Source organism: Alteromonas sp. KUL49, from assembly GCF_006538345.1.
Classification (GTDB): Bacteria; Pseudomonadota; Gammaproteobacteria; order Enterobacterales; family Alteromonadaceae; genus Alteromonas.
Genome location: NZ_BJKL01000001.1, coordinates 575029 through 690371 on the forward strand (window position 1 = coordinate 575029; position 115343 = coordinate 690371).

97 protein-coding genes, 2 tRNA genes and 2 pseudogenes (2 of these 101 only partly in view) are annotated in these 115343 nt (G+C 45.3%); 49 read left to right on the forward strand and 52 right to left on the reverse strand.

Translation table 11 applies throughout. The annotated features are described in order from the left end of the window. Together hrpB and phbB are read left to right on the forward strand one after the other, a co-directional pair. Positions 1-960 carry the 3' end of an ATP-dependent helicase HrpB gene (gene hrpB, locus EYS00_RS02380; RefSeq protein WP_130634966.1) on the forward strand. The gene continues 1557 nt to the left of window position 1, outside the view, so only the last 960 of its 2517 coding nucleotides appear in the window; its start codon lies off the left edge, out of view; its stop codon occupies positions 958-960. A gap of 474 nt (positions 961-1434) precedes the next feature. Next, complete coding sequence (phbB, locus tag EYS00_RS02385; RefSeq protein WP_130634967.1) at positions 1435-2157, forward strand: acetoacetyl-CoA reductase; 723 nt, start codon at positions 1435-1437, stop codon at positions 2155-2157. A gap of 58 nt (positions 2158-2215) precedes the next feature. On the opposite strand, the gene EYS00_RS02390 is transcribed toward phbB, so the two are convergent. The 6 genes from EYS00_RS02390 to EYS00_RS02415 all read right to left on the reverse strand — a co-directional run bounded on the left by EYS00_RS02390 (position 2216) and on the right by EYS00_RS02415 (position 8317). After that, complete coding sequence (locus EYS00_RS02390) at positions 2216-3427, reverse strand: lytic murein transglycosylase (protein WP_130634968.1); 1212 nt, start codon at positions 3425-3427, stop codon at positions 2216-2218. Positions 3428-3530: 103 nt separating this feature from the next. Then, the gene (locus EYS00_RS02395; RefSeq protein WP_130634969.1) at positions 3531-4748 is read right to left on the reverse strand and encodes a polyhydroxyalkanoate depolymerase; all 1218 of its coding nucleotides are present in this window, start codon (positions 4746-4748) and stop codon (positions 3531-3533) included. Positions 4749-4909: 161 nt separating this feature from the next. Further along, positions 4910-5239, reverse strand: coding sequence for a phasin family protein (locus EYS00_RS02400; protein WP_130634970.1), 330 nt, complete (start codon positions 5237-5239; stop codon positions 4910-4912). A 49-nt stretch (positions 5240-5288) separates the two neighbouring features. Further along, the gene (gene phaP / locus EYS00_RS02405; protein ID WP_130634971.1) at positions 5289-5903 is read right to left on the reverse strand and encodes a TIGR01841 family phasin; all 615 of its coding nucleotides are present in this window, start codon (positions 5901-5903) and stop codon (positions 5289-5291) included. Positions 5904-6143: 240 nt separating this feature from the next. Continuing rightward, positions 6144-6581 carry a polyhydroxyalkanoate synthesis repressor PhaR gene (gene phaR / locus EYS00_RS02410; RefSeq protein WP_130634972.1) on the reverse strand — a complete coding sequence of 146 codons (438 nt, stop codon included), beginning with the start codon at positions 6579-6581 and terminating at the stop codon, positions 6144-6146. Between the two features lie 110 nt (positions 6582-6691). Then, a complete protein-coding gene (locus EYS00_RS02415) occupies positions 6692-8317 on the reverse strand; it encodes an alpha/beta hydrolase (RefSeq protein WP_242618633.1) in 1626 nt (541 codons plus the stop codon). Between the two features lie 445 nt (positions 8318-8762). Between EYS00_RS02415 and mrcB the strand changes: the two genes are divergently transcribed. Then, the gene (gene mrcB / locus EYS00_RS02420) at positions 8763-11081 is read left to right on the forward strand and encodes a penicillin-binding protein 1B (protein WP_130634973.1); all 2319 of its coding nucleotides are present in this window, start codon (positions 8763-8765) and stop codon (positions 11079-11081) included. Between the two features lie 219 nt (positions 11082-11300). Here mrcB and EYS00_RS02425 read toward each other — a convergent pair whose 3' ends face one another. Continuing rightward, positions 11301-11582: a hypothetical protein gene (locus EYS00_RS02425; RefSeq protein WP_130634974.1), complete on the reverse strand. Its 282-nt coding sequence runs from the start codon at positions 11580-11582 to the stop codon at positions 11301-11303. A 273-nt stretch (positions 11583-11855) separates the two neighbouring features. Between EYS00_RS02425 and EYS00_RS02430 the strand changes: the two genes are divergently transcribed. Further along, on the forward strand, positions 11856-12722 hold the full coding sequence (locus tag EYS00_RS02430) for a DMT family transporter (RefSeq protein WP_130634975.1): 867 nt from the start codon (positions 11856-11858) through the stop codon (positions 12720-12722). A gap of 9 nt (positions 12723-12731) precedes the next feature. Here the strand turns inward: EYS00_RS02430 and EYS00_RS02435 are convergent, their stop codons facing one another. After that, the gene (locus EYS00_RS02435; protein ID WP_130634976.1) at positions 12732-13538 is read right to left on the reverse strand and encodes a cell envelope integrity protein TolA; all 807 of its coding nucleotides are present in this window, start codon (positions 13536-13538) and stop codon (positions 12732-12734) included. 260 nt (positions 13539-13798) lie between these two features. Between EYS00_RS02435 and glnK the strand changes: the two genes are divergently transcribed. The 4 genes from glnK to EYS00_RS02455 all read left to right on the forward strand — a co-directional run bounded on the left by glnK (position 13799) and on the right by EYS00_RS02455 (position 18256). Then, on the forward strand, positions 13799-14137 hold the full coding sequence (glnK, locus tag EYS00_RS02440) for a P-II family nitrogen regulator (protein ID WP_032095165.1): 339 nt from the start codon (positions 13799-13801) through the stop codon (positions 14135-14137). 32 nt (positions 14138-14169) lie between these two features. Further along, positions 14170-15417 (forward strand): ammonium transporter, encoded by a 1248-nt coding sequence (locus EYS00_RS02445; protein WP_130634977.1) that lies wholly within the window; start codon positions 14170-14172, stop codon positions 15415-15417. A 172-nt stretch (positions 15418-15589) separates the two neighbouring features. Further along, positions 15590-17269 carry a gamma-glutamyltransferase gene (gene ggt / locus EYS00_RS02450; protein WP_373995552.1) on the forward strand — a complete coding sequence of 560 codons (1680 nt, stop codon included), beginning with the start codon at positions 15590-15592 and terminating at the stop codon, positions 17267-17269. A gap of 60 nt (positions 17270-17329) precedes the next feature. After that, positions 17330-18256, forward strand: a complete 927-nt coding sequence (locus EYS00_RS02455) for a Dyp-type peroxidase (RefSeq protein ID WP_130634979.1) — start codon at positions 17330-17332, stop codon at positions 18254-18256. An 8-nt stretch (positions 18257-18264) separates the two neighbouring features. On the opposite strand, the gene EYS00_RS02460 is transcribed toward EYS00_RS02455, so the two are convergent. From EYS00_RS02460 to EYS00_RS02475, 4 genes are all read right to left on the reverse strand, one after another. Then, a complete protein-coding gene (locus EYS00_RS02460; RefSeq protein WP_130634980.1) occupies positions 18265-19326 on the reverse strand; it encodes an adenylate/guanylate cyclase domain-containing protein in 1062 nt (353 codons plus the stop codon). Positions 19327-19345: 19 nt separating this feature from the next. Then, positions 19346-20626 (reverse strand): glutamate-1-semialdehyde 2,1-aminomutase, encoded by a 1281-nt coding sequence (gene hemL, locus EYS00_RS02465; RefSeq protein WP_130634981.1) that lies wholly within the window; start codon positions 20624-20626, stop codon positions 19346-19348. Positions 20627-20630: 4 nt separating this feature from the next. Beyond that, positions 20631-21644: an aspartate carbamoyltransferase gene (locus EYS00_RS02470; RefSeq protein WP_130634982.1), complete on the reverse strand. Its 1014-nt coding sequence runs from the start codon at positions 21642-21644 to the stop codon at positions 20631-20633. 70 nt (positions 21645-21714) lie between these two features. Then, on the reverse strand, positions 21715-22362 hold the full coding sequence (locus EYS00_RS02475) for a TetR/AcrR family transcriptional regulator (RefSeq protein ID WP_242618620.1): 648 nt from the start codon (positions 22360-22362) through the stop codon (positions 21715-21717). Between the two features lie 101 nt (positions 22363-22463). On the opposite strand from EYS00_RS02475, the gene EYS00_RS02480 reads away from it, so the two are divergent. The 3 genes from EYS00_RS02480 (at position 22464) to EYS00_RS02490 (ending at position 27586) form a co-directional block, all read left to right on the forward strand. Continuing rightward, positions 22464-23609: an efflux RND transporter periplasmic adaptor subunit gene (locus EYS00_RS02480; RefSeq protein ID WP_130634984.1), complete on the forward strand. Its 1146-nt coding sequence runs from the start codon at positions 22464-22466 to the stop codon at positions 23607-23609. Continuing rightward, positions 23606-26752 (forward strand): efflux RND transporter permease subunit, encoded by a 3147-nt coding sequence (locus EYS00_RS02485; protein WP_130634985.1) that lies wholly within the window; start codon positions 23606-23608, stop codon positions 26750-26752. The genes EYS00_RS02480 and EYS00_RS02485 overlap by 4 nt, the downstream gene beginning before the upstream one ends. Positions 26753-26893: 141 nt before the next feature. Further along, the gene (locus EYS00_RS02490; RefSeq protein ID WP_130634986.1) at positions 26894-27586 is read left to right on the forward strand and encodes a DUF2982 domain-containing protein; all 693 of its coding nucleotides are present in this window, start codon (positions 26894-26896) and stop codon (positions 27584-27586) included. Here the strand turns inward: EYS00_RS02490 and EYS00_RS02495 are convergent. Further along, on the reverse strand, positions 27583-30711 hold the full coding sequence (locus tag EYS00_RS02495; protein ID WP_130635122.1) for a hybrid sensor histidine kinase/response regulator: 3129 nt from the start codon (positions 30709-30711) through the stop codon (positions 27583-27585). The genes EYS00_RS02490 and EYS00_RS02495 overlap by 4 nt on opposite strands. Before the next feature lie 230 nt (positions 30712-30941). Between EYS00_RS02495 and parC the strand changes: the two are divergent. Beyond that, positions 30942-33223: pseudogene (parC, locus tag EYS00_RS02500) on the forward strand (DNA topoisomerase IV subunit A). Positions 33224-33416: 193 nt separating this feature from the next. Next, entirely contained in the window at positions 33417-35561 is a 2145-nt protein-coding gene (locus EYS00_RS02505) for a bifunctional diguanylate cyclase/phosphodiesterase (RefSeq protein WP_130634987.1), read from the forward strand. Between the two features lie 59 nt (positions 35562-35620). On the opposite strand, the gene EYS00_RS02510 is transcribed toward EYS00_RS02505, so the two are convergent. From EYS00_RS02510 to rpe, 8 genes are all read right to left on the reverse strand, one after another. Further along, the gene (locus tag EYS00_RS02510; RefSeq protein WP_130634988.1) at positions 35621-36424 is read right to left on the reverse strand and encodes a DUF1338 domain-containing protein; all 804 of its coding nucleotides are present in this window, start codon (positions 36422-36424) and stop codon (positions 35621-35623) included. 31 nt (positions 36425-36455) lie between these two features. Then, the gene (gene astD / locus EYS00_RS02515; RefSeq protein WP_130634989.1) at positions 36456-37928 is read right to left on the reverse strand and encodes a succinylglutamate-semialdehyde dehydrogenase; all 1473 of its coding nucleotides are present in this window, start codon (positions 37926-37928) and stop codon (positions 36456-36458) included. Positions 37929-37940: 12 nt separating this feature from the next. After that, positions 37941-38978, reverse strand: coding sequence for an arginine N-succinyltransferase (gene astA / locus EYS00_RS02520; RefSeq protein ID WP_130634990.1), 1038 nt, complete (start codon positions 38976-38978; stop codon positions 37941-37943). A gap of 21 nt (positions 38979-38999) precedes the next feature. Then, on the reverse strand, positions 39000-40208 hold the full coding sequence (locus tag EYS00_RS02525) for an aspartate aminotransferase family protein (protein WP_130634991.1): 1209 nt from the start codon (positions 40206-40208) through the stop codon (positions 39000-39002). Positions 40209-40552: 344 nt separating this feature from the next. Continuing rightward, a complete protein-coding gene (locus tag EYS00_RS02530) occupies positions 40553-41713 on the reverse strand; it encodes an HDOD domain-containing protein (protein WP_130634992.1) in 1161 nt (386 codons plus the stop codon). Between the two features lie 178 nt (positions 41714-41891). Further along, positions 41892-42482, reverse strand: coding sequence for an aminodeoxychorismate/anthranilate synthase component II (locus EYS00_RS02535; protein WP_130634993.1), 591 nt, complete (start codon positions 42480-42482; stop codon positions 41892-41894). Between the two features lie 29 nt (positions 42483-42511). Further along, positions 42512-43519: a tryptophan--tRNA ligase gene (gene trpS / locus EYS00_RS02540; RefSeq protein WP_130634994.1), complete on the reverse strand. Its 1008-nt coding sequence runs from the start codon at positions 43517-43519 to the stop codon at positions 42512-42514. A gap of 33 nt (positions 43520-43552) precedes the next feature. Further along, positions 43553-44230, reverse strand: a complete 678-nt coding sequence (gene rpe, locus EYS00_RS02545) for a ribulose-phosphate 3-epimerase (protein ID WP_130634995.1) — start codon at positions 44228-44230, stop codon at positions 43553-43555. A 191-nt stretch (positions 44231-44421) separates the two neighbouring features. Here rpe and EYS00_RS02550 point away from each other — a divergent pair, with 191 nt between their 5' ends. Both EYS00_RS02550 and EYS00_RS02555 read left to right on the forward strand, forming a co-directional pair. Beyond that, positions 44422-44721 carry a hypothetical protein gene (locus tag EYS00_RS02550; RefSeq protein ID WP_130634996.1) on the forward strand — a complete coding sequence of 100 codons (300 nt, stop codon included), beginning with the start codon at positions 44422-44424 and terminating at the stop codon, positions 44719-44721. 5 nt (positions 44722-44726) lie between these two features. Continuing rightward, the gene (locus EYS00_RS02555) at positions 44727-44924 is read left to right on the forward strand and encodes a DUF2970 domain-containing protein (RefSeq protein ID WP_242618622.1); all 198 of its coding nucleotides are present in this window, start codon (positions 44727-44729) and stop codon (positions 44922-44924) included. Positions 44925-44935: 11 nt separating this feature from the next. Here EYS00_RS02555 and EYS00_RS02560 read toward each other — a convergent pair whose 3' ends face one another. The 9 genes from EYS00_RS02560 to pilM all read right to left on the reverse strand — a co-directional run bounded on the left by EYS00_RS02560 (position 44936) and on the right by pilM (position 53817). Further along, the gene (locus tag EYS00_RS02560) at positions 44936-45778 is read right to left on the reverse strand and encodes a Dam family site-specific DNA-(adenine-N6)-methyltransferase (protein ID WP_242618623.1); all 843 of its coding nucleotides are present in this window, start codon (positions 45776-45778) and stop codon (positions 44936-44938) included. Between the two features lie 199 nt (positions 45779-45977). Beyond that, complete coding sequence (locus EYS00_RS02565) at positions 45978-47348, reverse strand: SPOR domain-containing protein (protein WP_130634998.1); 1371 nt, start codon at positions 47346-47348, stop codon at positions 45978-45980. A gap of 75 nt (positions 47349-47423) precedes the next feature. Beyond that, a complete protein-coding gene (gene aroB, locus EYS00_RS02570; protein ID WP_130634999.1) occupies positions 47424-48491 on the reverse strand; it encodes a 3-dehydroquinate synthase in 1068 nt (355 codons plus the stop codon). Positions 48492-48514: 23 nt separating this feature from the next. Then, positions 48515-49030, reverse strand: a complete 516-nt coding sequence (gene aroK, locus EYS00_RS02575; RefSeq protein ID WP_130635000.1) for a shikimate kinase AroK — start codon at positions 49028-49030, stop codon at positions 48515-48517. A 265-nt stretch (positions 49031-49295) separates the two neighbouring features. After that, entirely contained in the window at positions 49296-51035 is a 1740-nt protein-coding gene (locus EYS00_RS02580) for a type IV pilus secretin PilQ (RefSeq protein ID WP_130635001.1), read from the reverse strand. Further along, positions 51028-51564 carry a pilus assembly protein PilP gene (locus tag EYS00_RS02585; RefSeq protein ID WP_130635002.1) on the reverse strand — a complete coding sequence of 179 codons (537 nt, stop codon included), beginning with the start codon at positions 51562-51564 and terminating at the stop codon, positions 51028-51030. Before EYS00_RS02585 ends, EYS00_RS02580 begins: the two co-directional genes overlap by 8 nt. Continuing rightward, complete coding sequence (locus EYS00_RS02590) at positions 51561-52181, reverse strand: type 4a pilus biogenesis protein PilO (protein ID WP_130635003.1); 621 nt, start codon at positions 52179-52181, stop codon at positions 51561-51563. Before EYS00_RS02590 ends, EYS00_RS02585 begins: the two co-directional genes overlap by 4 nt. Then, complete coding sequence (locus EYS00_RS02595; RefSeq protein WP_130635004.1) at positions 52178-52762, reverse strand: PilN domain-containing protein; 585 nt, start codon at positions 52760-52762, stop codon at positions 52178-52180. Before EYS00_RS02595 ends, EYS00_RS02590 begins: the two co-directional genes overlap by 4 nt. Then, entirely contained in the window at positions 52750-53817 is a 1068-nt protein-coding gene (gene pilM, locus EYS00_RS02600) for a type IV pilus assembly protein PilM (RefSeq protein WP_130635005.1), read from the reverse strand. The genes EYS00_RS02595 and pilM overlap by 13 nt, the downstream gene beginning before the upstream one ends. 139 nt (positions 53818-53956) lie before the next feature. Here pilM and EYS00_RS02605 point away from each other — a divergent pair, with 139 nt between their 5' ends. From EYS00_RS02605 to EYS00_RS02625, 5 genes are all read left to right on the forward strand, one after another. Next, entirely contained in the window at positions 53957-56593 is a 2637-nt protein-coding gene (locus EYS00_RS02605; RefSeq protein ID WP_130635006.1) for a penicillin-binding protein 1A, read from the forward strand. A 131-nt stretch (positions 56594-56724) separates the two neighbouring features. Next, entirely contained in the window at positions 56725-58416 is a 1692-nt protein-coding gene (locus EYS00_RS02610) for an NAD-dependent malic enzyme (RefSeq protein WP_130635007.1), read from the forward strand. 142 nt (positions 58417-58558) lie between these two features. Next, positions 58559-59419, forward strand: coding sequence for a glutathione-dependent disulfide-bond oxidoreductase (gene yghU / locus EYS00_RS02615; RefSeq protein WP_130635008.1), 861 nt, complete (start codon positions 58559-58561; stop codon positions 59417-59419). Positions 59420-59569: 150 nt separating this feature from the next. Beyond that, positions 59570-60571 (forward strand): choice-of-anchor A family protein, encoded by a 1002-nt coding sequence (locus EYS00_RS02620; protein WP_130635009.1) that lies wholly within the window; start codon positions 59570-59572, stop codon positions 60569-60571. Between the two features lie 5 nt (positions 60572-60576). Further along, on the forward strand, positions 60577-63387 hold the full coding sequence (locus EYS00_RS02625) for a tetratricopeptide repeat protein (RefSeq protein ID WP_130635010.1): 2811 nt from the start codon (positions 60577-60579) through the stop codon (positions 63385-63387). Here the strand turns inward: EYS00_RS02625 and EYS00_RS02630 are convergent. Next, entirely contained in the window at positions 63384-64244 is an 861-nt protein-coding gene (locus tag EYS00_RS02630; RefSeq protein ID WP_130635011.1) for an alpha/beta fold hydrolase, read from the reverse strand. The genes EYS00_RS02625 and EYS00_RS02630 overlap by 4 nt on opposite strands. A gap of 194 nt (positions 64245-64438) precedes the next feature. Between EYS00_RS02630 and EYS00_RS02635 the strand changes: the two genes are divergently transcribed. The 3 genes from EYS00_RS02635 (at position 64439) to EYS00_RS02645 (ending at position 67538) form a co-directional block, all read left to right on the forward strand. Beyond that, positions 64439-64816, forward strand: coding sequence for a BlaI/MecI/CopY family transcriptional regulator (locus tag EYS00_RS02635; RefSeq protein WP_130635012.1), 378 nt, complete (start codon positions 64439-64441; stop codon positions 64814-64816). Further along, positions 64816-66159, forward strand: a complete 1344-nt coding sequence (locus tag EYS00_RS02640) for a M23/M56 family metallopeptidase (RefSeq protein WP_130635013.1) — start codon at positions 64816-64818, stop codon at positions 66157-66159. The genes EYS00_RS02635 and EYS00_RS02640 overlap by 1 nt, the downstream gene beginning before the upstream one ends. Before the next feature lie 77 nt (positions 66160-66236). Continuing rightward, a complete protein-coding gene (locus tag EYS00_RS02645) occupies positions 66237-67538 on the forward strand; it encodes a LysM peptidoglycan-binding domain-containing protein (RefSeq protein ID WP_130635014.1) in 1302 nt (433 codons plus the stop codon). A gap of 16 nt (positions 67539-67554) precedes the next feature. Here EYS00_RS02645 and EYS00_RS02650 read toward each other — a convergent pair whose 3' ends face one another. The 7 genes and pseudogenes from EYS00_RS02650 to argC form a co-directional block, all read right to left on the reverse strand. Further along, positions 67555-67962 carry a Dabb family protein gene (locus EYS00_RS02650; RefSeq protein WP_130635015.1) on the reverse strand — a complete coding sequence of 136 codons (408 nt, stop codon included), beginning with the start codon at positions 67960-67962 and terminating at the stop codon, positions 67555-67557. A gap of 121 nt (positions 67963-68083) precedes the next feature. After that, complete coding sequence (gene argA, locus EYS00_RS02655) at positions 68084-69394, reverse strand: amino-acid N-acetyltransferase (protein ID WP_130635016.1); 1311 nt, start codon at positions 69392-69394, stop codon at positions 68084-68086. A 6-nt stretch (positions 69395-69400) separates the two neighbouring features. Beyond that, on the reverse strand, positions 69401-70783 hold the full coding sequence (gene argH / locus EYS00_RS02660; RefSeq protein ID WP_130635017.1) for an argininosuccinate lyase: 1383 nt from the start codon (positions 70781-70783) through the stop codon (positions 69401-69403). A gap of 10 nt (positions 70784-70793) precedes the next feature. After that, on the reverse strand, positions 70794-71999 hold the full coding sequence (locus EYS00_RS02665) for an argininosuccinate synthase (protein ID WP_130635018.1): 1206 nt from the start codon (positions 71997-71999) through the stop codon (positions 70794-70796). Positions 72000-72010: 11 nt separating this feature from the next. After that, complete coding sequence (locus EYS00_RS02670; RefSeq protein WP_130635019.1) at positions 72011-72925, reverse strand: ornithine carbamoyltransferase; 915 nt, start codon at positions 72923-72925, stop codon at positions 72011-72013. Further along, the gene (gene argB / locus EYS00_RS02675; protein WP_130635124.1) at positions 72922-73731 is read right to left on the reverse strand and encodes an acetylglutamate kinase; all 810 of its coding nucleotides are present in this window, start codon (positions 73729-73731) and stop codon (positions 72922-72924) included. The genes EYS00_RS02670 and argB overlap by 4 nt, the downstream gene beginning before the upstream one ends. Further along, a pseudogene (gene argC / locus EYS00_RS02680) lies at positions 73731-74745 on the reverse strand (N-acetyl-gamma-glutamyl-phosphate reductase). The gene argB and the pseudogene argC overlap by 1 nt, the downstream one beginning before the upstream one ends. A gap of 467 nt (positions 74746-75212) precedes the next feature. Between argC and EYS00_RS02685 the strand changes: the two are divergent. Both EYS00_RS02685 and EYS00_RS02690 read left to right on the forward strand, forming a co-directional pair. After that, the gene (locus tag EYS00_RS02685; protein WP_130635020.1) at positions 75213-75623 is read left to right on the forward strand and encodes a methylglyoxal synthase; all 411 of its coding nucleotides are present in this window, start codon (positions 75213-75215) and stop codon (positions 75621-75623) included. 174 nt (positions 75624-75797) lie between these two features. Then, a complete protein-coding gene (locus tag EYS00_RS02690; protein WP_130635021.1) occupies positions 75798-78140 on the forward strand; it encodes an ATP-binding protein in 2343 nt (780 codons plus the stop codon). Between the two features lie 47 nt (positions 78141-78187). Here EYS00_RS02690 and EYS00_RS02695 read toward each other — a convergent pair whose 3' ends face one another. Continuing rightward, the gene (locus EYS00_RS02695) at positions 78188-79003 is read right to left on the reverse strand and encodes a Spy/CpxP family protein refolding chaperone (RefSeq protein ID WP_130635022.1); all 816 of its coding nucleotides are present in this window, start codon (positions 79001-79003) and stop codon (positions 78188-78190) included. A gap of 243 nt (positions 79004-79246) precedes the next feature. On the opposite strand from EYS00_RS02695, the gene EYS00_RS02700 reads away from it, so the two are divergent. The 4 genes from EYS00_RS02700 (at position 79247) to trmL (ending at position 82890) form a co-directional block, all read left to right on the forward strand. Then, the gene (locus tag EYS00_RS02700; protein ID WP_130635023.1) at positions 79247-79987 is read left to right on the forward strand and encodes a response regulator transcription factor; all 741 of its coding nucleotides are present in this window, start codon (positions 79247-79249) and stop codon (positions 79985-79987) included. After that, the gene (locus EYS00_RS02705; RefSeq protein ID WP_130635024.1) at positions 79984-81345 is read left to right on the forward strand and encodes an ATP-binding protein; all 1362 of its coding nucleotides are present in this window, start codon (positions 79984-79986) and stop codon (positions 81343-81345) included. The genes EYS00_RS02700 and EYS00_RS02705 overlap by 4 nt, the downstream gene beginning before the upstream one ends. A gap of 38 nt (positions 81346-81383) precedes the next feature. Continuing rightward, positions 81384-82349 (forward strand): alpha/beta fold hydrolase, encoded by a 966-nt coding sequence (locus EYS00_RS02710; protein ID WP_130635025.1) that lies wholly within the window; start codon positions 81384-81386, stop codon positions 82347-82349. Positions 82350-82425: 76 nt separating this feature from the next. Next, positions 82426-82890, forward strand: coding sequence for a tRNA (uridine(34)/cytosine(34)/5-carboxymethylaminomethyluridine(34)-2'-O)-methyltransferase TrmL (gene trmL / locus EYS00_RS02715; protein WP_130635026.1), 465 nt, complete (start codon positions 82426-82428; stop codon positions 82888-82890). An 11-nt stretch (positions 82891-82901) separates the two neighbouring features. Here trmL and EYS00_RS02720 read toward each other — a convergent pair whose 3' ends face one another. Next, the gene (locus EYS00_RS02720; protein WP_130635027.1) at positions 82902-83879 is read right to left on the reverse strand and encodes an ion channel; all 978 of its coding nucleotides are present in this window, start codon (positions 83877-83879) and stop codon (positions 82902-82904) included. Between the two features lie 143 nt (positions 83880-84022). Here EYS00_RS02720 and EYS00_RS02725 point away from each other — a divergent pair, with 143 nt between their 5' ends. After that, the gene (locus EYS00_RS02725) at positions 84023-85978 is read left to right on the forward strand and encodes a sialate O-acetylesterase (protein ID WP_165399286.1); all 1956 of its coding nucleotides are present in this window, start codon (positions 84023-84025) and stop codon (positions 85976-85978) included. Between the two features lie 41 nt (positions 85979-86019). On the opposite strand, the gene gpsA is transcribed toward EYS00_RS02725, so the two are convergent. The 4 genes from gpsA to EYS00_RS02745 are packed head-to-tail and all read right to left on the reverse strand — an operon-like array spanning position 86020 to position 88287. Next, the gene (gpsA, locus tag EYS00_RS02730) at positions 86020-87024 is read right to left on the reverse strand and encodes an NAD(P)H-dependent glycerol-3-phosphate dehydrogenase (protein WP_130635125.1); all 1005 of its coding nucleotides are present in this window, start codon (positions 87022-87024) and stop codon (positions 86020-86022) included. Positions 87025-87035: 11 nt separating this feature from the next. Further along, a complete protein-coding gene (gene secB / locus EYS00_RS02735; RefSeq protein WP_130635029.1) occupies positions 87036-87542 on the reverse strand; it encodes a protein-export chaperone SecB in 507 nt (168 codons plus the stop codon). Between the two features lie 49 nt (positions 87543-87591). After that, positions 87592-87849, reverse strand: a complete 258-nt coding sequence (grxC, locus tag EYS00_RS02740; protein WP_130635030.1) for a glutaredoxin 3 — start codon at positions 87847-87849, stop codon at positions 87592-87594. 12 nt (positions 87850-87861) lie between these two features. Next, a complete protein-coding gene (locus tag EYS00_RS02745) occupies positions 87862-88287 on the reverse strand; it encodes a rhodanese-like domain-containing protein (protein ID WP_130635031.1) in 426 nt (141 codons plus the stop codon). 228 nt (positions 88288-88515) lie between these two features. On the opposite strand from EYS00_RS02745, the gene EYS00_RS02750 reads away from it, so the two are divergent. The 5 genes from EYS00_RS02750 (at position 88516) to EYS00_RS02770 (ending at position 93186) form a co-directional block, all read left to right on the forward strand. Then, entirely contained in the window at positions 88516-89685 is a 1170-nt protein-coding gene (locus EYS00_RS02750; protein WP_373995553.1) for a murein hydrolase activator EnvC, read from the forward strand. Between the two features lie 121 nt (positions 89686-89806). Next, positions 89807-90589, forward strand: coding sequence for an SDR family oxidoreductase (locus EYS00_RS02755; RefSeq protein ID WP_130635032.1), 783 nt, complete (start codon positions 89807-89809; stop codon positions 90587-90589). Positions 90590-90595: 6 nt separating this feature from the next. Further along, entirely contained in the window at positions 90596-91612 is a 1017-nt protein-coding gene (locus tag EYS00_RS02760) for an AraC family transcriptional regulator (RefSeq protein ID WP_130635033.1), read from the forward strand. A 158-nt stretch (positions 91613-91770) separates the two neighbouring features. Further along, positions 91771-92592, forward strand: coding sequence for a divergent polysaccharide deacetylase family protein (locus tag EYS00_RS02765; protein WP_242618625.1), 822 nt, complete (start codon positions 91771-91773; stop codon positions 92590-92592). Positions 92593-92757: 165 nt separating this feature from the next. Further along, positions 92758-93186 (forward strand): MerC domain-containing protein, encoded by a 429-nt coding sequence (locus tag EYS00_RS02770; protein ID WP_130635034.1) that lies wholly within the window; start codon positions 92758-92760, stop codon positions 93184-93186. Here the strand turns inward: EYS00_RS02770 and EYS00_RS02775 are convergent. The 4 genes from EYS00_RS02775 to rsgA form a co-directional block, all read right to left on the reverse strand. Further along, entirely contained in the window at positions 93170-93868 is a 699-nt protein-coding gene (locus EYS00_RS02775; RefSeq protein WP_130635035.1) for a glycerophosphodiester phosphodiesterase family protein, read from the reverse strand. The genes EYS00_RS02770 and EYS00_RS02775 overlap by 17 nt on opposite strands. 6 nt (positions 93869-93874) lie before the next feature. After that, on the reverse strand, positions 93875-94753 hold the full coding sequence (locus EYS00_RS02780) for a DMT family transporter (protein ID WP_130635036.1): 879 nt from the start codon (positions 94751-94753) through the stop codon (positions 93875-93877). A 6-nt stretch (positions 94754-94759) separates the two neighbouring features. Continuing rightward, positions 94760-95617 carry an archaetidylserine decarboxylase gene (asd, locus tag EYS00_RS02785; RefSeq protein ID WP_130635037.1) on the reverse strand — a complete coding sequence of 286 codons (858 nt, stop codon included), beginning with the start codon at positions 95615-95617 and terminating at the stop codon, positions 94760-94762. Positions 95618-95773: 156 nt separating this feature from the next. Then, entirely contained in the window at positions 95774-96814 is a 1041-nt protein-coding gene (rsgA, locus tag EYS00_RS02790; protein ID WP_130635038.1) for a small ribosomal subunit biogenesis GTPase RsgA, read from the reverse strand. Between the two features lie 88 nt (positions 96815-96902). Between rsgA and orn the strand changes: the two genes are divergently transcribed. From orn to ilvN, 6 genes are all read left to right on the forward strand, one after another. Continuing rightward, the gene (orn, locus tag EYS00_RS02795; RefSeq protein WP_130635039.1) at positions 96903-97448 is read left to right on the forward strand and encodes an oligoribonuclease; all 546 of its coding nucleotides are present in this window, start codon (positions 96903-96905) and stop codon (positions 97446-97448) included. Between the two features lie 103 nt (positions 97449-97551). Further along, a tRNA-Gly gene (locus EYS00_RS02800) sits at positions 97552-97627 on the forward strand. Between the two features lie 143 nt (positions 97628-97770). After that, positions 97771-97846 (forward strand) — tRNA-Gly (locus EYS00_RS02805). Positions 97847-98229: 383 nt separating this feature from the next. Further along, the gene (gene maoP / locus EYS00_RS02810; RefSeq protein ID WP_130635040.1) at positions 98230-98613 is read left to right on the forward strand and encodes a DUF413 domain-containing protein; all 384 of its coding nucleotides are present in this window, start codon (positions 98230-98232) and stop codon (positions 98611-98613) included. 204 nt (positions 98614-98817) lie between these two features. After that, positions 98818-100536, forward strand: a complete 1719-nt coding sequence (locus EYS00_RS02815; RefSeq protein ID WP_130635041.1) for an acetolactate synthase 3 large subunit — start codon at positions 98818-98820, stop codon at positions 100534-100536. Next, the gene (gene ilvN, locus EYS00_RS02820) at positions 100536-101033 is read left to right on the forward strand and encodes an acetolactate synthase small subunit (RefSeq protein WP_130635042.1); all 498 of its coding nucleotides are present in this window, start codon (positions 100536-100538) and stop codon (positions 101031-101033) included. Before EYS00_RS02815 ends, ilvN begins: the two co-directional genes overlap by 1 nt. Positions 101034-101297: 264 nt before the next feature. On the opposite strand, the gene iadA is transcribed toward ilvN, so the two are convergent. The 3 genes from iadA to EYS00_RS02835 all read right to left on the reverse strand — a co-directional run bounded on the left by iadA (position 101298) and on the right by EYS00_RS02835 (position 106944). Continuing rightward, entirely contained in the window at positions 101298-102470 is a 1173-nt protein-coding gene (gene iadA, locus EYS00_RS02825; protein WP_130635043.1) for a beta-aspartyl-peptidase, read from the reverse strand. After that, on the reverse strand, positions 102471-103889 hold the full coding sequence (gene yfcC, locus EYS00_RS02830; protein ID WP_207301677.1) for a putative basic amino acid antiporter YfcC: 1419 nt from the start codon (positions 103887-103889) through the stop codon (positions 102471-102473). Between the two features lie 100 nt (positions 103890-103989). Beyond that, a complete protein-coding gene (locus EYS00_RS02835; RefSeq protein ID WP_130635045.1) occupies positions 103990-106944 on the reverse strand; it encodes a TonB-dependent receptor domain-containing protein in 2955 nt (984 codons plus the stop codon). A gap of 699 nt (positions 106945-107643) precedes the next feature. On the opposite strand from EYS00_RS02835, the gene EYS00_RS02840 reads away from it, so the two are divergent. Further along, positions 107644-109047 carry a cyanophycinase gene (locus EYS00_RS02840; protein ID WP_130635046.1) on the forward strand — a complete coding sequence of 468 codons (1404 nt, stop codon included), beginning with the start codon at positions 107644-107646 and terminating at the stop codon, positions 109045-109047. Here the strand turns inward: EYS00_RS02840 and EYS00_RS02845 are convergent. Next, positions 109044-109958: a hypothetical protein gene (locus tag EYS00_RS02845; protein WP_141252464.1), complete on the reverse strand. Its 915-nt coding sequence runs from the start codon at positions 109956-109958 to the stop codon at positions 109044-109046. The genes EYS00_RS02840 and EYS00_RS02845 overlap by 4 nt on opposite strands. Positions 109959-110266: 308 nt before the next feature. Here EYS00_RS02845 and tatA point away from each other — a divergent pair, with 308 nt between their 5' ends. The 7 genes in view from tatA to hemB are tightly spaced (at most 32 nt apart) and all read left to right on the forward strand, a layout consistent with a single transcriptional unit that may run on beyond the window. Continuing rightward, positions 110267-110506, forward strand: a complete 240-nt coding sequence (tatA, locus tag EYS00_RS02850; RefSeq protein ID WP_130635048.1) for a twin-arginine translocase TatA/TatE family subunit — start codon at positions 110267-110269, stop codon at positions 110504-110506. Next, complete coding sequence (gene tatB, locus EYS00_RS02855) at positions 110506-110805, forward strand: Sec-independent protein translocase protein TatB (protein WP_130635049.1); 300 nt, start codon at positions 110506-110508, stop codon at positions 110803-110805. The genes tatA and tatB overlap by 1 nt, the downstream gene beginning before the upstream one ends. Next, the gene (tatC, locus tag EYS00_RS02860) at positions 110806-111564 is read left to right on the forward strand and encodes a twin-arginine translocase subunit TatC (protein WP_130635050.1); all 759 of its coding nucleotides are present in this window, start codon (positions 110806-110808) and stop codon (positions 111562-111564) included. A gap of 32 nt (positions 111565-111596) precedes the next feature. Further along, positions 111597-112151: a hypothetical protein gene (locus tag EYS00_RS02865; RefSeq protein ID WP_130635051.1), complete on the forward strand. Its 555-nt coding sequence runs from the start codon at positions 111597-111599 to the stop codon at positions 112149-112151. Position 112152: 1 nt separating this feature from the next. After that, on the forward strand, positions 112153-112929 hold the full coding sequence (locus EYS00_RS02870; protein ID WP_130635052.1) for a TatD family hydrolase: 777 nt from the start codon (positions 112153-112155) through the stop codon (positions 112927-112929). Between the two features lie 5 nt (positions 112930-112934). Next, positions 112935-114818, forward strand: coding sequence for a diguanylate cyclase (locus EYS00_RS02875; RefSeq protein WP_130635053.1), 1884 nt, complete (start codon positions 112935-112937; stop codon positions 114816-114818). Positions 114819-114825: 7 nt separating this feature from the next. Then, positions 114826-115343, forward strand: partial view of a porphobilinogen synthase gene (gene hemB, locus EYS00_RS02880; RefSeq protein WP_130635054.1) — the 5' portion only. Its footprint extends 481 nt past the window's final position; the window shows 518 of its 999 coding nt (coding positions 1-518); the start codon lies at positions 114826-114828; its stop codon lies beyond the right edge, outside the window.

Below are 115343 nucleotides of genomic sequence, written 5' to 3' on the forward strand. Positions count from 1 at the left end.
ATTGCATTTCCTGAAAACATAGCACTCAGGCGAGAAGGCTCTGGAGAACAGCAGTCTTTCAAACTTGCAGGAGGGAAGGGGGCTATTGTAAATCGTCACACACTAACCTCTGCAGACAAGTGGCTCGCTGTATTGGATGGACAACAGCGTCTCGGTGATGTGACCATTAGCTTGGCTCAGCCTATTGAACAGTCGCTTCTCGAATTACTGTTTCCCGCGCAATTCAAGCAACATAAAATGGTTACGCTGAATTCTCAAACCCATGTTATGGAATATCGCCTAGCTAAAAGATTCTTTGCTATAGAGTTAGAAAGTATGCCCGCTTCGGGCGAGGAAAAAAGTGAAAACACGAACTATTGGAACGAGGCTACAGTAAAAGGTTGGGGACAGTACCTTAGTGAACTCCCCTTTGATAGATGGCCATTGCAATCAGGTACTTTGCAATGGTGGAATCGAGTGAAGCTAGCATCAAAGTTAGCACTCCCCCAGAACGAGGCTTACGACGAACCTACGCCTTGGCCAGATTCGATTCAAAGTCTACTGCCTGAGGCAATTGAAATGTTACGTGATAAGTTAGCTAAATGCGTCAACGTTAAACAACTCGAAAAAGTAGATTGGCATTCTGCGCTAAATAACACGCTCACGTGGCCACAACAGTCAGCATTAAAGTCGCTGCTTCCAGAGTATATTGATACTCCCAATGGGAGAAAAATTAAACTTCGATACGAGAGTGATGGACGGGTGATTGCGTCTACTAGACTTCAAGATATGTTCGGTCAGCAAGCGCCTGTCACTATAGCGCTTGGTAACATTACAGTAATGTTTGAGTTGCTCTCACCAGCAAGAAGACCACTACAAACCACATCTGACCTCGGCGCATTTTGGCAAGGTAGCTATAAAGAGATTCAAAAAGAAATGAAAGGTCGCTATCCCAAACACAATTGGGATCTGCCTGATTAATTTGGAACAGCTAATAAATAAGGTGTAAAAATGTGTGCTTTGTTATTTACTAACTAACCACACGCTCTTAACCACTAACCTAGCTTGTAGCCCTTTATATTCAAGACCTTCGGTCTGACCACTAAAAAAAATAACTGTAAATTAAATGTTAAGTGTATAAATTTAATACGCTTTTTGAGAGTGCTGTTTAGTGCGATAAAAAATTGTCCGACCTTGGTCTTATTTAGCTATTGTCATCATTTGGTTATACATGCTTAATAGAGTGGTTATTTGAAAAATTGGACGAAAAAGTGAAAGGGTTTTGCTTTTTCGGTGTGTTCAATCAAATTCCATTTCCATTCAGAAGGGGTAGTGCTTTGCCCATGGTCCGGAGTTTGTGCAATGCAGATTCTGGTTTCCGTTGTTCAGTGAAAATGCCAGGTGGGCGCTATGTCGACTGGTTTGGGCTTACGTACAACATATGAGGGAAACAGCATGAACAGAGTAGCACTTGTCACTGGTGGCACCAGAGGAATTGGGGAAGCAATTTGTATTGCACTTAAAGATGCTGGCTATACAGTTGTGGCAAACTATGGTGGGAACGATGCAGCAGCACAGGCGTTTACAGAGAGAACAGGTATTCCTGCTTTCAAATTTGATGTCGCCGATTTTGAAAAAACGTCATCGGCTATTAGTCAGATAGAGAATGACTATGGCCCCGTTGATATTCTTATCAACAATGCGGGAATTACCCGCGACGGTACTATGCACAGAATGGACTTTGCGCAATGGGACGCCGTTATCCAAACTAACTTAGCGTCTTGCTTCAATACAGCTCGCTCTGTCATTGAGGGAATGCGTAAGCGCGGATTCGGTCGTATTGTCAATATTGGTTCTGTTAATGGTCAGGCTGGGCAATATGGTCAAGTAAACTACGCGGCCGCAAAATCAGGTATTCATGGTTTTACTAAGGCACTCGCATTAGAGTGTGCATCTAAAGGAATTACCGTTAATGCTATTGCTCCGGGTTACGTAGATACAGACATGGTACGTGCAGTACCAGAAGACGTATTAAAGAAAATTATTGCCACTATTCCTGTAGGTCGTCTGGGTAAACCAGAAGACATTGCCAATAGTGTCATGTTTTTGATTGATGACAATGCAGGCTTTATGACAGGTTCTACATTATCAATCAATGGCGGTCAGCACATGTATTAATGTGTTTTTGAACTGCAGCTTCGTGTCAGTGGTATCACACTGACACGATTGCTTGTCTCTAGCTCACAACATTGAGAGCGCGCATGATATTCATGCTAGGGAAACCATCAGCCACCAGATTGTTCGCAATTTGATAGTTACGTATTCCTTCTCGCGTCGCTGGGCCAATAATGCCGTCAGGCTTTCCTACATCGAAACCAAGTGCATTGAGTTTTCTTTGTAACGAGATGATATCTGTCCGACTGTATGCCGGAAGCTCAGGAAGTGGACGAGTGATCCCTGATGCACCAGCTATCTTATCGGCCAACACACCCACCGCAATGGCGTAAAATTCAGAGTTGTTCCATCGCATGATGACTCTAAAATTTGGATAGGCGATAAATGCTGGCCCTTCGTGACCCGCTGGCACAATCACATAGCCTTGAGTGTCACTTTCTCCAAGCATACTACCATCAGCTTTCGTTAACCCCATTTGACTCCAGTCAGTGATCGCTCGCCGTTGACGATAGCCTGAGCTTTGATAATCAAAATTTTCTGGAAGTACAACTTCACGACCCCAACGAAAGCCAGGTTTCCACCCTAAGTTAGCGAGAAAGTTGGCTGCTGAGGCGAGGGCATCTTCCTCACTTGCCCATAAGTTGATCTGACCGTCGTTGTCACCATCAATGGCGTAGTGTGTGTAAGCAGAGGGCATAAACTGCGTATGTCCCATCGCACCGGCCCACGAGCCCACCATTTCCTCTTTGGACAGTGACTCTCTTTCGAATAACGCAACTGCCACTAAAAATTCCTGAGTAAAGTAAGTGCTTCTTCTTGGGTCGCAGGCAAGTGTTGCCAATGAATCAAGGACAGGCATCTTCCCTTTGTATGTGCCAAAGTTAGTTTCAAGGCCCCAAAAGGCAAGTAAATAGTGAGGGGGAATACCGTATTTGTCATTAAGCTGATTTAACAGGTCACGGTGTTTGCCAAACATTGCCTTACCTTTATCAGTGCGCCATTGAGTGACTCGCTTGGTAAAATACCCAGGAAAAGTTTGGACAAATTCCGGCTGGCTGCGATCGAGTTCGATTACCCGGGGCTGGTAGGTCAATGAAGGGAAAATAGCATCAATCGTTTGCTGTGACGCACCTTGTGCTATCGCCTTCTCTTGAAGGTTAACTTTACACTCGGCAAACTGTTCGGCTTCGTCAGCAAATGCCGTAGAAATGAATACCTGACTAATGAAGGAAAATAGTACCGCTTTTTTTGCGGCTGTTAATAATGAAGGCATAGCAAATTCCCTTAAAGAAGAAACTCCATGCTATATCAAGCAATGCCAATAAAAAAGCCACTAGAGGTGAATCTAGTGGCTTTGAATCGCTTAACTTCTGCTACTAATCGTATTTATGGATAAAGTCGGTAATAAGAGGGCGAATATGTTTGCGGAATTTGGAACCACTAAAAATACCGTAGTGACCTGCACCTTGTTGAACATGATGTTTACGCATTGACTTAGGTATGTTTTTACAAATGTCTTGCGCTGCTTCAGTTTGGCCCAGGCCGCATATATCGTCGTCAGCACCTTCAACAGTAAGTAACGCTGTGTTGTCGATAGATTCAAAATCTACTGGTAGACCTTCGTATTTAATAGCGCCACGAGCTAATTTGTTGTTTTTAAATACACTTTCTATGGTCTCTAAATAGAATTCTGCGGGTATATCAAGTACAGCCAGGTATTCGTCATAGAAAGCTCTAAAACGATCAGCGTCTTCCTCCTCACCCATAAATAAGTTTTGATAAAAGTCCATGTATTTACGGATGTGAGATTGTTGATTCATACTAATGAACCCACCCAGTTGCATAAAGCCGGGGTAAACTTGACGACCTTCGCCGGGATATCCGTAAGGCACCTTCATTATGGCCACGTTTCTGAACCATGCCATGGAATGTTGGTTTGAAAAGTCATTCACCCGAGTTGGGTTACGGCTTGTGTCGATTGGTCCAGCCATTAAAGTAAGTGATTTCGGTACACACTTGTTTTTACGTTGAGCCATAACTGCGGTGGCAATCAGTGCTTGCACCGTAGGTTGGCATATCGCGATCATATGCGTACCTTCGCCCAAGTATTCCAAAAAGTTGATGAGGTAAGATACATAGCAATCAAAAGAGAATGGTCCTTCTTCTAAAGGAACTTCTCTGGCATCAGCCCAATCAGTCACATAGATTTCGTGGTCAGGTAACAATGCTTCTACCGTACCTTTAAGTAGGGTAGCAAAGTGTCCCGATAAAGGGGCCACAAGCAGCACCTTATGATCGTCGCTAATACCTTTGCGATTAAAATGTATAAGGTCACAGAAAGGCTTGCTAAGCACAATATCTTCTCTGACTTGGTAGCGACGCTTGTTAATTACGATCTCGTCTATATTAAATCCCAGCTTTTCATACCTGCGAGTCAGTCGCATTGCAGTTTCCAGCGAGGCGCGGGTGATGCGACCAGGAAGGGTATGAGAAAACAAGTTCGCGGGGTTATTTGCGACATCGTTCATTAGGCTAAAGCCTTCATGCATGATGTGCGCTCCGCGAGTAAAGAAGTCGTACGTTTGATAGTTCACTACGTGGCTCCTGTAGTTGATGAAAAGCTGGGTGACGGTAGGGTCAACAAATGAGTCATCGTAAGTTTAGCGTGTAAAAAAACAAAAGGCGGAGAATCGCATGAGATCACACGAATCATACCGCCAGTCATCTTTTTGCACATTGTGGCTTTACAGCAAACTTACTTTTTAGGAGTAAAGTCAACAGTCATGTCTTTGAACATTTCTGTAGCTTTCTGACCTGCATCAGTAAGAATGGCATAGCTGCTTTTTGCTGTTTCAGAAACAGTTTCTTGCAAAGTTTCCATATAAGCTTTTTGAGTTTCAGCAAGTGCCATCACGTCTTTTTGCTGAGACGCTTTTTCAAAATACGCCATTCCTTCAGAAAGCAGTGAAGAATATAGTGTGTTTTGCTTCTCAGCTAGCTCTTGCATAGTGCTCATGTTCAACGTTGCCAAGTCAGTCATTGGCTTCATTGCTGTTTTAAACTGCTCATTCATTTGTTCAAACATGGGTTTCTCCACGGTGTTAAGTTAGTAAAAGTTAAGGTCTTACTGGGTACTATTTAGTTGATGTTTTAGGTGTTGCTGTTTTCTTCGGTGCTGTTGTGCGTCTAGCGCGAGTCGCGGGCTTCTTTGGTGCAGGTTCTGCCGCTGGCTCGACTTTCGCTTCTGTAGTAGCTGGTTTGGCTTCTACTTTAGCAACGGGTTCAGCTTTGGCTTCAACAGGTTTCGGTTCTGCTTTAGACGCTGGCTTTGGCGCTGCTTTCTTAGCTGCAGGTTTAGGCGCAGCTTTCGTTGTTTTTGCTGGTGCTTTTGGCGCAGGTGCAACTTCCGCTTTCGCTTCTTCCGCTAAAGCAACACTCTCATCAATAGAAGACTTCATCGCTAGTGTTACGTCGTCCCGTAATACGCTCAGTGCACTGTAAGTTTCTTTTGTCGCATTTGTAAAACGGTCACGCATTGACTCTGCGTAATCAGACTGCGCCGCCAACATACCCTTTACGGTCGGTTGTGCTGATACCGCCTGCATAAAATTCACACTGTCGCTCAACAACCCTGTGAATAGTGCCGTTTGATGACCTGATAATGTTTCTAACGTTTTGGTATTTGCGGCAATAACCGTATTCACTGGCTTTGCACTTTTTTTCAGTTGTTCTGAAAGTTGTCCGAACATCACATCCTCCCCTGAAGTACTAAACGTACGCAGACCGACTGCATGTATGGTTGCATCACGATGTAAATGCTGCGTTGCAGCAAAGCTTGATTAAATAATAATCAGAGTTTTTGGTAGGGTCAAGACTATTTTGCTGCGCTGCAGCAAGGATCATTAGAACATATTTGACTATGTATAGACGTTCTTATGCTGCTTTGCAGCATAAGAAGCGGTAACTGCTAATAAAAAATCACTAACGTTTTATTCTTTATCGCTTTTTTTATTGGAATACGGCGGAGACCACATTTCCATATTTTGTTCCATGATTTTGTTGAACAAAGAAAAAGGCGAGTTAGATACCACGTTTTGCATCATTGCGTGCATCTTATCTTGCTGTTCAATAAAGGCTACGAGGCTTTGCTCCAAGTATTGTCGCAGATAGACTTGCATGTCAGAGTCGTAGTATCGAATGAGTTGCTTCAACAAAGTATTAGTCAGGAGAGCTTGGTTATCATTGCTCTCTGACTCGCTGATAATCTGCAGCAAAATACTTTTAGTGACGTCCTCACTGCTCTTTGAGTCAACCACACAGAACTCCTCGCGTTGATCTATTAATGCTTTGATACCTTCTAAATTGATGTACTGACTCGTAGAGGTGTTGTACAAGCGGCGATTCGGGTATTTCTTAATTGTGATCATAGTGAGTCCAAAGTAAATGCCGCTGAATTGTGCAAAAAGCCACAATTACACAATTCAGCTCAAGACGAGGAAAACTGAGAATACCGCATAGGTTAATTTCAGCGCAAATCTTACTGCATCTTTGTCGTAAATTCGGGAGTGATCTGCAAGCCCAAGCGTTTCTTGGCATAGCTCCCAGGTGCTGCTTCCAATGCAGGGTATTTCTTGTGAGTCCCTGGTTTATCAATAGCAACCTTCTCACCATTCTTGTCTTCTAGCCACGCATACCAGTCAGGCCACCACGATCCTTTATGCTCCGTGGCACCAGCAAACCACTCTTCTGCTGACGCGGGGGCATCTGTATTTGTCCAGTGAGGGTACTTACCCGTTTTGGTGGGATTTATTACACCCGCTAAATGACCCGAACCAGCCAATACAAATCGTGTATCGCCTGACGTAAGGTGGGTGCCTTTGTATGCGCCTTGCCACAACACGATATGGTCGGCTAGGGTTGCAAGAAAGTAGACTGGCATGTCTAAAGAGCCAAGATTAATGCCGACGCCATCCACTTTCACCTCATTGGGAATACGTAGTTTATTCTCCCAATAGGTCGTTCTGATGTATTCCTTGAAACAAGCTGCGGTAATATTGGTGGCGTCACTGTTCCAATAAAGAATATCGAATGCTGCCGGGTCTTGTCCTTTGAGGTAGTTATTGATGAAGTAAGACCAAAAGAGGTTGTTCTCACGCAGCAAGCTGAAGCTTAAACCCAATATTCTGCCGTCATACACACCTTTTAAATCAGCATGTTGTTCCATCATTGAAAGGGTGTCTTCGGTTATGTAGTTTCCGACTTCGCCGGGCTCGTCAAAATCTAGCAAAGTAGTTAGCAGCGTGAGCGATGCTATACGTTCGTCATTTTTAGCACGCAGGTAAGAGGCGGCAAGGGCGAGTAAAGTACCGCCGACACAAAAGCCAGTCATATTAACTTTTTCAGCGCCGGTTATATCGCAAACCACGTCTAGCGCGGCCAATGGACCCTCGTGCATGTAATTCGAGAACGCTTTCTCAGAGAGTTCTGCAGAGGGATTTACCCAAGAAATCATAAATACATTGTGACCGGCATCTAACAGCCCTTTCACCATGGATTTACGCTCATTTAAGTCCAAAATGTAGTACTTATTGATGAAGGGGGGGACGAACAACAATGGTGTTTCGAAGACAGTGTCTTGTGTAGGCGCGTAGTGAATCAGTTGTATTAAGTCGTTCTGGTAGACTATTTTTCCTTCGGTGTTGGCGATGTTTTCTCCCAGCGTAAATGCGGTCATATCGGTTTGGGTAATTTTAAAGGCTTCTAGCGGACTCTGTTCTAGGTCTCGCATAAAGTTTTGAATACCTTTGACCATGCATTTACCCTGAGTTTTCAGTATTTCTTCACATACTTCAGGATTCGACAGTAGATAATTTGATGGTGACACCGAGTTGATGTACTGGCGGGTATAAAACTTGGCTTGCTGAGCTTGTCGGTCGTCTTTGAATTCCATAGCATCAACGGTGCTTTCCAACAGCTTAGCGTTGATGAGATACGCTTGCTTAAGATAGTTATATACCGGATTCTCGTCCCAATCAGGATGGGCAAAACGAGGATCTTTCCCTCGCTGCTCGACAACTGGATTAACTTGCTCACCCATCATTGCTTTGGTGGCTCGCTGCCACAATTCACTTTGCTGGGCAATAAACTCCATTTGTGATTGCATCACTTGTTGTGGGTCTATTTTTACGTCGGTATTCAGTAATGTTTGAAGATTATCGGGACTAAAAAAACAGGGGTATCCGTACTATCCGATTTATTAGTAAGTACATCTCGAACCATCGTATTAAACTGATGGGCATAGTGGTTCAAGATATTTAGCAAATCGTCATGTGCTTTTGCTTCCACAGCGTGACTCCTTCTCGCCTACTGCTCTACTAGGTAGGGCAAATTCTCTGAGATCGCAGTGAACAATGGTCATCGCCTTTCGCTAAATGCCATCGACAACATCACATCAATTAAGTGTATTTTCTATTGTTGACCCAAAACAGCAATGGTAGTGTTCACGTTATAGATTATCGTGCGACGTACCTACTTGATTTGAGTCAAGGTCGTTAGCATTTTCTGGCCTTTATCGAGTTTCAATAAGCCAGCTCACTTACCATCATGGCATGTCACGTGACGAAAAAACAATCAAAAGTGAAAAAAATTCTTTCCGCTTTAAACGGCTCCTCTGGCAACTTCTGCTGTTGTTTACCGTGGTTCTTGGGGCATATACCTTTTACCTTGATGCTCAAATTAAGCATTCGTTTACAGGGAACAAGTGGGAAGTACCCGCTCAGATATTCGCTCGTCCCTTGGTGATATCTCAATCCTTAGAAATTACCCCTAAAGAAGTCATCGATGAGTTGCAACTGTTGGGCTATCGCAAGGTCGATAATGCTGATAGTAGTGGTGAATACAGTTATCACAACAGAGTACTATCGGTTCAACGACGAGCTTTTCATTTTCCCGATGGTGCTGAACCACTTCGCCACATCACTTTTACTTGGGAAGGTGATCGAATAAAAAATATCGAGGATCATTCTCTTGGAAGAACGCTCGGTAGCGTAAGGTTAGAACCCTGGTTAGTGACTAGAATGGTAAGTGCCAGTCACGAAGACAGAATGCTGCTAACCCTCGATACTATTCCAGAAATGTTACCCAAAGCGTTAACACTGGTTGAGGACCGTAATTTCTACAATCATCACGGTGTTGCACCTCTGTCGATTATTCGTGCGCTTATGGCCAACATTGCGGCGGGGCGAACAGTACAGGGCGGTAGTACACTTACTCAGCAGTTAGTTAAAAACCTGTATTTAACCCGTGAGAGAGCGATAAGTCGTAAAATCAAAGAAGCCTTAATGGCAGTGATTATTGATGCGCGTTACAGCAAATCACAAATCATTCAAGCATATCTTAACGAGGTATTTCTCGCCCAAAACGGCAACAAAGCCGTGCACGGATTCGGGTTAGCCAGCTATTTTTATTTTGATCGTCCAGCAAGTGAATTAAGCGTTCCAGAAATCGCTACCTTGGTCGCTATGATAAAAGGGCCATCCTATTACAATCCACGTAAATATCCCGACAGAGTCAAAGAGCGCCGTGATCTGGTGTTGCGTATTTTGTTTGAGGAAAACGAGATAGGCAGAGAAGAATACGAAAGCTACATCAATATGCCCTTGGGACTTGCGAGTGGAGCTAGTCTTGCCAGTGGTAAGCATCCTGCGTTTATGGCACAAGTAAGGAACGAGCTGAAAACGATTTTAGCCGACCCTAATTTACGAGATTCGGGAGTGAAAGTTTTCACTACGCTAGACATTGTGTCTCAACGTCGCGCAGAGCGAGCGTTGGCGGGCACCTTGTCAGGGCTTCAACAAGATCGTTCTGTTCCTTTGCAAGCTGCAATGGTAGTCACCAATATCGCCAAAGGTGAAGTCAGGGCGATGGTGGGCGGAAAGGACTTTGCTTTCAGTGGTTTTAATAGAGCATTGGATGCGAAACGCCCGATCGGCTCTTTGATCAAACCGGCCATTTATTTAGCGGCGCTGGAAAACCCAACCCAATATAACTTGGCAACTCCTCTTGAGGATAAGCCAATCCAACTTGAGACTGATCCCGGCGAGTATTGGTCACCGCAAAATCACTCTAAAACATTCAGTGGTCAGGTGACTTTGCTGGATAGTTTGGTGGGTTCCTTGAACGTACCTACGGTTAATTTGGGGTTAGCACTAGGCTTGGACGTGGTAGCGGACACTATTGCTCGTTTGGGTGTAGATGCCAATATTGAACAAGTACCCGCACTCACATTAGGCGCGTTGGCATTGTCTCCTTTTGAGACTAATCAAATGTATCAAACCCTATCTAATCAAGGACGCTACGTACCACTACACACGGTGACTTCTGTGTTAAGTGCTAATAATGCACTTATCTGGCGAGGTGCGGAGTTCTACGCACAACGCACTGAGGAAGATGCGGCGTACCTATTAAATTACGCCATGTATAAAGTCACCACACAAGGTACAGCAAAACGATTAGGTCAGCGTTTTCCATCAATAAATATGGCTGGAAAAACGGGTACAACAGATGACTACAGAGACAGTTGGTTCAGTGGCTTCGACCGTAACAACGTGACTACCATCTGGGTCGGTAACGATGACAATCAACCCATTAGCCTGACAGGCGCAGGTGGTGCATTACCTATTTTTATCGAGTATCAAAAACTACAATCACCCAAGTCGTTGTCTCGTCGGTTTCCTGATGGGCTGGGTATTGCCCACTTTGATACTGCTACGGGGAGTGTCGTCGAGGCGGGATGTCCTAACAGTTTAAGCGTACCGGCAATATTAGATGCTTTGCCACCAGTGCAATTGAATTGCGCAGGTCAACCGGTTCAAGAGCCTGAAGAGGAAGATGAAAAACCGTGGTGGAAGCGTTTATTTGGCTTATAAAAAAACTCCGAGGGACTGACAGAAAACCTCTGAATCTTCTGTCAGCCTCCTAGGAGCAAGGCCCAATGGGAGACAGGCTTAGGGGGAACAATTCGTTTTTACGCACGCTGATTTAATACGTAGCGAGCGGTAGAAAATATCAATGCGCTAGCAGTAAATGCCGCAACTGGCGCCATAACCAACATCATTAATGCACTTGAAGTAACCATTTTCTTTTCCTTATGCGTCGTTGTTGTCTATTGGATTGATGGCTTTTTGAGTATTCTCTGTAGTGTCGGCTACCATGAATACGTCGTTTGCCTCTATAACTTCCATTGCTTGAGTGGCTTCTAAAACGTCAAAGGTAACGCCCAAGCTCAAGTCTCGTTGAGTATCTGCAAATGCTTTTGATACAAGGGTATCCGTATTCTCAACAAGCTGTGATTCTTGTTCTGCAGCGATAGCGCCGATACTCAAAACAGTCAGTGTTAGTGCAGTAAATAATTTGCGACGGGTAAACATAATCATCTCCATAAAATAAATTAGACACTGCACGTTTCAAACTGCTTGGCAGCTATCTGTTAAGTCGTAAACAAAACACATTTGGTTTATTGCTAACGGTGTGCCAATGTTTAATTTTTATTTAACTGCATGATTTGTATGGATATTTAATTTTGATATTTTATCTTGTAGTTGAGCTTATTTTTGCTATACGCTAATAGTTAGCGAATTTGCTAACTAGGTTTAGCCAAATTAACCAACATTATTGAATAGTAAAATCGGCAAGGAGGGGCGATGGCTACCGTAGCTGGAGTAGTGGCGATCTTTATGTGGGGTATGTTGGCAGTACTGACTGTCAATGCGAGCGATATACCGCCTTTTCAATTACTCACTATTTGCTTTCTTGTGTCTGCACTGCTGATTTTTGTAAAGCGGTTGGTGAGAAACGAACCCTTGACCACGCCTCCAAAACTCACTGTTGCTCAATGGATTGCTACAGTGGGCGGTCTCTTTGGCTTTCACTTTTGCTATTTTCTCGCGATTAGGTATGCCCCTGCAATTGAGGTCAGTTTAATCGGCTACCTGTGGCCATTGCTATTCGGCGTTGCTGTTGCGTCACCAGCGACTCGTCGGTTTGCGATTGTTGGCGGCCTAGTTGGTTTTATTGGATGTGCTTTGTTAGTTACCGGCGGAGAATCATTAGGCGTCAATATAGAACACGCTTCTGGTTACGCGCTAGCATTGGCGTGTGCACTAATTTGGGCGGCATACTCGTGGTACATGGGCGATGCTACAACCCAAGTCGAGGATATTGGTTGGGTTTGTGGTGCGGTCGCGGTGTTTGCGTTAGTTGTCCACATAGCTATCGAAGACACTGTACTGAATCTCCCTGCATCAGCCTGGGTTAGTGCATTGCTGTTAGGACTGGGGCCGGTGGGCGGTGCCTTTTACCTATGGGATATTGGTGTAAAGTTTGGCAATCGCTCTCTTCTTGCCAGTTTAAGTTTTGCTACTCCGGTGATCTCAAGTATTGCGCTAGCCATGTTTGGCGTAAACCCACTCACCGCAACTATTGCCATTGCTGTAGCGTTAATCGTTTCTGGTGCGTTAGTGTCTAACTTTTTACCAAGAGTTTTAGGGGTATCACGGGCCACTTCCTGAGAGTACGTCCTATGGGTTATCTCTGTCCGGCTTGGTGCCTCTCGGCGAGTTGATGGGCTTTTTGTTGATCCTTGCATCGATGAAGCGAGTTGGATCACCTTGGTCTGAGCATCTTAGCGTGCCACCACCAATGCCGCTAAGTAGCGTGACGGCTTTAGCTGCTACTGACGAGCAGTTTACGGTCACTTCAGGACGTTCTTCCTGCTCTTCTTCCCCAGTACGGGTATCGTAAATAGTAGGGCTGTTTTGTTGTGCTCTGTATTCCCTTGATGCCCGTTCAGCTTCTTCGCCAGCAATATTCTGTGCACTTTGTTCGAAGTATCGACGGGTAAATTCAATAGGTGAATTAAAGCGAGCTTGCGCGTTGTCGCTTGTCTCGTTTGAAGTGAGTGGTTGTTCGCGTGCGATTGGTGCTTGGGTCTGTTCTAAAGGGGGGCTTTCAGATGTTTTTTCATTGATCAGCGTATCATCAGCTTCTTGAATAGTAGGCTCTTCACTCATCGACTCCTCTGTGACGTTTTGCTCAGGAATTTCCGTGTCACTGAGCTGTGACTGGCTTTCGTCTTCTGTCTCTACATTTGTCGCGTTTTGTGTGATTTGCTCTGGAATCAACAGGGTCGCATCAATAATAAGGGGTAACTGATGCTGTGGTTCATCATGTGTTTTTTGCTTTACTGAGAAAAATACAACTAATCCGATGAGCGCACCGTGGACGAGCAACGAGACAGCTAACCCCCTAAACCCGCGGGGTTGAGGTCTATCAGGAGGCCTTGATGCCTCGTAGTCTATGGAAATATCAAGAGAAATTGTCGTCATACCAACCTACTGACCCTTAGACAAAGGGATTAGTTCCATCCTAATTTCATCGTAATTCTTAGGTAATTCAACCTGCGTTGCTTCATTGTTGTGCATTGATGTGGCGGTGCACCACTTGTGTGCAAAAAAACATCGTGTTTACATTTTTAAGTATTTTTAAGTGTTTGTTTTTTAAGTGTTTAAATTGTGGCATAGGTCTTGTTCTAGACCCCTTAAGTCACTTTAAGTGCATATAACCATTAAATACTTGGGAGCAACTCATGAAACTAGTCACAGCTATCATCAAGCCGTTCAAGCTAGATGATGTTCGTGAAGCCATTTCAGAAATCGGTATCGACGGTTTGACCGTTACCGAAGTGAAAGGTTTCGGACGTCAAAAGGGACACACTGAACTTTATCGCGGTGCAGAATATCAGGTGGATTTCCTACCAAAGGTTAAGCTTGAAATCGCAGTACAAGACGATCAGGTTGAGCGTCTTGTTGAAGCGATCGTAGGCGCAGCCAAAACAGGCAAAATTGGTGACGGTAAGGTCTTCGTATACGACCTTGAACATGCCGTACGTATCCGAACTGGCGAGTCAGACACTGACGCGTTGTAAGCCATTAAAAATAAATTCCGGAGATAACCAAAATGGAAATCACTTTTGAACTCGGGTATGCGCTAGATACCTTTTACTTCCTAATCTGTGGTGCGCTTGTAATGTGGATGGCTGCTGGCTTTGCTATGCTAGAAGCTGGTCTTGTTCGCGCTAAGAACACTACTGAAATTCTTACTAAAAACGTCGCGCTTTTCGCGATTGCTTGTACTATGTACATGATTTGCGGTTACGGCATCATGTACGGCGGTGGCGACTGGGGTCCATTCCTAGCTGGCATCATGTCTGACGGTGCAACTGGTGTAGCTGAAGATCCAGCGACTTACGCACCTGCTGCTGACTTCTTCTTCCAAGTTGTATTCGTAGCTACTGCTATGTCAATCGTATCTGGTGCGGTTGCTGAGCGTATGAAGCTATGGGCATTCCTTGCGTTCACGGTAGTAATGACTGGTTTCATCTACCCAATGGAAGGTGCATGGACTTGGGGCGGTGAAGCTGTATTTGGTCTTTACACTCTTGGCGACCTAGGTTTCTCAGACTTCGCAGGTTCTGGTATCGTTCACATGGCCGGTGCAGCTGCTGCTCTTGCTGGTGTACTAGTACTTGGTGCTCGTAAAGGTAAATATTCTGCTGACGGTAAAGTTAACGCTATCCCTGGTGCTAACCTACCTCTAGCAACACTTGGTACTTTCATCCTATGGATGGGTTGGTTCGGTTTCAACGGTGGTTCAGTACTAGCTACCGCTACTGTAGAAAGTGCAAACGCTGTTGCGGTTGTATTCATGAACACTAATGCTGCGGCTGCTGGTGGTAGTATCGCTGCACTAATCGTTGCACGCATCATGTTCGGTAAAGCCGACCTAACTATGGCACTAAACGGTGCGCTAGCGGGTCTAGTTGCTATCACGGCTGAACCTTCTACTCCTACTCCACTAGCTGCTACTTTGTTCGGCGGTCTAGGTGGTATCTTGGTTGTACTTAGCATCGTAATGCTAGACAAGTTCAAGATTGATGATCCAGTAGGTGCTATCTCTGTTCACGGTGTTGTAGGTCTACTTGGTCTTATCCTTGTTCCTTTCACTAACGACGGTGCAAGCCTTTCTGGTCAGCTTATCGGTGCCGCGACTATCTTCGTATGGGTATTCGTAGTAAGCCTAGTAGTATGGCTAGCGCTTAAAGCGGTAATGGGCATCCGTGTAAGCGAAGAAGAAGAGTTTGACGGTGTTGATATGAGCGAATGTGGTTTGGAAGCATACCCAGACTTCACAAGCGGCCGCTCTTAAGAGAGTCAGAACAGGCAACTAAATCAAAAACAATAATGTCTGTATCTCCACTATTAAGCCTCGCATATGCGAGGCTTTTTTCATTTTTCCTCTGGGCCAATTCCGCGCTAAACTATTGATATTACGATCAGCCGTTATATCTTCAGGGTTCTACAAGGTAGCTATTATGTTTATGCGATTCCTCGCGTTAGTACTTCTATTGGCAAGTTTTACCGCAGCATCATACGACAGGATTACAGGGGCTAGCTTTGCCAGTCGCTCAGAGGTTATTGCGCAACAAGGTATGGCCGCCACTAGTCAGCCGCTGGCAACACAAGTCGCCCTCGATATTCTAAAGCAAGGTGGCAGTGCAGTAGATGCAGCTATTGCAGCCAATGCTATGCTCGGCCTAGTGGAGCCAACTGGGTGCGGTATCGGCGGTGATTTGTTTGCTATTGTTTGGGATGCGAAAACAAAAAGTCTTTCAGGACTTAATGCCTCCGGTCGTTCCCCGAGATCACTTACCAAAGAGGTTTTCTCTGCCCAAGGGCTTAGCCAAATACCTAAGTTTGGTCCGCTCCCAGTTTCTGTACCTGGTGCAGTAGACGGATGGTTCGAGTTACACCAAAAGTACGGAAAGTTACCAATGGCAACGCTGCTAACACCAGCAATTCAGTACGCCAGAGATGGGTTTCCTGTAACTGAAATGATTGCATACTATTGGCAAATGAATGCGGACAGGATCGGCCATTATCCCGGTTTTGCTGAGACCTTTTTGATCAATGGTAAAGTACCGAAGAAAGGTGACATTTTTACCAATCCGCATTTGGCAGCGACCTATGAAAAAATTGCCACGGGTGGTAGAGATGCGTTCTACAAAGGTGATATTGCCCGCATTATTGATGCCTACATGCAAGAACAAGGGGGTTACCTTTCGTATCAAGACCTCTCCAGTCACACGTCCTCATGGGTCGACCCAGTATCTTCTAACTATCGAGGGTATGACGTTTGGGAGCTACCACCAAATGGTCAGGGGATAGCAGCGCTACAAATACTAAATGTGTTGGAGCGATATGATATTGAAGGCATGGGGTTTGGTTCGGCAGATTATATTCACACCTTTGTCGAGGCTAAAAAGTTGGCCTTTGAAGACAGAGCAAAGTTCTATGCAGACCCAGATTTTAATGACATTCCAGTCGACTGGTTGATTTCTAAGGACTACGCCGCTGAGCGCCAGCGCTTGATAAACCCTGAGCAAGCTGCTCAGCGATATGACGCCGGTCGATATGATGGCGATACGATTTACTTAACTGTTGCAGACAAAGACGGCAATATGGTGTCGTTAATTCAGAGCAACTATCGTGGCATGGGGTCGGGAATGACACCCACTGGTTTGGGTTTTGTGTTACAGAATCGAGGCGAAATGTTTACTTTGGAAGAGGGGCATTTCAATGAATATGCTTCCGGAAAACGTCCGTTTCACACAATTATTCCTGCATTTGTGACTCGCAACGGCTACCCTTTTCTTAGCTTTGGTGTAATGGGCGGCGGTACACAGCCTCAAATGCACGCACAGATCATTGTCAATGTTATTGATTTTGGCATGAACCTCCAGGAAGCGGGGGATGCACCGCGCATGTTACATAGTGGCTCAAGTAGCCCCACTGGTGCACTCATGCTAGATGGTGGATACGTAAGCCTAGAATCAGGTGTTTCGATGGAGGTTCAAAGAGAGTTGATGGAACGTGGCCATCGGCTACAAAGCGAAGTAGGTGTGTATGGTGGTTACCAGGCTATTGGCTGGGACAATCAGCGTAAAATCTATATTGGGGCGTCTGAAAGTCGAAAAGATGGACAAGCCGCGGGTTATTGATACACACTTATTAGTAAGCGAGCCGTTTGTAACTTAATGTAGATAATAACAAGAGCATTCATGACACAACCACAAAAAGGAATATGCGCAGAGCCAAACTTGCATGCACAATATTTGTTGTTCAATGTTGTTGATGAAGACAGCGAAGCGGTTCGCGCTAAGCTTGCCCGAGTGATAGATGTTTTCGAACACTTTGAAAACGAGCATTATGAAGCAATGGTTACAGGTATTGTTGCGGTAGGTCCGGGATATTGGACTGATTTGTATCCAGGTCTGATTCCGCCCGAGTTGGCGCCGTTTCCTGATATGCAGTGCGAAGACAGAAGTGCTCCAACTATGCCTTGTGACTTATTTATCCAGATTAGGGCGGACAGGCTGGATATTTGCCATGCGATTGGTATCGAGGTTATGAATTTACTGCGTCTACACGTTGAGCTTGTGGAACAGATTCGAGGTTTCCGATACTTGGATGGTCGGGATCTCAATGGATTTATTTATGCGCCGGAAAACCCTCGTGGGATGCGCAGGCGAGAAACCGCAATTATCGGCGAGTACGACCCTGACTTCTGTGGTGGCAGTTACCTCCATGTTCAGCGTTATCGCCATGACTTGAGGCGATGGCATAGCTTATCCGCTCGCCAGCAAGAACAAGTCATGGGGGTGACTCAAGAACACAACCTAGAAAGCGTGGAACGCTCTCAGTCTTCTCACTGTGAAAGGGCGAGCGTAGTTAATCCAGACGATGGTATGCCTGGCCTTATCAAACAGGGTATGCCCTACGGTGATATGCGTACCCAAGGACTCTTTTTTGTCAGTTGCTCTGCGAGTGCCCAGCCATTTCGAGCAATGCTACACAGCCAAATATACGGCAATGGTGACGGCGATTATGACCGTTGGCTAGACTATTCGAATGCGGAGACGGGAGCGTCGTTCTTTGCACCTTCGGTGACCTTTATTCGACAACAAGCAATGTACGCAGAATCCTAGTGCGGTGCTCATACCGCCAGTGCGCCACTCCAAATCTGTAGTTTTGGTTGATGACGATATTCGTGACAAACATTGATGTGGTGATGGATCACATAGTCGAGGGGGGCGACTTCAAGTGCCTTAGTAAAGGCCTCTAATGCCTCATCCCAATTTTGCTGTTTTCTATGCTCAATACCCTGTTTTATGAAGACTTCTGCTTTAAGTTTACTCTGTTGTTCTGCTTCGGGTAAATGATCGAGCACTTCGTAAACTTCAATAGGGGCTTGTCTACCTTTTACTCTTACCCAGTCGAGAAGTCGGGCCTTTATGTCGCTTTTTTCGCTGATAGTCTCGAGCAACTGAGCGGTGACGAGAATATCAGCATGATACTTTGAGGTGAGTGCTTCTAAGCGGTAGGCAATATTGACACTATCACCAATAACCGTGGTATCCATGCGGTCATCTGAGCCAACGGTACCCAAAATAACAGGACCGTAGTGGATACCAATGCCCACATTGACAGGGTCATAGCCACTATTTTTACGATGTTTGTTGTAAATATTTAGCGCTTTTCGCAAGTCCAATGCTGCCTGAACAGCATCTGCTACTTTATCGTCGGCATTACCACCGGGATGATCAAAGAGCGCCATAATAGCGTCGCCGATAAACTTGTCGATAAAACCGCGGTTTTGGTGAATCGGGTCGTTCATTCTCAAGAAGTAGGAGTTTAAAAAACTCATCAACTCATGAGGGCGCATGTTTTCAGAAAGGCTGGTAAATCCGCGAATATCGCAGAACAGTATGGCGACATCGTCTTCATCTGCGTGTCCCAATTCTAAGGAACTGGAACCATTTTTGGTAATATGATCCACAAACTGACGAGGAACGAACTTTTGAAAGGTTTGCGAAAGCCTTAAGGCCTCATCAGCGGTTTGCTGAAAACCACGCTCTTTTTCTTCTTCCGAATTTACAATCTTGCGTTGAGGTGGTGTGGATAGAGCAGGTGAACGACGACTAGCGATTATCGTAACAACAACGCCGTAGGTACTTACCACCAACAAAAGAAGTAGCAACCAATGGGTTGTTGTCACGATAGTAATGCCTCACTCGCTATAGTGTTGCGAAGACCTTGTCTGCTGCGTCAAGGGTTGCTGCAATGATATCTGCATCGTGGGCCTTAGACACAAAACCCGCCTCATAAGACGCTGGAGCAAGGTAAACGCCTTGATCTAGCATGCCGTGATAGAACTTATTAAATTGTTCCGTGTTGCAATTAATGGCTTGCTGATAGTTAGTTACACGCTCAATATCAGTAAAGAATAGCCCAAACATGCTACCAGCAACATTAGTACTTAGTGGTATACCATGCTTATTTGCAAGTTCTTGCATGCCACTCGCTAGTGCTTTGGTATTTTCAAAGATTGAGTCGTACAAATGAGCGTCTTGTAACTGAGATAAGGCTGCAAGACCTGCTGCCATAGCGACTGGGTTCCCTGAGAGGGTTCCAGCCTGATACACCGGGCCTGTCGGTGCGATATGGGTCAAGATTTCTTTTTTACCGCCAAAAGCGCCAACTGGCATGCCGCCGCCGATCACTTTACCCAAACAGGTAAGGTCTGGTTTGATATTGTAGCGCTCCTGAGCACCACCGCGAGAAACACGAAAGCCCGTCATTACTTCGTCGAAAATAAGAACGCTGCCGAATTGGTCACAGATATCCCGCAGGCCTTCAAGAAAACCTTCAACCGGTGGTATACAGTTCATGTTGCCTGCTACAGGCTCAACAATAATGCAGGCAATGTCGTCGCCATGAGCTTCGAACACTTCGCGAACACTGTCTATATTATTGTATTCAACCGTCAACGTATGTTCCGCCACATTGGCTGGCACACCGGGAGAGCTTGGAACGCCAAGGGTAAGCGCGCCTGAACCTGCTTTGACTAATAACGAGTCAGCATGACCGTGGTAACAACCCTCAAACTTAACGATTTTGTTGCGACTTGTGTAACCACGAGCCAATCGAATCGCCGACATTGTAGCTTCGGTACCAGAATTCACCATTCGTACCATTTCCATGGAAGGTACGATTTCGGTAACTTTCTCAGCCATAATTACTTCGGCTTCGGTGGGGGCACCGTAAGAAAGACCATTATGAGATGCCGCAATGACCGCTTCTCGTATGGCATCATTGTTGTGACCAAGTACCATTGGCCCCCATGACTGGATGTAGTCGATATATTGTTTGCCATCGGCGTCCCAAATGTATGGACCATCTGCTTTTGTAATAAAGCGAGGTGTTCCACCTACCGCTTTAAAAGCACGCACGGGAGAGTTAACGCCGCCTGGAATGATTTTCTGGGCTCGGGAAAATAAAGATTCTGATTTTTGCATTCGATTAATTGCTCTTATTTGTGTACCAAATGACTTCTCGTTCATATTTGGACACCAAGTGGTCTACACCTAGCGTAAGTGCGAAAAGTGCCATCCTAACGAGAACACCATTGTCAGTTTGACGGAAAATAGCGAGGTTAGGGTTTACGTTAAGGTCGTTATCCAGTTCGTTAGCTTCTGTACGAGAATCCCGTGGAAGTGGATGCATGATCACAGTTTTAGATTGAAAATGTTTGGTGTAAATCGACTGGTTAAGTCTGAATTTACCACGGTATTTATTGGCTTCATCTTGCGATGGAAAACGCTCTTCCTGAATACGTGTTTGATAACAGATGTCAGCATCCATACTGCCTTCAAGTTTATCTGTGATAGTCAGCTTGTGACCCGCGTTCTCTATGGCATCGATAACTGGCTGAGGCATTGCCAGTTCGTTGGGAGAAATCAGTGTGAACTGAATGTTTTTGAATAAACACAAAAGCTTTGACAATGAGTGAACAGTTCTGCCGTAGCGAAGATCGCCAATCATCGCTATGTGCAAACCGTCAATACCCTTTCCATGATACTCCAGCTCACGCTTAATAGTGAACAAGTCAAGTAGGGCTTGTGTTGGGTGTTCATTAGCCCCGTCACCACCATTGATGACTGGTACGCGGCTTCCCTCGGCAAACTCTGCGACCGACCCAGCTGCAGGGTGACGCATGGCAATAATATCCGAATAACCACTAAGCACACGAGCAGTATCGTAAAGGGATTCACCTTTTGCGAGTGCAGAGTTAGCCATTCCGGTAGTTTCTCGTACCTCACCACCGAGTAGGTTAAATGCGGTTCCAAAACTTACGCGAGTACGGGTACTGGGTTCGAAAAAGAGGTTTCCTAAAATTGCTCCATCGAGCACTGTGGTTCGCTTTTGGCGTTTAGCATAGGGTTGCATTGCATCAGCAACCGAAAACACCCTTTCTATGGCATCACGGTCAAACTGATTGACCGATAAAATATGGTTTCCAGTGAAGTCAGACATTGGTCACTCGTAATACTTAACAGACCCTAATAGTTTATACCAATCCGCCATTTGCCTAAAGCCGAACACCTCATTGGTTTTTATAAAGATCGAACCAAATCACAATTTTTTCTACCGCATTTAATACGTGATTTTGTATTTCTTCGTCAGTGAGTGCTGGTTGAATACCGCATAACATCATGGTGTGAAAATCGCCTTTTAACAAAGACACAAAATCATGTGCTAATTGATCACTTTGTTGTTTAGATATTGCACCATCACCATAGCCATGAAAAATATCAGCGATGTAACGTAATGAAGCTCTAGGGCCCGCTTCATAAAAAAGTTCAGCCATGTGTTCGCTTGATCCTGATTCAGCAATGATCACTCTGAACACTGCCAACGTATCAGGGTCTTGTAACAAGCGGATAAACAGCTCGCCTATGTGCATTAAGCATGTGGAAAAAGGCATTTCCTTCAAGCTGGCTTGCATAAGTTGGCTGGTATCGAGTTGGTAGGATTGGCACTTAGCAGAAATGGCTGCCTGAAACAGAGAATCTTTGTTTTCATAGTGAGAATAGACAGTTTGTTTCGAAACGCCGGAAGCTTTTGCCACTTTATCCATGGAGGTGTTGGTAAAACCCTCGCTCAAAAACAAGCAAGATGCCGCAGAGAGAATCTGTTGTCTTTTTTCTTCGCTTTTGGGGCGGCCTTGTCGTTTGTTATCGGATGTTGTCACAAACATTCCTCATTTTTTTAATTATCAAACTGGACGGTCTAGTTTTATTATACTAGCATAGCAAGGTAAAAATTGTACAGCGTGAACAAGGAATCTGGGTAATGTCGAATCACGATCAATCGCAAAATTTCAACAAACCGGCGCTGTATACTGCCGTTCTCATTTTCGTTGTTTCGCTTGTTGTATTGTTGTTTGCCGCAGGCATCAATGGCGCAACAGCAACGCCTGAAGAACAATTACCCACCAGTGTCTCAACCCAATCTATTCAACTGCAAGATGGTTTTGTCACGCCCGTCAATATTATAGGCCAAATAGAGTCACCGCAGGCGGCGGATATGGCTTTCGACAATAGCGGTGAAATACTGGTGGTATATGTCGAAGAAGGTGATTCGGTCGTAAAAGGGCAGACGTTAGCAGCACTTGAAACCCGTCGTATTGACGCACAACGCAGTGAATTAGAGGCATCTTTGGCTCAAGCCGAAGCTGAATTAAAGCTGGCATTGATCAGTCAAACACGAACGAACAACATGGCGTCGCAATCACTAAGCTCCGAGCAGGCAAAAGACGAGGCTGACACTCGTGTGGACGCTGCGCGAGCTCAGGTTAATGGCATTAAAGCGAGTCTAGTAAGGCTAGATGTTGAAACGGAAAAGTCGAAAATTATTGCGCCATTTGATGGCGATGTGAGTGCTCGCTATCTAGATGAAGGCGCAGTTGTGAACCCTGGAATGCCAGTACTACGGATGACGTCAAGTGACCGTTTGTACGCTCGCTTTGCGGTATCTCTGGAAAGCTTATCGTCGTATGCTGTTGGTGACACTGTGTTGTTGCGTAATCGCGAGGGTACGCTTCGTGGTGAAGTACTGCAGCAATCACCCATTCGAGACGCCCTAACTCGGTCGGTAGACATACTTGTTTTACTTGAGGCGAACCAAGCCTTAATACCCGGTGACATTGTTACGCTCACTGGAGAAAAGCCTCATAGTGAAAGCGGTGCATGGATACCTACTAGTGCACTGAGCAATGGCGTTCGAGGCTTGTGGCGCTTGTTTGTCGTAAACACTGAACAAGGCAACAAAGTCGAAGCTCGTGCGGTAGAAGTGCTGTACACCGATGGTCAAAATGCGTTTATTCGTGGCGCGATCAGTAACAACCTTGTTTTTGTGACCCAAGGCACTCACAAGCTCGCCCCGGGGCAGTTAGTATCGGTTAAACAAGATACTAGCGAATTGGGAGCGCAACGATGATCCCTACGCCTCAAGAAGACAAGAAACCTTACCCTTGGTACACCCTTTTTTATCGAAGAGGTCACTTACTTGTATTGAGTTTGCTGGTCATTTTGGTGGCTGGCTTATCTGCTCTCAATACGTTACCAAGGTTGGAAGACCCTAGAATTGATACGCGAAATGTATTGGTTATTACACCTTACCCAGGTGCGTCTGCTGAGCGTGTAGAAGCCCTTGTTTCCGATGTTATTGAAGACAGGCTTCGAGAGATCTATGAAATCAAAGAAATTAAGTCTACATCCAGGGCCGGCATCTCAGTTATCAATATCGAAACTCAAGATTGGGTAGACAATACAACAAATGAGCAGCTGTTCAGTGAAATAAGAGACGCACTGCGTGAGGCTGAAACTCAGTTTCCACAGGGGGCAGCGTCCCCCGTGTTTGATGAAAAACGCGGTGCTACTGCATTTACACTACTGCTCGCGCTGAAAGCTGAGTACCCAGAAAATACGCCGCTTACCTTAACGTCTCGTCTTGCCGATGAGCTTACTGACAGATTGCGTAACGTCAATGGTACCGAGCTTGTCAGAATATATGGTGCACCTACGGAAGAAATCCGTGTCAGTGTGTCGCCAGAGCAATTGGCATCCACTGGCTTAACCCTGGCTCAGATTAGTCAAGCTATCAGCGCCGCAGACCCTAAACTTCCCGCTGGTGTTCTTAATACTGCACAAAGTAATTTGCGATTCACAGTAGCGAAAGGGCTCGAAGGTGTCGCGATGATTTCAGCTATTCCGCTAGTAAACACCTCTGGTAGGTTCTTGCGTGTAGATGATGTGGCTACTGTGACCCGTGCTTATCAAACACCCCGTTCAGATATTGCTTTATTGGATGGAGAAGAGGTGATTTTTGTTGGTGCAAGGATGCAAACTTCGGTTCGCGTCGACAAGTGGACTCAAGGTGCATTAAAGGCTGTTGAGGGATTTAATGAGGAGTTTAAGGGGAGTGTCAGGGCCGAAATCGCCTTTGAGCAGAATCAGTATACGGCAGCGAGATTATCAGAACTCTCCGGCAACCTTGTGTTGGGATGTGCGGTAGTTACCTTTGTCATTTTCTTGTTTATGGGTTTGCGAGCGTCTTGGATCGTCGGCTTGGCGTTGCCCCTTTGCGCTTCTTTTGCTCTGTTCTCGCTAAGCTTTTACAACGAGCAGATTCACCAGATGTCCATTTTCGGGATGATCATCGCCATTGGACTTCTTATTGATAACGCCATTGTGATTACCGATGAAATTCGAATAAATCTTCAAGATGATAGCCTCACACGCGTAGGTGCTATGGCAAAAAGTGTTTCACATTTATTTGCGCCGTTACTTGCTTCTACGCTAACCACCATTCTTGGTTTTATGCCGATTTTTCTACTCAATGGCAATATTGGTGACTTCATCAGTCCGATCGCTATCAGTGTAGTTATGGCGTTAATTGGTTCGCTGTTTATTTCGTTGACCTTAATTGCGGCATTGGCTGCACGCTTTTTGCCTCGTTATACAACAGACTCCGAGGTATCAAAGCGTTGGTGGAACACGGGGATTCAAACACCTAGCTTAAGTGAAGCTTTCAATAAACAACTAGGCCGCTGGATTAAACAGCCTTGGTTGGTGTTACCAGTCATCATTGTCTTATGCGTTTCTGGGTTTGTGTTATCCGGTACATTAGCCAACGTGTTTTTCCCGAGTGCTGACAGAGATCAATTCGAGATTTACGTCTGGACTAAAGACGGCGCGAGTATCGAAAACACCACAGCATATACTCGTGAGCTTGATAGCTTTATTCGCAAAAACGAGGATGTTGCGCAGGTAAGTTGGCTCATCGGTGGTTCAGCACCTTCTGTGTATTACAACCAGGTGATGACACGGGACAATTCACCGAACTTTGCTAATGCGGTAGTTACTACCAAGGATGTCTCCTCCGCGGTAACACTTATCGAAACGCTACAAAAAGATCTGGATGAAGGGTTTCCTCAAGTACAAGTGGTAGTTCGTGCTTTTGGTCAGGGGCCTCCTATCGCTGCGCCTATTGAGGTTGAAGTTTTTGGTCCTGATCTAGAGACCTTGAATGAGTTGGGCCAGCAAGTCCGCCTATTGTTGTCTGAAATTCCCGGCGTAACCCAATCTATTGCTACGGTAACTATGGGTGAGCCTGAACTCAATTTGTCCACCGACAGTAATGCTCTGTCGTTCATTGGGGCTGGCCTTAATGATTTAGCTAATCAGATGCAAACGAATTATTCAGGCGTGACCGGTGGTTCAGTGTTGGAGAGTACGGAAGAGATCCCTGTACGAGTGCGTCTAGACGATACGTTCAGACAAAGTTTATCCAGTATCGATGCTATGCCTGTTCCTACGGGTACCGCTGAAAAATGGTCGTCATTAGGTGCGCTTGCTGAGATCTCATTGAATCCCTCTATCAGCAGTATAACCCGTCAAAACGGCGAGAGATTAAATCGAATTCAGGCGTTTTTATTGCCTGGTGTACCTGCGGTTGATGCGAGCAATGCACTACGGGAAAAGCTCAACGAACGTTTAGTGTTACCTCAAGGTTATCGAATTTACTTAGCCGGTGACGCCGACGAGCAGCAAAGAGCACTAGGCCAGTTGGGTACCTACGCGCCAGTGTTACTGGTGTTAATGGTTACTACCTTGATTCTTACCTTTACCAGTGTGCGAATGGCCAGTGTTATTGGGTTAGTGGCCATACTATCCGTTGGGTTAGGTATGTTTAGTTTATGGATATCTGGCCTTCCTGTTGGCTTTAATCCGTTGCTTGGATGCGCAGGGCTTATTGGTGTTGCGATAAACGGCTCGATAGTGGTCATAGCGGCTATAAACGCCAATCCAAAGGCTAAAAGTGGCGACACCCGCGCCATAGTACAAGAAACTATGGGGTGCAGCCGACACATTCTGTCGACGACTTTTACCACCGTTGGAGGTCTTGTACCGTTACTCCTCTTCAGTGAAGGGAGCTTTTGGCCGCCACTTGCTGTTGTGTTGGCCGGTGGTGTTGGCTTCTCGGTCATATTGTCACTCGTTTTCACCCCGACAATCGTCGCTGCGTTCCAACGTAGACGTTATAAAAAATGGACTGACAGTACTCCTACCACGGCGTAATATATAACCCAAGTTAACTAACGGCTCGTATAAGGGTTATGTGGGTAAAGTTAAAACAGCTTTGGCATACTGACTGTGTGCGGTGCCAAAGAATACGTCTGTATTTGATATGGGCGCTTGTTATGTTTGTGGTGTACTTTTATGTCTGGTGAAAATATAGAGCCAATTCTTGTAAAAGCGGCCTCTAAAAGCAACGGCATTACCAGTATGGTGATTGGTAGTGTGGGACTGTTGCTGTCGATTATTTGGTTTACGGTGACTCCCGACTGGCTTTTCTTGGCGGGTATTTTTCTTACTAGTGCATCTCTTGTCACTATGCTTGTAGGTTGGTTCAAAGTAAGAGAACCGGCCTACAGCTTGCAAATATCACCCTCTGAAATTGGCTACCAGCATCGACTAGGCGTATGGTCTATCGGGTTCGAAAACCTACAGCGAGCCGGTTGCCCACGAGTAAGGCAGGGTTTAGACCACGTCGACATTGAAGCTGTTGGTTTTAAAATCAAATCCTATGAGCCCTTTTTTGAATCAATCTCGCCCCGTTTGATTACCCATCTGTTAATGGAACAACGTCCACTGTTAAATCACGTTACTCAAGAGGACTGTTCTACCGGAGGGTGTTATGTTCCGGCAATGTTTGACGATAAGCACTTTACTCTTGAAGATGGCACTGTATTAACGGGTGTAAAGGCTATGCTGGCAAACAGAATGAAGTTACTGCGCCAGCATTTGGGGTTTGATATTTTTATTGCGTCGTCTGAACTTGACAGAGCCCCCGATGCGTTTGCCAAACTGGTGAATGACTGTCATCAGGCTTCACAACGAGGCGCTCGCTAGATATTGGTGAGAAGCGCCTTGCCTTCTTCTTGAATTCTATCAAGTTCACTTGTTAAAGATGGAAGGTGTTCCGCAACCATGAGGTGTTGCCCGAGCTTTAATGATGACTCCAGTTCACCTGCTAAGCTCTGTAGCCTTGGAACACCGGTGTAACAGCATGCACCATGCAACTTGTGGATCTCGTCTTTTAATGTGCTGTAGTCGTTGGACTCCCATAGGGATTCGATAATGACTTTAGTTTCTGGAAGTAACTCAATAAAGTCTGACAGTAATTCTTTTGCCGCCTCATAGTTCTGGTTGGCGCGCTTCAGTGCTAGGTTCCAATCAAGTGATGGCAAAATGATCTGACTTGGATTAGCGGTATGACACCATGCTCTTATCAGGTCGAGCAGAGAGCCCATTTCTATAGGTTTGGGTAGGTAATCGTCCATACCGGAGGAGAGTAAGCGCTCTTGTTCTTCTCTGAATGCATGAGCGGTTACTGCAATAATCGGGGTGCCCATGTTCAACGCTGATTTTCTGATGGCCCGAGAGGCTTGAAGACCATCCATACCTGGCATTTGAACGTCCATCAGAATCAAGTCAAATTCTTGTGTTTGGCAGTAGTTCACTGCCTCTTGACCACTAGTACAGGTAGTCAGTGAAATAGGCGAGTTATTCAACCAAGTCTTGAGTAATTTGAGGTTCATTTCCATATCGTCTACCGCCAAAATTCGTGCTTTCGGTAGACTATTGATTTTTTCCTGATGAGGGTTTTTCACCTTCACTGATTTGGAATTGACCAGACTGTCTAGCTTCGACGGTGTCATAGGCATTCGTACTTGCGTGTGGAAGTACTGTGTCAGGCTCTGATACTGTGTGAAGGGTTCTGGGCCTGAGTACCAGAGAATGCGTTGCTTGGCATTAAAATGAATAAATTGACTGAGAAACTCATCCCGTCGACTCATTTTAGACACGGGAATAGTCGCCATAAACATGTCGGGTTGAAAGGTAAACGTGCTCAAGTAGGCCAAAGATTCAGCACAATACACATCAGCACCTAACGCCTTCAGCATAGCCGCGCTCGCCCTTCGTGTGGCTGGGATTGGGTCAAAAATAATGACTTTTTTATCTTGCCAACCAGGCTGTGGAACTAATGAGAACTTTTGACTCAAATGATTAGTTCGTATGGTTACGCTAAAGGTTGAACCTTGGCTGGGAACACTTTTTAGGGTGAGTTCTCCACGCATCAGGCGAACCAGTTCTCGGCTAATGACCAGACCTAATCCTGTACCTTGATAGTTGCGGTTAAGTGCATCATCAACTTGAGAAAAGGCGTTGAAAAGCTTTTTCTTGTCCTGACGACTGATACCGATACCCGTATCTTCAACAATGAGTTCGAGCTCATGGATACCATGGGGCAATGCTCTACCTTTCGCTGAGAGTGTAATAGTACCGGAACTGGTAAATTTCAGTGCATTACTCAACAGGTTATTGAGTATTTGTTTGATCCTGAAAACATCGCCGATGAGCTTGTCTGGCAAAGGTCCTAAGCCAAAGACGAATTCTAACTTTTTGCTATGGCACGACTTGGACATAATCGTAACCATTTCTTCAAGTAATTTATTGGGCGAAAACGGTTGGTTATTGATTTGCAGCTTTCCAGCTTCAATTTTCGAAAAGTCCAAAACATCATTTACGATGGTTAACAGGTTATCCGCCGCGGTATCGATAATTCGTGCTTGTTCTTGCTGATCGGTAGGAAGAGAAGCTTGCGCAAGCTCTCGGCTAAAACCGAGTATGGCGTTCAATGGAGTCCGAATCTCGTGGCTCATATTCGCAAGAAATTGAGATTTCACATTACTTGCCTTAATGGCATCTTTGCGAGCTATATCTAAGCGGGCATTTTGCTCTTCGATTAACTCCATATTATTACGCAAGTCGTCGGTGGCCTGTCTGACTTCAAGCTCTAACTGGCTGCGGCTTTTTTCCATTAATGCAATCGAGAATAGGCTGGCTTCAAGAAATACACCGACCTGAAAACAATAAGTGGTGAAGTCATTTGAAGGTAGTACACCGATAAGGCTGAGCATACCAATAACCGCGCCAGACGCCAGCATAGTCCATGCAAACATAAAGTATCGGGCTGGCTTAAAGTGATTCATAAAGGCTTCTACACCCGCATAAATGTAGCTGCAAATAGCGAGGAGACCCACTCCGTACACTAAGTTGTTTTTCCAGATAGGCGATAGAATATCGACAAAACACACAAACCCAGTGATGACTTGAATAGTTAACAGTAACAGCACTATAGGATGTGCAGTTTTGGCGTTTTCTTGAGTGTCGAGAAATGTCACTGTGAATATACCTGAGCATATTCCAATCAGTACGAAAATCAGCTCAGTATGCTCTGCTAGCCATTGGGGAACACCATTGGGCGACGCGATATTAATATGACCGCCCCAGTTAAATTGCCACCATATGACGGCGAGAATGTAGCCCACATAGGCAATTAAACTCTTCTCTTTAACACCGAAGTACAACACTAGATTATATACCGCGAGAATAATCAGGCCACCGTAAAATAGTCCCCACAGTATACTGTCTACCTGACTGTGAAGGCTGTGAAGTCCCTCTGGCTGTACTTTTAGCGGTGTGATTAAACTAGAAGACTGACTTTCAACGCGGACGTAAATATCCACCTGCTCGGAGTTAGGCAGCGACGCACGAAACGTGGGGACACGATATTTTTGCTGGGTTTGTAGCTTGCCTTGATGGCTGTCGAGGATGACTTGGTCGTTACTCACCAAGTAAAAATCTACTAAATCTAATTGACTGAAATTAATGGTGAAAACCCAGTCTTTTTGGTTGCTGGCATTGGTTATTGAGGTAAGAAGCCATACCCCTTTATCTCTGAATCCAAAGTTGGGATTTTGATTGGGTGGAATGCGAAAATCGTTACGCCTCAGCACAACGTCTTCTATGGATAATGCCGCATCGGTTTCGTACAAATAATAAAGCGACGAGGACAAATCTACCGTGGTATTCTCATCGTATAGTTGTTCGTTGTATTGCGCGCTTGCCGAAAAGCAAAAAAGAAACAGCGCAGCAATGGCGAAATACTTGAAAACCGAGTTTAAACGCATGTCCGTGGCACTTACCGTTAAAGCCTTTTGTTCGTGACTATTATTAAACCACTCATCGAGCAGTTTGTACAAAGGAAGGCTTGATATTGCACTCACAAGCGGATTACCCCACAATAGGTTTTTAAAACGTAACACTTGTCGCTGGAATTTACCTTCCTACGTCCCTTGCACTGTGCTGCACACCTAAGTGGTATGCAGCGTTGGGTTATCAATAAGAAACGCAGAGCATCATGAGCGATCAAATAACAATAAACCGAGACGGGATAGAACAGCTTCCCCTTAGACGTTTTACCGAAGACGCCTACCTAAATTACTCTATGTACGTGATCATGGATCGCGCCTTACCCCACATTTCAGATGGGTTAAAACCGGTGCAACGACGTATTATATACGCCATGTCCGACTTAGGGTTAAGTGCCAGCGCCAAATATAAAAGTCTGCTAGGACCGTAGGTGATGTTTTAGGTAAGTTCCACCCTCATGGTGATTCAGCGTGTTATGAAGCAATGGTGTTGATGGCACAGCCCTTCTCTTATCGTTATCCACTGGTAGACGGGCAGGGGAACTGGGGTGCACCTGATGATCCTAAGTCATTCGCTGCCATGCGATACACTGAAGCTAAATTATCTCGCTTTAGTGAAGTGCTACTTAACGAGCTAGGGCAAGGCACGGTAGATTGGGTGCCAAACTTCGACGGGACACTGCAAGAACCTAGTATGCTGCCCGCTCGTCTTCCCCATATTTTGTTGAACGGGGTAACTGGTATTGCGGTAGGTATGGCTACTGACATTCCGCCTCATAACGTAAGAGAGCTTGCCACTGCATGTGCCACCATACTCGATAATAAAAAGACAACCCTTGATGATGTATTAGAGATAGTTCAGGGACCAGATTACCCGACAGAAGCTGAGATCATTACGCCGAAAGCTGACATACGCAAACTGTACGAATCTGGACGAGGTTCAGTAAAAATGCGTGCTGTGTTCCACGAGGAAAATGGTGACGTCGTTGTTACTGCGCTTCCACATCAAGCTTCAGGCGCTAAAATTCTGGAACAGATTGCAGGCCAGATGCAGGCCAAAAAGCTGCCGATGGTAAGTGATTTACGCGATGAGTCTGATCATGAAAACCCAACCCGTTTAGTGATAACGCCACGTTCCAATCGCGTTGATACTGCTCAGTTAATGCAGCATCTATTTGCCACCACCGACTTAGAGAAAAACTACCGGGTCAACTTGAACATGATTGGCCTTGATGGTCGCCCACAAGTCAAAAACTTGTTGGTTGTCTTGACCGAGTGGCTGCAGTACCGTACCGACACTGTTACCCGCCGATTACAGTATCGCTTAGATAAAGTACTGGCGCGTCTACATATTTTGGAAGGTTTACTCATTGCCTTCCTCAATATCGACGAAGTGATTGAGATTATTCGCACTTACGACAAGCCCAAAGTTGAGTTGATGGCTCGTTTTGGTTTGAGCGATAGACAGGCCGAAGCAATTTTAGAGCTAAAACTTCGTCACTTGGCCAAGCTTGAAGAAATGAAGATCAAAGGCGAACAAGACGAGTTAGCTGAAGAACGTGACAAGCTTACGGCATTGTTAGGTTCAGAGCGGCGCCTTAAAACTCTCATCAAGAAAGAGATTTTGGCCGATGCGGAAAAATATGGTGACGATCGTCGCTCGCCAATAGTTGAACGCAGCGAAGCAAAAGCCTTGTCTGAGAAAGAATTAGTGCCTGCTGAATCGGTCACTGTAGTGCTGTCTGAAAAAGGTTGGGCGCGTTGTGCCAAGGGCCATGATATTGACGCACAGGGGTTGAGTTACAAAGCTGGTGACGGCTATCAATCGAGTGCTGAAGGCAAAAGTAATCAGCCTGCCGTGTTTATGGATTCATCGGGAAGGGTATTCTCCTGTGACGCTCACAGTCTTCCCTCTGCGAGAAGTCAAGGTGAGCCCCTAACCGGTAGATTCACTCCTGTGGGCGGAGAAACCTTTGAGCACGTGCTGATGGCTCCTGATGACACCAAATACTTGATGGCATCCGACGCTGGCTATGGTTTCTTGGGTACATTTAAAGATATGGTAAGCAAAAATAAAGCAGGTAAAGCCTATATTTCCTTACCAACCGCTGCGAAAGTTGTTGAGCCACAGGTAGTATCTCACCCAGAGTCAGATTTGTGTCTCTCGATTTCTAACGAGGGTCGAATGCTGCTGTTTCCAATGAAAGATTTGCCTAGCTTAGGTAAGGGTAAAGGGAACAAGTTGATTAACATTCCAAGCTCGAAAGCCCAATCCAGAGAAGAGTTTGTCAAAGTGCTTGCTGTCGTGTCTTTAGGGGCGTCGGTGAAAGTAACGGCTGGTAAACGTTCTATGACATTAACGCCATCAGACCTAGAGCACTATCACGGAGAGCGAGGCCGAAGAGGTAATAAACTCCCCCGTGGATTACAGCGAGTTGATGCTATTGAGGTGATAAATCAAGAAGTGTCAGCTGATGCTCCACAGGAGTAGGCACTATAATTAGATAGATTGGCGCAGTAAAAAAGACTCGGTAAACATCAACATGCACTAGAAGTTGAACTACACTTTTCCATAGTGAGCAGAGGAAGGGTGTATGTCGGGAATTGTAGTTACATGGTTGGTTGAAAATACGGTAAAGCCATATCATTTTGAATTTCATATGTCGTTGAAATAGGAGAATGGTGTGGCCGACAAGACTTCTACTTCATCCAATGAAAACGCCCTATTAAAACGCAAATTGCGTCGAGAAAAGACGGCTCGTAACACCGCTGAATCATTACTCGAAAGCAAAAGTACAGAGCTTTACCTCGCGTTAGAGAAGTCAAAGCGCGCTAAAAAGCAGTTAGAGCTGGCGTTGTGGGCGTCTCAAGAGTCTCTGTGGGATTGGCAAGCTGAGAGCGACATTATGAAGATTCGCTCTTTTTCTATGAACTCAGATGAAGTCACTGTATGGTCGGGTACGCCGATTGAAATCATGTCAAAGGTTCATTGTGACGACCTAGACAATATGCAATTTCATTGGTCACAAGCCGTTTTTGGTGGAAAAGATCGCGTTGAATTTGCGTTTCGCTTAAAGCTTTCTACTAACTTTCAATGGGTTAGGCTCCGGGGTCGAGTGTTTCGTCGAGGCAATGCGGGAGAGGCTCTTCACATTGTTGGGACCACTAAAGACATTACTTCTGAACGAGAAGCTGAGCAGTCTTTTCAGTTAATGGCTTCTGCCTTTTCCAGCTCAAGAGAGCCAATGGTCGTCCTATCATCTGAGCTCACGATTACAGAGTGTAACAATGCCTTCGTTCATCTTGTTCAGGCCACAGATCCTTCTCAGTGTATCGGACAGAGTTTCAATACCTTACTCTCGGGGCAAAAAGTCAGTCACGATCAACTTAGCTACGACAAGAATCAACGTTTTGAAACGAATATTCAGACCCAGCGACACGAGACAATCCCTGTTGATGTTTCCATCGCATTGTTTGAATCTCATTTACAAACGAGCTCCCATGTTATTGCCACCTTAAGGGATATTAGTGAACGAAAAAGTAATGAAGCTCGTTTGCGGCAAATGGCTCTCAATGACGATTTAACAGGACTTGGAAACAGAAACGCCCTCAGTGAGGCGCTAACTACGTACCACTACCATCACACGCCTTTTGTTTTGTTGTTTATTGACCTTGATGGTTTCAAAGCAATTAACGACACCGCTGGACATGATAGGGGAGATGCGGAACTGCGCAGTGTAGGTGGTGTACTGTCTCAACAGTTTTCTCGTATTGAAGGTGTAGTCGTCCGTTGGGGCGGGGATGAGTTCATTGTAGCTTTGCCCCTTGCTTCTACGGAGATGGCGGTTGCTCAAGCCAATCAATTCATTGAAGCGCTCGAAAAGATGAATATCATTATTAATGGTATTCATTTGAGTCTTTCTGCAAGTGTGGGTGTAGCGGCTTTTCCTGAACACAGCGCAACCATTGAAGGTGTGTTGCAGCATGCAGATGCTGCTATGTATCAGGCGAAAAACTCAGGGAAAGGGCAAGTCTACGTGTATCGAGAAGGACTGCATGAAAGTATAAAGCAGCAGGTGAGTATGCTTAATGACCTTAAGCGTGCTGTAGAGCATGAACTTCTCGACTTCTATATACAAGGTAAATATGACACTCGGGGAAAGCTGAGAGGGGGCGAGGTACTTTGCCGGTGGATCTCAGGCTTGCATGGCGCAGTGTCACCTACGGTTTTTATACCCATTGCCGAGCAAAATCAACTCGACAAAGCGATTGGTTTACAAGCACTAGAGGCGGCTTGTGAATACATTATTATGATGGAAACCCAAAGTGGCTACGCAGTGCCACTGTCGATAAATATAAGCGTGAACCAAATGCTCGACCCTGAGTTTCCATTCCAGGCGGTGAGTGTATGCGACAGTCATCAAATACACCCCAGTATGATTGAGCTCGAACTCACCGAATCTATATTTGTGAGAGATGAAGCTGCTGCCATTGTGGCACTCAATGCATTGAGAGAGTTGGGCTTTCGTCTTTCTTTAGATGACTTTGGAAGTGGTTTTTCTTCATTGAGCTACTTGCGCAACTTTGAATTTGAAGTGGTGAAAGTCGACAAGAGCTTGATAAAGGATATCAATGCCAATAGTAAAGGACTTGCATTGTTCAAAGGCATTGTTGCCATGCTGACAGGACTGCAAATCGAAATAGTCGTAGAAGGGGTGGAAAATGAAAGCTACTTACCTTTTATGCAAGAAGCCGACGTGAACCTTATGCAAGGGTTTTATTTCGACAAACCTATGCCTTGCGAGCAGTTTTTGGCGAGAAACTTTTAAAAGAGTGTGAGCGAAACACTGAGGCATCCATGCCTCAGACGAGTGTTAATCATATCTGCCTATTTGGCGTTAGTGCTCTCAAAAATCTTGTCGGCCGATGCTGCAACAAAACCTTGGTATAGCTCACCATTTGCCATAGGGTAACGCTGAGCAAACTCATAGAAGCAACTTGGGATAGCTTGAGGCGCTTCAGTGAACGCGACCTCAGCGGTGTCTGCCATGGTAGACGACTGTGCTAGACAGACGTCTTCGCCACCTTTAATTTCACCACCAGACGTATTTAACGTGAAACCCGCGTCTTTAAGTTTGTCGTTCACACCCAACAAGGTTTGACTGTTAGACAAGTGATTAATACTCACTGTGAAGTGGTTTGCTCTGAAGCCCCATGCGGCCATCCACGCAGCGTACTCAGACTCCTCTAGCAAGCGAGTATAGTCAGCATGACTAATGTCCCAATGACGGCCTGAGTATAAGTAGTTGTCTTGTGTGGTTGCATTAGCATCCATTTGCTCAACAAGCTTACTTATGATGGCTTGCGCTTCGTCTGAGAGTTCGTGAACTCTTAGTTCACTGATAAATACCTTGGGTTTGGTGGTATCTGGGTGCTCAAAGTGCTTTGCGGTGAGTTTTTTGGACTCAAAGTTATAGTCACCTTTGTCTTCGTATCCCAACGCAAGGAAATGCGCCGCAAGTGTGTTCAAGCGAGTTTTTTCTAGTGCGAAGGTACGAAAAGCAACGTGATCGTTAACGATATCCTTTGATTCCTCGTCTGCAAGAAGCTTATGGATCTCAAGCGCCGATGGCGTTATCGCTACATAGTCTTCCCACAAATTAGCAAACAGTGTGTCAACGTTATTGTGCATGTGTAGGGTCCTGTCGTTAGGTTTTTATTTTCTAGAGTGTTAACCCAGGGCTAAGCGCGCCAGGTAGTGTCACTTTATCAAGCTCTACCGATGCTACTGGATATGCACAGTAATCCGCCGCATAGTATGCGCTCGCTCTGTGGTTGCCACTATCACCTATGCCACCAAAGGGAGCTGCACTGCTGGCACCGGTAATGGGGCGGTTCCAGTTAACAATACCTGCTCGAATGTGATTGTAGAAATACTGATAGTCATCTTCGTTATCACCCAAAAAGCCAGCGGACAAACCAAAGCTTGTGTTGTTGGCTTCTGCAATCGCAGTATCAAAATCAGTGTAGCGAATCACTTTGAGCAATGGACCAAAGTGCTCTTCATCGGGTAATGCGCTTAGCATGTCTGTGACGTCGATGATGCCTGGCGTAGCGAAGCCTTTGTTGGTATCTGGCTGAGTAAGGCGTACGAGTACCTTTCCGCCCAAGTCTTCAAGCTGTTGTTGAGCTGCTACCATAAGCGCTGCTGCTCTTGCTGAAATCATCGCACCCATAAAAGGTTGATCTTCAGCGTCATAGTCGCCAACAAGAATGGACTTAGTCACTTCTACCAAGCGTTCGATCAGTGTGTCACCTTTGTCGCCCGCAGGGACAAATAGTCGACGAGCACAAGTACAGCGTTGGCCTGAAGTAACAAATGCAGACTGTACAATGTCATGTACTACGGCGTCGGTGTCTTCAGCGTCTTTCACGATAAGTGGATTGTTGCCACCCATTTCTAGCGCAAGAATTTTACCTGGGTGACCAGCAAATTGTTCGTGTAGCAATTTACCCGTACGAGAACTACCAGTGAAAAATAAGCCGTCAATGTTGGTATGTGACGCAAGGGCCTTACCTGTCTCTACTTCGCCTTGAACGAGATTAAGTACACCACTTGGAAGCCCTGCCTTTTCCCATAGTTTTACCATTTCTTGTGCAACATAAGGGGTCAGGTCACTTGGTTTGAAAACCACGGTATTACCGGCAATAAGTGCAGGTACAATGTGGCCATTGGGTAAGTGCCCAGGGAAGTTGTATGGGCCAAATACAGCGACAACACCGTGCGGCTTGTGGCGAATAAAGGCTTTGCCTACTGGCATTGGGTTTTCCACATTGCCAGTGCGTTCAAAATACGCTTTTTCAGAGATGGCGATTTTACCAATCATGGCACCAACTTCTGTGGCGGTTTCCCATTCTGGCTTACCGGTTTCCTTTGCAATTACCTTAGTCAGTTCAGGCTTTGCTCGGTTGAGCAGATCACCGTATTGCTTAATGATAGCAAGACGTTCTTCAACGGTTAATGAAGACCAGCTCGGTAGTGCAGAGCGCGCTGCTTGGATTGCTGCATCCACTTGTGTCGATGAAGCCGCGTTTCCTTCCCAAATCGCGATGTTTTTCGCAGGGTCAATAGAGGCGAAAGCCTGCCCTTCACCGGCGACCCAGTCGCCGTTGATAAAGTGAGTTGGTTGCATAATGGTGTCCTGTATTTAGTCTCTGAATTTGACTGGAGCGAAACGTATCTGGTCGCCCTCTTTCACGTTCAGTGCTGTTGCTGTTTCCGAAGAAATCACAGCATATTGTTTTTCTGCGTCACAGGTCATTTCAGTGGCCACGGCTCTGAAATCGGCAATAGACGTGTTTATAATATAGTGGGTTTGTCCTGTAGCTGCCTGGTCGTCATCAATTTTCACAGGAAGCTTAGTGCTGCTTTGCGCCGTTCGAATGTGGCTCAAGTTCGCTTCAACGGTCGGGCCAGCGTCGAAAATATCAACATATCCTCGATTACAGAAGCCTTCTTCTTCTAAGAGTTGAAGCGCAGGACGTGTTTTAGTGTGTACCTGACCTATCACTGCCTGAGCCGCTTCGCTCAACAAGTTTACGTAGATTGGGTACTTAGGCATGAGTTCAGCAATAAAGACTTTGTTACCAATACCCGTCATGTAGTCTGCGGTTGGAAAGTCCATCGAGAAGAAGTGCTCTTCTAACCATTCCCAGAAAGGTGAACGGCCTTCTTCGTCACTGACACCACGCATCTCTGCAATGACTGTTTCAGAGAAGCGCTCTTTGTGCTCGATCATAAACAGAAAGCGAACTTTTGATAAAAAGCGACCGTTTATGCCGCCTCTCGCTTGCTCACGCAAGAAGAGCGTACAAATTTCAGTAACGCCAGTGTAATCGTTACAAAAGGTCAGAATGTCTACGGTATTGTGAATATTGAGTTCTCTGGATGCGTGTACCACTTTACTCAAATGATAGTGGTAAAAGGCATCGTCGATTCCAACTGCAGCTTCAATACCCGTAGTGCCAACTACCTCGCCTGACACTGTGTCTTCCATCACAAAAAGGTAAGACTCGTCGCCGGGCTGAGTAACATCAACTTTGTTGAACGCGCGGTCCGCACGTTCAATTTTATTGCGCAGAAGTGTTTCGTTAACGGGCAATGACGTAAAGCCAATGCCCGACTCTTCGGCAATGTTGTACAGGGCTTGATAATCTGACGCGTTGATTGGGCGAATTATCTTCATGTTCGCTTACTCAGTTAGTGATTATTCAGCGTTAACAACTGCTGCGACAGCACGCTCAAAACGTGCAAGGCCTTCTTTGATGTCTTCATCTGGAATGATTAGCGACGGCGCAAAACGAATAACATTAGCACCTGCAATCAGGCACATAAGATTTTCGTTGGTCGCTGCAACCATAAAGTCTCGAGCACGGCCTTGGTACTTTTCATTTAATGCACAGCCAAGAAGCATACCCTTGCCACGTACTTCTTCAAAAACGTTATACTTTTCGTTGATCGCAGAAAGAATTTCTCTAAACAGTGCTTCTTTCTTCAAAACGCCTTCAAGAATTTCAGGCTGGTTTACGATATCCAGTGCTTTTTCGGCAACCGCGCAAGCCAATGGGTTACCACCGTAAGTACTACCGTGCGTACCAGCTTTTAGGTGTGCACCGATTTCAGTGGTGGTTAGCATAGCGCCAATTGGGATCCCGCCGCCAAGTGATTTTGCAGTAGTTAAGATATCAGGCGTTACACCTAAACCCATATAGGCGTACAAATCACCGGTACGACCAACACCTGATTGTACTTCGTCAAAAATGAGTAACGCATTGTGCTTGTCACACAATTCACGTACACCTCGAACGAACGACGGTTCAGGTAGGATGATACCGCCTTCACCTTGTAATGGCTCCATCATTACCGCACAGGTATTGTCTGAAATCATTGCTTCGAAAGCTGCTAGGTCGTTGTAATCACAGTGTTCAACTGCACCCGGTTTAGGACCAAAACCATCAGAGTAGGCTGCTTGGCCGCCAACAGTTACTGTGAAGAAGGTTCTACCGTGAAAACCTTTGTTGAATGCAATAATTTGATTCTTGTCTTCACCGAACTTATCGAGTGCCCAACGACGAGCTAGCTTAAGTGCTGCTTCGTTTGCTTCGGCCCCTGAGTTAGCGAAGTACGCCTTTTCTGCGAATGTTGCTTCGGTAAGTTTTGCCGCTAAACGAAGCGCAGGCTCGTTGGTGAATACATTACTTAAGTGCCACAGTTTCTTGCCTTGCTCGGTAAGTGCATCTACAAGCTCAGGGTGGCAGTGACCTAAAACGTTAACCGCAATACCGCCAGCAAAGTCAATGTACTCTGCACCGTCTTGATCCCACACTCGAGAACCTTCTCCTCGCACTGGCACCATGCCTGCGGGGTTGTAGTTGGGAACCATTACATCATCAAACGTTGCGCGAGTAACATTCATATTTTTTACCTCTGCGTTATGCACCCATTGGTCTTAAAACCAGCAATTCTGGTGCAAAATGTGTACTAAATTGGCCGTAAGTATGCCACTTTTTTTGTCAATTGTCTTGTCTGTATTCGGCTGCAGGCCGCTATATACAAGGACTTTGGCTTTATTTGCAATAAAAGTGAATAACTATTTAGGACTAAGCCATTCTGTTTGGGAATAGCTCGATTTGCTACAAAAAGATAACAAACTAGGGGGATAAAGGCTGTTTTCTATGGACGGGGAAACTTGCGCAACAAGTGACACTCAACGGGGACAAGATTTCTAGCCTATTGCATGAATATCCACAAAAAAATTTACTATTCGTCCACTGAAGTTACTGGAAGGGTGAAAATATCAACAGTTTTTAGACGTTCTAACGCATTAGTAGGGTAGGACTGCTCGGTTAGAATAGGCTTCACCTCACTAAACTCTACTAGTTTAGATCTGTGTAGCATTCTAATCTGGGCATAGGTGCTTGCTTGTTTGAGCAATTTAGGCAAAGTGCCTTCGGTTAGGGCTGGATTATCAGCGCATTCTCGCATTGCATGGGATATGGGCAATCGTTTGAGCAAGAGATGTTCAAACATATCAGCAGACACTTTATGAGCGAGTTCGTCCTGTAGTGTCATTAAAAACAAGGGAGAGGGAGTAATTTGCTGGAGTGCAGCGAATTTAGTGGTCTCTTTGTCTTGTTGCGTTTCGCGAAGCATGTGTTGGTGCACCATATCAAACAAGCGAAAATACAAGCGTATGATGGCGCAGCGGCCAAAGAAACTAAACATCGAGAAAATATAGGCATGATCGCGATTCAGGGAATAAAAAGGAGCTAGCTCTCGTGCAGTCACTGATGTTGCGTGCGCGAAACGCGTTAAATTGACCTTAATGTTTGGGTAAGGATCAGTCACCTGTGGCATTGCGCGCTTTAATATCAGCGAAGGAAGCAATACGCGCAAGTTTTCTATACCTAGAAAGCTCAATGCGGTTTTCATCGTCTCAACAACGATAACCTTTCCTTTATTGTCTTTACGGCGGAATCTCGGCGAATTTACGATTTGCATTAAATCGTCATACAACCATGGCAAGGCTTCAGCGTGAGGGAGTAATTTAGATACGGAAGCAACGCGTACAGACAAGGCGTCGATTAACCCACCGATTTCCTCTGAGAGCTGTAAGGTGTCTTGGAAGACATCTGACGTATAAGACAAGCTTTCAGTAATTTCTGACAATAGAACGTCGTGAAGCTCACTGTTTACTTTAGCGACATAGGCGGCTTCAGATTGTGCCTGTTTCCGTTTACTCTCACGGGCAATTCGCTCAACATCGAGAAGACGACGACGAGCATCGCCCTGCTCAGATTGGTCGAATCTAACTTCTGCTGGACCTTGCTTACCCAATATCTTTTGTATTTGAGATGGCGAGATTAATAGCCGTTCGAATCTCTCATCAACCGAGGGTCTGGTTGACGTGGGATTGGTCATCGTAAACTTACTCCTGCTACTGATTCTTGCATGCTTTTCAGCATAATCTATAAACATACTACAAAGCCTACGAACTCGGGTACTAACAATCTAAAAACGCGTTTGAATGATTTATCGACAATTTCAGCGAAATCTTGACGTATTGTAACGATTATTATCGACTAAGAGGTATGATTAGTTAAGCTTTAGTATAGGATGCGTTTATAAAGGCTTGAAGAATATCATGCCCATGTTCGGTAAGCAGAGATTCTGGATGAAACTGTACGCCCCAAAGGGGTAGTGATTTGTGAGAAATCCCCATCACTTCCTTTTTCCCCGCATCTGTTATACACCAAGCGTCAACTGAGAATTCGTCAGGAATAGTATCTTGAGCGAGTACCAATGAATGGTAACGTGTTGCACTAAAACCTTGTGGCAGGCCTTCGAACAATCCCGTATTTGCATGCGATACAGGAGAGACCTTTCCGTGTTTAATTTCGAGCGCCGATGTTACTTGTGCGCCAAACACTTGTCCTATTGCCTGATGCCCCAGACAGACACCTAGCAGTGGAATTTTGCCAGCAAATTTTTCAATGACGTTCAGACTAATGCCCGCTTCGTTAGGCGTGCAGGGGCCTGGGGAAATAACTAGATGGGAGGGTGCCAGCGTAGCTATTTCATCGAGGGTTATTGCATTGTTGCGTACGACACGCACGTCACAGCCCAACTCGACAAAATAGCGAGCAAGGTTGTGAGTAAACGAATCGAAATTGTCGATAATCAGTAGCACCAAGGCGCTCCTAATGACAAAGAGTAAAACTAGGGGCGTGCAATAAATCCTACAGCGTCATACACTTTTTTGAGCGTTGCTTCTGCTTTTGCAGAGGCTTTTTCAGCGCCATTTCGCATGACTTCGTCTAAGTAGGCTCGATCACTGCGAAGCTCTGTATAGCGCTCTTGAATTGGCGTGATTAATGACACAACTGCTTCAGCCACATCACCTTTCAAATGACCATACATCTTATCTTCGTATTCAGGAACGAGTGCATCTACTGTTTTACCGGTAACCAAAGACAGTAAGGTTAACAAGTTCGACACGCCGGCTTTTTCCGCTGGGTCATAATAAATACGTGCTTGTTCGTCTGAATCTGTAACTGCGCGTTTTATTTTCTTGGTAATCTTTTTGGGATCTTCAAGTAGACCAATGAAATTGTTTGGGTTTGAGTCAGACTTAGACATTTTTCTGTCTGGTTCTTGTAAACTCATGATTCGAGCACCAAACTCAGGAATATAAGGGTCAGGTAGCTGGAACACGTCACCATAGATATTGTTAAATCGCGTTGCAATGTCGCGAGTTAACTCTAGGTGTTGCTTCTGGTCTTCCCCAACAGGCACCTTATCAGCCTGATAAAGCAGTATATCTGCCGCTTGTAGTACAGGGTAGCTGTACAAGCCCACGTTGATGTTATTCACGTTTTTAGCCGACTTGTCTTTAAACTGTGTCATGCGGTTCAACTCGCCCATTTGCGCGTAGCAGTTAAGCACCCACGAGAGTTGAGCGTGTTCTGGAACGTGAGATTGCACAAATAAAGTGCTTTTCTGTGGGTCGATGCCACATGCTAAGTACAAAGCAAGACCGTCTAAGCAAGCATTGTAAAGTTGTTCAGGCTCTTGACGCACGGTAATAGCATGCAAGTCCACTAGCATATATAAGCAGTCGTGATCGTCTTGCATGGATACCCATTGTTTAAGCGCACCCATGTAATTGCCAAGGGTTAGTTGACCAGAGGGCTGGCAACCACTTAAAACAACTGGATTGTTACTCATAACTATTACCTGTATTCGTTATTAATTCTAAATTTATACAAGAGTTGCTTTTGCCAACTCTTGACGCATGTCGTCAATGACCGCCTTGTAATCGGGCTGAGAAAATATTGCCGAGCCCGCCACAAACATATCGGCACCAGCGTCTGCAATGGCGCGAATATTATCGACTTTTACGCCGCCGTCAATTTGTAATCGAATATCCAAGCCACTATCTGAGATTCGCTGCTTTACCAAGCGCAGTTTATCGAGGGTGGTTGGGATAAAAGACTGCCCGCCAAACCCCGGGTTAACCGACATCAATAGTATGTGATGAAGTTTATCCATCACATGATCTAAGTAGTGCAGCGGTGTTGCCGGATTAAACACCAGACCAGGCTTACAACCCAAATCGATGATCAACTGTAATGAGCGGTCGATATGTTCTGATGCTTCTGGATGAAAACTAATAAAGCTCGCTCCCGCTTCAGCAAACTGCACAATCATGTCATCAACAGGCTTTACCATTAAATGCACATCTATTGGCGCAGTAACACCATAGTCTCTTAGTGCTTTACAAATCATGGGGCCAAACGTGAGGTTAGGTACGTAGTGGTTATCCATGACATCGAAATGCACGATATCGGCACCAGCCTCCAGTACCTTGGCTACATCTTCACCAAGACGAGCAAAGTCGGCAGATAAAATAGAGGGGGCAATCAAGTGTGAGGGCATTGCAAATCTCTTTTCAAAGCAGGCGCGGTAGCGACGAAACATTAAGTATACCCAAAACAACAAGCGCATAAAAAGCCGTTGTATCTAATTTTTGAGCTGGAACAGCGTAAATATGTGTTAGAAGGGCTTGTCCATTACTCCCGTCTGTTTATAATAAGTCTAAAATTTAAACTGATTGAAAGGCATTCAGGATGAAATATCGCTCAATTGCGGCAATTGCTTTGGTGGCATCGGTGGTTACCCTTGCTTCGGGCGTGAGTCTGTCTGCCAAACAGTCAGTATGCGACTTCCAGCCTGTTAGTGCATTTAACCCTGCGCTTCCCGCTAGCCATGTTGAAAATCAGTGTGCCCGCGACCGAGATGGTGTAGAGCAAGTGAGTTGGTTGTCTTGGATTGCTGGTCAATCGTCTTCCTATCAATTTCATTTCATCGACCTTCTTGAATTGCTTCATCGAGGTGATGTACCTAAATCAAACTTTTCAAACGATTAATGCTAGTGCCTAAGCAAGTTACAGGCTTGTGGTCAGTGATATGTAGTGTGCTCGCAAGTGCGTTTGGTGTTCAGAGTCACGACAACTATCAAAGAGATTTTACTACGGGAAGGTTCATTAGCTTTGTTGCTGTGGGAATTATCGCCTTTATTATTTTTATCGCAGCGTTACTCTTGTTGGCGAAGTGGGTGACTACCGTTTAACATCACTCAAGTTATTTTGCGTCATAAAGCGCGAGCACTTCTTTCACTTTTTCTCTAGCTTTACCGTTCTGGCTTATCGATCTTTGTACTGAAAAAAGCGACCTTTGGTCAGCAGATGCATATAATTTTTTGGTAAAAGCAACGTAGTGATTTGAAATGACAGTAGCGACACCTTTGTGCTGTGCGTTGATACTACTTTCAACTAATCTCTCTTGGTCTTCGTCAGAAAACATAGCGCCAGAATAGGCGGTAAAATTAGAGGTGCGATTTATAGGAGAATAGGGAGGATCGCAATATACCACGTCACCTGAAGTGAGTTGTTCAAAAGCAAGGGTAAAGTCACCGCTAATCACTTCTGCACGTTGCAGTTTGTTGGCTAGAAAGTCTATTTCGTCACTCGGGAAATAAGGCTTTTTATAACGACCAAATGGGACATTGTACCCACCTGACTTATTGTACCTACACAATCCGTTATAACCGTGTCTATTGAGGTACAAGAACAGTATCGCTCTTTCATACGAATCAGTGTTGTCGTTAAAACGTTGGCGAAGCTCGTAATATTTATCTGCAGTGTTATTCTTCTGGTTGAACAAATGCTGTGCATCTTTTTTAAAAGAAAGTGGCGAATGCTTTACCGCGTTGAATAGCGCAACAAGATCTTTATTGGTGTCGCAAAGCAGATATTCTTCGAAATCGAGATTGAGAAAAACGGAACCACCGCCAACAAAAGGTTCAACCAAGCGCTTTTTACCTTTAGACGGCAGCATTGCTCTAATATGTTTGAGCACTCGTTTTTTACCGCCAGGCCATTTCAATGGAGAGCGTATATCGGTTTTTATGTTTTTATCGATCACGCGTAGTTCGCTTCTGTTCTCTTCATGCTTAAATCAACAACGCTCTGCTCGAAAAAAGGACAAAAGATGTGATGTGCTACCATTTTTCGAAATGCAGTTTTAATTTACGCTCAAGAGCAAGATTGTATCGCCCATCGATCTGCGTCACAACCTTGAAAGTCCCGTCATCTGTGTTTATTTATCAATAAACTAGTAAGTGCTATCGTTGGACGGCAATTTCGCTCAGAATTTGATTGCCCTGTTTAATGAATGCGTCGCTTTTATTGGGGTAGTCGGGAAGTAAAGCAATCGCTGACCTTGCTTCAACAAGCGATGGATAGGTTTGGTGAAATACCACTACGAACCAATCACCGCCATATCGTTGCGTAACGTATACGTGGGTAACGTTTGACAGCCTATTGCTCTCGACAAATGTTGTGACTGCAGAGCTGTCTTTCATGCCAACAAGTTGAATGACATAGTCGGTAGGGGTAAGCCACTGCTGAAAAAACTCAGGTGTTTGAGCGGGTGGGTTGGAAGTCTCAACAACGGTACTAGCCTCAATGGGAGGCTCCATCTCTTCAGCGGCGTTCGAATCGCTCACCTCGGCATTTATATCGGCAATGTCCGAATCAATTGCTGTGAGTTGCTGTGTATCGTCAAGGCTATCTATGGCATCTTGCCAGCTTGACGCCAGTGCGGTTTCTGAGGTTGCGGATTGCTCTTCTTCCACTGAAGGAATTATTTCTTCATTGCTAGTGAGTATCTCAGTACCTGAATTGTCTTCTGGTACACCAACCGACTGTGTTAATTCAGAATAAGCTGACCCCACTTGAGTAGGTGGCTGCTCAGATACGAGAGTAGGGGGCTCTTCAATGGGGTTGAACAGGCCAGAAATATCATCGCTGTATTGCCACCCCACCAAACCGACAAATGTCGCTGAAAATATGATTAACATAGCCACGAAAAAGCGTTTTGAAGTGAGCAAATTAGGTGACTTTATGACCGGAAGCGGTGCAGAGCGTTTGTCCAAATGGGCTTTGAAAGCTAATCTGCGCTCGGCAATCATTTTGTCGAGTTCCGAACCTTCGGGCTGTGCTACTACCGATTGACTGCTAATGAGTAGAGGAGTGTCGGTGTTTTTTGTGGGAAGCCACGCTTTAGCATTTTCAGACCACTGTGTGTCGGCAAACAAAAGTACGTTCAGATGCTGTTTGTTGCCGGCGAAACGGCTTTGTAGCACCAAATCCCATAATTCTTGAAGCATGGCATCAGGCATGTTTTGCGCTTGTGTGATAGCGACAAGAATAGGCCCTTCGTGATTATTGAGTGGAGCCAGTAGTTCATTCAGAGGCCTGACGTAACTTCCTACCGTTTGACCAAGCAATTGTCGACAGAGTAAACGTCGATAATCACTCTTATCCATGTTTTCTTCGGCGGTGAAATACGCAATTTCGGTGTCATCATGCTGTTGAAAAACGAACGCTTCGAGTGTTTTTTGCTGTTGTGCAATAGAGTCACTACTCACGAAAATAAGCTGTGATGAGTAGTTGACCAAGTATTCTAAGCGTTCATGCAATTCGTTCTGCACGGGTTATCTCCACGACACCGTTAAAAAGTGATAATTGTATTAGAGCAATTAACGGCGCATGCTTACGACCTTACATCAATCTAGTAAGGCGGTGAGTGCGTCATCGGTAACCTCTTTAGTGACAACCGCATGCCCAATGCCCTGAGGTAACACAAAGCGAATGCTACCCGCCTCAACCTTCTTATCGCGCTTCATATGCTTGACGTAGTCCGCTTTTTTCATCGTGCTTGGCCCCTCAACAGGCAAAGCAAATGTATTGAATAAGCTTTCTACGCGTCGGGTTTCTGACTCAGAAAACCACTCTAATTGCTCAGCAGCTTTACAAGCAATAATAGTACCAGCGGCAACGGCTTCACCGTGGAGCCACTGCCCGTAACCTTGCTCTGCCTCGATCGCATGTCCAAAAGTATGGCCCAAGTTAAGAATGGCTCTTAGTCCACCCTCTCGTTCATCTTTTGCTACAACGTCAGCTTTTATTTCACAGCAGCGTGTGATGGCTTGAGCGATGAGAGTGTCATCTAATTCATTGAGTGCTTGTGCATGCTCTTCAAGCCAGTCAAAGAATGGTGCGTCATAGATGATGCCGTACTTGATCACTTCGGCCATGCCAGCACTAAACTCTCGAGGAGGCAAAGTGCCTAGAGTTTCGGTATCAATAGCCACAAAGACAGGTTGGTAAAAGGCACCAATCATGTTTTTACCCAGAGGGTGGTTTACTGCTGTTTTTCCACCCACCGATGAATCTACTTGAGACAGAAGTGTGGTAGGCACTTGTATGAAGGGGACGCCGCGCTGGTAAGTGGCTGCAACGAAACCACATAGGTCACCGATAACCCCTCCACCCAAAGCTATAAGGGTAGTGTCGCGAGCGGCATTCATTTCTAACAAACGAGTCATTACAACACTAAACTGTTCTAGGTTTTTGTGTTGTTCGCCGTCGGGAAGTACGACAGTTTCTACTTGAACATCACCGCAAGCGGCAATGGCTTTATCTAAATACAGGGGCGCTACCGTCTCGTTCGTTACGATAACCGCGAGTGGGCCTTTGATGTAAGAACGAAAAAGGCCAGCTTGCGAGAGCAGGCCGGCCTTTATATTTATCGGGTAGCTACGTTCTCCAAGTTCCACGGTTAAGATTGACATGGACGTAGCTCCTTATTGTTTGTTTACAGTCCGATTTTGCTAATGATTTGATTTGCTACAGAACGAGCAGACTGGTCGTCTGTTTCTACGACGTAGTCAGCAACCTCTTCGTAAAGTGGGTTGCGGTTATCTGCCAAGTCACGCAAGACTTGCTCAGGATCGCCGTTCTGAAGCAATGGACGACGTTTGTCGCGCTGCGTGCGTGCAACTTGTTTATCAATAGTTGTTTGAAGATAAACCACAATGCCACGAGCAGACAGTCGATTGCGTACCGCTTTATTTACCACTGAACCACCGCCAGTCGCAAGAACAATACCTTGCTTATCTGTCAGGTCGTTGATCACGTTTTCTTCACGCTTGCGGAAGCCGTCTTCACCTTCAAGATCAAAAATCCAAGCGATGTCAGCGCCAGAGCGGCGTTCTATTTCTTGGTCTGAATCAAAAAATTCTAGGTGAAGTTCATCTGCTAGGTGTCTGCCAATTGTGCTTTTTCCGGCACCCATTGGGCCAACCAAAAAGATATTACGTTTCTCAGCCATATTTGCTTATATCACAACTTTATCATGTTAGGGGTAGCGCACACTTGCCTTACCAGTCTACCCATCGACGTGTGCTTATGTATGTCCAATAAGCACTACTCTTTTAACCTCGCGAAAATTTCGAGGCGGGGATTATCTCAGTTTCAAGTCAGTCGATGCAAGTTTTGTTGAAACTTATTCCGAATAATATGTAAAAGTAGCAGTTCATACCGGTTTAGGCAGGGGTTTGAACATGCTCAGACGGGGTAAAAACAGTCCTCACTTACTATTCTCTGATATCTGTTATGATTTTTGGCGTCACAAAGATCAATAATTCTCGCTTTTGTTGTAGCTCTGAAGTGTTTCTAAACAAGCCTCCGACGACGGGCAGGTCACCAAATAGCGGGACTTTTGTGGCAGAATCCGTGCTTGTTTGCTGGAAAATACCGCCGAGTACAATGGTCTCTCCATTTTCCACTAAGACTTGGGTTTTGATTTCTTGAGTATCTATCGCTACGGCGTCACCCGTTGAGGTAGATACTGTTTCACCTCGGGTGTCTTGCGTAACCACTAAATCGAGAATAATGCGATTATCAGGAGTGATATGAGGTGTCACTTTTAAAGACAGCACCGCTTTTTTAAACTCTACCGATGTCGCACCGCTAGAAGTCGCCTGTACATAAGGTATCTCTGTACCCTGCTCAATATACGCTTCTTGTTGGTTGGCAACGGTAATACGCGGGCTCGCGATAATTTCACCTTTGTTTTCTGATTCTAGTGCCGACAGCTCTAAATCGAGGATGGTACCGTCAACTAAACTCGCCATTTGAAAACCAATTGAACCCGCCGCGTTGGCGATGGGTAAGTTCACATTCATTCGGTTGTCTATGCTAGGTACAATACCTGCGGCAATAGAATCTGCTCCTTCCAGCGTGCCGGAAACGCCAATATCATCTTGTAGATCACTAAAGCCCCAACGCACGCCAAGTTGTTCACCGATATTGTCGAGTACAGTGACCATACGGCTTTCAATAAGCACTTGCTTTACCGGGATATCGAGTACTTCAATCATGTCTCTCGCTTGATCGATTGACGGCAATGTGTCCCGAACAAGCAGGGTATTTGTTCTCTCATCCACGGTAGCTGTGCCTCGCTGCGACAATATCCCACCTTCTGATGAGTTCAATATATCCGCCATCGCACTTGCTTTCGCGTAATTGATGGGGATACTCACCGTATGCAAGGCCTCTAGCGCTTGCACTTGTTGTTGTGACTGAAGCACTTGAGTCTCTCGGGCCGTTAGCTCTTCCGCGGGCGCTATGAGTAAAATATTACCTTCTAGGCGCTTGTCGAGCCCTTTGATTTTTAAGATCATATCCAGGGCTTGGTCCCAAGGTACGTCGGTTAAACTGATGGTCACATTGCCAGTAACAGTATCAGTGGTCACTAAGTTGAAGCCGTTCACCTGCGCAACTATTTGCAATACTTGCCTTACAGGTACATCTTGAAAGTCTAGAGAAATCGGCGCGCCGTTATATTGGTTCTGAGTAGTACTAGCAGATACTTCTTCTTCCTGCTCAAACACGTTGATCATCAAAGACTGCTCTTCAATACGGTAATTGTAGCCAGTGCTACCTTGAAGTGTGATTTCGATCTTGCTTCCATTGGATTCTTGAAACGTTTCTATGCCGTTGATAGGCGTGGCAAATTGAGTAACATCCATACTCATTAATTGGTCTGCGGCTAGACTTAAATCATCAAGTATTAACGTGAGCTTTCCCTGTGCCTCGACAATCTGGGGCGAGGGAATATTACCTTGAATACTCAGTAATACCTGCCCTGAACCATTGGGTAAACGCTGAAAGTCGACACCAGAGATTTCACCGCGTACTGTATTTTGCTGTGATTGGTCAAATGAAACGAGAGGAGGGGGTTGTTGAGCACACGCGTTAAACCCAATACCGGCGAGGGCAAGTAGTAAGAATGCCTGACGTGATAGTGTCCATGGTTTGAATTGCTTAGCCATTGTTATCTCCTGTCGCAGACTGACCTGTTAACGTTGTTGCTTTTGGTTGCCAACAGCCTGCTCCGTCTGGCAAAAGTTGTGTAATGCTGATATCTGAGTCGCTGATATGTGTAATGGTGCCGTGGAATAGCCCGATGCGGCTTCCTCGTGTGGCTTTGTGTAGTATTCCGTCGTTACTGTTAATCAATACCCATTTACGCCCGCTGACTTCAAAGCTTCCGGTCATTTCTAGGGCGTCTAATCCATAACTTTCTAATGCTTCTCGACTACGGCGGTTGTCTGGTTGAATACAATCGGCATTTCGTTGGGATACCGTCGGGCCTTGTTTATCTTTTAGGGTTAAAAATGGACTGCGTAAATTTTGCGATGTATATGCATACGCTGGTTGGGTTTCAAACATAGGATAGGGTTCGATGTTTACTACACTGCTGTTTCGAACTTGTTCGGTATAAATTTCTAAATCGTCTAGCTTGGGGGCGCACCCGGTCACCAAAAACATGCCAATAGCGATAGGGAATATACGTTTCATTGCGACACTCCCTGAGTAGTATTGTCGTTGTTATTGTTTGCTGAACGATAGGTTTTAGCCTGAAGGAGTAATGTTAGCCGGTCTGATTCTTGTGTGAGTGTAAAGTCGTGGAGCGTCACAATACGTGGCAAATCTGCGATGTGAGAGACAAACTCTCCCACATTGTGATATCCGCCATCTACTTCAATTTCAATGGGAAGTTCAGTGTAAAATTCTCTAGGCACTTCACTCTGCCAATTTAACAGCTTGAAGGTGAGTCCAGCGCTGGTGCCCACATAGGTGATGTCATCTAGCAGTCCCGGTGTTTCATTACTTGTTGGAAGGCGCTTGAGCATTGAGGAAAAGTCTTGTTCAATTCGAGCAAGCTGTTCTTTGTACGCGGGCAAGTTCACGGCCAATCGACTTTTGGCCTCAAATTGAAGTTTAAGCGTGACTTCTTCTTGTTTGGCGGTATCCATAATGGGCAGTTTCGGACTAATAATGAAGTAGTAACTTAAGCCGCTCACCATGAGTGCTACGAATACAGCAACAACGATTTTTATCTCTTTGGGCCAAATAGCGATTTGCTCAAAGTCTAGCTCATTGAGCATTTTGAGTTTTGCAGTATCAAACTTCATTGTGTCACCTCGCTACCCTCAACTGCTACTGGGGGAGCAACGCTGGGGTGAATACCGAATGTTAACGTGAACGAGCTAACCGCTTTTGGTGCCTGAGTGTCGGCTTTTACTGACGAGAGTTCGCCTACTCCGAACACAGAAGATTCCTCAATAGCGCGCATAAAGTCAGACAGATAATTGTTCGAATCACTAATGCCCTCAATTTCAATGTGATTTCCCATTCTTCGCATGGCAACAAAAGCAATCCCATCGGGTACTATTTTTGCCAATTCATCGAAAACTATCGGTGATACATTTCGACTTTTTTGAAGTTGCTCAATTAGCGTCATACGCTGTTCAATAGCTGCCTTGGCCTCTTTTATCTTTTTGATTTGCTCTATTTGTGCGTCCAAAACGAGGATTTTCTGTTGCAGAAACTGGTTACGTTGCCTTTGGTTTTCGATTTGCTGATCAATCAACTGGCCAATAATCCAAAATATACCCCCAACGATAATCGCTACGGCAATAAGCAGTGCCAAGTATTGCTGCTTCTTTTGTTGTCTGAGCTGCTCTCGCCATGGAAGTAAATTTATATATGCCATGGTACAAAACTCCGACTGGCCAGCCCGGTAGCAACAACAAGCTGCGGTGCTAGTTGATCTACTAATTCCTTATCAAGTTTAGGATTTATCGACATATGAGCAAAAGGGTTGAGTACTTTTACCGGTAGGAGAAAGTCTTGAGATAAAACAGAGACTAACGCTTGAATAGCTGCACCTCCGCCACAGAGTAATAACTCTTGTGGTTGCTCTGCATGGTGAGCACTCATATACATTTGGAGCGCACGGTTGATTTGCTGTTGTAGGTTTGCCGCAAACACCGGTAACGCATCCTCCTGCCATGTTGCGGGTAGGTTGTTTGAGAGTAAGCCACGTTCGGCGTCTTCTCTCTCCATCATATGAATGGCACTGATATCATCTACCAGTTGATTGGTACCAAATACGTGCTCTTTGTTATAAATGAGTTGATTGTCTTGCCAAACACATAATTGTAATAGTGATGCTCCAATATTAATACAGCACTGCGCTTCACTGCTTTCTGGGTTGTCTAATACCATGCCGAGGGCATTGCCGATGGCAAAGCTCTCTATATCTACGATTTTTGGATCAAAGTTCACTTCTCGGGCGAGCAACAAACGACTTTCGACGAGTTCCTTGTGGGCGGCAGTAATCAATACATCGACTTTTCCCGGGTGAGTTGGACTCGGCCCTTGTTCCTCAAAATCCAAATATACCTCTTCGAAGGGATACGGGATTAAACTGTCGGCCTCCAGCTCGATTTGTCCCTCGAGTTCGTGGTCCTCTTGGTCGGGTTCCATCTGGATCACTTTGTTAATCACTGATGTGCCAGCAACGGCAACAACCACATTCTTGGTCTTTGCTTTCAGCGCCATTTTGATTTTTTTGAGGGTTTGGCTAACGGCTTCGTAGTCTTTAATCTCTCTTTCTTGAAAAGCTTGTTTGATAATAGGCTCACAAGCAACGCCAGTGAGTTGGTAACCACTATCGCTTTGTTCCAACAAAACAGCCTTAACATGGCGGGTGCCAATATCTAGGCCGATCAACGACGGCTGCTTTTTTCGAAACAGAGATTTCATTTGCAAGTGTCCAGTTTCAAAGGTAATTGCTCTAACGTACAATGGTACTCGCAATTTTTGTTGCGTCAGGTTCTAATAAACACACATACGTATAAAAATATACGTCATTCTCACGAAATTGCCTTGGTATCATTGACACGTGAAATACATTAAACCTCTCATTTTGTTTACATTACTATCTGGCCTACTGGGTTTTGTAGCACTCGTGGGTATCTATTTTTATATCAAACCCGACCTGCCGAGCGTCACTGTACTCAAGGATGTTCGTCTTCAAACACCAATGCAGATATACACCCAAGATGGAAAGTTGATTTCTCAGTACGGTGTAAAGCGTAGGATCCCCGTGGAACTCGAAGAGGTTCCTGAAAGCTTGATCAATGCCATCCTTGCTACCGAAGACAGTCGTTTCTACGAACACTATGGTATCGATCCTATTGGTATTGTGCGCGCGGCGGTGAGCCTGATTGTGACAGGTGAGAAGCGCCAGGGTGCAAGTACGCTAACGATGCAGTTAGCTCGTGGATTCTTTCTCACTCGAGAAAAAACCTATATTCGTAAAGTGAAAGAGATTTTCATCGCTCTGCATATGGAGCAAGTACTCACAAAAGACGAAATACTCGCCCTCTACCTCAACAAAATTGAACTCGGTCACAGAGCGTTCGGCTTTGGCGCTGCCGCACAAGTGTACTACGGCAAATCACTCAACGAACTTACCCTCGCACAAATTGCGACTATTGCTGGGCTGCCAAAGGCACCTTCGGTGCTCAATCCTATTAGTCGGCCCCAAGCGTCTAAAGAGCGACGTCGCGTTGTGTTACTTCGAATGCTTGATGAAGAGCATATTTCTTTAGATGAATTTCATACTGCAGCAGATGCACCGGTGACGGCAAGAAAGCACGGTGCAGAAATTGAAGTAGATGCACCTTACTTGGCCGACATTATCTACAATGAAATGGTTGAAACCTACGGTAAAGAAGAGGCTGAAACGGGGGGATATAAAGTCTATGCCTCGGCGTCTTCTCATCTTCAACTTGCAGCGCAAGATGCGGTGGTAAGAAATCTTCACGATTATGACGAACGTCACGGCTATAAAGGTCCCCTTGGATATCTGTGGGATGCGCCAATCTCAGAGAGTACAGGCGAGCCTATACCGGTTATGGAGTCTTCAGTAGATGCCAGTGAAAAACGCTTAGCGAGTGATTGGTCAGAGGAAGAATTACTCACAGTGTTAGCCGAAGTTCCTCGTTTCTCGCCCCTGATTCCAGCGGTTGTCACCAGTATTGGAGAGCAGGACATAACAGTATTTGATGCCGATGGTGTTTCTCGAAGTATTTATTGGGCGGGACTCGATTGGGCTCGAGAATACATTACGGATTTTCGTCAAGGAAACCCTCCTAAGGCAGCGATTGATATCACTCAACCCGGTGCAGTGATTTATATTCGAAAGCAAGAAGGCGAGTGGCGAATCTCTCAGTTGCCGGAAGTTAGCGGTGCTTTGGTATCAATCAACCCACAAAATGGTGCAGTTGAGGCAGTTGTTGGTGGGTATAGTTTCTATCAAAGCCAGTTTAACCGCGCTACGCAAGCTAAGCGCCAGGTGGGTTCAAACATCAAGCCGTTTATCTACTCTGCTGCGTTGGAGGAGGGCTATACCTTATCTTCCGTTATAAATGACGCGCCAATCAACCAGTGGGATGCCAGTACGGGGGTGCGCTGGCGACCGGAGAACTCTCCTGCTGAATACGATGGTCCCATACGTATGCGTACAGCATTGGGCAAATCAAAGAACGTGGTCTCAGTTCGATTACTGCGAGGGGTTGGCCTACGCAACGCGGCAGACTACTTAACGCGCTTTGGTTTTGACACCGACGACATCCCGCTGGACGAAACTTTGTCTTTGGGTTCTGGTTCTCATACGCCGCTGGAAATCGCTCGTGGTATGTCGGCCATTGCTAACGGCGGATATTTGCTAGAACCCTACTTTATCGATCGTGTGACTAATGCGACTGGGGATATTCTCTGGCAAGCCGATCCAGTATGGGCGTGTGGAGATTGTAATGCCGAATCTCCAGAGCAAGCGATAGATGAGAATGACATTGAAGCTTTATTGGAAGCGCAGCTGTCTCAAGCTAATTTAGAAGAGGAAGTGCAAAAGCGCCCTGCACCGCAAGTGATTTCCTCTCAAAACGCATTTTTGGTCAGTGAAATGATGCGTACAGCGGTTCGTGCTAATGGAAACTGGAGTAAGAAAACCTACTGGCTAGGTACAGGGTGGCGGGCCCGTAATATTCTCCAACGTACTGATATTGCCGGTAAGACGGGCACAACCAACGATTCTCGTGATACGTGGTTCAGCGGTTTTCACAAAGATCTCGTCACCACAGTGTGGGTAGGCTTCGATGACATGAGTCGTCAACTGGGCCGTGCGACTCGAAACCAAAACCTTATTAACCGGAACCCCGAGAAATTCAATTGGATTGGTAACGCCCTAATTGGCACTGAAGACGGTGCTAAAGCTGCGGCGCCAGCGTGGATACGCTTTATGCAAGTAGCCCTTGCCGATGTTCCATACTCGCCGATTCCTGTTCCAGAAGGTGTGGTAAGAGTACGTATTGATCGTACCAGTGGAAAGTTGACCGATCGTACTGACCATACGACACTATTCGAATATTTTGTGCAAGGCACAGAGCCTCATCAATACGTTCGAGAAGATGAGTTTGTTGACCCCGCACTGTTAGATGAAACAACAGCGCCAGAGCCAGAAGAAATTTTTTAACCTATTGTTCACAATCATTTATAATAATGTGAACACTGTATCGGGTAGTCATGTAGCGGTTACCCGATACAAAAGGTCACACATCTCCCTTTTGGAAATGGCTTTTTTGCCTGAAGTTAATCGGATACCCAATGTCAGACGATTCGCAACGCTATTTATACATTCCACACTCTGGACCCTCATTACTAGAAACCCCGTTATTAAATAAAGGAAGCGCCTTTACTGACCGTGAACGTGCGGCCTTTAATCTAACCGGGTTGCTACCTCCACGCTATGAAACGATCGAAGAGCAAGTGGAGCGCGCTTACATGCAGTACAGCAGCTTTGATGAAACCCTCAACAAGCATATTTATTTGCGTGCCATACAAGATAACAACGAAACCTTATTTTATGCGCTGATTCAAAAACATATTAATGAAATGATGCCAATCATCTATACACCTACGGTGGGTGATGCTTGTGAACAATTTTCTGATATATATCGCAGTTCACGAGGTTTGTTTGTCTCATGGGAAGAAAGGCATCACCTTGACGATATTGTAAGAAACGCAACTAAGCGCAAGGTGAAAGTTATCGTAGTTACCGATGGTGAGCGAATTCTAGGGTTAGGAGACCAAGGAATAGGTGGTATGGGTATCCCCATCGGAAAACTGTCACTTTATACCGCATGTGGTGGAATCAGCCCGGCGTATACGCTTCCAGTTATGTTAGATGTGGGAACAAATAACGAAAAGCTGCTCAATGATCCTATGTATATGGGGGCGCGTCACCCGCGTATTGCACAAGAAGATTACGATGAATTTGTCGATATGTTCATCAATTCGGTTAAGCGCCGTTGGCCTGATGTACTCATACAGTTTGAAGATTTTGCTCAGCCAAATGCAATGCCGTTGCTCAATCGTTATCGCGACCAAGTCTGTTGCTTCAATGACGATATTCAAGGCACAGCGGCGGTAACCCTAGGTACCATATTGGCGGCGTGTAAAACTAAGAAACAGCTTTTGTCTGAGATGAAAGTCGTGTTTGTTGGTGCGGGCTCTGCAGGTTGTGGTATTGCCGAAATGCTCATTCAGCAGATGGTCAAAGAGGGGTTATCTGACGAACAAGCCCGTAAACAGGTATTTATGATAGATCGTTACGGACTAGTGAGTGAAGGTATGTCTGACCTGCGTGACTTCCAACAAAAGTTACAGCAGTCTCAAGTGGATTTAGCCGACTGGACATTCAGCGGCGAATATCCATCATTGTTAGACGTTATGCACTGCGCTAAACCCGATGTGCTCATTGGCGTGTCAGGCCAACCGGGATTGTTCACTGAGCAAGTCATTACGGCAATGAAACAGCACTGTGATTTGCCCATTATTTTCCCGCTGAGTAATCCATCTCGCCAGGTTGAGGCAAGGCCCGAACAAGTGATCGAATGGACAAATGGCGAAGTCGTTATTGCTTCTGGAAGTCCATTCAAACCGGTAGAGTACGAGGGTAAAACTTATCCTATCGCACAGTGTAATAACGCCTACATTTTCCCGGGAATTGGGTTAGGTGTAGTAGCGGCTAAGGCTAAGCGTATCAGTGACGAAATGCTTATGGCTGCCAGTGAAGCGTTGGCAGCATCTTCGCCATTAGTTATCGAAGGTGAAGGTGCTTTACTACCGCCTTTGTCTGCGATTGCTGAATTGAGTAAAGAAATGGCATTTTCAGTAGCTAAAGTTGCTATGGCCCAGGGGCTTGCGTTGGAAATGACAGATGAAGCTTTGCGCAAGAGCATCGAGCAAAATTTCTGGAAAGCAGAATACCGACCTTACAAACGTACAAGTATATAGTTGATGTGTTGAGACCTCATCGCGGATACAACAACACAGCAACGTTCTGTGTTTCTTGTTCCGCGATTTTTGTTTGAACTACTGGATGAGTCACTGTGTATACATGTGAGCGACGTTCACAATGCACTTTCGGAGCAACAATATGACAGAAAAAGAACAGTATCAGCCCCCAGAGGTGTGGGAGCAACCAGGTGATGATGGGAACCAATGGGCCAGTATCAATCGCCCTGTGTCTGGAGCGACTCATGAGAAAAGCAGAGACGTGGGTGAGCATGGCTTACAGCTTTATTCATTGGCAACACCCAATGGGCAGAAAGTCACTATTATGCTTGAGGAGTTACTTGCAGCTGGCGTGTCTGAGGCAGAGTATGATGCTTGGCTAATAAACATCGGTGAAGGCGATCAGTTTTCATCGGGATTTGTTGAGGTAAACCCAAACTCAAAGATCCCTGCACTTGTTGATACTACTACCACACCTCAGACTCACCTTTTTGAGTCAGGCGCAATTTTGCAGTACCTAGCCAATAAGTTCGGCAAATTTATTCCTGCGGATTTTGCCGAGAAAGTGGCTTGCAATAATTGGTTATTTTGGCAGATGGGCTCTGCACCTTACCTTGGCGGTGGTTTTGGGCATTTCTACAGCTATGCTCCGTATCCGATGGAGTACCCCATCAACCGCTTTACTATGGAAGTAAAACGACAGTTGGATGTGTTAGATAAACACCTTGCTTCAAACACCTATATGGCCGGCGAGTCTTATTCCATTGCCGATATCGCTATTTGGCCTTGGTATGGTCAACTGGTATTGGGACGTTTGTACGACGCTGAAACCTTCCTGCAGGTGGCAGATTACCACCATGTAATGCGCTGGGCTAAAATGATTGATTCTCGCCCCGCTGTAAAGCGTGGACGTTTAGTTAATCGCACATGGGGAGATGAAGGACAAGTTCCTAATCGTCATTCCGCTAGCGATATTGACGAAGTTATCAAGGGTAACGATTAACACTCATTTAGTGTTTTTTTACTACAACAGCAACTTCTGGGTATAACGATTACCCAGAAGTTGTCGAAACTTTTTACACTGTAAGATACAACTTGTCTCTTTTTCTTATACCTTTCTGTTTTTTATGGGTTTTTGTTGTTGGCTTGAATTTTGCTTATAGCTGAGCTCATCCTCGTTTTCATTGCAGTATTCAATTGGGCTAAATCTTTGATGTACCGATTATTGGTTTGTTTATTCACTAGTCTTCTATTATCGTTCGGCGTTGCTGCCGAGGATAACTTGTTGGGTGAGTACAATCTTATTTTGTTAGAAGATTACAACTTCTCTGGTGGTGACGTTCAAGGGCGTACATACATTGGTGGTAACCTTAACGCAGCAGGACACGCTGTCGAGTTTGGTAGCCGTTTACCTAACACAGACACTGCCATTGATGCGGTTACCGTTGCCGGTGACATCAACGCCAACGTTGTACGCGTACTCAGAGATAATAACTTGGTGTACGGTGGTACACTTAACGCTTCCCATGTAGAACTCAATGACGGGAACGATGGTCAAGCGATTTACAATCCACAAGTGGGTGTAAATACTATTGCTTCGACTATCCATGCAGACTCAGCCTACTACTCAAGCTTGACCGAGAATGGCGTGTTCAGTAACGGTACTTTTAACTATGCCGGAACCGATGATGTTGCTGTATTCAACGTTTCTGCCGATCAAATATTTGCTCAAAATAGTAATCTGTCGCTCAACTGGGGTGAGGCTGAAACGGTTATTATTAACGTTGCAGCAAGTAGTACGTCTAATGCCACTGATGTCGTTATTGGTGGTGGTGTAAATCTGAATAACGGTTTTACCTCGAATCAAGCCTTTTCAAATGTGCTTTGGAACTTCTATGACGCTACAAGTATCGACTTTAGAAGTTTAGCAGTGAAGGGATCTGTACTCGCACCGTTGGCGTCAACGAGCGGTGGTGCGTCCTTCGACGGCTCATTTGCTGCGGTTTCATATACGGGGGCACGTGAGTTTCACGATTTTGTCTTTGAATACGAGCGCCCTCAAGGTAGTCAACTCGTTCAAGTGCCAGCGCCGCCCATTGCACTTATCTGTCTTACAGCGTTATTATTTATTACCTCTAGACGCAACTTTCGCTAAGCCTAATGAATAAAGGTAATACTGGATTACTCCGGTATATAGTCGCTGCTGTACTGCTTTTCTGTGCATCAGTAGGTGCTGAGGTTAATGAAAATTACGAACTCGCAGTTAGTGCTTACTCCGCTCAAAAGTACAAAGATGCGTATATTCACGTAAAAAATGCACTTCAGCAGCAATCGGATTATGTGCCCGCCCATGTGTTACTGGCACAGCTTTATTTAGATAATGGTCTGTTCGAGCAAGCCAATGCGTCTTTTCAACAAGCTTACGACTTAAATGCTGACCCGAGTTTGATATTTTCATCTTGGGGACAGGTGCTGCTTCGACTACGGGATTACCCGCGAATTCTTGAATTAGAATACAAAAGCATTTCAAACCTTGATGACAAAGCGTTGTGGGTATCATACCGAGCTCAAGCTTGTGAGCGAGAGCAGCGCTGGCTCTGCGCAAAACAAGAATACCAGTCTATTTTGCGCTTTGCGCCTGATCATTCACTAGGTTTGAATGGATTAGCACTACTCGCTTTGAATGAGGGGAGTGTCGACGAAGCAGAGGCATTGATAGCTAAGTCTACAGAGCATTTGGAAAACAATGCAAAGACCTGGTGGTTACGCGGCGAACTGGAAAAAGCAAAGGGAAACATCACCCTTGCACAGCAGTATTATAACAAAGCGTACCTTATTTCACCTGACACCGCCTATATCGCCAGAAGCTTGATTGATGCATACGTGTCATCTCAGGATTTTGATACTGCTATTGTCATTACCGAAGATCTCCTCTCACAAGCCCATGATGATCTTTATGTGATGTTTGTAAATAGCTGGCTAACCAGTCAAATTGCGTCTCTAGCGCAGATACAGCCCCAGTTAGAAGCTATGTCTGTGCGGTTGGCAAATGTCACTGACGAAGCCTTTGTTTTAGAACCAGCCTTGTATTATTTGCGAGGCATGGTTTCGTTAATGCAGGAGAATTTTGAAAGCGCTAGAGAGGACTTTGCCGCGTTTGCGGCTGCCACAGAGCGAGACCTCCAAACTGCCATTTTGCTCGCAACCACCAATATGGCATTGGGTGATAAGCAATCCGCTATGCTGGCCATTCAAGACTACGAGGAAGACCTAGCAAAGGTAAACTTGAAACACGCCTTGATGCTTGGTGGACTCTACTTGGAAAATAAGCGAAATTTCAAAGCAGTAGCCTTACTGGAGCGACTACAAAATGCGTATCCAGATAATATCGAAGTCGCACTTTTTTCAGTGAGAGTTTTACTTAATCGAGGACTACGAGGGCGCGCGGCAGAGACATTAAATGCGTTACTGAGTGCGCATGCTGATAATCGACAAGTACTTATTGCCCATGCGCTCTTTTACCTCGATAGCGGTGTGGCAGAACAAGCAGAAGCCGCCATCAATATATTACTCACCTTGTATCCAGATGATATTAGTGTCAAAAACATTCAAGCCGCTCAGCTACTGATTGATAAACAATATGAAAAAGCTGAAGCGGTGTTGAACCAAGTACTTGCTGAAGCGCCAACCTTATTTGCAACCCAGTATAACAAAGCGACCTTGCTTATCTATCAGATGAGGTATGAAGAAGCGCTGGTATTATTGGAGCGACTGAATGGTCAACGTTCAGACCATCCTCAAGTTATCTACCAGCTAGCAAAAGTTAATTTGGTCATGGGTAATGTACAAGGTGCATTGACGCTATATGAACGATTGTTAGCACGGTATGATGTTTCTGCACAAGTTACCTATGCTGCAGTAGCTGCTTATGTCAGTACTGGTAACATAAGTCGCGGTATAGGGCTTTTGCGGCGTTTGATTGCCCGTGAGCCAGACAATGACAAAGCGCTGGTTCAGTTAGCGAGTTTGTTTATCAAAGCAGGTGACATTACGTCTGCCAAATCTTCGTTACTTAAGTTGGAAATCAACGGACTGCGCTCTGCCGACACTCTGATGGCTGAATCCGAGCTTTGGCTTGCCTTAGGTGAATTAGAGAGAGCGGTAGATATCTTAGAAAAGGCGCACCGCCAGTTACCTGACAATGTAAATATTCACCTTCAATGGGTAAAGCTACTGCTAGCAAGCAACGATCTAGTCACTGCAGAGAGTACATTATCACCCTTAGTCGCTAATCGCCCCAGAGATCCTTATGTGTTGTTTAAGTGGGCAGAGCTTGCACAAAGTCAGCAAAATATTCCCTTGGCCTATGAACGTTACAAGCAGGTGCTTGCCGTTGATGATGGTTTTGAACTTGCCCTGGCTAAGTTGTACACGTTAAGCACTCAGCTGGGTGACTTTAGTGATTTTTTGCCCTTTGTTAATGCATTAGTTGAGCGCTACCCAGATCGCTACTTTTCGAGAAACCTCTTAGCGCAATATCATTATTATTTTGGCAGTGCGGCTGAAGCTGTTTTTCACTACGAGATCTTGCTTAAGCACAATACGTCAAACAATAAATACGCACTGTTAAACAGGCTGGCGACCCTTTACTTGTCAATTGATAGCAGACAAAGCGAAGTATATGCTAAACAAGCACATCAACTTATGCCAACCAATGCTAATGTACTCCATACCTATGGTTGGGTATTGGTAACCAATAAGAAATTTAGCGAGGCGTTACCTATATTGCGGGAAGCCTCTGTGCGAGACGATATCAATCCATCATTGAAGTTCCACTTGGCTTACACCCTCCACAAACTTCAACGTTCAGAAGAAGCTCTAGATTTACTCCAACGAGCATTATCTAGTAATTCAGAGTTTGCACAACGAGTTGCGGCTCAGCAACTCGTCGCAGAAATTACCAATATCTAGGCGGTAAATGTAGAGAGATAATCAGAGACTTCAGGCCACAGTTTCTGGTTGGCGCGAGAAAAGAACTTCATGTGGCCAATTTCCTTAAGGTTGTGGTCCTGTGGACTCACTCGTTTTACTTCAGCCTCGATATTGGGAAACACGGTTAGCATGTCTTTGACGTTGTCGTAGTTGGCTATGTCATCATCGCTTGCCCAAATCCATTTAGACGGCATGGCCATTTCGTTGTAATAGTGTTTGGTTACATCACCATCAAAGGCCATCTTTACGTAGCCACTGCCATTACACCATTGCTGCCATTGTCGAGCAGCACGCTTTGGTAGCGGCTCTCCCATTCCTACCCACTGGGATTTGGTGTGGCCAAAAAGCAAATTACTCATAGGAATATAAAAGTTCATGAAAAAGTGCGCTTTGTATTGATAAGACAAGCGCATATTTCTCAAGCGACCTGAAGAGCTTGCAAAGTTACAAAACGCAGTTAGATCATGGACGTTTGGCATTAATCCCAGTAACTGCCCACCGGCACTATGACCTACTAGAAAGTAAGGCACGTCAGGAAATTTTGTTTTAAGTGAAGATAATACTGCGGGCATATCCAGAGTGCCCCAACATACTAATGACGCTTTACTATGACTCGGCTTTCCCTGACTAGATCCTCCAATACCGCGATTATCAAAGGTAATAACACCAAACCCTTGGTCGACAAGAAATTGCGCAAATGCGAAATAAAATTGCCTTTTTATTCCCGTCGCTGGCCCAATCATTACGGCACCTTTTACTGGCTGCTCATCTGGGCTGAAGGCAGTTGCCGCTAACTCGTAGCCGTCTTCACAGGTTATTTTGATATCGTCAATCATGATTTATCACATCTAGAACTCTCTGGTCTTACCAGTAAAGCTCAATTTATACATGATATGCAAGTGAAACCACGTGAACTTCTTTCATTAATAACAATGATAATGGTTTTTTGTGTGACATATGTCGCATTTTTTTGTTTTCTGGTTTTTTTAATGATAATGTGCGACATAAGTCACACTTAAGCTTGATGATAATGACACCCAATCCGACGGAACTCGAAGTCTTAAAATTACTGTGGAAAAGCCAACCAAGAACGGCCAAGGATATCCATGAGTATTTAGCACCCAAGCACGGCTGGTCTTACTCTTCGACGCGTAAAACGTTAGAGAGAATGGGTGCTAAAGGGATCCTCAGTGTGGGGACTCAGGGGCACAAAAAAATCTTTACTGCAAACTTAGAGAAAATCCCGACATTAGCAAACTACATGCAGAATTTTGCAGCGAATGTATTGGAATTGGATGAACCACTTCCCATCACGATGTTTGCCGACAGCAGGTTGATTGGCAAAGATGAGATCGATGAATTAGATGAACTCTTGCAACAATTGTCCATGAAAGAAAAGGAAAAATAGTGGATTCATTAGCAATGCAATTCACCATTGAAAGACTGGTTCCGTGGATAATATTCTCGGGGTTGGTTTACAGCGCAACAGCGTATTTCACAAGACAGCGAAATACGTCAACGGGCGTGTGGTGGTTAAGTTTGTTGGCAAGTTTCTTACCACTGTTGCCACTGTCGTATGCATCGGTAGTTGTGACACCTCTCAACGTAAATTGGATTAATACAAGTATTGAAAACGTCCAGATGATCAAGCATGCCACCATAGCTCATGCAGGTCTGAATGATATGGACTACGTTGTGGTCTTACTTGCTATCACCTACGCTGGAATCGTACTTTATAAACTCATCAAGTTGGCCTTGAATTGGCGGCGCCTCAAGGTGATGGTGGGTGAAACTGCTCCTTTGGCAGTAAAGGCATCTTCCAAGATAAAAGTGGTTGTGTCGAAGTTCAATCACAGCCCATTCGTTTTTGGTGCATTCAAACCTCTGGTAGTGCTACCACAGTATTTTTCGTCGATGAGCGAAAATCGACAGCGTATTTTGATTCAACACGAGCTAACTCATATTGCTTTCAAAGACCCAATCGCTGTGATTATTTGGCGGGTGTTGAGTGCCTTATTTTGGATAAACCCATTCGTCGGTAGGATGGAATGGCAATTTGTTCGTGCAATGGAACATCGCTGTGATCGTCACACCATTGCTCGCTATGGTATGAGTAAGTTTGAGTATGCTCAGACACTCGTACAATCACTACGAAAAGCGGCGGTGACTTATGCAAGCCCAGTGGCCCAGTTTAACTCAACCGCACTCGATGCAGACGACTACAAACAGCGACTTACTCATATCGTCGATGGTGAAAAAAGTACAAACATCACCATGGTACTGGGAGTGTGTTTAACGATTGTCTCCCTTTCAGGAGCAGTACTGTCTTGGGATTTGTTGAGCGGCAGCGTAACGCCCAATTGGCAGCATCCTCTCACAGATTATCGTATCAGCTCACCATATAACAATGTGAGCAAAATCAGGTTTTACAAACCACATAAAGGCGTGGATTATGTGGCACCTATTGGCAGTCCAATCACTGCTGCCGCTGATGGCGTTGTTATTGTAGCCGATGGACAAACTTTGCATCCTAATTTTGGCAATACGGTATTGATTCAGCACAAAGGTGGTTATCAAACCCTTTATGCACATCTCGCATCCATATCATTGAAACCTGGAGACTGGATTAGCGCAGGTCAGCGTATTGGCGTAATAGGAGATACGGGCAGAACCACTGGGATTCACTTACATTTTGAAGTGATGAGAGACCAGCAGCGGCTTGACCCTGATACCGTGCTTCCTAAAATGTGATTTCCACCACATTGAACCCAAAATAATAACCAAAAAGAGTTTTAGCTTCATGAGTTATCGAGATATTCGCAGCAACAATGTACTGGGCTTTAGTTTGGCATTGTGCGTCGGTTTTCTGGCTGAGTGGCTGTGTTACTACTAGTACCAAGGAAGAGAGTGTTGTTGCTAATGAAGCTAATCTCCATACGACTATTCCATTACAGCCAATACCTGAAGCTTCGCCAGATTCAATTGAGGCTAACACAACGATAGTGCCAGTAGATCCTACAAAGACTGATGATGTATGGGAGCGTATTCGGGTGCAGTTGTCGTTTCCTGCCTCGGACCACGAGCGGGTGGAAAAACGCATTGAATGGTATGCCAATCAACCTAACTATATGAATGTTATCAGTCGTCGTGCTGACCCGTTTTTATACTACATTGTCACTGAAATTGAGCGGCGAAGTCTGCCCGTTGAATTGGCTCTAGTACCCCTGTTTGAGAGTGATTTTAATACCACAGCATATTCAGACAAGCGTGCATCTGGTCTATGGCAACTGACACCGCTTATCGCAAAGCATTACGGTGTCAAAATGAACTCATGGTACGACGGTAGACTAGATATTGTAGAGTCGACAAATGCGGCGTTGGATTTTCTGACTTATTTGCATCAGCGCTTTGATGGAAATTGGTTACATGCCATTGCTGCCTACAATACCGGAGAGGGCAGAGTAGCTAATGCCATTCGACGCAACAAGCGCGCTGGTAAACCCACGGATTTCTTTAGTTTGCGCTTACCCCGAGAAACACGGGACTTTGTGCCTAAACTGTTAGCTGCAGCACATATTTTGAAGCATAGCACTATCGAGTTTCCACAAATCGCCAACCAGCCGGTTATCACATTAGCATCAATGAATAGTGGTGTGATTATCGATAACACGAGCGACTGGAAAGAAATAGCCACGCTCAATCCGGGGTATAGGCGTTTTCCTGCACTGCTTAGCGGGCCAGAACATATTGTGCTGCGAACTGATAAAACAGAAGAATGGCAAGATTACTTAGTGTCACTGCCTGAAATGCCAGATAGCCAATGGAAAACGTATCGGATAAAACGTGGCGATAGCCTCAGCGTAATCGCGAAAAACTTTGATGTATCAGTGGCCGATATTCGTGCATTCAACCAACTGACTCACAGTCGAATTCGTGCGGGTGATACCTTGATATTACCGATTCTTGCTGAACAGCAAATCGAATACAAAGTGCAGTCGGGAGACAGTTTGTGGTTAATTGCACGCAACTTTAACGTTACTGTTAACAAGCTTAAGCAATGGAACGGATTGGCTCAAAGCCACCTAAATATTGGCGATACGCTAACGATTTTTCTTGAGGCCAATCCTTAATAGGGTTGGATATTCGTTAAACTAACACAGAGTCATGTACAACAACCCTCTCCCACAGATGCCCGTAGTTTTCTACAAATGCGGTATGAAGAGGGTGAACTTGGTATTCATTTTGTGCTTCAACGCTATCAAAGTACATGAGTTCAAATACATTAAAACTGTTATCAACAACATCGCGTTTTTCCGTGTTGGCGGGTAGACCGATTTGTAGCGTTTTAATGGCGGGGATGGCGGAGAGTGTTTTTAATCCTGCGATAAGTAAATCGCGATCTTCTAGCGACTCTGGTTTTTTCAACCAAAAATAGACATTGTGAACCACTTGTCCACTCATAGCGTTAGGTGAATTAGTTTCAGTGCTCATGACTGTTGCGCTCGCTAGTGTAGCCGCGCCAGCGGCCATAAATGTTCTTCTTGAGATTGCCATCTAATCCCTCGTCCTATTTGAACAGTGTGAATCATTGAATATCAAGTGAACATCATCGAAATGATGACATTCACCGCTACTGCTTATTAGTAACGGTGAATGAAGCGGAGGTCAATACGCCTTAGAATTTGAGCGTAAAAACTTTTGAATTACGTTGAAAGTTATAAAGCTCTTTTTTAACCGAAGGTAGAGCGGTAATGTCTGAAGGCTGAAAGCCTTGTTCTAAAAACCAGTGGGCTGTTACCGTGGTTAAAACGAATATCTCGTTAATACCAGATTGTTTTGCCCTCAGCTTAACTTCGTCGAGGATCCTTTCTCCGCGATTTTTACCGCGATAGTCAGGGTGTGTAGCGACACATGCTAGCTCAGCCGTGCCATCTTCTGGATACAAGTAAAGCGCAGCACAAGCGATGATCATACCGTCGCGAACAATAACAATGAACTGGCTAATCTCGTTTTCAAGCCGTTCACGAGAGCGCTTGACCAAAATACCACTTTCTTCCAATGGCTTAATAAGCTTGAGAATACCGCCCACATCATCGATGGTGGCGCTTCGTGTTTGCTCGTAATGGTGTTCCATGACCAAGGTACCAGTACCATCCCGAGTAAATAGCTCTTGAAGTAAAGCGCCGTCTTTTTCAAAACTAATACAATGGGCTCGTGGTACACCAGCCGCCACGCTGGTGGTAAGCGCACTAATGACTGACTCTTCAGTCTCAAGCCCGCCAGTAAAGTGAAGTTCTTCAAGCTGAGGGCGCTCGATGGTTCTCAGCAGCTTACTGTCAGAGCTAAAAATACCATCGTAGTTTGAGAACACGATGAGTTTGTCAGCTTTCAGCGCCGTTGCTGCTTGGGTTGCCACATCTTCATGAGATAAGTTAAATACCTCTCCAGTAGACGAGTATCCCATGGGAGACAACAGAACGATGGAACCATCGTTCAGGTGATCATTAATACCCACGGTATCCACCCGCCTGACTAACCCTGTGTTTTCAAAATCAACACCGTCGCGCACGCCCATGGGTTTAGCGACAACCAAGTTGCCAGAGCACACGCGAATTTGCGCGCCGTGCATCGGTGAGTTAGGTAGCCCCATGGTGAGTAGAGCTTCCACCTGGGAGCGTACCGAACCTGCGGCGTCTTTCACGCACTCTAGGGTTTGCTTGTCGGTAATACGCACTCGGTCGACGAACCGCCCTTCGATATTGCGTAAGGCAACGCGCTGATCGATTTGCGGACGGGCACCATGCACCACAACGACTCTCACGCCTAAGCTATTTAGCAGAGCAATGTCGTGAATAATATTTGGAAAGTTCGGATGTTCGATGGCTTCGCCACCGAACATCAATACAAAGGTTTTTCCGCGATGGGCATTAATGTAGGGCAGTGAACTGCGAAACAGTTTAATGCCATCTTGATGACCTAACACCATAATCGATTAACTCAGTTTATCCAGTGCTTCCAGTTCTTGATACAGTGCTTTGGTGACTGTTTCCTTACTGGTACCACCGAGAATATTTCTTTGGTTTACGCCAAATTCCAATTGCAATACTGGGTAGACATCGTCTTCGATTTTATCGCAAATACTTTGTAAGTCTTCAAGTGGTAGGTCTTCGATTGCACACCCTTTTTCAAGAGCGTGTACCACCACCTGACCCGAAATATCGTGGCCTGTTCTAAACGGGATACCTTTACCTACTAAATAGTCGGCGAGTTCTGTAGCATTGGCGTAACCCTGTGTTGCCGCTTCACGACAGCGAGCCTCGTTCAGCTGCAGCGAATCGAGTACCTCACTGGCAATACACAAACAGATATGCCATTGGTTAACTGTATCGATGGCGCCTTCTTTGTCTTCTTGCATGTCTTTGTTGTACGCAAGTGGAAGACCTTTCATGGTAACGAGCAAGCCCTGAAGCGAACCAAATACACGTCCGCATTTACCACGCATGAGCTCAAGGGCGTCTGGGTTTTTCTTCTGTGGCATCAGTGATGAACCAGAGGTCACGCTGTCGCCGAGTTGAAGGAAACCTGCCTCGCCTGAGTTATAGAAAATCATGTCTTCCGCAAGGCGAGATAAATGCATCATGCTCGTGCTCGCCGTGAACAACAGCTCAAGAACGAAGTCTCTGTCTGAAACGGCATCTAAACTGTTCAAGCACGGACTTGTAAAACCTAGGGCTTCGGCAATGGCATCGCGGTCTACGGGGTATGTTGTACCCGCCAACGCACCTGAACCCAGCGGGCATTGGTTTAAACGCTTTTTGGCGTCATCTAGACGGCTAAGGTCACGCTTAAACATTTCCACGTAGGCTAAACACCAATGAGCAAAGTGGATGGGCTGGGCGCGTTGCAAGTGGGTGTAACCAGGAATGATAGCTTCTTGGTGACGGCTCGCCGCACTGAGTAAAGAGCGAATAACACCAATGATATCTTCGCGTAGTGACTCAATGTGCTCGCGCACCCACAAACGAAAGTCTGTAGCTACTTGATCATTACGACTTCTACCAGTGTGTAACTTACGGCCAATATCGCCAAGTTGCTCAATCAAAGCTGCTTCTACAAAGCTGTGAATGTCTTCTTCTGCTGAACTCGCGAAGTCTAAAGTGCCTTCCTCTGCTTGTTGCTTTAGCGAAGACAACACTGCTTCCAACTGCGCTTGTTCGTCGTCAGTCAGTACACCCGCTTTATTGAGTGCTCTAGACCAAATAATCGACCCGTGAATGTCCTGACTAGCCATTACTTGATCGAATGGCAGTGAATCATTCACTTGCTTGAACATACTGCTTGAGCCTGATGTAAAACGACCGCCCCACAATGCCATGTGTTACTCCTTAACCTTGATCTTTTAACGCGTTGATTCTGCTTGATAGGCTGAATAAGCGAATAAAGCCTTCTGCGTGCTTCTGGTCGTAAACGTCGTCCGCACCAAAAGTGGCAAAGTCTTCAGAGTACAAGCTGTTTGGAGATTGACGTTGAGTCACTGTTGCTTGACCTTTGTATAGCTTCACTACAATTTCACCGGTGACTTTTTTCGCAAACGATGCAGCGCCGGCTAATAGAGCGTCATTCAATGCAGTAAACCAACGGCCGTCATACATCACATGTGAAAACTCAAGGCCAATTTGTTCACGGTATTTTAGTGCAGCTTTGTCTAACACCATGGTTTCAAGGGCTTTGTATGCTTTTAGTAATACAGTTCCACCCGGAGTTTCGTAGCAACCACGCGACTTCATACCCACGAGGCGGTTTTCAACAATATCGATTCTGCCAACACCGTGAGCCGATGCAATAGTGTTGAGTTTTACTAGGGATTGATAAGGGGAAAGTGCCTCACCGTTAACGTGAGTGAGTCTGCCCTCGTCAAAGGTTAGGCTCACACGCTCTGGTGTGTCTGGCGCGTCTTCTGGGTCGACGGTCATTGTCCAGATTTGCTTGGTAGGTTCTTGCCATGGATCTTCCAGCTCACCGCCTTCATGAGAAATATGCCATGCGTTAGCATCACGGCTGTAAATCTTAGTGGCTGACGCTGTTGTCGCGATATTGCGCTCAGCAAGGTAGTCAAGTAGGTCTTCACGAGACACCATATCCCACTCACGCCACGGCGCAATAACCGTCAAATCTGGTGCAAGTGCCGCGAAAGTGCTTTCAAAACGCACTTGGTCATTACCTTTACCTGTACAACCGTGACACAGGGCATCAGCGCCGACTTTACGTGCCACTTCAACCTGTGCTTTAGCAATAACTGGGCGCGCCATTGATGTGCCTAGCAGGTATTCACCTTCGTACACCGCACCTGTAGTAATCGTCGGGTAAATATATTCACTGACGAATTCTTCTTTAAGATCCATGATGTAGCACTCACTAGCACCTGAGGCGATAGCTTTCTCGTGCAAGCCCTCTAGCTCTTCGTCGCCCTGACCCACGTCAGCGGCAAAGGCCACAACTTCACATCCGTAGTTCTCTTTTAACCATGGAATGATGGCTGAGGTGTCTAATCCGCCGGAATACGCCAGCACGATTTTATTTACTTTTTTCAACGTTCTGTCTCCTATTTCGCACCGAGTAAGTGAGTTAATATGGCGTTTTGTCCATGCATTCTGTTTTCTGCTTGAGGCATCAACAGTGACTTGTCACCGTCGATAAGGGCACTGGTAATCTCTAGATCACGGTGCGCCGGTTGGCAGTGCATTACATGGGTTGCGCCGGTTAACGTCATCAGTGCGTCGTTAACTTGGTATGGCATAAATTTGTCTTTAATGGTGGCCAGTGGGGTGTCATCACCCATAGACAACCAGGTGTCAGCGTAAATAACGTTGACACCTTTCGCAGCATCAACACTGTTGCTGACCGTAATACTCGCGCCTGTTTTTGCAGCAAGTGTGGTTGCGTGTGCAACAATTTCCGCATCTGGCTCATGACCTTCTGGCGTTATCACAACTTGGTTACAGCCCAATAGCGCGCCAACAATCAATAGTGAGTGGGTCACGTTATTGCCGTCACCCACATAGGCCATGGTTAGCCCCTTGGTTTGGCCAAATTGCTCGTACATGGTGAGATAATCAGCCAACCCTTGGCAAGGGTGATATTTGTCACACAGAGCATTAATCACCGGAATATTTGCCGCTTTAGAAAACTGCTCTAATGTAGAATGAGAAAATACCCGAGCGACAATAGCGTCGGCCCAGCATGACAAGTTAGCTGCCATATCCACGGAATCTTCTCTACCCGCTAGCTTACCTGCTTGGCTATCGAGATAAACCATGTGACCGCCAAGCTTGTTAATACCAATATCAAAGCTGACTCGTGTTCGCAGTGAAGGTTTTTCAAACAGGGCAACAATCGATTTACCAGCCAGTACTTGACTGTAACTAGCCGGTGATTGTTTGATAGTGACGGCAAGTTCTAGTAAGTCTGCCATGGCCTCTGGGGTCCAGTTGGCAAAGGTCAACAAGTCCTGTTTCATAACGCTTCTCCTGAGTCATCTCCTGATGAGGTAGTCGGGGTAGGTGGAACAATTTTAGTTCCAGTCGTGTTGTTTAAAATGTCCGAGATGCTTGCAACCCAACTGGCAATAATGACTGGGCGAGCAAGGGTAATAGCCGATTGCATGGCTGCGTCGACTTTGACTTTCATTCCGTCAAGAATAACGCCAGCATCACAATAGTTTGCTATCGATGCTTCATCTAGCTCGGGGATCAATACCTTATCACCATCGAGCACGCCCTCTACATTCGATAGTAGTAGTAGGTCTGCATCGAGTAACTCAGCGATGACGGTTGCAGCTTGGTCAGCATTAATATTTAGCAAACGACCACATGAGGTACTACCAATAGAACTGATAATAGGAAGTGCTGTTTGCGCAAGCACATGCTTGAGAAAGGCGCTTTCACCTGGGCTTGGTGTGCCGACAGCACCGTACTTTTCGTCCAGTACTTGGCATTGGATCATATTGCCGTCGAGTAAAGACAAACCCACTGGCACGATACCGGTAGAGATTGCCGCGGCACACAGTTGTTTGTTTGCCGTGCCTGCTAATGCACCACAAATATAAGGCATTTGATTGTCGGGAGTTACGCGAAGTCCGTCGAGTTTTTCACTAACTAAACCTAAGTCGGCCATCAATGATTCAACCATGGGACCGCCGCCGTGAACAATGACTACTGGTCTTTGCTCGCGAATACTGTGAATACTATTAAACAGTGCTGTCATTGCAGCAGCGTCGTCGAGTAAGGCGCCACCGACTTTGATCACTAAAGGCGCTCTGCTGATCATGCAACTAATCCTTGTTCAGAGGGTTTTCCAATCATCAGATTAGCACATTGTACGGCCTGTGAAGCAGCGCCTTTCATCACATTATCTATAGCTGATGTAATAACGGCGTAACCTGAAGTTTCATCAACTTTCCAATGCACATCGACAAATGGGGTGTGAGCAACATCATCGATCTTTGGAAAGCAGTCTCTCAATCTGACAATCGACGATGATTGATACGCTGCTGAGAATGCCTGATTAACGTCTTCAGCAGTGATGCCCTGTGCAAGTTTAACGGTAACTGTGGCAAGAATGCCGCGCTTAAAGTTACCAAGGTGTGGCGTAAAGATAACTGGCGTACCTAAGTATGCTTCAATTTCCGGTGTGTGACGGTGACCCAATACGCCGTATGCCTGTAGGCTCACCTCAAAAAAGCTAGTGGTTAAACTGGCCTTTCTACCTGCGCCAGAAACGCCTGAAACCGCATTAATCACTGGGCGAACCGCAGGGTCTAGCAACTTGCTTTCCATTAACGGCTTTAATGCCGTTAAGCTAGCGGTAGGGTAGCACCCGGGCACCGCTATTATGCTCGCGTCTGCAATGTCAGTCGAGTACCACTCGGCGAGACCATATATGGCTTTCGATAGGCTTTTTTCAGCAGTGTGCGCAAAACCATAAAATGCAGAAAACACATCTACATCCTTAATTCTAAAAGCGCCTGACAAATCCAGTATCTTAGCCTTGCCACTCGATAAATTGTCCATCCAATCGTGACTGGCTTCATGAGGAGTCGCTAAAAAAACCAAAATCCATCTCTTGCGCAAGCTCATTAAGCACATTGTCGTTCACTGGTGTTAACAAGTAGGGTAAATGAGCAACGTTACCATGCAGAGCGCTAATAGGCTTGTTGGCGTCTGCACTGTTTTCACTGACATAGGTACCGCTTAATACAAAATCAGGGTGCTGATGAATTAATTGAACTAACTGTGCCCCGGTGTAGCCACTGGCACCAATAATAGAAACCTTGTGCATAATTAATCTTTTTATAAATAGAAAAAAATCACTTTTTACCTTTGTAAACTGATTGGGCGTAATGCGCGCCAAAACTAGACCACATTACAAAGGTAAAAAGTGTGCTACCGCAAATAAGCTGCCAAGCACGAACGTCGTCGAGCATGGCGCAGTGTGTAGCCAGCCAGGGGAGAGGTAAATTGGTGTAAAAAGCGCTCATTCTTAACCACGTGAGCGCAGCATGGTGAAATCATTGTCATGTCCTGTATACCAACCAACATTTACGTTGGAAGTTTTAACCGCTTGCTAGTCTACACTGATTGAATATTTATTCAATAATAATGTATAAATATTTTTCATGTACTTTCGTATAATTTATTTACCTATCATAAAGAGTAAGTTGTGACAGAATGTTGACAAGAAACAAGATTAAACTGAATATTTATAGCCTCTAGAAATGTGAAGTTTCAATCTAACAAGGCAGAATTATGGGTAAGTTAACCGTGGCGCTAGTAGCACACGATCACAAAAAACCGGAACTACTCGCGTGGGTGAAAAAACATCAGGACGTAATGGCCCAATGTGATTTAGTGGGTACGGGGACTACTGGGGGGATGATTCACGACGAAACGGGCCTGCCAGTGAAGCGCTTTAAGAGTGGACCGCTCGGTGGCGATCAACAAATAGGCGCGCTGATTGCTGAAAATGCGCTAGATGCGTTGTTTTTCTTTTGGGACCCACTCAACCCCGCGCCCCATGATCCAGATGTAAAAGCATTGCTAAGGTTGTGTTCGGTGTGGAATGTACCCGTGGCTTGTACTCCCGCCACTGCGGATCTTGTAGTCACTTCTCCTTGGTTTTTATCCCCTCAATACAAACCCACGAAGCCAACCTTTTAGAATAAAATTGTTAACCCACTGGCACAGCTTATGTATTCCGATATCTGCTGCTGTCAGTGAATGGTGCATGCTCAAGTGAATGACGCTGCAAAAACCTTTTCTTTATTAAGAAATAGACCTCTAAAAATTTCAAACTTAACTATGCTTAGCATTGGGTAACCAATCGTTAGGTTCATGAAAAGCAGCGCCACTACCAATAGTTTCGCGATTCTGATGACAATCGTCATTAGCGCTTTTATTCATCTCATCTCATTCTTTTTAGCGCAAACTTTATTGAAAGACTGGCGGGGCGAACACGTACCTCTGCACAGTGCAATAGAGGTGTTTGGTGGCGCCATCGCTTTATTTGTTGCTTACTTATTGATTCAACTTAATCGTAGTGGTCAAGGAACCAGCTTCAATATCATCATAGCCAGTGCTTTTGCCGTTATGGGGGTTGTAGATATCGCACATGCCTTGGTGCAACCCAGTGAGCTTTTTGTCTGGTTACATTCAGTAGCGACTTTTTTTGGCGGCGTGGTATTTTTGTGTATCTATCTCCCTCGCAATACGCAAAAAAAACTTCCTGAACAAATGCTTTGGTGGTGTTTATTGCTATCAGTAGTGTTTGTAATTACCAGTATTACTTTTGAAGCCCATCTTCCCAGCATGTTTGATGAAGGGCGTTTTTCGTCCATAGCCCTCGGACTAAACATTGTTGGCGGTGGTTTTTTGATACTTTGTGCCATTCGACTGTACGCTCAGTATCTTAAAACTAGGAACGAGAACGACCTATTATTTATTTTACATAGCTCGTTATTTGGTCTAGCCGCTATTATGTTTCAGTCGTCAACCATGTGGGATGTTTCATGGTGGGGATGGCATTTACTAAGAATGTTGGCTTATGGTGTTGCCCTTTGGTTTGCACTAAAAAGTGAAATTTCAATCTTTAGTCAGATAGAGCAAGCCAATCGAAGTTTGAGCTTCAAAGCAGCTCAAACTGACATGGCATTACATGAAATACAGCAGCGCTTTGCCTTTAATGAAAAACAACAAGCCGCCATTCTATCTTGTTTGGCTGATGCCATCGTAGTGACTGACGTAAAGGGCAATATAAGGTCGTTTTCTGACAATGCCGAAATCATGTTTGGTTATAGTGCTGAGCAAGTGGTGGGAAAAAATATCATCTGTTTGATGGAGTCTGATATTGGCAAAATGCATCATCATTATATGGCAGGGTATCAATCTAAAACTTCATCAACGGTCGTTGGCAAAAATCGAGAGTTAAAAGCTAAAAGAAATGATGGTGAAGCCTTTCCAATAGACTTAACTATCAATGAAGTCGTTTTGAACGACGAGCGACATTTTGTGGGTGTGATTCGCGATATTTCCGAACGAAAAGCACAAGAGCAATTGTTATACGAGGCGAAAGAGCAAGCGGATGCCGCAAATGCCGCAAAAAGTGCATTTTTGGCGAATACCAGTCATGAAATTCGAACGCCGCTGAATGGTGTTTATGGAAATCTGCAATTATTGATGGAGTGTGAGCTTCCGCCAAAAGCACTCAATCACGTTGAAAACGCTTTGTATTCCTCAAAAGCGCTCATGGTACTTATTAACGACATTCTCGACTTTTCTAAAATTGAAGCGGGAAAACTGCAAATAGAACATACGCCATTTCGGTTGTCTCAATTACTGGAGGGGATTAAGTCTGATATGGGGCGAGAGGCGCTAGCAAAGCACTTGTCGTTCAACTTGAATTCTACTGTGCCTCACGATTGCTGGGTAGGCGATGCATTCCGTATCAGGCAAATTTTGCTCAATATGATTTCTAATGCTGTGAAGTTTACCAAAGAAGGAGAGGTGACGGTTGCGACCTTATACGCAGAGGGAGAAGGCCACCTCACTTTTGTCGTAAAAGATACTGGTATAGGAATGAGCACAGATACTGTGGGTAAACTTTTCAGTCGATTTGATCAAGCTGATGTATCAACTACCCGCCAATTTGGAGGAACGGGTATTGGTATGTCTATCACTCACTCGTTGGTCACCATGATGGGCGGGCAAATAAAGGTTTACAGTGAATTAGGCAAAGGCTCCACATTTATTGTAAAGCTTCCCCTTGAGCAAGCCAGTTTTTCAGATCTTCCTGACTATCGAATTGCAAAAGACACCGTAGATTTCTCGGGCAAACGCATACTATTGGCCGAGGACAATGAGGTTAATCAAGCCGTTGTTGAAGGCATGTTGGCGTCTACAGGGTGTGAATTGATAATTGTAGGGAATGGAAAAGAGGCAGTTGAGACAACTGGGGAAGACGTAGACCTAATATTGATGGATGTACAAATGCCGATAATGGATGGGGTTGAAGCGACTAAGCTAGTGCGCCAAAGCTACCCGTTGCTCCCTGTGGTAGCGTTGACGGCCAATGTGATGGAATCTGATCGTCAACGCTATAGCCAAGCAGGCTTCAGTGATTGCTTGGGTAAGCCAGTGGAAAAACACGACTTGCTAGCAGTGCTGCAAAACTATCTTTAGCAGGCATTACACTTGTGCTTAATGCCTGTGACTCTCTTCGCAAACTGTTAGCTTTGTCTGAATGTACTTCTGAATAGACGAGCCTCTTGTCGACGGGCTTCAAGCTCTGCTTGCTGTTCTGTGGTAAGTACGTTCAGCAAGGCTTGTTTGTGCATCGCTTTTGCAACTGCCATATCTACCCATTGACTCTGATAACTACTCGCAAGGGCTTGCCATGCTTCAGCTGAAAATGCATCACTTCGTACTAAGGCTTTCTCCTCGCTTCTGAAGGTGCGAATTAAAGACTTGTGCGCTTTCGCTGATTGACGAAACGATGCATTGAGAGACGCTATTTGCTCTTTTTGTTCGTCGGTAATGTCCAAGCCTCTTAACATCTCACCATGACGGCCGCCACGTTGTGCCATTTCACCACGCTGCCCGTTGTTATTGCCTCGGCGTCCCTCGCGGTTTTGGCGACGTTCTTCCCGATTAGCCTCACGCTCAGCCAACTGTGCTTGCTGCTCTTCAGTAAGCACAGAATATACTGAGTGGCGAAGTTCAGCCATTGCTAGCTTGCGCTCAGCTTTAGTTTCTATTTTTTCCTCAATCATTGTATAGAAGGCTGCTTCATCCATGGCAAGAATCTCTTCCATCGATGGCTTTTCACCACGCTCTGGTCGTTCGTTATTCTCTCTGAACTCACTGACTAGTGCTTTCACTTGTAATAGTTGTGCTTCAGTGAGTGATAAACCACGTAATGAGTGCACCATTTTCTTAATGGGGTGTACTCTATCCATACCGTGGTTTGCATGCGGTCGCGCATCGACGGCGGCTACAAAAGAAAAGGTGGCTGCCAGCATACTTGCAATTACTAATTTTTTCATTGTCTTCTCCTGTGCATTTAGACAACTACAGATTAGCGAATAAAAATGCAAATGCGGTCAGCAAACTGTAAAGCTTGTGTAAAGGTTGTAGAGAATCGTGCACTGTCGTTGTCGGAGTAGGTATTCTTCGCACATTCAAGTTAAATAACAGTAATGAATCGGTGTGCGATAACACTAATCCGCGCACTTGATGACTTTTATCGTGCGTATCACACCAGCAGACTATGCTAAGGTTGAATTATTATGAACCACTATGTCGCCGAGCATTCAACAATGGACGCGTCTTTACCGCTACAATCGGTACTCATTATCGATGATGACACCGAACTGACAGATATGCTTTCTACTTATCTAGAGGGTGCTGGATACAAGGTGAATACCTGTAATGACGGACACTCTGGATTATCTGAGGCGGTGTCAGGGGAAAAGTACGATCTTATTCTGCTAGATGTCATGATGCCAAAGTTAGATGGATTTGAAGTACTGAAGCGACTCAGAGTGAGCCAGACTACGCCGGTGTTGATGCTTACCGCACGGGGTGATGACTACGACCGAATTCTAGGCTTGGAGCTTGGTGCCGATGATTACCTACCTAAACCTTTCAATCACAGAGAACTACTGGCACGAGTGAAAGCCATATTTCGTCGCCAAGCAATTAGCGCAAACAGTATTTCTGGTGAGCAAGATCTCCTCGTTGAAGAGGTGCTTCTAAGCCCAAGTCGCCAATTTGTTAGCGTTAAAGGTGAAGAGATTGCTTTAACGTCTAGTGAGTTTTCAATTCTACGACTTCTCATGCTCAATGTGGGCCAACGGGTGACTAAAGAAGAAATTAGTCAAAAGGTGCTAGGTAAACCCCTACAGGCTTTCGACCGAAGTATTGATATGCACGTGAGTAACTTACGTAAAAAGATGGCTGCTGTAAGCCCCAGTGAAAAAATTAAGACCATTCGAGGTGTCGGCTACATGTTACAGAGTGGCTCATGAAGTGGATTAAAGGATTAAACCCCATGCGCGCCATCATGGGGCGCTTGTTCTTGTGGTTTTGGGTAACCTTTATTCTCACTGCCGTACTCGCAGTATGGGGCAGTCGTCTGTTGTTCCAAGAATTAGAGGTGAGTGCTGCTTCCAATAGAGAAATTCAAGAACTCACCAAAGTGTATGAACGCTTAACCGAGCCAAGGGGGCGAAGAGGGCCATTTCCACTTTTATTGGACAGAAGCGCTCGCAACATGAATTACCGTGTTATCGCTTATGACTTTGCTGAGCAGAGGTTAATACATGGTCCTGGGATACCGTTACCACGAGGTGCGGTTAAGGATATCAAAGGAATAGCCAATCAGAGTTCGCCGATCAGTATTAAGCGCGGTGCCTTAACTTTTATCGGTCCAATCAAGTACGAGCGAAGTGGCAGAGATTATGCCGTATTTCTGGCAAGGTTCACCAGTCCGGAAGACAAGTATCAGCCCTTTGTGTACTTTTTTATTGTTGCGTTAATAACCACTACCTTGTTGTCTTGGCTATTTGCCAAGTCGCTTACCCGACCTATTATTCGGGTGCAACGGTCCACTCGAGCATTAGCTTCGGGTAACTGGCAAGTACGCATTCAAGAGTCAGATATTCGCAATGACGAACTCGGTAAATTGGCGCGGGATTTTAACAGTATGGCTGATCAATTGGAGCAGCTTTGGAACGGCCAGCAACGTTTACTTGCCGATATTTCCCATGAACTCCGTTCACCTCTAGCTCGTCTACAAATGGCCCTTGGTTTGGCTCATCAGCAAAATATAGACTCTGCAACCTTGGATAGAATTGACAGAGAAGCCCAGCGAATGGAGGCGCTGATTAAACAGTTACTCGACCTCAGCAGAGTTGAGTCTGGTAAAAGAGAGTATCAGTCGCATAAATTGTCGTTGCTACTGCAAGATATACTCACCGATGCTCAATTTGAGGCGGCAAATCGAAACAAAGCGCTAGACATTGATACTGTGCCAAGTATCGATATTCAAGCCAATGGCGTTTTATTGTGTAGGGCAATAGAAAATGTGCTGAGAAACGCACTTCGCCATAGTCGTTATCTAACAAAGATTAGTTTTGACGTTTCTGAATCACAGTGGAGTATTTGTATTCAGGATGACGGTGCAGGGTTAACACCAGAGGAGTGCGATAGAATTTTCGCTCCCTTCTATCGAGCTTCGTTAGCCCGTGAACGCGAGTCAGGTGGCGTGGGATTAGGTCTTTCCATTGCAAAAGCAGCCGTTGATCTGCATGATGGCAGCATTGACGCTAAACCGAGTGAAAATGCTGGATTAGCCGTAACACTGACGTTTCCTTTGCGTCATTAGCAACCTCTTAGCAAGAAATAGGAGTAGGGGCATTGAGTATGACATGGAGTTTCACTGCTGAAGCTAATATCGCTGACACTTTTGCAACGCACATCAACCCATTTTGGCAACAGAGTGTTACGCAGAGTACTTTCAAGGGAAAGGGAGATGTAACTGTGCATTACGCATGGTGTGTACCTGAAAATGCCCAAGCCACTATCGTCATAAGCTCGGGACGAATAGAGTCCTATCTAAAATATAAAGAACTCATTTTCGATTTTTACAACAACGGATTTGCTGTTTTTATTCTAGATCATCGGGGTCAGGGACTATCTGACCGTATGACTAAGGATAGGCATCACGGTTACGTTGAGCACTTTGACGACTACGTAGAGGACTTACTGACGTTTGTTCATACTGTGGTTACCCCCAACCAGCACGGAGAGCGATACCTTGTGTGTCATTCTATGGGCGGAGCTATTGGTACACTCACCTTGCTTCGTGAACCAGAGTTATTCTCAAAGGCTGTGTTAGCAGCTCCCATGTATGGCATTAAACCGGCACTTCCCGATTGGTTAGCATCAAGTCTGCTTCAAGTAGGTTTGGGCGTAAACAGGCTCCGTCGGAGAGACTCAGGGTATTTTTTTGGACAAACCGGTTATGTATCTCTCCCTTTTACGCTGAATAAATTGACTCATAGTCAATCGCGATACCGCTTGTTTAGAGCGCTCTACGACGAAGAAAAAGCGCTTCAACTCGGCGGTGTAACCACTGAATGGTTAAGTGCTGCGAAAACTGCGATGGATCTCATTCGACAGCGGGCTCAAGAAATTTCATTACCTATGCTGGTACTCAGTGCTGATAGAGACCACATTATTGATAACAAGCGTCAACGAGAGGTAGTAGCCACCATTCCTAATGCTAGTCTAGAGATCATTCCTGACGCCTATCATGAATTGTTTATTGAGCGTGATGAGTTGCGAATAAAATCACTGACTAAGGTGCTCGATTTTTTAGCGACTTAGCCCCAAAGTTTACTATGCTTGCCATATCTAACTGAGCGCACTATCCTGTGCGCCATCGCGATAAAGAGTGCCTGCTATGTTAGATATTGTCCTTTACCAACCTGAAATTCCTCCCAACACGGGGAACATTATTCGCCTGTGTGCCAACAGCGGATTTACGTTACATTTGATTGAGCCATTAGGTTTTGAATGGGATGACAAACGGGTGCGACGTGCAGGATTGGACTATCATGAGTTTGCTCATGTTAAACGTCACAAGAACTTCGAGGCTTATATAGACAGCGAAAAGCCAAGTCGCGTATTTGCCTGTACCACTAAAGGTAAGGCGTTTCACAGCGATGTAGTCTATAAAAAAGGGGATGCTCTGTTGTTTGGGCCAGAAACCAAGGGGCTTCCTGACGATATCATTCTCTCATTGCCGCCCGAGCAGCGCGTACGTATTCCTATGCTACCGGATAGCAGAAGCATGAACCTATCTAATGCCGTTTCTGTATTTGTGTATGAAAGTTGGAGACAGATGGGGTACGAGGGCGCGCGATAAAAGTGCGCGTGTCACCGGGTCATTTTCTTCACAAACACCACCACAAAAAGAGCTATGGTAAAACTACCGGTAAATGCCTCTATTGCAGCTATTGCTCGGGAGTAACCAACGGGCGTAAAGTCGCCGTAACCTAAGGTGGTAAAGGTTACTACCGAGTAATATAGACAAGAAAGAAACAGTGACACATTTTCCCATAAGGGTTTGTCGGGTGAATAAGCAATAATATCGCCCTGATAATTTAAGCCTGTGAAGGTGTATATCGACGCACAGATAATAATCATCACTATAGAAATAAAGACTATGCGCAACGGCGCTTCCCCGTATCCGCAAAAAATGTCTACAATTTTCGACCCTAATCTCTTAAAACTAAATTTAGGCATGCGCATTCGGCGCACGGTCAGTTCTCTTTGAATCAAGTCGCCGGAGAGGGAAAACAACCCCTCCCTTTCTGAGTGCTTACGTAGGTCTCTATAGATTTCTTCGGCTTGTTCATAAAGATCAAAGGCTTCGTCGAATTCTTTCTTCTGCGTAGCAATTTTAGCGAGCTTTTGCTGTCGTAGTTCTTTTCCTAATTTGATGTTTTCAATTTTGCATTCATGCCAACGCACACCCAATAAATTGCAATCCCGTAAACTAGCGCAGTTAATATTGGCTGCCGTTAAATTGGCTTTCATCAAACTCGCGTGGTCCAATTTAATATTGAATAAATGCGCACAGTCCAGCTTGGCGCGATATAAGTCTGCATAGGAAAAATCAAATCCATGCTTTTTATGGTGATTGACAAGATTAACCTGACTCAGATCCGCATGTTTTAGCACTATTCCTCGTGTTTGTCCGCCCGAGCGAGCGTACTGCTCCAGTTTTTCTTTAATTTCTGGACCAGATTTATCCTGGTTGGGATCGTGCCAAAAACACAAGCCAGACTCATTGGCATGTTCATTACATACAAACCCGTCTTTATCCTCATAGGCACATATCTTTTTGGTCATAGCGGTTACGAAGTTATTTTCTAATTACCTAACGCTAAGTATAGACAGTGATTTTTTATTTGGCAGAAAGGCATTCGATGCTTTGTATGTTATGTTACTTTTATGTGAATTTTGGCTTTTTTTCTGTGTACTTGGGAGTGTATATGAAAGGATTTTTGGGTTACTGGATATGGGCAATGAAAGCCATCATCCTGATGGGTATGATGTCCACAGCCACCGCAGAAACACAGTTAACTACAGCAGCCATTTTTTATGATCATATGGTCATGCAGCGCGATAAACCTGTCAAAATATGGGGTAGCGGTACCCCCAGTAGTGTTATTACTGCCACGCTTACGTTAAGCAAGGAAAGTAGTGTTACCTCTTCAGTAGTAGTGAACACTGATGGTGAATGGTTACTCGAACTACCACAACAGAGGGCGGGGGGGCCTTATGAGCTTACTATAACCTCAGGCAGCGAGATTCAGCATTTTCGAGACGTAATGATAGGTGACGTATGGCTTGCATCGGGCCAATCGAATATGGAGTGGAAACTCCATCAGCAAGTCGACAATTGGCAAGACGAGGTGCGAGATAGTGACTACCCAGACATTCGTTTTTTTGAAATCGACAATCATTTTTCGGCAACACCTCAGTCCCAAATCAAGTCCTCTTATAGATGGGTGAAAGCCAATCCTCGCAATTCCGGCAACTTTTCTGCCGTCGCTTGGTTTTTTGCAAAGTCACTTCATGTAGAAAAGGGAATTCCAATTGCGATTATTGATAGTACATGGGGAGGGACTCCAGCAGAGGCATGGACATCGCTTCCCGTACTATCCCAGCAAGAACACTATCGCGACATGGCGGCAAGCATAATGAAGGCACCCGATGAGTGGGAAGCAAGATTTGCAGCAAACGAGGCTCTGATTACAGAAAAGTATGCCTTGGTGTCGTCATCCAGTGGCTATGCGGATGGCGCAGTGCTTACCACTGACTATGACGATAGCCAGTGGGAGGTTCGGGAAGTGCCAAACCCGTCAAATGCGCCTTTTACTGATGTGGCATGGCTGAGAAAAACGGTAAACCTTGCTGAAGTACCTGATACCGCGAGCTTACATTTGGGAAGACTAGAAAAACTAGCGCGGGTATTTGTTAACGGACAACAGGTGTACGAGCAGTATTGGACTGATTTCGAAGACAGTATCGACATTCCCCATGGGCTGCTAAAACAAGGTGATAATATTATTGCCGTGCGTTTAATTAACGACTGGGATAACAAGGCTCATTTGGGTATGCCGAATAAGGTCTACTTAATGATCGATAAGCAAGTATTATCGCTTGAAGGACATTGGAAGTATTCAAATCAGGTTGAACTTCTGATACCCAAAGCCCAAAGATACAATGAAAGCACTGGCGTTTTGTTCAATGCCATGGTGCACCCGATAGTAAACTATCCGCTGAAAGGAGTGATTTGGTATCAAGGGGAATCCAATGTAGGCGCCAACGAGTGGTATTCAACCTTATTTAAGTCGATGATCCTCGACTGGCGCCAACGTTGGGATCAGCTTGATTTACCTTTTTTGTTTGTACAGCTAGCGAGTTTCTTACCCCCCTCTGAAGTGCCTGAGGAAAGTGCGTGGGCACAGCTTCGAGACGCGCAAACCTCGGTGTTGACGCTACCAAAAACAGGTATGGCTGTAGCGTTAGACGTCGGTGATGCCGATGACATTCATCCGCGTAACAAGCAGGCTATTGGACATAGATTATATCTAGCAGCAAAACATGTCGCCTACGGCGAAAGTCTTCTGTTTTCCGGGCCTCAGATTTCTGACGCAGTGCCAGATACTCACGAAGGCATAAGAGGAGTGATGGTTTCCTTCCAGCATAATGAAGGTTTACAGGCTAAGCATCATAACCGCCTACTCGGATTCGCCATCGCCGGCGCTGATAGGACGTATGTTAATGCGAAAGCTCGTATTCTAGATGATGCAGTGTTCGTCTATTCAGAACAGATTAATGAGCCTGTATCTGTGCGATATGGTTGGGCAAACAATAGTAACGGGAATTTATACAACAGGGCAGAGCTTCCAGCAGTGCCCTTTGAGATAAATCTTGAGTAATACGGCGCTCGGAGCAGAGCGCCTCGACTACGGCAAGCGTGTTATGCTTCGCTTTTGAGGTCTCTGCTTAAGAGTGCGAGCGCAGCCTCTTTCGCTGATTTGCCTTGATAAAGTACAGCATAGATTTGTTCGCAAATGGGCATTTCTACGCCGACCTTCTGAGACAGAATGTGCACTTCTTCGGTATTTCGGTAGCCCTCTACGACCTGACCAATCTCTTCCATCGCTTGGTCTACAGATTTTCCTTCTCCGAGGGCAAGGCCAAATCGTCTGTTGCGCGATTGGTTGTCTGTACAAGTAAGTACCAGATCACCGAGTCCAGCCATGCCCATAAAGGTTTCTGGCTGGGCACCAAGTTTGACACCGAGGCGACTGAGTTCAGCTAAACCTCTTGTAATCAAAGCGGTTCGGGCATTTGCACCAAATCCAAGACCATCAGCTAACCCTGCACCGATAGCAATCACATTCTTAACTGCTCCACCAAGTTGAACACCGGTAAAATCTGGGTTCTTGTAGACTCGAAAAGACTTTGCACAGTGTAGCTTTGCGGCAAAATCGTCAGCAAAACCTTCATCTGAAGAAGATAAAGATATAGCAGTAGGTAAGCCTGCAACCATCTCTTTGGCAAAGGTAGGGCCAGACAGTACAGCGAGTGAAAACTGGGTACCCAAAATGTCTTCCGCAACGTCGCGAAGTAATCGACCCGTTTTGGGTTCTAACCCTTTTGTTGCCCAAATGATTCTATGCTCACTAGTCAACATGGGCTTGATTGTTTTGAGCAATGCAGCAAAGGCATGACTGGGCACAACGACTAGGATGTCACGGCTCGCAGACACCACTTTCGCTAGATCTGATTCGACATTTAGCGAATCAGGAAAGTTAGCCCCTGGCAAATATCGCGCGTTTTGTCTTGATTCGGCCAACGCGTCCATGTGCTTTTTATCACGACCCCAAAGTAAGGTAGGGTTACCATTTCTGGCAAGACAAAAAGCAAGGGCGGTGCCATACGACCCCGCCCCTAACACTGAAACCGATGTCGGATTCACGTTCACGTTAATTACGCATCCATTTTTGGTGCTTGTTCGCCCTGAGCTTCTTGTGCACGTTTTTGTACATAAGCGGCAAAAATCGCGTCAAAGTTTACCGGTGCTAGGTTCAGTGGAGGGAAAGTTCCACGGTTAACTAGGCTAGAAATGGCTTCACGAGCGTAAGGGAAAAGCATGTTAGGGCAGAATGAACCCAGTGTATGTGCTTTGTTTTGGTCTGGCATTTCGCCGATAGCGAAAATACCTGCCTGTTGAACTTCACATAAGAATGCGGTTTCTTCACCAAGCATTGCGGTAACTGTCACTGACAGTACTACTTCGAATACGTTCTCGTCTAACTTGTTAGTGCTTGTATCAATGTCCAATTTGATTTCAGGCTTCCACTCTTTAGTAAAGATAGCCGGCGCATTTGGAGACTCAAAAGAAATGTCTTTTGTGAAAATACGTTGAACGTTGAATTGAGGCGCCTGTGCTGGTTGTGCTGCTTCGCCTGTGTTTGTCTGATTTTCGTCAGCCATGAGATTTCCTATTAATTTTCGTTATATATGGTGAACTTGGTTCTTGCGTTTAGAGGCCGAGTAACGGATTGAGTTTCTGCTGTGACTCAAGCGCCATCATGTCGTCGCACCCGCCAATGTGCTGGTCGTCAATGAAGATTTGAGGAACTGTCCAACCACCGTTGGCACGCTCAATCATTTCATCCCGTAGCTCAGGTTGAACATCAATGGGATATTCTTGAAATTCAACCCCTTTTTGTGTCAACAGAGCTTTTGCTCGATGGCAGTACGGGCAATGCCCTTTCGTATAAAGTTCAACTTTGCTCAAAATCGTCACCTATTATTTTGAAACGGGAAGACTTGCACTAGTCCAAGCATTCATACCGCCATCTAGTACGCTAACATTGCTGAAACCCGCTTTTGACAGCGCGCTTGCTGTGCCTCGCGCCTGGTTACCCATCGCGCATACAACAATAATGGGTTTATCTTTCGCGTTTTCAAGCTTCTTAAAATTTTTCTCTCTGACTTCTTCAGGTTTAAGCTGACGAGCGTTGAGAATATGGCCTGATTTGAACTCTTTAGCAGCTCGGATATCAAGCACTACAGCGTCGTTTTTATTCATTAGCATGGTGGCGTCATGCGTGTTTATTGCCTTTATCGAAGAGGTTAGTGTGCTGATATAGCTATATATCAACATGGCGACAAGTGCTAACCAAATACCGGCAAGTATCATGTTATTTCCGGCAAATTCGATGAGCTGATCCATTACTTCATACCTTGTTTATTGACCACAAAAGAGAGCAAAGTATATAGAAAACTGACAGATAAACCAGTCTCCTGTTTAGCGACTTTACTCTATGGACTAAATCCCTCGCTAGATGGTTGATCTAACTTATAAATTAGACTGGGATTTGCCTGTGTGGTCAGATAGACTGGGGTTTTAAGCACGCAAGTGCCGTTTGAATTCTGGCAAGAACGATTTGTTCAACGAGTTATGTTAGCAAACCTCAAATTTGTAATGTTTAGTATTGCGATCTCACTGGCAAATGCCCTTGTATTTGTCGGTGATGCTTTTGCGCAGCAAAATGACGGCGCGCAAGAAACGGCACAACTAGAAGCATTGCAAGCCGAGCTTAGAGAACGCCAGCGAGCATTGTCTGAAAATCAAACTTCTGCAAAAGATGTAGAAGCTGTGCTTGCTCAATCTGAAATTGAAATTGGTCAAGTTGCCAAAGCTTTGGCCGAAACGCGCACCGAACTGTCGCAGAATATCGAAGAGCAACAGACGCTCGAAGCTGAACAAAAACAGCTCGCAGATGCCATCATCCAACAACAGTCCTTGTTGTCTAATCAATTAAAAAGTGCCTTTATGGCCGGGCATTACGACTACGCAAAAATGATTTTTTATCAACAAGAAGCCCGTAGTTTCGAGCGTATGCTTACTTACTATCAGTACATGTCAGGTGCTCGGCAATCTGCGATAGATGAGTTTAAATCTACTGTTGCAGCCCTGAAGTCTGTAGGTATTGAGCTCGCTCAAAAAGCTCAAGAGTTAAGCTCACTTGAGCAGGAGCAAGAACGACAGCGAGCTAACTTACTCGCGCGTCAGCAAGACAGAAGACAAACCCTGGTGAAACTCAATGCGCTGATTGCTACAGAAGCACAGCGAATTGAACGGTTAAAAGCGGGTGAGCAGGCATTGTTGGCGGCAATAGAAGCGGCGAGGAGAGCCGCCGAACGTGCGGCTCAACAAGCAGAAATTGCGCTTGATGGACTTGCGCCATTGAAGGGACAACTCCAGCCTCCTGTTGACGGTAGAGTGAGAAACCTATTTGGTAATCGAAGACAAGGTCAGGTGCGTTGGAAAGGTGTCATTATTGATGGTTCCGAAGGCGATGCCGTGCGGACGATTGCTCCGGGAAAAGTACTTTACGCGGATTGGCTACGAGGGTTCGGTTTGGTGGCAATTGTTGATCATGGTGAAGGTTATATGTCGGTATACGGGCATAACCAGGCGCTTCTCAAACAGGCGGGTGACGATGTTCGTCAGGGAGAGAGTATTGCCTTAGTGGGCCAAAGTGGTGGGCAAAGTTCTCCTAATTTGTACTTCGAAATTCGTCATAAGGGTAAAGCACTTAATCCTCGTTCGTGGCTGTCTCGCTAGTTACAATTCTTGTCTCTCTTATCTTTGTCGTGCTTTGATGAAGCATTGGCGCGTTTTGATGCCGTGAGCTAGGTTTTTGTTCGTTAGAATGTGTGCATCTTAACCCAAGTGAGAAAGGCTCATGAATCAAACAGGCACAGCATTAATAACCGGCGCATCAAGTGGTATCGGATGGCATTTTGCTCATGAACATGCCAAAAGAGGTGGCGATGCCATCTTGGTTGCAAGGAATGAAAAAAAGCTTACAAGTCTGAAACAAGTGCTTGAAGCACAATATCAAATTTCAGCGCATGTCATCGCTGCAGATCTGCAGTCACCCGGGGCAGCACAAGAAATTTATGAAAAAACCACATCGCAACAGCTTTCTGTAGATGTGCTTATTAATAATGCGGGATTTGGCGGTCATGGTGTGTTTTCTGAGCGAGAACTCGCTGACGACTTAGCAATGATTCAGGTGAATATTAGTGCGCTGACAGCACTGACGCATTACTACATAAAAGACATGGTAGCGCGAGGACACGGTAAAATACTCAACGTATCTTCAACGGCCTCATTTATTCCTGGGCCGTTACAAGCTGTGTATTATGCGACTAAGGCTTTTGTTACTTCATTTTCTCAGGCGATAGCACAAGAGCACAGTGATAAGGGTATTACTGTCACGGCGCTTTGTCCCGGTGCTGTAAAAACGGGCTTTGCTAAAGCGGGGAATTTGGAAGATGTTGCCGTGTTTGAGAAAGGCAAATCGGCTGAGTCTGTCGCTGCTTTTGGTTATGCAAAAATGGAGCAAGGTAAGTTAGTTGCCGTCAATGAAAGTGGATTACGCTTTTTGATAGATTGGGTAATACCATTGTTACCTCGTAAACTCGTTCTTAAAATGTCACGACAGTCCATGGAGAAAAAGTAGTTAGTCATGACAAAACATGTGAACAAATTTACCGTGCTTCCTACGTGGAAGCCTATGTTAGAAGCTGCGGGTATCGATATTCCTATGCTTTTACGAGAGGCAAAACTGCCTGCTGATTTGTTCACTCGTGATAAAAGTATGCTTACCAGTGCAGACTATTTTCATATGTGGGAATTGGGCAATAAGCAAGTACCCGACGGGTTACTCGCCCTTAAACTTGCAAAAGCGATAAACTTTGAGTTGTTTGACGTACCCTTGTTTGCCTGCATGTGTAGCAAAGACTTTGTCACCGCCGTCAAACGTATTGCTAAATACAAGCCTTTAATTGGCTCGTTTAGATTGACTATCGACGAAGCTAATAAAAGTGGAATGACAATTCATATTTCCCAGACAGAAGCAGTGGATTGTCCACGTGTGATCCCTCATGTCGTGGCGTTGGGAGAGTTGGTGTTTTTCACCCAAGTTGCCCGTATTGCCACTCAAACTCATGTTGTTCCGATCCAACTGTGTTTGCCCGAGCTTCCAGATAACATATCGGCCTACGAGACTTATTTTGGTTGTAAGCTTAACACTGGGAAAAGCCTCTCGATTACTTTTGCAAACGAGGACGTTATTGCACCGTTTATCACGTCCAATGCTAGAATGTGGGAACAGTTGGAACCCGGTTTAAATCAGGCGCTTTGTGAAGCAACTACACAAACAAGCCACAGCGAACGAGTGCGAGGAGAGCTAGGGCGAACATTGGCATCTGGCTTGTGTCAAATTGAACACATAGCGTCAAATATGGCAATGAGTCCGCGAACGCTCCAACGTAAATTGGCGCAAGAAGGTACAAGTTTCAAAGAAATCCTCCACGGGCTGCGTTATGAGATGGCTGGGAGATATCTCAAGCAGTCTCACCTCTCCACTGCAGATATCGCCTTTATGTTAGGTTTTGACGAAGTTAATTCATTTACACGGGCATTTCACAGTTGGGCCGGCCACTCAGTGGGTGACCATAGACGAACTCTTAATGCCAGTTAACCCAAGGTAGATTTTTGTACTTCCTTTTTAGTCCAGCTTGGTATGCTTTACCCAACGGTGATAAGCCGTACATGTGCGCGCGGAAATAAAAAACGAGAGCTCAAATCGTCACCTTAAAGCTGATGTCGGGCTACTCGATAAAAGATCGGAATACAATAATGCGATTGTGTATGCTCACTCGATTGGGTGCGCTACTCATGCTGGCTTTGCATATAGTGAATGTGCGAGCTGCAACAAATCACTCTTCTTATGATGCTTCTGTTTTAGAGGCAAGCCCTCGTGTTGTTATTATCTTAGACGATCTCGGATATCGCCAATCAGACCTGAACGCGCTGACACTACCACCCGAAATAACTTTTGCGATTTTACCCGATACTCCATTGGGGTTTGATATTGCTCACTTGGCCCATAACCAAGGCCGTGAGGTGATGTTGCACATGCCGATGCAAGCGTCCGGCGGGAAGCGAATGGGACCTTTGGGGCTTACTACTGATATGTATCCTGCTGCCATCACGCATAATGTACGACAAGCCATGAGAACCGTGCCTTACGCGGTTGGCGTGAATAATCACATGGGCAGTGCATTTACCACCAATACAGATACCATGCGCGCTTTCATGCAAGAAGTGAAACGCCAAGGACTATTCTTTGTGGATAGTCGCACAAGCGTGGCGTCAAAGGGCCAACAAATGGCAAATCACCTTGGTGTGCCTAATGCTCGCAGACAAGTATTTCTCGACAATGACACGTCAGAATTGGCTATGCTACGCCAGTTTGAGATGATGAAACGCATTGCAAAGAAACAAGGCTTTGTTGTGGTGATTGGCCATCCATACCCTGAAACGGTAGACTTTCTATCTCGGCACTTGCCACAGTTAGCAGAAGAAGGATTTACCCTGGCCACTGTGGATTCTGCACTGTATTTTCCATCGTCAAATGCTGAGCAGGTTTCTAATCCCATTAACATCGCCCCTCAATAAACTCGTCCAGTTATAGCTTGTTAAATATCAAGGTGTTGCATTTTTGACCAGTAATTTAATGGAAAATTATTGCAGCAAAAATTTCATTACAGAGCACTTTGATATATTATAACGTCGCTCTCGAAGCACCCAATCATCAGCGTCATCTAAGATAGTGAAGAAGTAATGAAACAAACAAATGAAAATTTGACCAAACTGGACAAACTCGGCATTTGGATCTCGAGCCTTTGCGCTTTGCATTGCCTTGCGCTGCCCGTTATCGTTTCACTATTACCTTTGGTGGGTTCAAGCTTTTTTGCACAAGCTTGGTTCGAGCGTACCATTCTCACTGGCTCAATTATCATAGGCGCGATTGCTCTTATCTCAGGTGCAGCCCGTTATCACGGTCGTTATTACCCTCTTTTATTGCTCGTTGCTGGTGGATTTATCTACTGGAATAAAGGCTTTTTTGGTCACGACATTGAACCGCTAGCCGTGACTCTAGGTGCAGCGCTTATTGTTGCCGGCCATTGGATTAATATGCGTTTGTGTCGCCAATGCCGTTGCTGTAAAGATACGGTTTTTTCGTCGCACATTCCTAGCGAAGCGAAGTAAGCGCTTCTAACGCCACCCGTGGTTTGTTAGTAAATATACCATCCGCACCCCAGCGGGCGAGGGTAGTCATATCATCAATATTATCTACGGTGTAAACTAACACCTGATATCCTGCCTTTTTCGCTTCTTCAATGAAGGTCTTAGTCACAACATCTAGTGCTACGTGGATGTTAAGAGCACTCAGTTGCTTGGCATCAGACGTAATATCCAACGCATACGAGGCGGTTAGCGCACCAAGGCTTACCTCTGGCCAATAATGTTTAATCTGGCGCAACCATTGATGATTGAAAGAAGAAACGATAACTCTATCTAGAGAAATATCATTCTTAGACAAATCTGCTTTGACCGTTTTTACCCACGCTTGTGCATTTTGTAAGTACTTAACTTCAATGTTGCACCATGCTGACAAAGGAGTAATGGCAAGTACCTCAGAAAGCATCGGTATGCGATTGTTGTTTCCCGCATCTAGTGCTCTAAGTGAGGCGAGAGAGGCATCAAGAAGTTTGCCGTTCCCATTAGTGGTACGCTCTAAGTATCTGTCGTGAAATACAAGGATCCCTTCGGGGTGTTGATAAGTGTCGAACTCAATGCCATGAGCACCTTGGTCAAAGGCTAGCTTAAAAGCCTCTAGAGTGTTCTCTGGGGCCTCTGCGCTAGCACCACGGTGTGCAAATATCAGCATGAGGGATTACTCCTCTTCGGTGCGACCATGCAGTTTCTGTGCATTGATTGTTTCGTAAATCGATGCTGACGTAATAAGAACACCACCGATTAGTGCGCTCCAGCTGGGGTTTTCATCCAGAATAATTATAGCCAGTATAACGCCGTAAAACGGTTGCATGCAGGCAATCAGTGAGAAGGTTTTCGCACGTAAATGTCGCAGAGATGCGGCAATTAACGCATGAGGTAGCGCGGTAAATACGGTACCTAGTAGGGCCAATAATAACCAAGCTTCAGTCGAAGCTGAGCTAACATTATCGCTGAGAAAAGGCAACAGCACGATCACAACGATGAAGGTTTGCCAGCCCATGGCTTTCGCACCGCTATAGTGAGAAAAATGCTTACGGTGAAGGATGTTTCGTACGGCATAGAGAAACGCAGAACCAACGCCTATGAGCACTCCGAGAGTGATATCATTGTCGAGAGAAGTCTCGGGAACGATAAAGTAAACACCTATTATCACGATAAGTGCGGAAATGACGTCTTGCCATACTAATTTGATTTTTTCGAAAAAGGGTTCAATCAATACGGTAATAACCGGAAAGGTAAACAGCGCAATCATACCCACAGATACACCAGCAAACTGCATAGCCGCAAAATAAGAGACCCAGTGCACAGCCATTAAAATACCGAGACCGGTGGCGATTGCGTAATCTTTTGCAGATCTAAGTTTGAGACTGCCACGGCTCAGTAAGATAAATGAAAATAAAATTATGCACGCGAAAATAGAGCGCATTAGGGTGATATCTAGTGCATTTAACGGTACTAAACGGGAGAACAAGCCAGTGCCACCGAGCAGAATAACCGTAAAATGCAGCGATATAAGGCTGCGTTTAACTGGATCCATCAACGATTAGTCTTTTGATGCCATTGGCTGACCAAGTCGAGTCACTTGGCCTGGTGCTAGGTCTTCAAACTCAATCGCTCCCGGTTCGAAACAAGCAACAATGGTGGAGCCCAACTTAAAGCGACCAAGTTCGTCCCCTTTCTTGAGCTTAATGCTTGCTTCACCGTCTGTTTCATATGTCCAGTGTTGTACGTTCTTGCCTGCGGGAGGTGTAACAGTACCTGCCCATACGGTCTCGATACTCGCCACGATAGTTGCACCTACAAGTACCATGGCCATTTTGCCTACTGGTGTATCAAACAAGGCTACTACCCGTTCATTTCTAGCAAACAAGCCTGGAATATTTTCAGCAGTTAATGGATTTACAGAGAACAATTCTCCGGGTACATAAATCATGTCGGTTAACGTTCCATCTACAGGCATATGGATACGGTGATAGTCACGCGGTGCCAGATAAATAGTGGCAAACTTTCCGTTTTTAAAAGGTGTTGCTAACTCAGGCTTACCACCAAGTAGACTAGTTAGGCTGAAGTCATGGCCTTTTGCTTGAAAAATACTATCGGCCTCGATGTCACCAAATTGGCTTACCGTGCCATCCACCGCGTGAATAAGAACATCGTCTCGTTCATCGATAGTACGTGCTTCTGGTTTCAATGGTCGGGTGAAAAAGGCATTAAATGATGAATAGTGCTCAGGGTCAGAGTGCAGTGCTTCGCTCATGTCCACATTGTACTGTTTGATAAACAGCTTGATGATGGCCGTAGTTACACTACCTAGCTGTGCTTCTGCTAGTTTACCGACCGCGCGCGATAGCAAATGCTTTGGGGTAATGTATTGCAAGTTGACTTTTAACCAGTTGAGCACAAAAACTTCTCCGATGAAATGTGGGAACGATCCAAAAAATTATGCTGCACGAATTGTACAGCATTCTTTGTATTTACAAGCAACTTTAAGCTTATGATAGCGAATAGTTTGATATAAGCAGATAAGGCCTAGGGTGTAGGCCACCGAAATTTCATATTACCTCGGTGGTAAGCTGTGATTTGGTCTCTGCTCATCCATGGTGGTTAGTATTTTGTGATAACTCGCAAAGCGTGCTTCACTTATTTTACCCTCGTCAACCGCTTGTTTAATCAGACAGCCAGGGTCATTTAAGTGTTTACAGTCTCTAAATTTACATCCGCCCAAATACTCTCTGAACTCGATAAAGCCGGTAGTGATACGCTCGGTGGGAATATGCCACAAACCAAATTCTCGAACCCCCGGTGAATCAATCAAATCACCACCTGCGGGTAAGTGTAGTAACTTAGCGGTAGTGGTTGTGTGTTGCCCCAAACCGGATGTATCTGAGATTTCGCCAGTGAGCTCGTCAGCATCAGGAAGTACCTGATTGATTAAGCTCGACTTACCTACACCTGACTGCCCAACAAACACGCTTACATTGTTATTGAGGTGTTCATTCAAGGCGTCTAATCCTTCACCGGTTTTACAGCTGGTGAACAACAGTTGATAGCCAAGGTTTCTGTACACATCGAGTTGCTTATCTACGTCAGCGCGTTGTATATCATCGAGCAGCTCAATTTTATTCAGCACGATAATGGGAGTAATACCTATATCTTCGCAGGCAACAAGATAGCGGTCGATAATGTTGGTTGAGAGCGTCGGCAGCACCGCACTCACTACTATGATGTTATCGATGTTAGCGGCGATGGGCTTGATACCATCGTAAAAATCGGGTCGAGTCAGCACTGAATGACGATCTTTGACTATTTCAATCACACCCTTTACACCGCTTTCAGCGTCGTCACCTTTGCTGAAAAGTACCTTGTCCCCACAAACCACTGAATCGATAGTGCGGCGAATATGACATCGTGACAAACTACCATCTTCACACTCAACATCGGCATGCTTGCCAAAGCGTCCAATAACAGTTCCCGAGACTAAATTGGCTTCATCTATTATGCTTGAAGAAGCACTGTCTTGTTTAGTTTTAAGGCGCTTACTGCGATTTGCAGCCACTTGACGCTTTTGTCGATGTGTAAGTTTTGGTTTTTTCGCCACGATTATTATCTAGTTTCACGTATACTAGCGTAATGATACCGTTTGTTTGACGGGGTTGCCACGTATTGGCGAGCGTAAGGAAGTATGTATGAGTAAAAATGATAGCAATTTGGTTTGGATAGATTTAGAGATGACCGGGCTGGATCCTGAAACATGCGTTGTCTTAGAAATTGCGACCATAGTTACTGACCAACAGCTCAACGTGATCGCTGAGGGCCCTGTGATTGCGGTCCATCAGCCCAATAGCATCCTCGATAACATGGACGAGTGGTGTACACGAGTACATGGTGAATCTGGTTTAACAGACAGATGCAGAGAAAGTAACGTTTCGATAGACCAAGCGACGCAGCAAACCATAGAATTTTTGTCGCATTATGTTGGCGCAGGCAAATCGCCACTGTGTGGTAACACCATAGGTCAAGATCGCAGATTCATGGTGAAGTATATGCCTGAGCTTGAAAACTACTTCCATTACCGAAGTATTGATGTAAGCACTATTAAAGAATTAGTTCGTCGCTGGCAACCTGATGTATTGAAGGGTTTCAGTAAGCAAGGTACCCACCAAGCATTAGATGATATTCGCGAGTCTATCGCCGAATTACAGTATTATCGTACGAAGGTGTTTACGATTTAGTCAAAAGACAGCACATTCGCAAAAAATACCGAATTAAGTATTGCGTTACTGAAATATTTTTGTAAAATGCGCACCACTTCAAACGAAGTGCTTTTTTGTTGATGCGGGAATAGCTCAGTTGGTAGAGCACGACCTTGCCAAGGTCGGGGTCGCGAGTTCGAATCTCGTTTCCCGCTCCAATTCAAAAAAGTGTATTGCTTGATAGTTGAGAGCGTAGCGCACGACCCCGAGGGGACGCGCCCGGTATCTGGATAGTTACAAATCTGTTTCCCGCTCCGATTCAAAAGCAGTCATAATGAAAGATATGTTCATATCATTCTACGCGGGAATAGCTCAGTTGGTAGAGCACGACCTTGCCAAGGTCGGGGTCGCGAGTTCGAATCTCGTTTCCCGCTCCAAATTTTTCAATATCCAGAAAGCAAAACTGAATACGAGATGTCGCTCCCCCGAGGGTTCGCGCCCGTAGCCGGAAAGTTACAAATCTGTTTCCCGCTCCAAATTCTTCAAGAACCAAGAACCAAGAATCAAAAATAAAGCTGAATACGAGATGTCGCTCCCCTGAGTGGTCACGCCTGTAGCTTTAGGCTCACTATATTTTTGTGCTGTTTTAAATTTTTGTGAAAGCGTTCATTTTCACAGCCTCCCTGATTGACACCTCTGGATATTCCAGCTAAACAATTATCTAACGCCACTGTGGTTAACAACACTCAGTGTTAGCACACGTTGTGTGACGTAATGCAAATTCTCAAAGATGATAATTAGGTGTGTTTTGGGGGTAACTATGGCCACACTTTCCAGAGATGCGCTGAAAAAGCGCCCGTTTGCAGATCGTAAAAATTATCCGTATGGATTTTCCCGTTCTGGGGACTTTTCCATAATGGAAAGTAAAATGCTTCAAATGCATGGTAGTCTTATCGCAGCATTGGTCGATGGTGAGTTATCACCTGAAAACGAAGAAGAGATGAGCTATTTAGAGGCTGCATTGGGGCACCAACCGCCAAAAAACTCAGCGGAAAAGGCTTGGGTTAAATATCAAACAAGAATCAATCGTCCCAAAACTGCCAGTATCTATGGCGCTAAAAATGGCTCTGCCGGTGACGATGATGACGATGCAACGATTACTGAAGACAGCGACGATATAGATATCGACATAGATGAAGATTAAGTTGTTAATCTCATGTGAATGGTTGTCCTAATTTTTGCTCAAAAAATAGATAAATCGAAATATATATCCTAATTATAGTGAATATTGGGATATATATCTCACTTTTGTGTGATTTGCTGTTTTATCTTCCTAATTCCTTGGTTATAGTCCGCACATCGTTGAGTTTTACTAGCAAACGTTAACCCTTATACAGGAGAAAGCACTGTGAAAATGATGTCGGGCGCGGCCATGGTGGTTGAAGCGCTAAAAGATGTAGGAGTGACTCATGTGTTCGGTTACCCGGGTGGTGCCGTATTAGACATTTATGACGCGTTATTTGCGCAAGATGATGTCAAACACGTCCTCGTACGTCATGAACAGGCGGCTGCCCACATGGCAGATGGTTATGCTCGTTCAACAGGAAAAACCGGCACAGTGCTCGTCACCTCAGGCCCTGGAGCAACCAATACCATTACTGGTATCGCTACAGCGTACATGGACTCTATCCCCATGGTGGTTCTGTCTGGTCAGGTTCCTTCAAAGCACATTGGTGAAGATGCGTTCCAAGAAACAGACATGGTTGGGTGTTCACGCCCTATCGTTAAGCACAGCTTTTTGGTAAAACGCGCGGTAGATATCCCAGAAGCTATTGCAAAAGCCTATTACATTGCTAATACAGGTCGCCCAGGTCCAGTGGTTGTAGATTTACCGAAAGACCTCGTTAACGTGGCTGAAGAGCACCCTTATGTGTTCCCCACTGATGTAACCATGCGTTCTTACAACCCAACGGAAAAAGGCCATCCGAAGCAAATCAAAAAAGCCGTTGCTTCACTGCTGAAAGCGGAACGCCCTGTACTTTACGTAGGTGGTGGTGCAGTGGCGTGTGAAGCGTCAGCAAAAGTTATTGAACTGGCCGAGAAAATGAACACGCCGGTCACCTGTACCCTAATGGGCCTTGGTGCTTTCCCTGGCACCCACGACCAATTCGTTGGAATGTTGGGAATGCACGGTACGTTAGAAGCGAATAAGACCATGCACAATGCCGATTGCATTGTTGCCCTTGGCGCTCGCTTTGACGACCGCGTCACAAATAATGTTGATAAGTTCTGCCCTCATGCAGACATTATCCACGTAGATATCGACCCTGCTTCTATCTCTAAAACGGTAAATGCACATATTCCAGTGGTGGGTTCGGTAGATAAAGTACTAGACCAAATTTTGGAACTCGTAAATGAAGCTGACCTATCTGAGCAAACCACTAAGTTGGCCGACTGGTGGCAGCAGATCAACCAATGGCGCACACGTCAGTGCTTGAACTACGACCAAGGCGACACAGTCATTAAGCCCCAGCGTGTTATTGAAGCCTTGTACAAGCACACCAATGGTGAAGCGTATGTAAGCTCTGATGTTGGTCAACACCAAATGTTTGCAGCTTTGTATTACCCTTATGCTAAACCACGTCAATGGATCAATTCGGGTGGCTTAGGCACGATGGGCTTTGGATTACCAGCAGCCATGGGCGTACAGTTTGCTCATCCAGATGCTACCTCAGTTGTGGTTACTGGCGATGGTAGTATTCAGATGAATATTCAAGAGTTGTCTACCTGTTTACAGTACAACTTGCCGGTAAAAATTATTTCATTGAACAACCGTGCATTAGGTATGGTTCGTCAATGGCAAGACATGATCTACAAAGGCCGTCACTCTCACTCTTATATGGATTCAATGCCCGATTTTGTGAAGTTGGCCGAAGCCTATGGTCATGTTGGTATTAAGGTAGATAGCTTAGACGAGCTAGATGCCGCAATGGAGAAGTGTTTCAGTTATAAAGATCGCTTAGTGTTCATGGACATTGCAGTTGACCAAAACGAACACGTATACCCTATGCAGATTAAGTTTGGTGCTATGGATGACATGCGCCTAAGCAAGACGGAGCGAACCTAATGAAACGCATTATCTCAGTACTCATGGAAAACGCCCCTGGGGCATTGTCACGTATCATTGGTGTATTTTCTCAACGTGGCTACAACGTAGACTCCTTGTGTGTTGCACCCACTGATGACGAAAGCTTGTCACGCCTGACTATCATTACTCATGGCGACGACAAAGTTATCGAGCAAATCACTAAGCAAGTGAACAAGCTTATTGACGTGTTAAAGGTGGTGGACCTCACCGAAAACGCGCATATCGAGCGGGAGCTCATGCTCATTAAAGTAGCTACTCGCTCTGAGTCAGTACGCGCAGAAGTGAAGCGTAACAGTGACATTTTCCGCGGCTGTATTTTGGACGTCAATGCGTCTAACTACACCATTGAAATTACTGGTACATCAGACAAACTAGATGCGTTTGCAGCAACCATGGCACAATGTGCCGAGATCATCGAATCTTCACGTACCGGTGTTTGTGGCTTAGCTCGTGGTGAGCGAGCGCTTCGTCCGTAGTGTGAAACACAATGTACTTTTTACCACACGCCGAAATCCCATCCATGGGGGCTCGGCTGCGGCTTCCCTGCCGCAGACGGTGGTAAAAAGTACATTGCATTCCCCCTTTCATCACAACCTTTGTTAACAATCGTTTTGGTCCTAGCCAGAGTATCGCGTAAACCGTTGAAAATAATCTTGTGACAAGCCAAATTCTAGTGATTACTCAATAGTGATAAAGTCCGAGAAGCTGCTGATAGCTATGCTAAGTGACTGTGAACTTGGTCAAAGATCCTCAAAGGTACCTTTTACTAGTGCTACACCCTCTTGAGTCATATGTTGACCTTTGGCGAATACATGGTGAATATCGAAAGTCGTAGCGTCGAAAAGTACAATATCTGCATCACTTCCCGCAACGAGTCGCCCTTTTGTAGGGAGCTTTAAGATGTCGGCCGGACTGGTGGACACGGTGCGGATCGCCTGCTCCATGCTAACCCCAGAGGTTGATGCAAGCGTACTAAATGCGTCAAACAAACTGGCGACTTTACCTACCTCTAAACCAATTAAATGACCTTGGTTGTCAAAAACTGGCAGACTTGCGTTTCCGTCCGAACTCATGGTGAGTTGAGCGGCACTAATACCTTGTTGTAAACACCACGCAATGGCATCTGCTGCAGGGATCTCTCCATCGGCAATAAACTGAGCATTTGTGCTGGTGGTCATATCAATATACCCCCCCCGTTGCGCCCACGCCTTGCCTGCCTCAAGTAACGACTGATTGCGGTTAATGTGAGTAGGGTAAAACTGATGAGCAGGAATATCAGACTCATCAACAACACGATGAAGCATTTGTAATTTTTCTTCGCTGTCGCCAGTATGAATACTTACAATGCCTTTTTTGTTCGACAACATTCCCCCCACTCTTGCTTCGGCTGCCACTTTAGCGAGCTCGTTGACGGTGGGTTGAGAAGAGCGGTGATCCGCAATAGCCACTTCACCAATCCCAATGATGGGATCAATCAGCATGATGTCTTTAGTCACGCTACCCGTAATAGTAGGAGGAGGAAGGTGATAGGAGCCTGTGTAACAGTACGCTGATATACCCTCGTAGTTAAGCGCCTTCGCTTTGGCGACAAGTTCTTCTAGGGAGCGGGTGGTAGCGTCGGTGCCCAATGCGCCGATCACAGTAGTTACACCGTGTAAACTGGCTTCGGTTAACTGCATTTCAGGTGTACGCGTGTGAAAACCACCTTCACCGCCGCCGCCAGTGATATGCACGAGAGAGTCAACCAATCCTGGCATTGCCGCTAGCCCTTGGCCATCGATAATACGCACTGCATCACTACTCAGGTGAATAGCAGGCGCAATCGCGGCAATTTTATCATTTGCAATGAGGATGTCGTTCATCCCAAGGTGCGTGGGGCTATATACATTTACATTGCGAAGAAGCGTTATCATTTATGCGTAACCTATAACTACAGCAATCATAATAGCCGCAGAGGCTAAAACGAAAAGCGCTAAAACAAATTTCCAGATAAATCTGAACCATACTAGCCATTCTACCTTAGCCACGCCAAGACAACCTATTAAAGAGGCTGATGTAGGAATAATAAGATTCGTTAAACCATCACCAAGTTGAAATGCCAGTACCGATACCTGACGGGTAATGCCTACCAAATCGGCTAATGGTGCCATTAGGGGCATAGTTATCGCAGCTTGACCTGAACCAGAGGCTACAAAGAAATTAAAAACGCCTTGGAACACCAGCATAAGCAGTGCGCTTACTAGAGCGCCAGTCTCGGACAACCCCGACGCGGTAACGTGTAAAATGGTATTGAGTACAGACGGTGATGTAACGTCATCACCACCGAGAATAAGTACAATACCTTTCGCCATACCCACAATGAGGGCTGCAGGCAGTAAGGCTCTTGCGCCATCAACAAAAGCATCACTCACATCGTTGGCTCGCATTCTGCCGCCAACACAAGCGACAATACCAATAGCGATACCCATAGTAAAAAATTGCGAGGCAATCTGCGGAATATAGTAAGCATGAACCATGACTCCCCAAATGACCCAAACAATCGCTGCAGTAAATAGCAGCAAGATGACTTTATCTAAACCACTGAAATTGGTCTCGGTATCGATCTCATTCGGAGTAACAGTGGAGGGAGCTCGTTTGATTTTTTTCGCATACTGAAGGGTAAATAGCAATCCAAATACCGTAAATACCAACCACATCAACATTCTGAATTCATGTCCAGAGAGCAAAGGAACGTCGGCAATACCCTGTGCGATAGCTACTGAAAAAGGGTTCATCCAACTGGTGGCAAAGCCAATTTGGGTAGCAACATAAGTGATGAGGACCGCAGTGATGCCGTCGTAGCCCAGGGCGACTACCAACGGCACCAATACGATACAAAACGCGATGGCTTCCTCGCCCATACCGAAAACAGCACCACCGAGGGAAAACAATATAAAAATGAGGGGGATTAACAGGTTATCTGCATTTTTAAAACGAGATATCAGCGCCATAATTCCGTTGTTAATAGCACCCGTTTGCATAACGATGCCAAAGGCGCCACCCACAATGAGAATAAAGGCAACAACACCAACCGCAGATCCCCATTTATCTCCCGATACCATACCGTCAAAAGCATAGTTAAGCACACCCGTGGTATTACCTGAATCGTCGAATAAGGTAATAGAGGCAGAAGTGTCTTCAACATAGGTAAACGAATCTGCATCGACGACTAAACGGGTGTCACCATTTGCCAACGTTTTCTCTGTCTGTGCGAATTTACCCGGTGTCACTATGGCAGCTAGGCATCCAGCAACAATAATAACAAAGAATAAAATGACGAGAGCATCTGGCATCTTGACGGGTTGAGTAGACGGTGAGGACACGAGATTCTCCTACAGTTTTTGATGTTAGAACAAGGAGTTGCTAGGGCCTACTGACCCTAGCTTATGAGGCTTACTTAAAATAGTAGCTCAAAGATACACTGTATGTCGTGCCATAAGGGTCGTGATTGTAGGCATCAAACCCTCTTGCAGAGCCATAGGCAACGGGAGCATCTTCGTCAAAAAGATTATCAAGGGTAAAGCGAAGATCCATATTCTCGAAGTAGTATCCTGCACTCAGTGTCACTGTGGTCCAGCTCTCTACGTCTCGGTTCCCATCTGCATCTAATACACCTAGCGCTTCAACTTCGTCAAACTCGCGATTGCGTAATCGAATGATGTCGTCTTGATAACTGCCCGTGTAATAAACGTAGGCACCAGCATACCAATCATCAGTGACGTAGAAGATCTCTGCGCTAGCCACGGTCTCTGGATACCTGAAAGTACCCGCAAGTTCCTCGATTTCATCAGAGCCCGGTTTGTTGCGATCGTAACTCAAGTAATGAGTACCAGAGAATCCAAGTTCGATGGTGCCTTTACTCAGTTCAATATCTTGAATGATACGCCAGTCAACACCCGACAGTTCCTGTGTACCAGTGTTTTCTAGTTGTAGGATATGGTCGCGGTAAAGTGGTAACTCGTAAAAGCGGGGATCGTCAAAAGCTATCCATGCATCTAGGATCTCCGTTAAATTAGCACCGTCTTCTTCAATGGTTAGGCCACTGTCATCGGTAACCAGACATAAGTCTGGATCATAAGAAATACCGGTTTGACCTTCAGGTACGATTCCGCAATGGCGCAGTGATGCGTCATTAATGGCTGCTGCTAATACACCTGTCATGTTGGTATCAACAATATCTTCGTGGTCAAATTGCCAGTAGTCGATAGTGATGTGGGTTTTCTCGGTAGGGCTGTAGGCTAATCCAATACTCAACGCTTCGGATTCTTCTGCTTTTAAACTAGCGTTACCCAGTTCAAGCACGTTGTTGCCTCTGACGCTACCTTGGCCTTCACAATACAAATCAGCCACAGCTTGGTTAGCTGAACAATCAAACGAAGCACGCGTGGTTCTTAGTTTTACGCCTGCTTGTGTTAACGATGGTGCTCTAAAGGCTGTAGACCAGGCGCCGCGAAGAATAAGGTCATCGACAGGGCGGAAAACTACGCCAATTTTAGGGTTGAACGTGCTGCCGAAATCGTTGTAGTCATCAAAGCGTCCCGCAAGGCTAACATCGAGCTTTTCGCTAACAGGAACGAATAACTCAACAAATGCGCCAAATTGATTTCTATCTGCTGCTGATAAGCTAGATCCAAAGCCAAACACGTCCACTAAGTAATCATTACTTGCCTGTGCCTGCGCGTTAAGTGACGGTGTATCGGTGATTTCTTCCCGTCGGAATTCGACACCCGCTGCCATCATAATAGCTTCATCGCCCCACTGCATAAGCTCGCCGTTAACTTTAGCGTCTAGGGCAAACACCTCACTGGTCCCATCTCGGGTTGGCACTTCTTGGGTTAAAGCCAAAATTTGATCATTTGCAGTTACACCCACTGCGAAAGGGTTGTATGCGTTAACGAGGGAACCACTTCCACAGGTTAATACATCAGAATCGTAGTCATAGTCAGCGATACTTCCATCGCTGCACAGCTCACCATGTACTGCAGCAGTGTATTTATAACGATTGTAGATCCCCGCTACTGCTTCTTGTGAGGATTCACTGTTCGAGTATGTCACACCAGCTTCCCATTCCCAGTCGTTGAATTCACCTTGAAGCACTGAGACTAAGCGATAAGCTGTGGTATCGATTTCAATGGTTCGCGGTGTTGAAAAGCGAGCATCGTATTGGAATCCGTATAAATCCTGTCCTGCAAACGATGTGAATGGGTCTATATACATGTTATCGAGCAATGCATTTCGCGTAGTATCATCAAAAACGTCTAATGCTGTCTCTGGAACCCATGGACCCTCGCTATCATCCACTTGATTGATGGGGGCTGGAGAAGAAAATGAGGTCGACTTATTGTGAGAGACTAAAAGTTCAGTTCTCCATGTTAAGTCATTAATCTCTTGAGTATAGGTGACACCACCAGAATACGCTGTGAGCGGAGTTTCAAAGTAATCGTCTTCGTTACCGTAGTAGGCACAAATTTCCTCACCAAACTCTGTCGTCACTAATGGACTCGCACAATTGGGTGCGCCAATTTCATTGCCGTCACGTGCGGCAAAATAGTAGATGTTCGGCGTGTTTTTAGGTAAGTAAGAGTAGCTACTGGTGAGCAAAGGATCACGAGTTTGCGAGAAGTCTGTCGCTCGCGCGTCGTTGCGGTCGTAGTAATCTAGGTATGCCGTAACATTACTGTTATCAAAGCTTTTTCCCCACAGTACTTGAAAGTTTGTCGCACCGTGGTCATGGCTATTGGTTGTGTTTTCATAACGACCGTTGAGTTCTAGCCCTTCGTAGTTGTCTTTCAAAATATAATTGATGACACCGGCGACTGCGTCAGCACCATAAATTGCTGAAGCACCTGTCGCTAATATCTCTACACGCTCTACCGCAGAGGCTGGAATACTATTAACGTCGACGAAGTTCTCGGTGCCCGCTGCAAAAGAACTTGCTGCGATACGACGCCCATTCACCAAAGTCAGTGTTGCTGATGGACCAATACCCCGTAATGAAGCCGCGGCTTGACCTGCCGGTGTGGAGGTAGATGTTGCGCCGCTTTGCGTAGTATCAAAAGACCCAAGGCCACCACGCGTTTGGCTTACGGTACGCATCAGGTCTGAAATGGTAGAAGCGCCTGTTTTTGCAATGTCCTCAGCCGTGAGTACGGTCAGAGGCTGCGCGCCTTCCATATCTACACCACGGATATTAGTACCCGTGACTTGAATGCGTTCGACGGTTTCGGTGGTCTCGTCTGAAATAGCGTCTTGTGCGTAAGCGGCTGCAAAGGATAAAGGGTTTAACGACAATACGACAGCACTTCCTAATGCGCCGCCAATGGTCTTGGAGATAGCAGATAGTTTCATTGGATTTTCCTCAACACGCAAACGGTCTAATGCCGCTTTAGCGCGATATAAACACTCGTTGTAATTTTTAGATGTAATTAAGGTGCTGCATGAGACGCAGCAGAGTTCGCTCCACGGACGTGGAGGAATCTGGGGCTATTCGTCGAACCACTCCGACAAATAGAAAGTTTGATAGCAATAGGCGCCAAAATTGGCGGCTTTTTTATGCATCGTTTATTCCGAGGTATGCGACAATTTATGCATTTTGCCGCTGAGTAAAAAATGAAACTAGCCATTAAAAGGCTGTTGACATGTTTTTAGTGTTACCACTAGTTTCGTAAGAAGTCAATCTCAATGCCTGGGTGAAATTTAACCTCATGTTACTTTTTTTAATACGTCTTTTTGAAGAAATAGCCCCCTTGTTTTTAATGCCTAAAAAATTAAAAAATATTATTTTACAGTGCTTTGCTTTTTTCTTTTGACAGCTTTTCAAGCGAATATGATTTAGTGCTAGCTGGAGGCGCGCTCTCAACTTGTTCAAGTTTGTCCCCACAAAATTGCAAATCATCGGCGCAATTTTCTGATGCTAAAGCCGCTCAATATTACGAGGTTTCTCTTTCATCCCTATCTCGATTGGCCTCATTAGCAAATAAATTTGATATTGATATTGAATCTCAATATTCATATTTGGTGAATGTTTATTCATCTTTAGGTGAGGTGGTGCTTACCAAAAATCGTCTATTTGATGCATTGAATGGCCAAGGGATGTCTGATGATGCTATTCGAGCACTTGCAGATAGCCAGTACTTCCTAATGTTAGATGCACTAGAAAAAGCGCAGTTTGATGAAAAAGGCCGACGTCTAACAGAAAAAGTCCAGCTCAATGAGACAGTGAGTCCTTATAGCATTGATATTTATCAACGGTTTATTGCGCTAGCGAAGCAAAATACACCCGAGGGACAAGCCACTAAAATTGGTGTAGTTACCGCCTCTTCGAGAGATGCATTTGAAGCCGCCGATTTTTATACGGGAGTTTTTAATCAAACAGGCGTCGAGGTCGTTTGGCTTCCGCTGACAGCGGCTTTTCAGGGGGCTTTGGGTGACGAGGCACGTGGGTTCGAAGGCTGTAGTAATCTAGAGAAATACCAAGCCGCTCACCAGTTATATGATCGCAAAAGGCTATACCCACAGCGTTTTGAGCGTCAAAACAAATACTGTAAGTCTCCTTCTGAACTCACAAGTCTTATAGAAAGTTTAGATGGCCTCTTTTTTAACGGTGGCGATCAATCACGCACTTTGGCTGCACTACAAACGCCGGCCGGCGTTGCCTCTGAGTTCTTCTTGGCTATAAAGCGTCAATTGGAAAAAGGTGACATAGTGATAGGGGGAACCAGTGCAGGGACTGCGGTACAGGCGGGTGGATTTTGGAAAAATCGCCCCATCCCTATGCTGACGAGTGGTCATTCTCGCTCGGCGTTATCTCGAGGCATTTTTTACCTACCTCCACCCTCAGCACGATGTGATGATGGGTCATGTAGTGACTCTTTGTTGCCGGGAGACATTACCGTGGCAGCTAAGGGTGGTACTGGATTTTTTGATTTTGGGCTTACCGATACACACTTTTCTGAGCGCGATAGGGAAACGCGATTAGTCGTTGCTACCGCACTCACTGGACAGCGTTTGGGTTTTGGTGTTGATGAAACCACGGCACTGCTGGTGAAGCTAGACAATGCTAATCCAATGTTTGAAGTGATAGGTAAAGCTGGCGTGTTTGTTGTTGATATGCATCACGGACAACTTCAACAAAGTAACCAAGATGATGAGGTAAATAGGACACTGGGTGGTTTAGTGAGCTATTGGCCTAATGGGACGCTCGCAAGGAAAGAGGGGAAACAAATCGAAGTAGAGTTTTCACCGTTAGCGAGCACTGCTCATATCGAATTTGAGGAAGGGCAGTGGCGTAACGCAACCACGCCATTATGTAAGGGCAAGTCCGAGGTTAATTGGCAACAGTTTGACAATAGGTATGTGTTAAGGACCTCCTCAGAATCTAAAACAGCGTTATTTGGTTCAGGGTTGTGTGGCTATCACAAGGTGCCTTTTGTGATAACTAACACTTTTTAGTTGCCACCATAGTAGGCCTCTACACGCAGCGCAACGCCAAAACTCGGTTTGAAGTCTTCATCGCGAATAAACAATACAAAGGGCTCTACGTCAAAATAGAGCCACTCTCTCAGTGGGTTGGTTCGCCATCGCGCACCTGTGTAGACTTCTTGTACTCTATAGTTTGGCTCACTGACGCCTTCGGTGAGGACGTTGTATATCATGGCTTGTTTACTGGATAGCGGAACAAAATATTGATACTCATGGCGCCAGCGCCAATCGTTAGATTCGTCTCTGTAGTAAAAGCGGGTGTTAAATCTGGATACCTTACCATTGTCATTATTGCGCTGAAAAATAGCGCCAATTTCGGCACCAAAGCGGTCTCGCGTGTAGTAGTAAAGTTCGCTGTCATACATAAACGACCAATGATCATTGATGACTTTGTTGTTTCTGTAGCGCGCTTTGACGTAAAACTGATCTCGTCTGCCAGCACCTACGCGAAATGCAAAGTTTGAATCATCTAATGGTCGATAGCGCAATGATACTGTTGCTCTGTCACCTTGTTCGAAGACTGGTGGGCGAGCAACTTTTACCGCATCATTGATAGCCTCGTCTTCATTGTCGCTCAGTAGTAGATCGACTCTATCTTTGAGAGCGGGCAATGTGACCCGAATGCGAAATCTAACATCCGTTTGCGAAAAGTCGCGGGTTCTTGGTTCCCAACTAAATGTTATGCGGCCCTCAGCACGGGCGTCCTGAGTGTCGTCTTGATCATCTGCAAACATGTTGTCGAGGGTGTTTGCAGTAGCATCCATCGATGTGGTGAGACGTGATTGCCATTCGTCGAACCATTGTCTGGGAGAGGCGTCTTGCTGGTCGGTGGAACTCTCACTACTCGCCTCAGCAGCAGAGCATACATGGTTCGATACCATCGCAAAACATCCAATGATTACCAGCTTCGAAACTCTCAATATACCGCTCCTGCGTTAACGACCTCACAATGTCAATTTGTGACTCTTTACATTGAGAATGGTCTGTGTACGCAAAAAGGTCAATGCATTCTTTTCTTCTAGCCCAAGACTAAAAGCACACTTTTTTGTGTCAATACCGTGAAAATTGCGCCAGTCAACTCAGTTCCACTTCCCATCAAAACAGTGATTACTTATAGTGGAAAATATTCACGTGAAAGCTTGTGCTTGCAATGGCATACTGTGGTTAAAGAAGTCTTAGGGAATTTGCTATGGGAAATATGGGTTTTTGGCAGCTAGTCATCATTCTAGTGATTGTCGTTTTGTTATTTGGTACCAAGCGATTAAAAGGTATTGGTAGTGATTTAGGTGGAGCAATCAAAGGCTTCAAAAAAGCGGTAACCGATGAAGAGAAAGACGCTGACTTTTCGTCACAAAAGAAAGTAGAAAATACCGCTGAAAATAGTGCAACTACATCAGCGCCTCAAAGTGAAGTGAAAGATAAGTCTTAATGTTTGATATCGGTTTCTGGGAAATCCTTGTCATTAGTGTGCTAGCGCTGCTTATACTTGGGCCTGAGCGTCTGCCCGGTGCTATCCGCTCTACTATGAAAACCGTGAGAGGTGTTAGAAATGTTGCCTCAGGGTTCAAACAAGAGGTTGAGCATCAATTACGTGTGCACGAGCTTCATGAAAACTTGAAAAAAGCTGAGCAGCAGGGTCTAAACAACTTGTCACCCGAACTTGAAAAAAGCGTGGACGAGCTAAAGAAAGCCGCGGAATCAGTTCAAGAACCCTATAAAAAACAATAAATGTCAGATACTAATACACTTATCTCTCACCTAGTTGAGCTGCGAAGTCGAGTGCTCAAAGCATTGCTGAGCGTTTTTGTTGTGTTCGCTTGCTTGGCGTATTTTTCTCAGGATTTGTACCAGCTTCTGGCAATGCCATTACTCGAAGCACTACCTGATAATGCAACCATGATAGCTACCGATGTTGCATCGCCATTCTTTGCACCGTTTAAACTTACACTCGTCTTGTCTTTCTTCATTGCAATCCCCTACGTACTTTATCAAGTGTGGGGATTTGTAGCGCCTGGTCTCTATCGCAACGAAAAGAAGCTGGTGGCCCCCTTATTGTTGTCTAGTACTTTGCTATTCTACTTGGGAATTGCATTTGCTTATTTTGTGGTTTTTCCCGTGGTGTTTGCGTTTTTCTCAAGCGTTGCTCCAGAGGGAGTGACGATGAGCACAGATATTTCCAGTTACCTCAATTTTGTATTGAAACTGTTTTTTGCTTTTGGTGTCTCATTCGAGATTCCCATTGCAATAGTTCTACTGTGTTGGACGGGTGTGACTGACGCCGCATCACTAAGAGAGAAGCGCCCTTATGTATTTGTAGGCGCTTTTGTTGTGGGTATGTTGCTAACGCCGCCCGATGTGATATCTCAGACGTTGTTAGCCATTCCAATGTGGTTGCTGTTTGAGATAGGGATCATTGTTGGTAGTGTTTATGCGGGCAGAAACAAACAGGAAGATGAAGAAACTCCTGACGAGCCAGCAAATTCTTAACTCACGAATAAAATAATTAAAAAGGTAATAAAATGAAGTTTTCAGCATTGCGCGTAGTGGTAGGCGTATTTTCATTGGCAATTGGGAGTCAAGTGAGTGCAGAAACCATCGGTGAAGCTCTGTCAAAATGTAGTGCAACAGAAAATAGTCTTCAGCGTTTGGTGTGCTACGACCGCGTTGTGAAAGATATGAATCAATACGAAGGTTTGGATACAGAAGCCGCTCGTACCATTACTGCATCACCAGTTTATACGCCAGTTGCACCACAAAGGCCTTTACCACAACAACCTAGCGTAGCTCAGCGCCCAGCGCCGCCCTCTGAGCAGGACGAATTTGGCCTAGAGCACAAACGCGATACTGACGAGATGGCTCAAGGTCAATCAAGCGTCATTGCTCAGGTAAAGAAAAACGCGTATAGAAAATATGAATTTACGTTGAATAACGGACAGGTTTGGCGTCAAACAGACGACAGCTCCATCAAATTGGAAGAGGGGATTGCCGTTCAGATTGAACGTGGTGTTCTGGGATCATTCTTCCTGTCAATTGATGGTTTGAACAAGCGCATGCGAGTGAAGCGAATAAAGTAATATGGCATGGTTTGACGCTGGCGTTAACTTACTCGACCCAAGGTTCGAGCAAGATGCTGTCATAGAGCGAGCATTGAATGCTGGCGTGTCAAAATTGTGTGTGATTACCACCAATCCGAAAGAGTGGGAAAACGCACAGTTGCTATATCAAAAGTACCCCAATTACCTCTGCTACACATTGGGCGTTCACCCGCATTACGCCAAAGATGTAAACGAGAGTGATTTTATAAACTTACGCAGTATGCTTAACGCCCCAGGTGTTGTTGCTGTGGGAGAATGTGGTCTCGACTTTAATCGCAACTTTTCTCCGCAAGATGTTCAAATTGATGTATTTCGACAACAACTACGACTGGCAAATGAGGTTGGGTTACCCGTTTATCTACACGAGCGAGATGCATTTGAACAACAGTGCTTGTGCTTGAAGGAAATACCGCCTCAATTCGGAGGAATCGCTCACTGTTTTACGGGAACAAAAGCGCAGCTTGAACACTACGTGAATCTGGGGTTGTATGTTGGAATTACTGGGTGGCTTTGTGATGACAAGCGGGGAGAATCACTGAGAGACGCCGTTACTGCGCTACCCATAGAGCGATTGATACTGGAGACAGATGGACCCTATTTGTTTCCCAAAACACTGCGACCTCGCAAACGGAATAACGAGCCGTGCAATATCCCTCATATCGGAGAATATGTTGCATCACAATTAGACGTGGCACCATCGGCTATAATGGAATCTAGCTACCACAACACTTGTCGTTTATTTAACATCACTGACTGAGTTGTATGCATTTACAAACTGAAACCGTTAAGCGGTATGACATTTGGCTGATTTTAACGACGGTGGTTGCGGCAGTTTGCTTCTTCGGCCTTTCGCTACAGTTAACCCCTCAAGGTGATACGCAAGCTAACTATTCTCAACTCAAGTACCTGACAGTAGAACAAGATGATCTAAGCCTACCTGAGGTTCGAAGTGCCAAAGATAGCAACTGGGAAAATATCAAATCACCAGTGAACTTAGGTCTAAGCAATGCGGTGCATTGGTTTAAGCTGGAACTCGCGCCCATTCCCAGTGACGCTGGCGGTTATTTTTTACAAGTTGATTACCCTCTTATTGATAGCTTATCCATAGCCGTTTACGACCAAACCGCTACACAGCCGAAAGTTGTTTTTAAAGCGGGTGATGGACATGAAGTACTTGAAAACAGCGTGCCGTTTAATTCACCGGTATTCCCTTTGCCATCCAGCGACCAGTCTCAATTGGTGATTTTGAGTGCTGAAACTTCCGGTGCCGTTAGGGTGCCCATACACGTGTGGCACGAGAGGGATATTATTGATTATTCCTCTCGCAAGTTTTTTGTGCTCGGTGTTTTTATCGGGTTTTTGTGTGCTATGGGGCTTGGCCACTTCTTCCTATTTATCACCACCAAAAGCCTTTCATTTGGTTACTATTCAGGTTATCTCATCAGCTTAACGCTAACTTTAGTGTCGTTACATGGTGTGGGCTACAACTACTGGTGGCAAGACTTTAGTGGCTTTCAACATCGTGGTTTAGTGTTGTTTGCAAACATGACAGTTATGTTTGGGCTTGCTTTCGCTGGGGCCATGTTACCTCTCACTTCGCTGCACAAAATGCTCCCAAGAGTTTTCCAAGGTATTTTCTGGCTGTTTGCATTGTTTGCACTGTTGAGCTTGATTGCTCCTTATCATTTGATGTTACAAGTACTGTTCGTCATGGGGAGCGCCATAGCGTTAGCGGTATTTACCTTGAGCATGATTTATGTGGTCAAAGGCGAGACCATAGCCCGTTTCTTAGCTTTTGGTTGGGTATTTTTACTACTGAGTGTGATCGTTGCATCCGCTGAAGCAACCGCATTGGTTACCCTTCCTTATTCAGCTGGTCACATCCTGATGGTTGGGGCACTCGTAGAAACCTCTGTATTAAGTCTTGTACTGGCGATTCGCTATGCTTTCAGGCGCACTGAAATCTATGACGCTCAGTCTCGAGTGTTAGAGCAAGAGAGACAGGCAAATTTAGCGAAGGAAAAGTTGCTAGAAGCACAACAGCAACACAAAGATGAACTGGAATATAAGGTAGAAGAGCGCACCCTTGAGCTTGAGATTACGCTGCGAGAGTTATCTGAAACCAACGAAGAATTGAAGCGTCTCAATGCTATCGATCCCCTGACGGGAATTAACAATCGCAGACACTTTGACAAGCGACTAAAAAACGAAGGGCGCAGAAGCCGTCGAGAGCAAACGTATCTCTCGCTAGCGATTCTAGATATTGACCATTTTAAAGTGGTGAATGATACCTTTGGGCATGATGCCGGTGATGAGTGCTTGCGTCATGTGGCTAAACTGTTTAAAACCATGCTTCATCGTCCGACTGATGATTTGTGCCGTATTGGTGGCGAGGAATTTGCGATTATCTTACCTAACACTGAAGCTGATGGCGCATTTCACGTAGTAGAATCTATGCGTGAAAAATTGGCTCAGTCACCGGTCAACTATGAAGGTCAAGTGATCAACCTGACGATGAGTGCGGGCATTGCGACCGGTAAGATCACCAGCGATGAGCAACATGGCGTACTGTATAAGTCTGCCGATGAGCAATTATACGAATCTAAAAATAACGGCCGTAACCGCGTTACAGTAAAACAATTATAGGAATTCTATGACATATTCGTCTTTTCCATCTCGACGTTTACGCAGACTAAGAGCAACGTCTGCATTACGAGACTTGGTTCAAGAGCATACTTTGTTGCCACAAGACTTAATCTATCCGGTCTTCGTGTTACCAGGACAAGCACAAAGAGAAGCAGTGCCTTCAATGCCGGGAGTTGAGCGTTTATCGATAGATTTATTGCTTGTAGAGGCAGAGCGTTGGGTGGCACTTGGCATTTCTACGCTAGCATTATTTCCTGTAACGCCGATGACACTTAAGACTGAATGTGCCAAAGAAGCCTATAATCCAGAAGGTCTTGCACAAACCGCAATGCGCGCACTGAAAGCCAAGTTTCCCAATCTTATGTTGATGTCGGATATAGCCCTCGATCCTTTCACCTCTCATGGCCAAGATGGACTCGTGAACGAAAACGGCTATGTGATGAATGATGAGACCGTTGAGGTTCTCATCAAACAGGCAATTTCTCATGCTGAAGCGGGAGCCGACATTGTCGCGCCATCAGATAT

Coding starts and splice junctions, on each gene's coding strand:
- pilM (WP_130635005.1), bottom strand. CDS start 53,817: ATGAAATCTCTGTTTCGAAAAAAGCAGCCGTCGTTGATCGGCCTAGAT.
- iadA (WP_130635043.1), bottom strand. CDS start 102,470: ATGATAACGCTTCTTCGCAATGTAAATGTATATAGCCCCACGCACCTT.
- EYS00_RS02685 (WP_130635020.1), top strand. CDS start 75,213: ATGGGTAAGTTAACCGTGGCGCTAGTAGCACACGATCACAAAAAACCG.
- ggt (WP_373995552.1), top strand. CDS start 15,590: ATGCGATTCCTCGCGTTAGTACTTCTATTGGCAAGTTTTACCGCAGCA.
- EYS00_RS02480 (WP_130634984.1), top strand. CDS start 22,464: ATGTCGAATCACGATCAATCGCAAAATTTCAACAAACCGGCGCTGTAT.
- yfcC (WP_207301677.1), bottom strand. CDS start 103,889: ATGCCAGATGCTCTCGTCATTTTATTCTTTGTTATTATTGTTGCTGGA.
- trpS (WP_130634994.1), bottom strand. CDS start 43,519: ATGAGTAACAATCCAGTTGTTTTAAGTGGTTGCCAGCCCTCTGGTCAA.
- astA (WP_130634990.1), bottom strand. CDS start 38,978: ATGAAGATAATTCGCCCAATCAACGCGTCAGATTATCAAGCCCTGTAC.
- EYS00_RS02550 (WP_130634996.1), top strand. CDS start 44,422: ATGAAATATCGCTCAATTGCGGCAATTGCTTTGGTGGCATCGGTGGTT.
- tatB (WP_130635049.1), top strand. CDS start 110,506: ATGTTTGATATCGGTTTCTGGGAAATCCTTGTCATTAGTGTGCTAGCG.
- orn (WP_130635039.1), top strand. CDS start 96,903: ATGAGTAAAAATGATAGCAATTTGGTTTGGATAGATTTAGAGATGACC.
- EYS00_RS02875 (WP_130635053.1), top strand. CDS start 112,935: ATGCATTTACAAACTGAAACCGTTAAGCGGTATGACATTTGGCTGATT.
- EYS00_RS02720 (WP_130635027.1), bottom strand. CDS start 83,879: ATGACCAAAAAGATATGTGCCTATGAGGATAAAGACGGGTTTGTATGT.
- ilvN (WP_130635042.1), top strand. CDS start 100,536: ATGAAACGCATTATCTCAGTACTCATGGAAAACGCCCCTGGGGCATTG.
- EYS00_RS02495 (WP_130635122.1), bottom strand. CDS start 30,711: ATGCGTTTAAACTCGGTTTTCAAGTATTTCGCCATTGCTGCGCTGTTT.
- EYS00_RS02695 (WP_130635022.1), bottom strand. CDS start 79,003: ATGAAAAAATTAGTAATTGCAAGTATGCTGGCAGCCACCTTTTCTTTT.
- EYS00_RS02470 (WP_130634982.1), bottom strand. CDS start 21,644: ATGTCTGACTTCACTGGAAACCATATTTTATCGGTCAATCAGTTTGAC.
- phbB (WP_130634967.1), top strand. CDS start 1,435: ATGAACAGAGTAGCACTTGTCACTGGTGGCACCAGAGGAATTGGGGAA.
- EYS00_RS02580 (WP_130635001.1), bottom strand. CDS start 51,035: ATGGCTAAGCAATTCAAACCATGGACACTATCACGTCAGGCATTCTTA.
- EYS00_RS02400 (WP_130634970.1), bottom strand. CDS start 5,239: ATGTTTGAACAAATGAATGAGCAGTTTAAAACAGCAATGAAGCCAATG.
- glnK (WP_032095165.1), top strand. CDS start 13,799: ATGAAACTAGTCACAGCTATCATCAAGCCGTTCAAGCTAGATGATGTT.
- EYS00_RS02745 (WP_130635031.1), bottom strand. CDS start 88,287: ATGGATCAGCTCATCGAATTTGCCGGAAATAACATGATACTTGCCGGT.
- EYS00_RS02510 (WP_130634988.1), bottom strand. CDS start 36,424: ATGCACAATAACGTTGACACACTGTTTGCTAATTTGTGGGAAGACTAT.
- EYS00_RS02485 (WP_130634985.1), top strand. CDS start 23,606: ATGATCCCTACGCCTCAAGAAGACAAGAAACCTTACCCTTGGTACACC.
- phaP (WP_130634971.1), bottom strand. CDS start 5,903: ATGTTCGGACAACTTTCAGAACAACTGAAAAAAAGTGCAAAGCCAGTG.
- EYS00_RS02760 (WP_130635033.1), top strand. CDS start 90,596: ATGACAAAACATGTGAACAAATTTACCGTGCTTCCTACGTGGAAGCCT.
- EYS00_RS02775 (WP_130635035.1), bottom strand. CDS start 93,868: ATGCTGATATTTGCACACCGTGGTGCTAGCGCAGAGGCCCCAGAGAAC.
- tatC (WP_130635050.1), top strand. CDS start 110,806: ATGTCAGATACTAATACACTTATCTCTCACCTAGTTGAGCTGCGAAGT.
- argH (WP_130635017.1), bottom strand. CDS start 70,783: ATGGCATTGTGGGGCGGTCGTTTTACATCAGGCTCAAGCAGTATGTTC.
- EYS00_RS02590 (WP_130635003.1), bottom strand. CDS start 52,181: ATGAAGTTTGATACTGCAAAACTCAAAATGCTCAATGAGCTAGACTTT.
- EYS00_RS02865 (WP_130635051.1), top strand. CDS start 111,597: ATGAAGTTTTCAGCATTGCGCGTAGTGGTAGGCGTATTTTCATTGGCA.
- EYS00_RS02670 (WP_130635019.1), bottom strand. CDS start 72,925: ATGAAACAGGACTTGTTGACCTTTGCCAACTGGACCCCAGAGGCCATG.
- EYS00_RS02625 (WP_130635010.1), top strand. CDS start 60,577: ATGAATAAAGGTAATACTGGATTACTCCGGTATATAGTCGCTGCTGTA.
- EYS00_RS02455 (WP_130634979.1), top strand. CDS start 17,330: ATGACACAACCACAAAAAGGAATATGCGCAGAGCCAAACTTGCATGCA.
- EYS00_RS02430 (WP_130634975.1), top strand. CDS start 11,856: ATGGCTACCGTAGCTGGAGTAGTGGCGATCTTTATGTGGGGTATGTTG.
- EYS00_RS02635 (WP_130635012.1), top strand. CDS start 64,439: ATGACACCCAATCCGACGGAACTCGAAGTCTTAAAATTACTGTGGAAA.
- mrcB (WP_130634973.1), top strand. CDS start 8,763: ATGTCACGTGACGAAAAAACAATCAAAAGTGAAAAAAATTCTTTCCGC.
- EYS00_RS02690 (WP_130635021.1), top strand. CDS start 75,798: ATGAAAAGCAGCGCCACTACCAATAGTTTCGCGATTCTGATGACAATC.
- EYS00_RS02710 (WP_130635025.1), top strand. CDS start 81,384: ATGACATGGAGTTTCACTGCTGAAGCTAATATCGCTGACACTTTTGCA.
- EYS00_RS02770 (WP_130635034.1), top strand. CDS start 92,758: ATGAAACAAACAAATGAAAATTTGACCAAACTGGACAAACTCGGCATT.
- maoP (WP_130635040.1), top strand. CDS start 98,230: ATGGCCACACTTTCCAGAGATGCGCTGAAAAAGCGCCCGTTTGCAGAT.
- tatA (WP_130635048.1), top strand. CDS start 110,267: ATGGGAAATATGGGTTTTTGGCAGCTAGTCATCATTCTAGTGATTGTC.
- EYS00_RS02415 (WP_242618633.1), bottom strand. CDS start 8,317: ATGCAATCACAAATGGAGTTTATTGCCCAGCAAAGTGAATTGTGGCAG.
- rpe (WP_130634995.1), bottom strand. CDS start 44,230: ATGCCCTCACACTTGATTGCCCCCTCTATTTTATCTGCCGACTTTGCT.
- EYS00_RS02755 (WP_130635032.1), top strand. CDS start 89,807: ATGAATCAAACAGGCACAGCATTAATAACCGGCGCATCAAGTGGTATC.
- EYS00_RS02435 (WP_130634976.1), bottom strand. CDS start 13,538: ATGACGACAATTTCTCTTGATATTTCCATAGACTACGAGGCATCAAGG.
- EYS00_RS02585 (WP_130635002.1), bottom strand. CDS start 51,564: ATGAAACGTATATTCCCTATCGCTATTGGCATGTTTTTGGTGACCGGG.
- aroK (WP_130635000.1), bottom strand. CDS start 49,030: ATGGCTGAGAAACGTAATATCTTTTTGGTTGGCCCAATGGGTGCCGGA.
- argA (WP_130635016.1), bottom strand. CDS start 69,394: ATGGTGTTAGGTCATCAAGATGGCATTAAACTGTTTCGCAGTTCACTG.
- aroB (WP_130634999.1), bottom strand. CDS start 48,491: ATGTCAATCTTAACCGTGGAACTTGGAGAACGTAGCTACCCGATAAAT.
- secB (WP_130635029.1), bottom strand. CDS start 87,542: ATGGCTGACGAAAATCAGACAAACACAGGCGAAGCAGCACAACCAGCA.
- EYS00_RS02525 (WP_130634991.1), bottom strand. CDS start 40,208: ATGAATGTTACTCGCGCAACGTTTGATGATGTAATGGTTCCCAACTAC.
- EYS00_RS02595 (WP_130635004.1), bottom strand. CDS start 52,762: ATGGCATATATAAATTTACTTCCATGGCGAGAGCAGCTCAGACAACAA.
- phaR (WP_130634972.1), bottom strand. CDS start 6,581: ATGATCACAATTAAGAAATACCCGAATCGCCGCTTGTACAACACCTCT.
- EYS00_RS02725 (WP_165399286.1), top strand. CDS start 84,023: ATGAAAGGATTTTTGGGTTACTGGATATGGGCAATGAAAGCCATCATC.
- EYS00_RS02870 (WP_130635052.1), top strand. CDS start 112,153: ATGGCATGGTTTGACGCTGGCGTTAACTTACTCGACCCAAGGTTCGAG.
- EYS00_RS02650 (WP_130635015.1), bottom strand. CDS start 67,962: ATGGCAATCTCAAGAAGAACATTTATGGCCGCTGGCGCGGCTACACTA.
- EYS00_RS02835 (WP_130635045.1), bottom strand. CDS start 106,944: ATGAAACTATCTGCTATCTCCAAGACCATTGGCGGCGCATTAGGAAGT.
- EYS00_RS02845 (WP_141252464.1), bottom strand. CDS start 109,958: ATGGTATCGAACCATGTATGCTCTGCTGCTGAGGCGAGTAGTGAGAGT.
- EYS00_RS02765 (WP_242618625.1), top strand. CDS start 91,771: ATGCGATTGTGTATGCTCACTCGATTGGGTGCGCTACTCATGCTGGCT.
- yghU (WP_130635008.1), top strand. CDS start 58,559: ATGACAGAAAAAGAACAGTATCAGCCCCCAGAGGTGTGGGAGCAACCA.
- EYS00_RS02700 (WP_130635023.1), top strand. CDS start 79,247: ATGAACCACTATGTCGCCGAGCATTCAACAATGGACGCGTCTTTACCG.
- trmL (WP_130635026.1), top strand. CDS start 82,426: ATGTTAGATATTGTCCTTTACCAACCTGAAATTCCTCCCAACACGGGG.
- EYS00_RS02610 (WP_130635007.1), top strand. CDS start 56,725: ATGTCAGACGATTCGCAACGCTATTTATACATTCCACACTCTGGACCC.
- EYS00_RS02445 (WP_130634977.1), top strand. CDS start 14,170: ATGGAAATCACTTTTGAACTCGGGTATGCGCTAGATACCTTTTACTTC.
- EYS00_RS02530 (WP_130634992.1), bottom strand. CDS start 41,713: ATGACCAATCCCACGTCAACCAGACCCTCGGTTGATGAGAGATTCGAA.
- EYS00_RS02425 (WP_130634974.1), bottom strand. CDS start 11,582: ATGTTTACCCGTCGCAAATTATTTACTGCACTAACACTGACTGTTTTG.
- hemL (WP_130634981.1), bottom strand. CDS start 20,626: ATGCAAAAATCAGAATCTTTATTTTCCCGAGCCCAGAAAATCATTCCA.
- EYS00_RS02490 (WP_130634986.1), top strand. CDS start 26,894: ATGTCTGGTGAAAATATAGAGCCAATTCTTGTAAAAGCGGCCTCTAAA.
- EYS00_RS02705 (WP_130635024.1), top strand. CDS start 79,984: ATGAAGTGGATTAAAGGATTAAACCCCATGCGCGCCATCATGGGGCGC.
- EYS00_RS02645 (WP_130635014.1), top strand. CDS start 66,237: ATGTACTGGGCTTTAGTTTGGCATTGTGCGTCGGTTTTCTGGCTGAGT.
- EYS00_RS02630 (WP_130635011.1), bottom strand. CDS start 64,244: ATGATTGACGATATCAAAATAACCTGTGAAGACGGCTACGAGTTAGCG.
- EYS00_RS02750 (WP_373995553.1), top strand. CDS start 88,516: ATGTTAGCAAACCTCAAATTTGTAATGTTTAGTATTGCGATCTCACTG.
- EYS00_RS02780 (WP_130635036.1), bottom strand. CDS start 94,753: ATGGATCCAGTTAAACGCAGCCTTATATCGCTGCATTTTACGGTTATT.
- EYS00_RS02390 (WP_130634968.1), bottom strand. CDS start 3,427: ATGCCTTCATTATTAACAGCCGCAAAAAAAGCGGTACTATTTTCCTTC.